This window comes from Castellaniella sp., assembly GCF_004321985.1.
GTDB lineage: Bacteria > Pseudomonadota > Gammaproteobacteria > Burkholderiales > Burkholderiaceae_B > Castellaniella.
This window is the reverse complement of the sequence record NZ_SCQN01000020.1, coordinates 1-111172: the sequence shown is the minus strand read 5'-3', so window position 1 is coordinate 111172 and position 111172 is coordinate 1. Positions and strand designations below refer to the sequence as shown.

General features: G+C 63.4%; 101 protein-coding genes, 1 tRNA gene and 1 pseudogene. 63 read left to right on the top strand and 40 right to left on the bottom strand.

What is annotated here, in order from left to right; all coding sequences use genetic code 11:
- A partial coding sequence (gene rho, locus EPN31_RS05550; RefSeq protein WP_291770592.1) for a transcription termination factor Rho occupies positions 1 to 694 on the top strand: 694 nt, incomplete at its 5' end.
- 13 nt (positions 695 to 707) lie between these two features.
- Positions 708 to 2048, top strand: a complete 1341-nt coding sequence (gene gdhA / locus EPN31_RS05545; RefSeq protein WP_291770591.1) for an NADP-specific glutamate dehydrogenase — start codon at positions 708 to 710, stop codon at positions 2046 to 2048.
- 122 nt (positions 2049 to 2170) lie between these two features.
- On the opposite strand, the gene rmuC is transcribed toward gdhA, so the two are convergent.
- Both rmuC and EPN31_RS05535 read right to left on the bottom strand, forming a co-directional pair.
- Positions 2171 to 3973, bottom strand: a complete 1803-nt coding sequence (rmuC, locus tag EPN31_RS05540) for a DNA recombination protein RmuC (protein ID WP_291770603.1) — start codon at positions 3971 to 3973, stop codon at positions 2171 to 2173.
- A gap of 107 nt (positions 3974 to 4080) precedes the next feature.
- Positions 4081 to 7722 (bottom strand): YhdP family protein, encoded by a 3642-nt coding sequence (locus EPN31_RS05535; protein ID WP_291770590.1) that lies wholly within the window; start codon positions 7720 to 7722, stop codon positions 4081 to 4083.
- A gap of 79 nt (positions 7723 to 7801) precedes the next feature.
- Here EPN31_RS05535 and glnE point away from each other — a divergent pair, with 79 nt between their 5' ends.
- Complete coding sequence (glnE, locus tag EPN31_RS05530) at positions 7802 to 10558, top strand: bifunctional [glutamate--ammonia ligase]-adenylyl-L-tyrosine phosphorylase/[glutamate--ammonia-ligase] adenylyltransferase (RefSeq protein ID WP_291770588.1); 2757 nt, start codon at positions 7802 to 7804, stop codon at positions 10556 to 10558.
- 76 nt (positions 10559 to 10634) lie between these two features.
- Entirely contained in the window at positions 10635 to 11339 is a 705-nt protein-coding gene (locus EPN31_RS05525) for an epoxyqueuosine reductase QueH (RefSeq protein WP_291770587.1), read from the top strand.
- A 95-nt stretch (positions 11340 to 11434) separates the two neighbouring features.
- Here EPN31_RS05525 and clpB read toward each other — a convergent pair whose 3' ends face one another.
- Positions 11435 to 14026, bottom strand: a complete 2592-nt coding sequence (gene clpB, locus EPN31_RS05520) for an ATP-dependent chaperone ClpB (RefSeq protein ID WP_291770586.1) — start codon at positions 14024 to 14026, stop codon at positions 11435 to 11437.
- Between the two features lie 216 nt (positions 14027 to 14242).
- On the opposite strand from clpB, the gene EPN31_RS05515 reads away from it, so the two are divergent.
- From EPN31_RS05515 to EPN31_RS05455, 13 genes are all read left to right on the top strand, one after another.
- Positions 14243 to 15073: a class II glutamine amidotransferase gene (locus EPN31_RS05515; protein ID WP_291770585.1), complete on the top strand. Its 831-nt coding sequence runs from the start codon at positions 14243 to 14245 to the stop codon at positions 15071 to 15073.
- An 18-nt stretch (positions 15074 to 15091) separates the two neighbouring features.
- Positions 15092 to 15283, top strand: a complete 192-nt coding sequence (locus EPN31_RS05510) for an oxidoreductase-like domain-containing protein (RefSeq protein WP_291770584.1) — start codon at positions 15092 to 15094, stop codon at positions 15281 to 15283.
- A gap of 126 nt (positions 15284 to 15409) precedes the next feature.
- Positions 15410 to 15649, top strand: coding sequence for a DUF2249 domain-containing protein (locus tag EPN31_RS05505; protein ID WP_291770602.1), 240 nt, complete (start codon positions 15410 to 15412; stop codon positions 15647 to 15649).
- A gap of 60 nt (positions 15650 to 15709) precedes the next feature.
- Positions 15710 to 16135 (top strand): VOC family protein, encoded by a 426-nt coding sequence (locus EPN31_RS05500; RefSeq protein ID WP_291770583.1) that lies wholly within the window; start codon positions 15710 to 15712, stop codon positions 16133 to 16135.
- Positions 16132 to 16374, top strand: a complete 243-nt coding sequence (locus EPN31_RS05495) for a DUF2249 domain-containing protein (protein ID WP_291770582.1) — start codon at positions 16132 to 16134, stop codon at positions 16372 to 16374. Before EPN31_RS05500 ends, EPN31_RS05495 begins: the two co-directional genes overlap by 4 nt.
- 6 nt (positions 16375 to 16380) lie before the next feature.
- Positions 16381 to 17745: a hypothetical protein gene (locus tag EPN31_RS05490; RefSeq protein WP_291770580.1), complete on the top strand. Its 1365-nt coding sequence runs from the start codon at positions 16381 to 16383 to the stop codon at positions 17743 to 17745.
- 154 nt (positions 17746 to 17899) lie between these two features.
- Positions 17900 to 20809, top strand: a complete 2910-nt coding sequence (locus EPN31_RS05485; RefSeq protein ID WP_291770579.1) for a monovalent cation/H+ antiporter subunit A — start codon at positions 17900 to 17902, stop codon at positions 20807 to 20809.
- Between the two features lie 2 nt (positions 20810 to 20811).
- Positions 20812 to 21153: a Na+/H+ antiporter subunit C gene (locus tag EPN31_RS05480; protein WP_291770578.1), complete on the top strand. Its 342-nt coding sequence runs from the start codon at positions 20812 to 20814 to the stop codon at positions 21151 to 21153.
- A complete protein-coding gene (locus tag EPN31_RS05475) occupies positions 21150 to 22811 on the top strand; it encodes a monovalent cation/H+ antiporter subunit D (RefSeq protein ID WP_291770577.1) in 1662 nt (553 codons plus the stop codon). The genes EPN31_RS05480 and EPN31_RS05475 overlap by 4 nt, the downstream gene beginning before the upstream one ends.
- On the top strand, positions 22808 to 23296 hold the full coding sequence (locus tag EPN31_RS05470; protein ID WP_291770576.1) for a Na+/H+ antiporter subunit E: 489 nt from the start codon (positions 22808 to 22810) through the stop codon (positions 23294 to 23296). The genes EPN31_RS05475 and EPN31_RS05470 overlap by 4 nt, the downstream gene beginning before the upstream one ends.
- Positions 23293 to 23577: a K+/H+ antiporter subunit F gene (locus tag EPN31_RS05465; RefSeq protein WP_291770575.1), complete on the top strand. Its 285-nt coding sequence runs from the start codon at positions 23293 to 23295 to the stop codon at positions 23575 to 23577. The genes EPN31_RS05470 and EPN31_RS05465 overlap by 4 nt, the downstream gene beginning before the upstream one ends.
- On the top strand, positions 23574 to 23873 hold the full coding sequence (gene mnhG, locus EPN31_RS05460; RefSeq protein WP_291770574.1) for a monovalent cation/H(+) antiporter subunit G: 300 nt from the start codon (positions 23574 to 23576) through the stop codon (positions 23871 to 23873). The genes EPN31_RS05465 and mnhG overlap by 4 nt, the downstream gene beginning before the upstream one ends.
- A 106-nt stretch (positions 23874 to 23979) precedes the next feature.
- The gene (locus tag EPN31_RS05455) at positions 23980 to 24387 is read left to right on the top strand and encodes a hypothetical protein (protein ID WP_291770572.1); all 408 of its coding nucleotides are present in this window, start codon (positions 23980 to 23982) and stop codon (positions 24385 to 24387) included.
- Positions 24388 to 24404: 17 nt separating this feature from the next.
- On the opposite strand, the gene EPN31_RS05450 is transcribed toward EPN31_RS05455, so the two are convergent.
- The 6 genes from EPN31_RS05450 to EPN31_RS05425 form a co-directional block, all read right to left on the bottom strand.
- Positions 24405 to 26291 (bottom strand): potassium transporter Kup, encoded by a 1887-nt coding sequence (locus tag EPN31_RS05450; RefSeq protein WP_291770571.1) that lies wholly within the window; start codon positions 26289 to 26291, stop codon positions 24405 to 24407.
- 3 nt (positions 26292 to 26294) lie between these two features.
- On the bottom strand, positions 26295 to 27356 hold the full coding sequence (locus tag EPN31_RS05445; RefSeq protein WP_291770570.1) for an ATP-binding protein: 1062 nt from the start codon (positions 27354 to 27356) through the stop codon (positions 26295 to 26297).
- A 61-nt stretch (positions 27357 to 27417) separates the two neighbouring features.
- A complete protein-coding gene (locus tag EPN31_RS05440; RefSeq protein ID WP_291770569.1) occupies positions 27418 to 28092 on the bottom strand; it encodes a response regulator transcription factor in 675 nt (224 codons plus the stop codon).
- 53 nt (positions 28093 to 28145) lie between these two features.
- The gene (locus EPN31_RS05435; RefSeq protein WP_291770568.1) at positions 28146 to 28592 is read right to left on the bottom strand and encodes a biopolymer transporter ExbD; all 447 of its coding nucleotides are present in this window, start codon (positions 28590 to 28592) and stop codon (positions 28146 to 28148) included.
- Between the two features lies 1 nt (position 28593).
- Entirely contained in the window at positions 28594 to 29466 is an 873-nt protein-coding gene (locus EPN31_RS05430) for a MotA/TolQ/ExbB proton channel family protein (protein WP_291770601.1), read from the bottom strand.
- Positions 29467 to 29493: 27 nt separating this feature from the next.
- Positions 29494 to 30222, bottom strand: coding sequence for an energy transducer TonB (locus EPN31_RS05425; protein ID WP_291770567.1), 729 nt, complete (start codon positions 30220 to 30222; stop codon positions 29494 to 29496).
- Between the two features lie 189 nt (positions 30223 to 30411).
- Here EPN31_RS05425 and EPN31_RS05420 point away from each other — a divergent pair, with 189 nt between their 5' ends.
- Genes EPN31_RS05420 through EPN31_RS05410 form a run of 3 tightly spaced genes read left to right on the top strand, consistent with a single transcriptional unit; the run spans position 30412 to position 33475 of the window.
- Entirely contained in the window at positions 30412 to 31575 is a 1164-nt protein-coding gene (locus EPN31_RS05420) for an NEW3 domain-containing protein (protein WP_291770565.1), read from the top strand.
- Positions 31572 to 32510, top strand: coding sequence for an ABC transporter ATP-binding protein (locus tag EPN31_RS05415; RefSeq protein ID WP_291770564.1), 939 nt, complete (start codon positions 31572 to 31574; stop codon positions 32508 to 32510). The genes EPN31_RS05420 and EPN31_RS05415 overlap by 4 nt, the downstream gene beginning before the upstream one ends.
- Positions 32507 to 33475 (top strand): ABC transporter permease, encoded by a 969-nt coding sequence (locus EPN31_RS05410; RefSeq protein WP_291770563.1) that lies wholly within the window; start codon positions 32507 to 32509, stop codon positions 33473 to 33475. Before EPN31_RS05415 ends, EPN31_RS05410 begins: the two co-directional genes overlap by 4 nt.
- A 73-nt stretch (positions 33476 to 33548) precedes the next feature.
- Here the strand turns inward: EPN31_RS05410 and EPN31_RS05405 are convergent, their stop codons facing one another.
- From EPN31_RS05405 to EPN31_RS05385, 5 genes are all read right to left on the bottom strand, one after another.
- Positions 33549 to 34259 (bottom strand): ABC transporter ATP-binding protein, encoded by a 711-nt coding sequence (locus EPN31_RS05405; protein WP_291770562.1) that lies wholly within the window; start codon positions 34257 to 34259, stop codon positions 33549 to 33551.
- The gene (locus EPN31_RS05400; RefSeq protein WP_291770561.1) at positions 34256 to 35020 is read right to left on the bottom strand and encodes an ABC transporter ATP-binding protein; all 765 of its coding nucleotides are present in this window, start codon (positions 35018 to 35020) and stop codon (positions 34256 to 34258) included. The genes EPN31_RS05405 and EPN31_RS05400 overlap by 4 nt, the downstream gene beginning before the upstream one ends.
- Complete coding sequence (locus EPN31_RS05395; RefSeq protein ID WP_291770559.1) at positions 35013 to 35879, bottom strand: branched-chain amino acid ABC transporter permease; 867 nt, start codon at positions 35877 to 35879, stop codon at positions 35013 to 35015. The genes EPN31_RS05400 and EPN31_RS05395 overlap by 8 nt, the downstream gene beginning before the upstream one ends.
- 7 nt (positions 35880 to 35886) lie before the next feature.
- Positions 35887 to 36768: a branched-chain amino acid ABC transporter permease gene (locus tag EPN31_RS05390; protein ID WP_291770558.1), complete on the bottom strand. Its 882-nt coding sequence runs from the start codon at positions 36766 to 36768 to the stop codon at positions 35887 to 35889.
- A 103-nt stretch (positions 36769 to 36871) separates the two neighbouring features.
- Positions 36872 to 38026 carry an ABC transporter substrate-binding protein gene (locus EPN31_RS05385; protein WP_291770557.1) on the bottom strand — a complete coding sequence of 385 codons (1155 nt, stop codon included), beginning with the start codon at positions 38024 to 38026 and terminating at the stop codon, positions 36872 to 36874.
- A 177-nt stretch (positions 38027 to 38203) separates the two neighbouring features.
- On the opposite strand from EPN31_RS05385, the gene EPN31_RS05380 reads away from it, so the two are divergent.
- From EPN31_RS05380 to EPN31_RS05365, 4 genes are read left to right on the top strand one after another with little or no spacing between them, the layout of a single operon-like run.
- Positions 38204 to 39613 carry an FAD-dependent oxidoreductase gene (locus EPN31_RS05380; RefSeq protein ID WP_291770556.1) on the top strand — a complete coding sequence of 470 codons (1410 nt, stop codon included), beginning with the start codon at positions 38204 to 38206 and terminating at the stop codon, positions 39611 to 39613.
- 46 nt (positions 39614 to 39659) lie between these two features.
- Entirely contained in the window at positions 39660 to 40637 is a 978-nt protein-coding gene (locus EPN31_RS05375; protein ID WP_291770555.1) for a tripartite tricarboxylate transporter substrate binding protein, read from the top strand.
- Positions 40634 to 41098, top strand: coding sequence for a tripartite tricarboxylate transporter TctB family protein (locus EPN31_RS05370; protein WP_291770554.1), 465 nt, complete (start codon positions 40634 to 40636; stop codon positions 41096 to 41098). Before EPN31_RS05375 ends, EPN31_RS05370 begins: the two co-directional genes overlap by 4 nt.
- Positions 41095 to 42633, top strand: a complete 1539-nt coding sequence (locus tag EPN31_RS05365; RefSeq protein ID WP_291770553.1) for a tripartite tricarboxylate transporter permease — start codon at positions 41095 to 41097, stop codon at positions 42631 to 42633. Before EPN31_RS05370 ends, EPN31_RS05365 begins: the two co-directional genes overlap by 4 nt.
- Before the next feature lie 53 nt (positions 42634 to 42686).
- On the opposite strand, the gene ftsH is transcribed toward EPN31_RS05365, so the two are convergent.
- From ftsH to EPN31_RS05345, 4 genes are all read right to left on the bottom strand, one after another.
- Positions 42687 to 44534 (bottom strand): ATP-dependent zinc metalloprotease FtsH, encoded by a 1848-nt coding sequence (gene ftsH, locus EPN31_RS05360; protein ID WP_291770600.1) that lies wholly within the window; start codon positions 44532 to 44534, stop codon positions 42687 to 42689.
- A gap of 187 nt (positions 44535 to 44721) precedes the next feature.
- Positions 44722 to 45288, bottom strand: a complete 567-nt coding sequence (locus EPN31_RS05355; RefSeq protein WP_291770552.1) for a DUF882 domain-containing protein — start codon at positions 45286 to 45288, stop codon at positions 44722 to 44724.
- A 39-nt stretch (positions 45289 to 45327) separates the two neighbouring features.
- On the bottom strand, positions 45328 to 46836 hold the full coding sequence (locus EPN31_RS05350) for a L,D-transpeptidase family protein (protein ID WP_291770599.1): 1509 nt from the start codon (positions 46834 to 46836) through the stop codon (positions 45328 to 45330).
- A gap of 443 nt (positions 46837 to 47279) precedes the next feature.
- The gene (locus EPN31_RS05345) at positions 47280 to 47990 is read right to left on the bottom strand and encodes a FadR/GntR family transcriptional regulator (protein ID WP_291770551.1); all 711 of its coding nucleotides are present in this window, start codon (positions 47988 to 47990) and stop codon (positions 47280 to 47282) included.
- A 238-nt stretch (positions 47991 to 48228) separates the two neighbouring features.
- Between EPN31_RS05345 and EPN31_RS05340 the strand changes: the two genes are divergently transcribed.
- The 6 genes from EPN31_RS05340 to EPN31_RS05315 all read left to right on the top strand — a co-directional run bounded on the left by EPN31_RS05340 (position 48229) and on the right by EPN31_RS05315 (position 53917).
- Entirely contained in the window at positions 48229 to 49446 is a 1218-nt protein-coding gene (locus tag EPN31_RS05340; RefSeq protein ID WP_291770550.1) for an ABC transporter substrate-binding protein, read from the top strand.
- 117 nt (positions 49447 to 49563) lie between these two features.
- Positions 49564 to 50454 (top strand): branched-chain amino acid ABC transporter permease, encoded by an 891-nt coding sequence (locus tag EPN31_RS05335; protein ID WP_291770549.1) that lies wholly within the window; start codon positions 49564 to 49566, stop codon positions 50452 to 50454.
- A gap of 3 nt (positions 50455 to 50457) precedes the next feature.
- Positions 50458 to 51435, top strand: coding sequence for a branched-chain amino acid ABC transporter permease (locus tag EPN31_RS05330; protein WP_291770548.1), 978 nt, complete (start codon positions 50458 to 50460; stop codon positions 51433 to 51435).
- Positions 51432 to 52169 carry an ABC transporter ATP-binding protein gene (locus tag EPN31_RS05325; protein WP_291770547.1) on the top strand — a complete coding sequence of 246 codons (738 nt, stop codon included), beginning with the start codon at positions 51432 to 51434 and terminating at the stop codon, positions 52167 to 52169. The genes EPN31_RS05330 and EPN31_RS05325 overlap by 4 nt, the downstream gene beginning before the upstream one ends.
- Entirely contained in the window at positions 52162 to 52938 is a 777-nt protein-coding gene (locus tag EPN31_RS05320; RefSeq protein ID WP_291770546.1) for an ABC transporter ATP-binding protein, read from the top strand. Before EPN31_RS05325 ends, EPN31_RS05320 begins: the two co-directional genes overlap by 8 nt.
- Positions 52939 to 52987: 49 nt before the next feature.
- Positions 52988 to 53917 carry a class I SAM-dependent methyltransferase gene (locus EPN31_RS05315; protein WP_291770545.1) on the top strand — a complete coding sequence of 310 codons (930 nt, stop codon included), beginning with the start codon at positions 52988 to 52990 and terminating at the stop codon, positions 53915 to 53917.
- A gap of 128 nt (positions 53918 to 54045) precedes the next feature.
- On the opposite strand, the gene EPN31_RS05310 is transcribed toward EPN31_RS05315, so the two are convergent.
- Entirely contained in the window at positions 54046 to 54453 is a 408-nt protein-coding gene (locus EPN31_RS05310; protein WP_291770543.1) for a DUF2231 domain-containing protein, read from the bottom strand.
- A gap of 124 nt (positions 54454 to 54577) precedes the next feature.
- Between EPN31_RS05310 and EPN31_RS05305 the strand changes: the two genes are divergently transcribed.
- From EPN31_RS05305 to EPN31_RS05290, 4 genes are all read left to right on the top strand, one after another.
- Entirely contained in the window at positions 54578 to 54703 is a 126-nt protein-coding gene (locus EPN31_RS05305) for a hypothetical protein (RefSeq protein ID WP_291770542.1), read from the top strand.
- Positions 54704 to 54771: 68 nt separating this feature from the next.
- Positions 54772 to 55974 (top strand): MFS transporter, encoded by a 1203-nt coding sequence (locus EPN31_RS05300; protein WP_291770598.1) that lies wholly within the window; start codon positions 54772 to 54774, stop codon positions 55972 to 55974.
- A gap of 177 nt (positions 55975 to 56151) precedes the next feature.
- Entirely contained in the window at positions 56152 to 57282 is a 1131-nt protein-coding gene (locus tag EPN31_RS05295) for a diguanylate cyclase (RefSeq protein WP_291770541.1), read from the top strand.
- A 138-nt stretch (positions 57283 to 57420) separates the two neighbouring features.
- Positions 57421 to 57786: a pyrimidine dimer DNA glycosylase/endonuclease V gene (locus tag EPN31_RS05290; RefSeq protein ID WP_291770540.1), complete on the top strand. Its 366-nt coding sequence runs from the start codon at positions 57421 to 57423 to the stop codon at positions 57784 to 57786.
- 412 nt (positions 57787 to 58198) lie between these two features.
- Here EPN31_RS05290 and EPN31_RS05285 read toward each other — a convergent pair whose 3' ends face one another.
- From EPN31_RS05285 to EPN31_RS05270, 4 genes are read right to left on the bottom strand one after another with little or no spacing between them, the layout of a single operon-like run.
- Positions 58199 to 58486 (bottom strand): hypothetical protein, encoded by a 288-nt coding sequence (locus tag EPN31_RS05285; protein WP_291770538.1) that lies wholly within the window; start codon positions 58484 to 58486, stop codon positions 58199 to 58201.
- Positions 58458 to 59936 carry a class I SAM-dependent DNA methyltransferase gene (locus tag EPN31_RS05280; RefSeq protein WP_291770537.1) on the bottom strand — a complete coding sequence of 493 codons (1479 nt, stop codon included), beginning with the start codon at positions 59934 to 59936 and terminating at the stop codon, positions 58458 to 58460. Before EPN31_RS05280 ends, EPN31_RS05285 begins: the two co-directional genes overlap by 29 nt.
- Positions 59933 to 61483, bottom strand: a complete 1551-nt coding sequence (locus EPN31_RS05275; protein ID WP_291770536.1) for a restriction endonuclease subunit S — start codon at positions 61481 to 61483, stop codon at positions 59933 to 59935. The genes EPN31_RS05280 and EPN31_RS05275 overlap by 4 nt, the downstream gene beginning before the upstream one ends.
- The gene (locus tag EPN31_RS05270; RefSeq protein ID WP_291770535.1) at positions 61480 to 64239 is read right to left on the bottom strand and encodes a DEAD/DEAH box helicase family protein; all 2760 of its coding nucleotides are present in this window, start codon (positions 64237 to 64239) and stop codon (positions 61480 to 61482) included. Before EPN31_RS05270 ends, EPN31_RS05275 begins: the two co-directional genes overlap by 4 nt.
- A gap of 195 nt (positions 64240 to 64434) precedes the next feature.
- Between EPN31_RS05270 and EPN31_RS05265 the strand changes: the two genes are divergently transcribed.
- Both EPN31_RS05265 and EPN31_RS05260 read left to right on the top strand, forming a co-directional pair.
- Entirely contained in the window at positions 64435 to 64716 is a 282-nt protein-coding gene (locus tag EPN31_RS05265) for a type II toxin-antitoxin system RelE/ParE family toxin (protein ID WP_291770533.1), read from the top strand.
- A gap of 6 nt (positions 64717 to 64722) precedes the next feature.
- A complete protein-coding gene (locus EPN31_RS05260) occupies positions 64723 to 65040 on the top strand; it encodes a HigA family addiction module antitoxin (RefSeq protein WP_291770597.1) in 318 nt (105 codons plus the stop codon).
- 75 nt (positions 65041 to 65115) lie between these two features.
- Here EPN31_RS05260 and EPN31_RS05255 read toward each other — a convergent pair.
- Positions 65116 to 65206, bottom strand: a tRNA-Ser gene (locus tag EPN31_RS05255).
- Between the two features lie 68 nt (positions 65207 to 65274).
- Between EPN31_RS05255 and hutC the strand changes: the two genes are divergently transcribed.
- The 8 genes from hutC (at position 65275) to hutH (ending at position 74236) form a co-directional block, all read left to right on the top strand.
- Positions 65275 to 66006, top strand: a complete 732-nt coding sequence (gene hutC / locus EPN31_RS05250; RefSeq protein ID WP_291770531.1) for a histidine utilization repressor — start codon at positions 65275 to 65277, stop codon at positions 66004 to 66006.
- Between the two features lie 291 nt (positions 66007 to 66297).
- Complete coding sequence (locus EPN31_RS05245) at positions 66298 to 67128, top strand: transporter substrate-binding domain-containing protein (RefSeq protein WP_291770529.1); 831 nt, start codon at positions 66298 to 66300, stop codon at positions 67126 to 67128.
- Between the two features lie 113 nt (positions 67129 to 67241).
- Positions 67242 to 67892: an amino acid ABC transporter permease gene (locus tag EPN31_RS05240; protein ID WP_291770527.1), complete on the top strand. Its 651-nt coding sequence runs from the start codon at positions 67242 to 67244 to the stop codon at positions 67890 to 67892.
- Complete coding sequence (locus EPN31_RS05235; RefSeq protein ID WP_291770525.1) at positions 67893 to 68555, top strand: amino acid ABC transporter permease; 663 nt, start codon at positions 67893 to 67895, stop codon at positions 68553 to 68555.
- 12 nt (positions 68556 to 68567) lie between these two features.
- Entirely contained in the window at positions 68568 to 69386 is an 819-nt protein-coding gene (locus EPN31_RS05230; protein ID WP_291770523.1) for an amino acid ABC transporter ATP-binding protein, read from the top strand.
- Positions 69387 to 69397: 11 nt separating this feature from the next.
- Entirely contained in the window at positions 69398 to 70768 is a 1371-nt protein-coding gene (locus EPN31_RS05225) for an FAD-binding oxidoreductase (RefSeq protein ID WP_291770521.1), read from the top strand.
- A gap of 200 nt (positions 70769 to 70968) precedes the next feature.
- On the top strand, positions 70969 to 72693 hold the full coding sequence (hutU, locus tag EPN31_RS05220) for a urocanate hydratase (RefSeq protein ID WP_291770519.1): 1725 nt from the start codon (positions 70969 to 70971) through the stop codon (positions 72691 to 72693).
- Position 72694: 1 nt separating this feature from the next.
- On the top strand, positions 72695 to 74236 hold the full coding sequence (gene hutH, locus EPN31_RS05215) for a histidine ammonia-lyase (RefSeq protein WP_291770517.1): 1542 nt from the start codon (positions 72695 to 72697) through the stop codon (positions 74234 to 74236).
- A gap of 10 nt (positions 74237 to 74246) precedes the next feature.
- On the opposite strand, the gene hutI is transcribed toward hutH, so the two are convergent.
- A complete protein-coding gene (gene hutI / locus EPN31_RS05210; protein ID WP_291770596.1) occupies positions 74247 to 75434 on the bottom strand; it encodes an imidazolonepropionase in 1188 nt (395 codons plus the stop codon).
- A 53-nt stretch (positions 75435 to 75487) separates the two neighbouring features.
- A complete protein-coding gene (serS, locus tag EPN31_RS05205) occupies positions 75488 to 76828 on the bottom strand; it encodes a serine--tRNA ligase (RefSeq protein WP_291770515.1) in 1341 nt (446 codons plus the stop codon).
- Between the two features lie 116 nt (positions 76829 to 76944).
- Here serS and EPN31_RS05200 point away from each other — a divergent pair, with 116 nt between their 5' ends.
- On the top strand, positions 76945 to 77565 hold the full coding sequence (locus EPN31_RS05200; RefSeq protein ID WP_291770513.1) for a HutD family protein: 621 nt from the start codon (positions 76945 to 76947) through the stop codon (positions 77563 to 77565).
- Here EPN31_RS05200 and EPN31_RS05195 read toward each other — a convergent pair.
- On the bottom strand, positions 77544 to 78497 hold the full coding sequence (locus EPN31_RS05195; protein WP_291770595.1) for a LysR substrate-binding domain-containing protein: 954 nt from the start codon (positions 78495 to 78497) through the stop codon (positions 77544 to 77546). The two genes, EPN31_RS05200 and EPN31_RS05195, sit on opposite strands and share 22 nt — an antisense overlap.
- A gap of 332 nt (positions 78498 to 78829) precedes the next feature.
- Here EPN31_RS05195 and EPN31_RS05190 point away from each other — a divergent pair, with 332 nt between their 5' ends.
- Both EPN31_RS05190 and EPN31_RS05185 read left to right on the top strand, forming a co-directional pair.
- On the top strand, positions 78830 to 79087 hold the full coding sequence (locus EPN31_RS05190; RefSeq protein ID WP_291770511.1) for a hypothetical protein: 258 nt from the start codon (positions 78830 to 78832) through the stop codon (positions 79085 to 79087).
- A gap of 19 nt (positions 79088 to 79106) precedes the next feature.
- Positions 79107 to 80099, top strand: a complete 993-nt coding sequence (locus EPN31_RS05185; RefSeq protein ID WP_291770509.1) for an ABC transporter substrate-binding protein — start codon at positions 79107 to 79109, stop codon at positions 80097 to 80099.
- Positions 80100 to 80138: 39 nt separating this feature from the next.
- On the opposite strand, the gene EPN31_RS05180 is transcribed toward EPN31_RS05185, so the two are convergent.
- The 3 genes from EPN31_RS05180 to EPN31_RS05170 all read right to left on the bottom strand — a co-directional run bounded on the left by EPN31_RS05180 (position 80139) and on the right by EPN31_RS05170 (position 84653).
- Positions 80139 to 81536 carry a replication-associated recombination protein A gene (locus EPN31_RS05180; RefSeq protein ID WP_291770507.1) on the bottom strand — a complete coding sequence of 466 codons (1398 nt, stop codon included), beginning with the start codon at positions 81534 to 81536 and terminating at the stop codon, positions 80139 to 80141.
- Positions 81533 to 82225: an outer membrane lipoprotein chaperone LolA gene (gene lolA, locus EPN31_RS05175; protein WP_291770594.1), complete on the bottom strand. Its 693-nt coding sequence runs from the start codon at positions 82223 to 82225 to the stop codon at positions 81533 to 81535. Before lolA ends, EPN31_RS05180 begins: the two co-directional genes overlap by 4 nt.
- A gap of 70 nt (positions 82226 to 82295) precedes the next feature.
- On the bottom strand, positions 82296 to 84653 hold the full coding sequence (locus EPN31_RS05170) for a DNA translocase FtsK (protein WP_291770505.1): 2358 nt from the start codon (positions 84651 to 84653) through the stop codon (positions 82296 to 82298).
- 45 nt (positions 84654 to 84698) lie between these two features.
- On the opposite strand from EPN31_RS05170, the gene trxB reads away from it, so the two are divergent.
- Together trxB and EPN31_RS05160 are read left to right on the top strand one after the other, a co-directional pair.
- Complete coding sequence (trxB, locus tag EPN31_RS05165) at positions 84699 to 85658, top strand: thioredoxin-disulfide reductase (RefSeq protein WP_291770503.1); 960 nt, start codon at positions 84699 to 84701, stop codon at positions 85656 to 85658.
- On the top strand, positions 85645 to 86346 hold the full coding sequence (locus tag EPN31_RS05160) for a Smr/MutS family protein (RefSeq protein WP_291770501.1): 702 nt from the start codon (positions 85645 to 85647) through the stop codon (positions 86344 to 86346). The genes trxB and EPN31_RS05160 overlap by 14 nt, the downstream gene beginning before the upstream one ends.
- A 292-nt stretch (positions 86347 to 86638) precedes the next feature.
- Here the strand turns inward: EPN31_RS05160 and EPN31_RS05155 are convergent, their stop codons facing one another.
- Entirely contained in the window at positions 86639 to 86914 is a 276-nt protein-coding gene (locus tag EPN31_RS05155; RefSeq protein ID WP_291770499.1) for a CDGSH iron-sulfur domain-containing protein, read from the bottom strand.
- Between the two features lie 231 nt (positions 86915 to 87145).
- Here EPN31_RS05155 and EPN31_RS05150 point away from each other — a divergent pair, with 231 nt between their 5' ends.
- Both EPN31_RS05150 and EPN31_RS05145 read left to right on the top strand, forming a co-directional pair.
- The gene (locus tag EPN31_RS05150; protein WP_291770473.1) at positions 87146 to 87820 is read left to right on the top strand and encodes a helix-turn-helix domain-containing protein; all 675 of its coding nucleotides are present in this window, start codon (positions 87146 to 87148) and stop codon (positions 87818 to 87820) included.
- Between the two features lie 419 nt (positions 87821 to 88239).
- Positions 88240 to 88851, top strand: coding sequence for a DMT family transporter (locus EPN31_RS05145; RefSeq protein ID WP_367188295.1), 612 nt, complete (start codon positions 88240 to 88242; stop codon positions 88849 to 88851).
- A 16-nt stretch (positions 88852 to 88867) separates the two neighbouring features.
- Here the strand turns inward: EPN31_RS05145 and EPN31_RS05140 are convergent, their stop codons facing one another.
- Both EPN31_RS05140 and icd read right to left on the bottom strand, forming a co-directional pair.
- Positions 88868 to 89296 (bottom strand): universal stress protein, encoded by a 429-nt coding sequence (locus tag EPN31_RS05140; protein WP_291770472.1) that lies wholly within the window; start codon positions 89294 to 89296, stop codon positions 88868 to 88870.
- 178 nt (positions 89297 to 89474) lie between these two features.
- Positions 89475 to 90731, bottom strand: a complete 1257-nt coding sequence (gene icd / locus EPN31_RS05135; protein ID WP_291770470.1) for an NADP-dependent isocitrate dehydrogenase — start codon at positions 90729 to 90731, stop codon at positions 89475 to 89477.
- Positions 90732 to 90974: 243 nt separating this feature from the next.
- Between icd and EPN31_RS05130 the strand changes: the two genes are divergently transcribed.
- Positions 90975 to 91406 carry a DUF1841 family protein gene (locus tag EPN31_RS05130; RefSeq protein ID WP_291770593.1) on the top strand — a complete coding sequence of 144 codons (432 nt, stop codon included), beginning with the start codon at positions 90975 to 90977 and terminating at the stop codon, positions 91404 to 91406.
- 111 nt (positions 91407 to 91517) lie between these two features.
- On the opposite strand, the gene EPN31_RS05125 is transcribed toward EPN31_RS05130, so the two are convergent.
- The 6 genes from EPN31_RS05125 to EPN31_RS05100 all read right to left on the bottom strand — a co-directional run bounded on the left by EPN31_RS05125 (position 91518) and on the right by EPN31_RS05100 (position 97998).
- Entirely contained in the window at positions 91518 to 91889 is a 372-nt protein-coding gene (locus EPN31_RS05125; RefSeq protein ID WP_291770468.1) for a cytochrome c, read from the bottom strand.
- Between the two features lie 12 nt (positions 91890 to 91901).
- A complete protein-coding gene (locus EPN31_RS05120; RefSeq protein ID WP_291770466.1) occupies positions 91902 to 92258 on the bottom strand; it encodes a c-type cytochrome in 357 nt (118 codons plus the stop codon).
- A 178-nt stretch (positions 92259 to 92436) separates the two neighbouring features.
- The gene (locus tag EPN31_RS05115) at positions 92437 to 93159 is read right to left on the bottom strand and encodes an SDR family oxidoreductase (RefSeq protein ID WP_291770463.1); all 723 of its coding nucleotides are present in this window, start codon (positions 93157 to 93159) and stop codon (positions 92437 to 92439) included.
- A 78-nt stretch (positions 93160 to 93237) separates the two neighbouring features.
- The gene (locus EPN31_RS05110; protein WP_291770460.1) at positions 93238 to 95760 is read right to left on the bottom strand and encodes a branched-chain amino acid ABC transporter ATP-binding protein/permease; all 2523 of its coding nucleotides are present in this window, start codon (positions 95758 to 95760) and stop codon (positions 93238 to 93240) included.
- Positions 95761 to 95771: 11 nt separating this feature from the next.
- Entirely contained in the window at positions 95772 to 96647 is an 876-nt protein-coding gene (locus EPN31_RS05105) for a branched-chain amino acid ABC transporter permease (protein WP_291770458.1), read from the bottom strand.
- An 85-nt stretch (positions 96648 to 96732) separates the two neighbouring features.
- The gene (locus EPN31_RS05100) at positions 96733 to 97998 is read right to left on the bottom strand and encodes an ABC transporter substrate-binding protein (protein WP_291770457.1); all 1266 of its coding nucleotides are present in this window, start codon (positions 97996 to 97998) and stop codon (positions 96733 to 96735) included.
- Positions 97999 to 98204: 206 nt separating this feature from the next.
- On the opposite strand from EPN31_RS05100, the gene EPN31_RS05095 reads away from it, so the two are divergent.
- The 11 genes from EPN31_RS05095 (at position 98205) to EPN31_RS05045 (ending at position 111001) form a co-directional block, all read left to right on the top strand.
- Positions 98205 to 99143, top strand: coding sequence for a LysR substrate-binding domain-containing protein (locus EPN31_RS05095; protein WP_291770453.1), 939 nt, complete (start codon positions 98205 to 98207; stop codon positions 99141 to 99143).
- A gap of 105 nt (positions 99144 to 99248) precedes the next feature.
- Positions 99249 to 100721, top strand: a complete 1473-nt coding sequence (locus EPN31_RS05090) for an aldehyde dehydrogenase family protein (RefSeq protein ID WP_291770451.1) — start codon at positions 99249 to 99251, stop codon at positions 100719 to 100721.
- Positions 100718 to 102505 (top strand): thiamine pyrophosphate-binding protein, encoded by a 1788-nt coding sequence (locus EPN31_RS05085; RefSeq protein ID WP_291770448.1) that lies wholly within the window; start codon positions 100718 to 100720, stop codon positions 102503 to 102505. Before EPN31_RS05090 ends, EPN31_RS05085 begins: the two co-directional genes overlap by 4 nt.
- Position 102506: 1 nt before the next feature.
- Positions 102507 to 104012: an FAD-dependent oxidoreductase gene (locus tag EPN31_RS05080; RefSeq protein WP_291770445.1), complete on the top strand. Its 1506-nt coding sequence runs from the start codon at positions 102507 to 102509 to the stop codon at positions 104010 to 104012.
- Entirely contained in the window at positions 104009 to 104851 is an 843-nt protein-coding gene (locus tag EPN31_RS05075) for a sugar phosphate isomerase/epimerase (RefSeq protein ID WP_291770443.1), read from the top strand. The genes EPN31_RS05080 and EPN31_RS05075 overlap by 4 nt, the downstream gene beginning before the upstream one ends.
- 77 nt (positions 104852 to 104928) lie before the next feature.
- Positions 104929 to 105321, top strand: coding sequence for a cupin domain-containing protein (locus EPN31_RS05070; RefSeq protein ID WP_291770440.1), 393 nt, complete (start codon positions 104929 to 104931; stop codon positions 105319 to 105321).
- A 14-nt stretch (positions 105322 to 105335) separates the two neighbouring features.
- On the top strand, positions 105336 to 106316 hold the full coding sequence (locus EPN31_RS05065; RefSeq protein ID WP_291770438.1) for an NAD(P)-dependent oxidoreductase: 981 nt from the start codon (positions 105336 to 105338) through the stop codon (positions 106314 to 106316).
- 81 nt (positions 106317 to 106397) lie between these two features.
- Positions 106398 to 107585, top strand: coding sequence for an amino acid ABC transporter substrate-binding protein (locus tag EPN31_RS05060; RefSeq protein ID WP_291770436.1), 1188 nt, complete (start codon positions 106398 to 106400; stop codon positions 107583 to 107585).
- Between the two features lie 76 nt (positions 107586 to 107661).
- Entirely contained in the window at positions 107662 to 108537 is an 876-nt protein-coding gene (locus EPN31_RS05055) for a branched-chain amino acid ABC transporter permease (RefSeq protein ID WP_291770433.1), read from the top strand.
- Positions 108534 to 110255, top strand: a complete 1722-nt coding sequence (locus EPN31_RS05050) for a branched-chain amino acid ABC transporter ATP-binding protein/permease (RefSeq protein ID WP_291770430.1) — start codon at positions 108534 to 108536, stop codon at positions 110253 to 110255. Before EPN31_RS05055 ends, EPN31_RS05050 begins: the two co-directional genes overlap by 4 nt.
- A 5-nt stretch (positions 110256 to 110260) precedes the next feature.
- Positions 110261 to 111001: an ABC transporter ATP-binding protein gene (locus EPN31_RS05045; RefSeq protein WP_291770426.1), complete on the top strand. Its 741-nt coding sequence runs from the start codon at positions 110261 to 110263 to the stop codon at positions 110999 to 111001.
- Positions 111002 to 111041: 40 nt separating this feature from the next.
- Here EPN31_RS05045 and tcuB read toward each other — a convergent pair.
- Positions 111042 to 111172 (bottom strand): annotated as a pseudogene (gene tcuB, locus EPN31_RS05040) (tricarballylate utilization protein TcuB); the annotation flags it as partial.

The window sequence follows — 111172 nt, the reverse complement described above, 5'->3', positions numbered from 1 at the left end:
GCAGCACATCGCCCATGCCATCACCGACAACTACCCGGACGCCGTGATGATCGTGCTGCTGGTGGACGAGCGGCCGGAAGAAGTGACGGAAATGCAACGAACGGTCCGCGGAGAGGTCGTCGCTTCGACCTTCGACGAGCCGGCCACGCGCCATGTGCAAGTCGCAGAAATGGTTATCGAGAAGGCCAAGCGTCTGGTTGAGTTAAAAAAGGACGTTGTCATTTTGCTGGATTCGATCACCCGACTGGCGCGCGCCTACAACACGGTCGTGCCGGCCTCCGGGAAAGTCCTGACCGGTGGTGTGGACGCCAACGCGCTGCAGCGCCCGAAGCGGTTTTTCGGCGCGGCACGCAACCTCGAAGAGGGTGGCTCGCTGACCATCATCGGCACGGCCCTGATCGAAACCGGCAGCCGTATGGACGAAGTCATTTATGAGGAATTCAAGGGTACTGGCAATTCGGAAGTGCACTTGGAACGGCGACTGGCCGAGAAGCGCATTTACCCGGCCATCAACCTGAATAAGTCCGGCACGCGTCGCGAGGAACTCCTGATCAAGCCCGAGCTTTTACAAAAGATCTGGGTGCTGCGTAAATTCATCCACGACATGGATGAGGTCGAGGCCATGGAATTCATCCTGGACAAAATCCGGGCCACCAAAAACAACGCCGAGTTTTTTGACATGATGAGAAAATAAGCGAGCACTTCTGATGAGTCTATCTTCTGTCGATCAATTCCTGTCCCAAGTCAAGGCACGGGACCCGCATCAGCCCGAGTTCATGCAGGCCGTCAACGAAGTCATGCACAGCCTGTGGCCGTTCATCCAGAAAAATCCGCGCTACGCGAGCCAGGCGTTGCTCGAACGCCTGGTAGAGCCAGAACGCGCCATCCAGTTCCGCATCGCATGGCTCGATGACGCTGGCCAGATCCGCGTCAACCGCGGCTTTCGCGTGCAGTACAACTCGGCGATCGGTCCGTACAAAGGCGGCATGCGCTTTCACCCCTCGGTGAACCTGTCGATCCTGAAGTTCCTGGGTTTCGAACAGACCTTCAAGAACGCCTTGACGACCCTGCCTATCGGCGGCGCCAAGGGCGGGTCGGACTTCGACCCCAAGGGCAAGTCGGACGCCGAGATCATGCGTTTCTGCCAGGCGCTGATCCTGGAACTGCATCGTCACCTGGGTCCGGATACCGACGTCCCCGCGGGCGACATCGGCGTGGGTGGGCGCGAAGTCGGGTTCATGGCCGGCATGTTGAAAAAGCTCTCGAACCAGAGCGGCTGCGTGTTCACCGGCAAAGGCATCTCCTTCGGCGGCAGCCTGATCCGCCCCGAAGCCACCGGATACGGGCTGGTATATTTCGCGGAAGAAATGCTCAAGCAGGCCAATCAGTCACTGGACGGCTACACCGTGTCCGTGTCGGGCTCCGGCAACGTGGCGCAATACACCATCGAGAAATGCATCCAGCTGGGCGCCAAGGTCATCACGGTGTCCGATTCGCATGGCTGCGTCGTGGACCCTGAAGGTTTCACGGCCGAAAAGCTTGCCGTCCTGATGTTCATCAAGAACCAGCAACGCGGCACGGTCCAAGACTACGCCAAGCAACTGAACCTGACCTACGAGGACGGCAAGCGCCCCTGGCACGTTCCGGTGGATGTCGCCCTGCCCTGCGCCACGCAAAACGAACTGGAAATCGGCGACGCAAAGGCACTGATCGCCAATGGCGTGCGTTGTGTGGCCGAAGGCGCCAACATGCCCTCCACCATCGAGGCGGCAAGCGCCTTCATCGACGCCGGCGTGCTGTACGCGCCAGGCAAGGCCAGCAACGCCGGCGGCGTGGCGGTCTCGGGGCTGGAAATGGCCCAGGACTCGCAGCGCATCATGTGGACGCGCGACCAAGTGGACGACAAGCTGCATGGCATCATGCGCAGTATCCACGAAAACTGCGTGAGCCACGGCTCGCAAGGTCGCAAGATCAACTATCTGAATGGCGCCAACATCGCGGGCTTCGTGAAGGTCGCCGACGCCATGCTGGCACAGGGTGTGTACTGATCGGATCCTCGACCCTGGTCGGCTGTCCGGACATCAAAAAAGCTCCTGCGTGAACCGCACCCCAAAAGTTGGACACCAATCCAACCTTTGGGGTGTTTTTCATGTCAGAGCATGACGGAGCGCTACCCCCCCGGATTGTGAAAGAGGGCAGGCCCCGCTGGATCCTCTTCATCCTCATCGCCAGCCGAGGTGAGACTGACATCAAGCATCTCCCGCGCAGGCGCAACCGGCAGTTCCTCAACCCCCCTGAGCTTTCTTTGGATGGCACGGGTACGTACGTCCACCTGCTCAAACTGCTTGGATGCTGCTTCGAGCTTCCGCCTTGCTGCTTCAATGACGTCGCCGAATTTGCCGAACTCTGTCTTGACCGCACCCAACACCTTCCAGACTTCCGACGATCGCTTGGTGATGGCCAACGTCCGGAAACCCATCTGCAGGCTGTTCAGGATCGCAGTCAGCGTGGTCGGGCCAGCGACCGTCACCCGGTAATCGTGCTGCAGCATCTCGACGAGGCCCGGACGGCGCAGCACCTCGGCGTAGAGGCCCTCGATCGGCAGATAAAGGAGGGCAAAGTCTGTCGTATTCGGCGGATCGATATATTTTTCGCTGATCGTCCTGGCTTCGCCCTTGATGCGGGTTTCCAGCGCCCTGGCAGCCTCGTCGATGGCCGGAAGGTCAGCCCGATCCTGGGCATCCAGGAGTCGTTGATAGTCCTCGATCGGGAACTTGGCGTCAATTGGCAGAAAGACTTCAACGTCTTCTTCTCTGCCCGGCAGACGAATGGCGAATTCCACGCGGTCGTTGGAACCTTTCTTGGTGGTGACGTTGGCCACATACTGCTCTGCAGTCAGCATCTGTTCCAGCAGCCGGGAAAGCTGCATTTCACCCCAGGTCCCGCGAGTCTTCACATTGGTCAGCACGCGCTTCAGGTCGCCGACACCGCTGGCCAGGGTCTGCATCTCGCCGAGGCCGCGATGAACTTGTTCGAGACGCTCGGAAACCAGTTTGAAGGATTCGCCCAAGCGGGTCTCCAACGTCGCCTGGAGCTTCTCATCGACAGTCTTGCGCATCTCTTCGAGCTTTGCGGCATTGTCCATCTGGAGGGCCACAAGCTTCGTCTCCACACCGACCTTCAGCTTCTCGATATTGGCATTGTTGTCCACCGTCAGCTTGGTGACCTTGCCTTCCAGACCCTCAACCGCACCCTTGGTGATAGCCGTCATCTCTGTGCGATGCGTGGCGGCTTCATCGCGCATTTCCTTCAACTGTCTGCCGACGGAATCCCGGATGCTGTTGATGGCTTCCGTGTTGGAAGTCGAAAGGGTCGTAAACCGGCCTTCGATACTTTTGATGAGCTGCTGCACGGACTCTACGTTGGCCTGGAGCTTGGTCTCGACTTCCTGTCGGTACGAGGCCAGTTTGGTGTCGAGTTCGTGGCTTCGCTGAGCAAAGTCGGTGGCGGATTTAGCGGTGAATTCGCGCTGGCCCGCTTGCAGGCTATCCCGGAGCTCGTTGAAACGCTTTTCGGCGGCCGTGCGTTCCTCAACGATGGTCTGGTGCATGGCTTGCGACGACTCCCTCAGGACTGGCAGCACCCGGGAGGTCATGAGTTCCTGAAGGGCGGTACTGACCTTTTGCAGATCACCGGCAATCACCGCAGGCAGAGTGGACTTCAGTTCGGTAACGGTATCGCCAGCGACCCGCTGACCATTTGCGAAATCGGTCAATTGCCCCTGAATCGCGCTAAAGCCCGCAACCAGCTGCTTGGAAGCGCCGTAGGTCTCAGTCATCTGAAGCCCTATCCTGGCTGCGGCCTCCTTGTCAGATTCCAGCTTGCCCAAGCGGTCGATGACTTCCTTGAAGTGCGCCTGCTCAGTCTTTCGCATCGCGAGCGCCACAAGCACGATCAGAACCGTCAGCACCACCAGGCCCAAGACTACGTCCAGTTCCACATCGTCTCCCTATCTGCCGCGGGCAGAAAACCCTTGTAACAATAGTACGACAGTACGCACCCGTCAGGGGCACTCAGCCCTCAGTGGACGTCCGGCGCGATCGTTGCGGTGGCCGCCACCGGAACATCCTGGACCTTAGGGTCATCCCAGGTTCCGGTAATCTGGTAGTGGGACGTCATTACCTTGGCCAGCGGCGTCTTCAGCAGCCACTGCGTGATGAAAGCGCCCAGCCCGATGATGGGGTTGATGGCAATGCCGGCTGCGATGGCTGCGCCACTGACATCCAGATTGGGGACCACCACGGCCTGCATGTTGAAGGTCTGGTCCATGATGTTGGTCGTGCCCTCGAGCAGGATGGTGCCGACAGAACCGATCAACTTGTAGTCGTGCACCTGGGCCACGCCCTGGTTCAGGCTCACCGACCCCCGCAACTGATCAAAGGGCACACCCTCGTGCAGCAGCCCGGCCAGGCCGGAATCCAGCTTGGTCAGGCGGGCAATGGACTGCAGCGACAGAAACTCCAGCAGCTTGGCCGTGTGCGAACCCAGCTTCGGAAAGCGTCCCTTGTCCAGCGACACCTTGAGGTCACCCCGCAGGTTGACCTTGTCGTGGGTCCACGGCAGATCACGCCACTCGAAGCGGCCCTTCAGATCTCCCTTTCCCCCGACCATCACGTCCTTCCAGCCCGCCCGATCCATCCAGGCCCCCAGGTCCTCCGTCTTGACCGATGCATTCAGGGTCAGGCCGCGATCGTCTCCCCGAAGACGCCAGGTCCCGCTGCCGGCCAGACGCGTCTGGCCATCGCCAATCCGCAGATTGCGCAGGTGCCACACATGCTGCACCCCGTCGCGTTCGCCTTCCAGCGAAAGCGCACCCACCGGGCGGCCATACAACCGGAAGTCGTCGGCCTGCAGCAAGATTCCGGAAATTTCCAGATCGTCGTCAAAGGCGGCATCCTCATCGATCTGGGCATCCGGCAGAAGCGCATTGTTGTCTCTGGGGTCGTCACCCAGGCTGAGCCGCGAAAAACGTGCCGACATCTTCCCCTGGACACGCCCGTCCCGCTCCTGCCACTTCAGCGTTCCCGTGGTCTGCAGGGAGCGCACATTCATGGACCAACGTTCATCAGCCGACTTCACGACCCGCAGCACGGAATGGTCCAGGCGCGTACCCAACAGCCGCAACTGATCCGCTTGCACCGAGAGCAATGCCAGATCGGGCCACAGGGGGCGCTTCGCAGTATGGCCGCCTCGCGCCTGAACCTGACCGCGACGCACAATGGAAAACTCGTCCACGATCCGATTCCAGACGTCCAGATCGAACAGCGGATAATCCACCGCCACCTGTAGCCCCGGAGCCAGTGTCGCTGCCTGACCCAGGCCGATCGCCGCCTGCTGAAAGTAGGGGCCCTTGGCCGAGCCGCTACGGGCATGGCGCAGGTCCACGCGCAGACCGCTGCCATAGCGGATCTCCAGCGTATCGTCGCTGGGGTCGGCGTCCGACCACTGGAGATTCAGCGTACGCGCTTCGCCCTGGGGCTTGGACAACGGCGCCGGGAAATCCAGTGCCAACGCAGACGTGTCCGAATCCAGGTTCAGCAGGTACCCCCGCTTTTGACGCGACAGGCGGGCCTGGTAAGCCAAGGTTCCCGTGATTCGCTTCATCCCTGGGACACCAGCAAAATGCCCGATCGCCGCAGCGCTCATCTGCCCGTGGAACGACAGTCCCGGACCCGCATGATCGCCCAGATCACCGAGGACCTGGACAGGCCCCCCGAGCAGGCGGCCCTTCAGGGGCTGGACGATGCGCACCCCGGTCTCGCTGAAATGGACCTGCCCCTCCAGATCCTGGAAGGCTGGCGCCTGAGGCAGAAACTGCAGGCTGGTCCGTTGCACGTCCACTCGCCCCTGGACCTGGGCATCATGGCTGTGCAATAGCGGAACAGTGATCGCCAGAGGAACCTGCCAGTCGCCGGTGACCCTCGCCTCGTCGAAGACGCCGCTGAGCATTCCGCCCAGCGGCGACCGCTGGATCAGCGCCAGATAGGCTGCCGCCGGCGCCGAGGTCTGGCCTGACACCGACAGGACAGGCTCATGCTCCATATCCGGGATACGGGCCTGCAGCGCCTTCATGGCGATGACCTGCTTATCCGAAGGTGCCATGGTGGCCTGATCCGCCCGCAGGTTCAGATCCATGCGATGCAGATCGACATGGCCCGCCGGTATCTGCAGCAAGGGCCAGGACTGCTTGAGCGCGATATCCGGCACCAGGTCGATACGCGCGCCACGAAAATCTCCCGTGATTCTGAAGTCCCCCGCCTGTGGCCGGTCACCAAACGGGAACTCTGCGAGATCGCCCCTCAGCAGCCAATTGGCGTCGACCAGTTCGCCCGCCTGCAAGCCCGTGGCCAGCCACTCGCGGGCATCCGCATTCACCACGAGCGGCAGGTAACGGTGGATGGCGCCCATGCGCGCCCGCGTAATGGTGCCGCTCAGATCGGCAATACCGGCACCAGCGTTGCTCCGCCAGGTTCCCTGGGCGTCCAGGTCCGCATCCGCGTTATGCCAGCTGGCGCGATCAATCTGAAGCCTCCAGTCGGCTGCTCGCTGCAGGCGGCCTCTGGCCGACAGCGCCCCCAGATCGAGCACCGAGGCGAACCACTGGGGTTGAAACAGCTGGACACCCTGTGCACGCGCCTCGAAGGCGATCCCGGGTACCGATCCGGTCCCTGCACCGCCCGCTGATTCCTGAGCCGAAGGCGCCTGTGTCAGCGCGTGCCACTGCGCCCAGGACCCCTGCGCCCAGGCAACAGCCGTCGGGACGCGCAGGTTGGCATTTTGCGCGCCAGCCCAGTCCAGCGACTCGATCCGTCCCTGTACAGTCAACCGGGGGGTCCCATTGGATATCTCAGCCCAGGCCTGCAGGTCCAGCATTCCCTGCCGCCACTCGGTCGGCATTCCCGACACCCAGTGCTGCCAAGCCAGCGGCGTGATCTGCGAGGCATGTAGCCAGGCCCGCGCATGAGCAGGCCACTCGCCCTGTATCAGCGGCGTCAAGTCGTCCAGTACGGCACGCAACTGCACGCGAGCATCGCCGGCGGCCCGGGCCCGCGCGGAAGCCTGCAGGCTCGCGCCACGCGTCGTGTCATGCACCCAGACAGCACTGACCTCATCGAACGACAAGGGGGGCGCATTCTGGTCGCGCCAGCGCACGGTCACATCATGAAAGGCAATCAGCGGCTGGGACAGTACCCATTGCAGCCACGGAGGCAGGGCGACAGGCGCCGCTTCGCCGGGGTCGAACGAAAGGCCCAGCAGGCTCACGCGCCCATCGGGCAGCCGGGAGACATCCAGATCCATCCCGGTTACCCGAAGCCTGAGCAAGCCGCGATGTCCCGGCAGCAAGGCCCGCCAGTTCAGGCGGGCCTGCACGGACGGCGCGCTCAAAAGCTCGTACCCGCTCGCATCGCTCAGGCTCAAACCCTGCACATCCAGGATCGGATCCCAGCCGTGCCAGTCAGCATGCAGAGCGCCAAGCCTGACCTGCACGCCCAGCCTGTCCGCCAGCCGATGCTCGATCTGCGGGCGCCAGTGGTCGATCTGCGGCAGAACCACATACCGCAGGCCCAGCAGCCCAAGCCCTAGCCCGAAATACAGGCAGGCCACAAGGACCAGAAGCCAGCGCACCCAGGTGGCGGAACGGCTTGAAATCAATTGGCGCATGCCGTTGTTTGAAGTATGTTAGAACCCCTTGCGAGGTCGGTCAGCGCCGGCCCGCCCAATTGAATCACGGGCAGCTCCCATGTCTGATGCCATTATATTAAAGCCCGCACTGGAGTGGTCCGGGGTTCTACGCCGGTCATTGTTGGCGCACCCCGAGCACGAGGCCCGGCTGGTGGCCGACGCCGGGCAGGCTGTCACGCGCAAGACCCTGCTGGACTGGTTCCAGGAACTGACCGGGACCGACACGAACCAGCCAATCCCACAGGACGCGCTGAAGTCCGCCCTGCGCCGGCTACGAGGACGGGTGTTTGGCACGCTCATGGTTCGTGATGTCGCGGGGCTGGCCTCGCTTCACGAAGTCGTGGCCGCCATGACGCAACTGGCAGATCTGGCCATCGGCCAGGCCTACGCCTGCGCGATGCACACCCTGTCCGAAATCCACGGAACACCGCGCTACGCCGACACGGGTGCCCCGCAGGATCTGCTGATTCTGGGGATGGGGAAGCTGGGAGGGAAGGAACTGAACGTTTCCTCGGACATCGACCTCATCATGCTCTATGGCGAGGAAGGCGAAACCGATGGGCGCCGGCGCATCAGCCACCACGAGTTCTACGGCAAGGCCTGCCGCCTGCTGTCTGCCCTGCTGTCTGAACAGGACGCCGACGGCTACGTCTTCCGGACCGACCTGCGGCTGCGTCCGGACGGCGACAGCGGGCCCCTGGCATGGAGCCTGGCGGCGCTGGAGAACTACCTGGTGGCCCAGGGCCGCGAATGGGAGCGCTACGCCTGGCTGAAGGCCCGCCTGATCCCTTGCCCACTGTTCGACACGGTCCGCTTCGATACTCTGGCGCACGAGATCGAGTCCCTGCGCCTCCCATTCGTCTATCGCAAATACTTCGACTTCGACGCACTATCGGCACTGCGAGGCCTGCGCGAGCGCATCCGCACCGACTGGCAACGCCGCGCACACGCCCGCAACGGCGTGGACACGCACCACAACATCAAGCTGGGAGAAGGCGGCATCCGCGAGATCGAGTTCGTCGTCCAGCTCAACCAGCTCATCCGGGGCGGTCGGCAGCCATCGCTGCAGCAGCGCAACCTGCTCTCTGCGCTGCACAGGCAGCGCCGCGCCGGCATCCTGGGTGATACCGAAGCCAGCGGGTTGGAGGAGGCCTACGTCTTTCTGCGCCGTATCGAACACCGCCTGCAGTATCGCGAGGACGAGCAGACCCACCTGCTGCCGCGCACCCCGGACGGCACAGCCAGCCTGGCCCACGCCATGGGCTACGCCGATCCAGCGGCATTCTCGGGGGAGCTCGCCCACCACCGCGACTTCGTGGCCCAGTGCTTCCGTGATGCCTTCCGGATTGCTGGTATGGGCGGCGATGACAAATCCCCGCGCGCCGCCGCGCCGCAGCCACCGGATGCCTCCCCCCTGCCGGATGCCCAGAACGGCGAACTGCAGGCCCGCATCGACACGCTGCTCGACAGCCACCGAATCCAGAGCCTGCCGCTGACCAGCCAGAAGCGCGTCAACGCCCTGATGCCTGGCCTGCTCCAGGCGGCGCTGCGAACGGACACCCCGGCCGACACCCTGCAGCGGCTGCTCGATCTGGTGGAGCACGTCGCACAACGCAGTGCCTATCTGGCGCTGCTGGCCGAATATCCGGAAACCCTGGCGCGGATCGCGCGCATCGTGAGCGCCAGCCCCTGGGCCTCGCGCTACCTGACGCGCTACCCACTGCTGCTGGACAGCCTGATCGAATGGCGCAGCCTGATGCAGGCACCAGACTTCGCGGCGCTGGCCGAGCAGCTTCGCTCCGACCTGGACGCCTGCGTGCTGCCCGACGGTCAGCCCGACGTGGAACAACAGATGAACCTGATGCGCGACGTGCAGCACCAGGTCACCTTCCAGCTTCTGGCTCAGGACCTGGAAAACGTGATCAGCGTGGAGGGTCTGGCCGATCACCTGTCTGCACTGGCAGACCTGCTGCTCGCCGAGACCATTTGCCGGGTCTGGCCGCAGGTCCTGCCGCGAGACCAGCGCGACCACCCCGCCCCGCCGCGCTTTGCCATCATCGCCTACGGCAAACTGGGCGGGAAGGAACTCGGCTACGCCTCGGACCTGGACCTGGTGTTCCTGTATGACGACCCTGACCAGGAAGCCGGCGAGCGCTACGCCAAGCTGGGCCGGCGCATGGCATCGTGGCTGTCCACGCTGACCTCGTCGGGGCGACTGTACGAAATCGATCTGCGGCTGCGCCCGGACGGCGACGCCGGCCTGCTGGCTGTGCCAGTTTCAGCGTTTGAGCGCTACCAGACCACGCATGCCTGGGCCTGGGAACACCAGGCCCTCACCCGCGCACGATTCGTGGCCGGTGACGCGGACATCGGCGCTCGCTTCGAGGACATCCGCCGGCGCATCCTGCTATTGCCACGCGACCCGGAAGCACTACGCCGCGACGTCTGCTCCATGCGCGACAAGATTTCTCAAGGCCACCCCAACCGCAGCCCGGACTTTGACCTGAAGCACGACCGAGGCGGCATGGTGGACATCGAGTTCATCACCCAGTTCCTGGTGCTGAGCCAATCTTGCGCACACCCCGAACTGCTGGGTAATCTGGGCAACATCGCACTGCTGGGGCTGGCAGCGCGCGCCGGGCTGATTCCCGGGCCCCTGGCGGCTGAGGTGGCCGACGCCTACCGGATCTTCCGCCGCCGCCAGCACGCCCTGCGTCTGCAGGGTGCCGAGAAGGCCCGCGTCCCCGCTGCCGAGCTCACGCGCGAGCGCGCCGCCGTGCGCAGCCTCTGGCGGCAAGTGTTGGGCCAAGACTAGAATGAGGTTTGCGCCATCCACTGCGAATGCGCTTTCCCCCGTCCCTGATTGCGCCGCCTGTGCGCGGCCTGCTGCCATGTCCGAATTCCAACGTCCCATCCTGACCCTGCCGGAAGACCACTCGAAGCTGCTGCTGCACTCCTGTTGCGCGCCCTGCTCCGGAGAAGTCATGGAGGCCATCCACGCCTCCGGGATCGAATATTCCATCTTCTTCTACAACCCCAACATTCACCCCAAGCACGAATACGAGTTGCGCAAGGAAGAAAACATCCGCTTTGCCGACAAGCATGGCATTGAGTTCATCGATGCCGACTACAACGTCGAGGACTGGTTCGCACGGGTAAAAGGCTTTGAGAACGAGCCGGAGCGCGGTAAGCGCTGCACCCTGTGTTTCGACATGCGGTTCGAACGCACCGCCCTCTATGCCCATGAACACGGGTTCGACGCCATCACCAGTTCGCTGGGGATCTCGCGCTGGAAGAACATGGAGCAAATCAACGGCAGCGGCGAACGTGCAGCCGCCCGCTACCCGGGCATGATCTACTGGACCTACAACTGGCGCAAGGGCGGCGGCTCTCAACGCATGATCGAGATCAGCAAGGCCGAACACTTCTACCAGCAAGAATACTGCGGCTGCGTGTTCTCGCTGCGCGACACCAACCGCTGGCGCCGCACAAACGGCCGAGACGCCGTGCGCACCGGGGTGAAATACTACGGCGACGAAGACCACCAGGAACCCGAACACCCGCCGGTCAAACCCACGGTGCGCCCCGCAGGCTGACCGCCGCCCGCGCCATCCATGGAAAAGGCCTTCGCGGACGGCGTCCGCGAAGGCCTTTTCACATCCAGCATCCGGCCAAAGCCGGGCACAAGCCGTTACTGCAAGGTACGCTCGAACACGAACTTCTCGCCATCCCAGTCCACGGGTACCACGTCCCTGGGTCCGAACTTGCCTTCCAGGATGAGCCGCGCCACCGGGTTTTCCACATACTGCTGGATCGCCCGCTTCAGCGGTCGTGCCCCGAACACCGGATCGTAACCAACGCGCGCCAGTTCCTGGACAGCCGCGTCCGTGACTTCCAGACGCATGTCCTGCTGGGCCAGCCGCTCGGCCAGGCGCTTCAACTGGATGCGCGCAATCGGTTCGATATGCGAAGCGTCCAGACCGTGAAACACCACGATTTCGTCGATGCGGTTCAGGAACTCGGGCCGGAAAGCCGTCTTCAGTTCATCGCGGATGACTTCCTTGACCACTTCATAGGGCTGATCCGCCAGATCCTGGATATGCTGTGAACCAATATTCGAGGTCATGATGACCACCGTATTGCGAAAATCCACGGTCCGGCCCTGGCCATCGGTCAGGCGACCGTCGTCCAGCACCTGCAGCAGCACATTGAACACGTCGGGATGGGCCTTCTCCACTTCATCGAGCAGGATCACGCTATAGGGCTTGCGGCGCACGGCTTCGGTCAGGTAGCCGCCTTCCTCGTAGCCCACGTACCCCGGAGGCGCCCCGATCAGGCGCGCCACGGAGTGCTTTTCCATGAACTCGCTCATGTCGATGCGCACCAGGTGATTGTCCGAATCGAACAGGAACTGCGCGAGCGCCTTGGTCAGCTCAGTCTTGCCCACGCCGGTGGGCCCCAGGAACAGGAAGGAACCATAGGGCCGATTGGGATCGGACAGACCGGCGCGTGAACGGCGGATGGCCTCGGACACCAGACGCACAGCCTCGTCCTGGCCGACGACGCGGTCATGCAGCACGGCTTCCATGCCCAGCAGCTTGGCGCGCTCGCCCTGCATCATGCGCGAGACCGGGATGCCGGTGGCCCGCGACACGACCTCGGCGATCTCTTCGGCTCCGACCTGGGTGCGCAGCAGGCGCGGCTTTTCCGAGCCCGAGTCGTGGCTGGCCGACTCGGCCACCTTCAGTCGCGCTTCCAGCTCGGGCAACCGCCCGTACTGCAGCTCGGCCAGCTTGTCGTACTGACCCTTGCGCTGCAGGTCCGCCATCTCGGCGCGCACCCGGTCGATCTCTTCCTTCACGGCCTGCGAGCCCTGGACGGCCGCCTTTTCCGACTTCCAGATTTCCTCATAATCGTTGTATTCGCGCTGCAGCGAGGCCAGTTCGTCCTCGATCGCCTTCAGACGCCGCCCCGACGCTTCGTCCGTGTCCTTGCGTACGGCTTCGCGCTCGATCTTCAACTGGATGATGCGGCGATCCAGCCGGTCCATGACCTCCGGCTTGGAGTCGATCTCCATGCGGATGCGAGCTGCCGCCTCGTCGATCAGGTCGATTGCCTTGTCGGGCAGGAAACGGTCCGTGATGTAGCGATGGGACAGTTCGGCCGCCGCGACAATGGCTGGATCGGTGATCTGCACGCCATGGTGCAGCTCATAGCGCTCCTGCAACCCCCGCAGGATGGCGATGGTGGATTCCACGTTGGGCTCATCGACCATGACCTTCTGGAAGCGGCGTTCCAGCGCGGCATCCTTCTCGATGTACTTGCGGTATTCGTCCAGCGTCGTGGCGCCCACGCAATGCAGTTCGCCGCGCGACAGCGCCGGCTTGAGCATATTGCCGGCATCCATGGCGCCCTCAGCCTTGCCTGCGCCCACCATGGTGTGCAGCTCGTCGATGAAGACGATGGTCTGGCCGGAATCCTGCGCCAGCTCCTTCAGGACAGACTTGAGGCGCTCTTCAAATTCGCCGCGATATTTCGCGCCGGCCAGCAGGCCCGCCAGGTCCAGCGCAAGAATGCGCTTGCCCTTGAGTGTCTCGGGCACTTCACCGTTGACAATACGCTGCGCCAGACCTTCCACGATCGCGGTCTTGCCCACGCCCGGCTCACCGATGAGCACCGGATTGTTCTTGGTGCGGCGCTGCAGGATCTGGATGGTGCGGCGGATCTCGTCATCACGCCCGATCACCGGGTCGAGTTTGCCCTCGCGCGCACGCGCCGTCAGGTCCAGCGTGTACTTCTTCAGCGCCTGGCGGTTGTCCTCGTCCTCGGCGCCGGTGACCGTAGCGCCGCCCCGCACCGAGGCGATAGCCGCCTCCAGCGCCTTGCGTTGCAGGCCGGCCTCTCGCAGCGCACGGCCCACCTCGCTCTTGTCGTCTGCCAGCGCGAGCAGGTAAAGCTCGCTGGCGATGAAATCATCGCCGCGCTGGCCTGCTTCCTTGTCGGTGCGCGCCAGAGCAGCCTGCAGCTCGCGCCCGACCTGGATGTTGCCCTCGGCGCCTTGCACGGTCGGCAGTGCCTTTAGTTGGCGCTCCAGCTCGGTCTGCAGGCGCTGCACCGCGACGCCGGACTGGGCCAGCAGACTGGCGGCACCACTGTCATGATCGGCCAGCAAGGCGGAAAGCAGGTGCACGTTCTCGACATAAGGATGATCGTGGCGCACGGCCAAGCTCTGGGCATCGGCAAGCGCCTGCTGAAACTTCGTTGTCAGTTTGTCTAATCGCATGGTGGGTGTTCCCGAATGTGGGTGGAGGCGGTACGCCCCGATGGAACGTAAATTGGGTCACCGGGCACGATTTTCAACAGGGTTCCGCACCAAGTGTTGCCGCCATGACGCATCCATAAGCTTATATCTGTTCATGCCCCTAGCGGCAGGTCTACAATTCCCGCAGTTATCATTCGGGTGGTTTTCACCCGCCTCCCACGATCAGACCAGCCCGCCATGTGTCAGCTACTGGGCATGAATTGCGCCACGCCCACGGACATCACGTTCTCCTTCACAGGCTTCGCCGCCCGCGGGGGCGACACTGACCACCACGCCGACGGTTTCGGTATCGCGTTCTATGAAAATCGCGGCTCGCGCTGCTTCCTGGACAACGCGCCCTGCTGCCAGTCGCCCGTCGCAGACCTCATCAAGCGCTACCCAATCAAGTCGCGCAACGTCATCGCCCACATCCGCAAGGCCACCCAGGGCGCGCTGGAACTCGAAAACTGTCACCCTTTCGTGCGCGAGCACTGGGGCCGGCACTGGCTTTTCGCCCACAACGGCGACCTGAAGGGGTTCGTACCCAGCCTGCGTGGCGACTACCTGCCCATCGGCCAGACGGACAGCGAACGAGCGTTCTGCTTCATCATGGAAGGTTTGCGGGCACGGTTCGGTGCCTCCGAGCCGCGCGACGAATCCCTTTTCGAGGCCATCGGCGAGATGACCGCCGATCTGAACCAGTACGGTGTATTCAATTTCCTGATGTCCAACGGCCGCTGCCTGCTCGCCCACTGCTCGACCAACCTGTACTACATCACACGGGCATGGCCCTTCCACGCCGCTCACCTGATCGACGCGGACATGACCATGGATTTCGCCCGCACCAACGTGCGCGGGGACTGCGTATCGGTCATCACCACGCGGCCGCTCACGGACAACGAAACCTGGACGCCGCTGAAACCCGGCGAACTGGTGTTGTTCGCGGACGGTGAACCCAGAATGCACCGCCACATTCCTATCACGGAAGATGTGCAGCTCAGCAACTGGCAGAATCTGGCCTGCGCCTGAACCAGACTCCCGATCGCCATGCCTGATTCCCGTTTCCCGGAAAACGACACACGCCCCGCCGAACCGGTGGAGCCCGACCTGAACGAATGCTGCGGCAACGGCTGCACGCCTTGCGTCTTCGACACCTACGCCGAGGACAAGCGCCGCTGGCAGGAAGCGGTCCGGGCCTGGGACCTGCGCCATCCGGACGCTGGCCCGAAGCCGGACTGAGTGCCCGGCAGGGGACATCCCCATCGCGCGTAGGGTTCCCCCCATCTGGCGCGGCCGCGATCCCTATAATCGTGGCCACTTCTCACTACTCCAGGATGATGCACCGTGGCCTCTGACGCTATCCCCATGTTCGCTGAAAACACCTACCCGCTCGACGCCCGCGGGATTGCCAAACGTTTCCGTCACGCCGCAATTTTCGGTGCTCTGTCGGCGCTGCAACCGGGCGAAACCATGCGGTTCTGCAATGACCACGACCCGCTGCCGCTGCTGCAGCAACTGAAGGAACACTTCGGCGAAAACATCGAGTTCGAATACCTGGCTCGCAATCCTGGCGAGATCGTGATCGACTTCCACATCGTCCCGTAACGTGAGCGACGCATTTTCAACTACCATAGGGGTTCCAACCCATTTGCCTCGGAGCCCCTCATGAGCTTGTCGCCATTTCACCTGGCCATCCCCGTCTATGATCTTCCCGCCGCCCGTCATTTCTACGGTGACGTCTTTGGCCTGTCTGAGGGCCGCTCGGACACGCATTGGGTGGATTTCGACTTCTTTGGCCACCAGCTCGTGATCCATGAACACCCGCGCACACCTTCGCAAGAACACGCGCATACCAACGCAGTGGATGGCCACGACGTGCCGGTACCGCACTTCGGCGTGGTGCTGCACTGGGGTGAATGGGAAGCGCTGGCCGAACGGCTGAAGGCGCGCGGCACGAAATTCGTGATCGAGCCCTATGTCCGTTTCAAGGGCCAGGTCGGCGAACAGGCCACCATGTTCCTGTATGATCCCTGCGGCAATGCGCTGGAATTCAAGGCCTTCAAGGACATGAGCCAGCTTTTCGCGAAATGACCGGCTGCAGCGGCCCCACGGCACCGGCGGACCGCACGCTGGACGTGCGGGGCCTGCCTGCCCCCGAGCCGCTGGAGCAATGCCTGCAGGCGCTGGACGAGCTGCACGCGGCGCAGCGCCTGCAACTCCTGGTGGATCGCGAACCACACCCCCTCTACCCACTGCTCGCGCGCGCCGGCTTCCAGCATGACTGCGTGTTCGAACCACCCCATTACCGCGTGACCATCTGGCGCGACTGACCCGCCATGCAACGCGCACTGGATTTCGACAAGACGCCCGCACTGGCCGTACCACTGCCGCTGCTCCTGAACGTGCCGATCTTCGCACTGCTGGCCGGAGCGCTGGCCACCTGGGCTGGCCCGCAGGCCTTCGCGAGCCGCTGGAGCCCGGTGACGCTGGCGCTGACTCATCTTTGGACCCTGGGCATCCTGACCAGCGCCATGTTGGGAGCCCTGATGCAGATCCTGGCTGTCGCGTGCAACGTTCCCACATTGCGCGCCCGTGGCGTCTCCAGCTTCGTGCATGCGACGCTGACCACGGGGACGCTGTTCCTGGTAGCGGGCTTTCTGTGGTGGTGGCCCGCCGCCTGGCGCACGGCCACTCTGCTGCTGACTCTGGCGTTCGCCACCTACCTCCTGGCCATGGCGGCATCACTCTGGCACTACCGGACCCAGGTCTATGCAGGGGCCCGCGAAATTCTGGTGGCCGTCCGCGGGTCGCTCGCCGCGCTCGCCGCCACCGCCATCATCGGCCTCGCGCTGGCCGGTTCGCTGAGCGCCGGCCGCCCACCAGCCGACTGGGTGGACAGCCACGCGCTATGGGGCCTGCTGGGCTGGGCCGGCCTGCTGCTCATGGGCATGTCGTTCCAGCTGCTGCCGATTTTCCAGGCCACGGAGCTCTATCCCCGACACCTGGTCCGCTGGCTCCCGCTGGCCATTCCGCTGCTGCTGATCGCGTGGACGGCGTTCAGCGTCATGAGCGGCCACGCATCCGTGCCGCCCAGACTTGCCGAACTGCTGCTCGCCGGCGGCTATGCCGTCTGGGCTGGTGTGACGCTGCATCGCCTGTGGACCCGCAAGCGTCCAGCACCCGAGGCAACAACGCTGTACTGGTATGCCGCCATGGCCAGCCTGCTGGCCTGTACGGCTCTCTGGCTGCGGTTCAGCCCAGGACGGGCGACCCAGCCGGAACTGGCGCTGGGGACCCTGATGATCGTGGGCGTCTTCGGGTCGGCGATCCAGGGAATGCTCTACAAGATCGTCCCGTTCCTGCTGTGGAAGCACGCCCAGGAAGCTCTTGAGATTCCGGGATCCGATCCCGCCCGGATCCGGGCCTGCCTGAAGCGCCTGCCCAAGATGGTTCAATACATCCCCGCTGGCCGTGCGCGGGCCCAGTGGGTGGCCCACGTTGTCGTGATCCTGAGCTGGACGATCGCAGCGCTGGGCGGAACGGCTGCCGGATATGCGGCAGGCCCCTTGCTGTTGCTGTCGGCGGCCGGCCTGTCCTGGAACCTCGCTGCGGCCCTGTGGCGCTACCGCAGCGCGACCCGGACGCTGGCGGCGCTGGTCACGGCACACGCGGCCGACCGTTTGGACGCAACCATCGAATAGAGCCCTTTGGTCGTCCCGGCCGCTGCGTCGGCACCGCACACATTCATCGTATGCCGGCAACACAGGCTGGAAACGCAGGCTGGAAACGCACGAAGGCACCCGGTTTCATCGCGTATCATAGGACGCGAAACCGCCGGTCCCTGGCCTCCTCCGAATGCTCCTCACCCTGGTCCTCGCCATCCCTTTCGCCGGCAGCCTGTTTGCAGCGCTGCTGCCGACGCACGCCCGGCGAGCGGGAGCCTGGACGGCAGGGCTCAGCGCACTGATCAGCCTGACGCTCACGGCGACCCTGACACCAGCCGTCGTGCGCGACGGCGTGGTGAAGCTGACGCTGCCATGGATTCCCTCTCAAGGCGTGGAACTCACGCTACGCATGGACGGCTACGCCTGGCTGTTTGCGGTCATCATCACGGCCATGGGGGCGCTCATCGCGCTGTACGCTCATTACTATCTCTCGGAGCAGGACCCCGCCCCCCGGTTTTTTGCGTTCCTGCAGGCTTTCATGGGCGCCATGCTGGGCGTAGTGCTCGCGGGTAACCTGATTCAGCTCGTGGTGTTCTGGGAACTCACCAGCCTTTCGTCCTTCATGCTGATCGGCTACTGGCATCATCGTATGGACGCACGGCGCGGCGCCCGCATGGCGCTGCTGGTCACTGGCGCGGGTGGATTCTGCCTGCTGGCCAGCATGCTGATCATCGGCCATATCGTGGGCAGCTATGACCTGGATGCGGTGCTGGCGGCTGCCCCCGCCATTCGCAACCACCGCTGGTATCCGATCCTGGTAGTGCTGCTCGCCATCGGAGCGCTCACCAAAAGCGCCCAGTTCCCCTTCCATTTCTGGCTGCCCAACGCCATGGCGGCGCCCACACCCGTCTCGGCCTACCTGCATTCGGCGACCATGGTCAAGGCAGGCGTTTTCCTGCTGGCACGATTCTGGCCCATCTTCTCGGGTACCGACTGGTGGACCTGGATCATCGGCGGAGCGGGGCTGTGCTCGCTACTGCTGGGGGCGTACGCAGCGACCTTCCAGCGCGACATCAAAAGCGTCCTCGCCTATTCCACCATCAGCCACCTGGGGCTGATTACGCTGCTGCTGGGCATGAACAGCCGCTTGGCGCTGGTGGCTGCCGTCTTCCACATCATCAACCACGCCACCTTCAAGGCATCGCTGTTCATGGCGGCGGGCATCGTCGATCACGAGACCGGGACACGGGACCTGGTGCGCTTGTCGGGGTTGCGCGCGAGCATGCCCCTGACGGCGGTGCTGGCGGCCGTCTCGGCAGCGGCCATGGCCGGCGTCCCACTGCTGAATGGCTTCATTTCCAAGGAAATGTTCTTCGCCGAAACCGTCTTCGTCACCGGGCACTGGGCCAGCCGCTGGGGACTGCCGACTCTGGCTGTCATCGCCAGCGCCTTCAGCGTGGCCTACTCCCTGCGCCTCATTCTGCAAGTGTTCTTTGGCCCGGTCGCCACCGACTTGCCCCGCGTCCCGCACGACCCCCCACGCATGATGCTGATTCCCTGCGCGATCCTCGTCCTGATCTGTCTGGCCGTGGGCATGCTGCCGTCGCTCACGCTGGGCCCGGTTCTCGCCATGGTCATGCACGGACTGCTCGGAAACCGCGTCCCCGCCTACGATCTGCAACCCTGGCATGGCCTGAATCTGCCGCTGCTCATGAGCTTCATCGCGATGCTGGCCGGGATCGTGCTGTACCGGCTGCTGCGCAGCCGCGACCAGCGGGCGCCTGGCCAGGTACCGATCATCTACCGGCTCGACGGCCGCAAAAGCTTCGAAGCGAGTCTGGAAGCCGTGGACGCCGGCAGCGCCTGGCTGCTTGCCAGGCTGCAGACGCATCGGCTGCAGCCCCAGGTCCTGCTGCTGGTCCTGTGCACGGCGACCGTCGCCGCGCTGCCGCTGCTGGCGGGAGGCTGGTGGACGCAAGGCCAACAGCAGTCCAATGCCGTGGAATCGTTCGGCCTCATGTGGCTGGCCGGCGGTGCCTGCGCAATCGCCTCCGCGCGTCTGGCCAAATATCACCGGCTGGCCTCACTCATGCTGGCGGGGGCCGCAGGCCTCATCACGTGCGTGACCTTTGCGTGGCTCTCGGCCCCCGATCTGGCCCTGACTCAGCTCTCGGTCGAGGTCGTCACCACCATCCTGCTGCTCCTAGGGCTGCGCTGGCTGCCTGCGCGCATCGACGAGTTCCCCCAGCCCGCCTCGGGCCGCATCCGCTGGCGCCGCATGCGCGACCTGACAGTCGCCATCGCCACGGGTGCCGGGCTGGCGGCACTGGCTTATGCTATGATGGTTCGGCCCACCGGCCTCCCCAGCATATCCGCCTTCTTCGTGGAACAGGCCTGGCCACTGGGCGGCGGTGCCAACGTGGTGAACGTCATTCTGGTCGATTTTCGCGCCTTTGACACATTCGGCGAAATCACCGTGCTCGCCATCGTGGCGCTCAGCGTCTACGCCCTGCTGCGGCGCTTCAGGCCACCGGCCGGAACCATCACGGTTCCGCTGCAACGCCGCAGCCGGCCAACGGAGTCCCCCGTCTTCGTGGAGCCCGATCCACAGGCGCCGCTGCCCGACGGCCTGATGCGCATCCCGGCAGTGCTGGTGCGGCTGCTGCTGCCGATCTCCACGCTGATCTCGCTGTACTTCCTGCTGCGCGGTCACAACCAGCCGGGCGGCGGCTTCGTCGGCGGCCTGGTCATGGCCACCGGCATCATCCTGCAATACCTGGTGGGCGGCATCCTGTGGGTCGAAGCCCGTCCACTCATCCGTCCCCAGGCCTGGATGGCCTCGGGCCTGCTGGTCGCCGGCACGACGGCGCTGTCGGCCTGGTGGTTCGGGCGGCCACTGCTCTCGGCCTACAGCCTGGACGTCACGCTGCCGCTTCTGGGTACCCTCCACTTGTCCAGCGTGCTGTTCTTCGACATCGGTGTCTACATGCTGGTGGTGGGTGCCACCATGCTGATGCTCGTCGCGCTCGCCCACCAGTCGCTGCGGTTCTATCGCAAGCTCACTGAACCCGTTGCCCCGGCGACGTTGCGGGAGACCTGACCATGGAATGGATACTCGCACTGGCCATCGGCATCCTGGCGGGCTCGGGCGTATGGCTGCTGCTGCGCCCGCGCACCTTCCAGTTCATCATGGGGCTGACGCTGCTGACTTACGCCGTCAACCTCTTCATCTTCGCCATGGGCCGGCTGCGTCTGGACGCGCCGCCCGTGATCGACCCGCACTGGGCCGACCCGGCACGCTACGCTGATCCGCTGCCCCAGGCGCTGGTGCTCACGGCCATCGTCATCGGCTTTGCCACGACTGCGCTGTTCCTGGTCGTGCTGCTGGCAGCGCGCGGCATGAGCGACACTGACCACGTCGACGGCGAGGAGCGGCGCCCATGAGCCTGTGGCTGCAGCCACTGCCCGTTCTGCCCGTGCTGGTGCCCATGATGGCGGCAGCCGCCATGCTGCTCACCCGCGACGTGCAGCGCCCGATTCGGGTCTGGCTGGCGGCTATTTCATTTGCCCTGCAGGGCGCCGTCGCACTCCTGCTGCTGGCTGCCACGCTGGAATGGCTGCCCACGGGATGGCCTGACGGGATCGGCGTCTACCTCTTGGGAAACTGGCCCGCGCCTTTCGGCATCGTGCTGGTGGTGGACCGGCTGAGCGCCCTGATGCTGGGGCTCACGGCGCTGCTCGGGATCTGCACCTGGATCTACGCCACGGCCCGCTGGGACAACGCAGGCAGCCACTTTCATCCACTGTTCCAGTTCATCCTCATGGGCCTGAACGGAGCCTTTCTGGCGGGTGATCTGTTCAACCTGTTCGTGTTCTTCGAAATCCTGCTCACCGCGTCTTATGGGCTCATGCTGCACGGGTCGGGCAAGCAGCGCGTCACCGCCGCCCTGCACTACATTGGCGTGAACCTGATCGCGTCCTTCCTGCTGTTGATCGCCATCGCCCTGATCTACGGGCTGACCGGCACCCTGAATTTCGCGGATCTGGCACTGCGAGCGCAGGTACTCCATGGCGCTGATCGCCGGCTCTTCGACAGCGCAGCCGCGATCCTGGGGATCGCCTTCCTGATCAAGGCCGCCGCCTGGCCCCTGAATTTCTGGCTGCCATCGGCCTACTCCCAGGCGTGCGCACCGGTCGGTGCGCTCTTCGCCATCATGACCAAGGTCGGGATCTACGCGCTGCTGCGCATCGGGTCGCTGCTGCTGCCAGCGGGCGCGCCAGCGGCCTTCGGGGGAGCCTGGATGTTCCCGGCCGGCATCGCCACACTGGCGTTCGGTACGCTGGGGATGCTGGCCAGCACGGAGGCCAGGCGCATCGCAGCCTATGCCGTCATCACCTCGTCGGGCACCCTGTTCGCGGCGCTGGGCATGCCGGGCGTCACGCTGACTGGCCCAGCCCTCTACTACCTGCTCAGTTCGGTCGCCGCATTGGCTTCGCTCTTCCTGCTGCTGGAACTTACCGAGCGCAGCCAGCCATTCGGCGCAGATATGCTGGCCATTACCCAGGAAGCCTTTGAAACCGAGGAAACAGACGCCAAGAGCCTGTCGGAGCAAACGGTCGGTGAGCCGCTGCCGGCTACCATGGCGTTCCTGGGCCTGAGCTTTTTTGCCTGTGCGCTACTCATCATCGGCTTGCCGCCCCTGTCCGGATTCGTGGCCAAATTCTCCCTGCTGTCGGCGGCCCTGCGCACAGCGGAATACGGTGCGCCAACCCTGAACGTCTGGTTGCTGGTGACCGCGATGCTGGTGTCCGGCCTGGCATGCCTGATGGCCCTGGGGCGATGCGGTGTGCGGCTGTTCTGGATTCCGGAAACCCTGCAGATTCCCAGGCTCAAAATCCGGGAGATCGTGCCCATCCTGATCCTGCTGTCGGCCTGCGGGCTGTTGACCGTACAGGCCGGGCCCGCGCTGGACTACCTGGACGACACGGCATACTACCTGAACGAGCCTGGCCGTTACGTACAGGCCGTGCTGGGCCAGGACAGCCGACACCCGGATGCCGCACAAGCAGCCGAAACAGCTGCCACAGGGACGATGCCATGAGATACCTGCTGCGATCACTGCCGCTCGCCGGCCTGCTGTTGGCCATGTGGCTGGTTCTGAATGACAGCCTCTCCATCGGACAGTGGAGCCTGGGTTTGGTGATCGCTCTGGTGCTGGGCCTGCTGGCGCCGATCCTGCGGCCCGTTCGGGCCCGCCTGCGTCACCCTGTTGTCGCCTTGCGGTTGATCAGCCGGGTCGCTCTGGACATCGCGCATTCGAACTACCTGGTGGGCCTGCGGATCCTGCGCGGCGATGCGGCCGGCGCCCATCCCGGATTCCTGGACATTCCGCTGCGCGTCCGCGACCCGCACGCCCTGGCAGCGCTTTCCTGCATCGTGACCTTCACGCCCGGCACCGTCTGGGCAGGGCACGATCCCGACCACAATGTGCTCACGCTGCATGTGCTGGACCTGAAGGACGCCACTGACCTGACCCACACCATTCAGGACCGCTACGAGCGGCCGCTCCTGGAGATTTTCGAATGAGCCTGATGATTCTGAACGGCGCCATCGCCTTCGCACTGCTGTGCTTCACCCTGGGCCTGGGATGCGCCGCTATCCGGATGGTGCGCGGCCCCACCGCCCAGGACCGCATCCTGGCCCTGGACACGGTCTACATTGACGGCATGCTGATCCTGCTCGTCCTGGGCTTGCGTTTCGAGGCGGGGCTGTACTTCGACGTAGCACTGCTCATTGCCCTGTTCGGCTTCGTGGGCTCCACCGCACTGGCCAAATTCCTGCTGCGTGGCGAGGTGATCGAACCATGAACGAGCTGCCGCTGTGGGCTGCCGTCATCGTGGCCCTGCTGCTGGCTGTGGCCGGCATCGCCACGCTGATCGGTTCCCTGGGCCTGCTGCGCCTTCACAGCTTCTATGAGCGCATGCACGCCCCGACCATGGGAACCACGCTGGGCGCATTTTGCGTGGTGCTGGCCTCCACTCTGGTGGCCGGCCTGCTGCAGCACCGCCCCATCGTCCACGAATGGCTGATCTGTCTGTTTCTGGTGCTGACAGCCCCCGTGACCGCGATCCTGCTCATGCAAAGCGCCATCCGCCGACACTGAGGAAATTTGTCACATTCTGCTAGGTGAAAACCCGTAAACTGATGCTAGCTGTAACATCACTGGTACAGGCATCGGCCTGTATCGTCATTCAGATAGGAGTGCCATCATGCGTCAAGTGACTCGAGTCTCTCTGCGCGCAACCCTGTTGGCCGCTGGCCTGGGTTGTGCCTTCCTGCTTTCTCCGGTGGCCGAAGCCGCCAGTCCCGCGCAATCGCAATATCAACGCGATGTGCAGCATTGCAATACCACCCCGGGAATCGACAAGAAGGCCTGCCTGAAGGAAGCTGGCGCTGCCGCGCAGGCTTCCCGGGACAATGGGCTGGCTGCTCCCGGCATGCAGTCCGAGACCCAGAACCGCACCCAGCGCTGCAATGCACTCACAGGCACTCAGCGCCAGGATTGCATGATCCTGATGGACAACAAGAACCAGGTCCGTGAACAGGGCTCGGTGCAATCCGGCGGCATCCTGCGCGAAACCACCATCACGATCCCGGCATCCGGCTCCGGCTCATAGGACGTGGCGACGGCGCCTCAAAGCTCCATCTGCATGCCCATTTCAACCACCCGGTTCGGCGGAATGCGGTAGAACCGGGTGCTGCGGCTGGCGTTGCGCGCCATGAGCGCGAACAGGTGCCGTCGCCAGCTCTTGTACCAGGGCAGCCGCCGTACCACGATGATGGTCTGTCGCGACAGAAAATAGGATGTCTGCATGGGCTCCAGATTCAGCTCGGGAACTTCCTGGGCGATCTGGCCCACGACCTGCGGCACATTCGGTTCCTGCTTGAACCCCCAGCGGGCGATCGCCTGCCAGCTGCTGCGGCTCACCCGATCCACCTTCAGACGCTCACCAAACGGCACATAGGGCTCGTCGGCCACCTCGATGGTCAGGAAGAGCGCCTGTTCATGCAGCACCTTATTATGTTTCAAATTGTGCAGCAACGCGGGCGGCACCGTGCCCACAATCATGCTCATGAACACGGATGTGCCCGGCACCCGAACGGGCGGATATGCCTCCAGAGATTCCATGAAGCTCCCCAGCGACTGGTGGTCGCCCGCCAGCGTGTCATGCACCTGCTGGCGGCCCCTCTTCCAGGTGGTCATGAGCACCAACAGCACGATGCCCACCACCAGCGGCAGCCAGCCGCCTTCGTGCAGCTTCAGCGTATTCGATGAAAACAGCAGGACATCGATCACGAGGAACACAGTAATGAGCGCAAGCCAGGCCAGACGCCGGCCGCCACGTGCGCCCCGGGGAAGCACCGCAAAGGCCAGGACCGAAGTCATCAGCATGGTGCCCGTCACCGCGAAGCCGTAGGCATGTGCCAGGCGGTCTGATGAACCAAAGGCCAGAATCAGGATCAGCACGGCTCCCATGAGCAGCCAGTTCACGCGCGGCAGATAGATCTGGCCTTCCTCACGCGCCGAGGTATGAAGAATGGTCATGCGCGGCCAGTAACCCAGCTGAACCGCCTGGCGCGTCATGGAGAATGCGCCCGAAATCACCGACTGAGAGGCGATCACCGTCGCCACCGTGGCGAGCGCCACCAGCGGCACCAGCCCCCAGTCCGGGGCCATCAGAAAGAACGGATTGCGAATGGACGACGGGTCGCTGAGCAGCAGCGCCCCCTGGCCGAAATAGCACAGGACGAGCGCAGGGAACACGGCCGAAAACCAGGACCGCCGGATCGTCGAGCGGCCAAAGTGCCCCATGTCGGCGTACAGAGCTTCGGCCCCGGTGAGGGCCAGCACTAGCGCGCCCAGCGCCAGGAATGTTTCCAGCGGCGCATCGGCGATGAAGCGCACCGCCCACAGTGGATTCACCGCCTTGAGCACCTGGGGTTCTTCGATGATCCGCCAGGCGCCCAGGGTGCCCAGCACCAGGAACCACAGGAGCATCACCGGGCCAAACAACCTGCCCACGGTACCGGTGCCGCGCGACTGAAACATGAATAGAGCCACCAGCACTGCCGCGGAGATGGGAACGATCCAGGGATCCAGGCCGTGTGACACGATACCGATGCCCTCCACCGCCGACAGCACCGAAATGGCAGGCGTGATCATGCTGTCGCCATAAAACAGGCTGGCCCCGATCAACCCCAGCAGAATCAGCCGCCAGCGAACCTTTTCAGTACGGCCGCGCATCGCCAGTTCCATCAGCGCGAGCGTCCCGCCTTCACCCCGGTTATCGGCGCTCAGGATACAGACCACATATTTCAGCGAGGCCACCACCACCAGCATCCAGAACAGGATGGAAAGCATGCCCAACACGTGTTCCACATCGGGCGGGCCCCCGACCCCGGCCAGGGCAACCTTGATCGTATACAGCGGGCTGGTCCCGATGTCGCCGTAGACGATTCCCAGTGCCCCGATCAGCAGCGCCGCTTTGGGGCTTGCGGCCTCTTCATTCTGTGTCGCCATGTTCTACTCGCTCCGGGTCAGGCCGATGCCGCGCCTGGGCCCAGGGAAAATGATGGTGATTTGCGTGCCTGAAAATTCCGGCCGGCTGCGGACTTTCCACCAAGCGCCGTGGGCCCGCGCAATCTCGCGCACGATGGCCAGTCCCAGCCCGGAGCCCCCCGAGCCTGCGTCAGTCGCCCGATAAAAGGCCTCGAACACGCGTTCCACGTCCCCCTCGTGGATACCGCAGCCGTCGTCGGCCACCGAGAAGGACGGCGGATTGGCCATGACCCGCAACTGGATGTTCCGCGCCCCCCGCCCATAACGCAAGGCATTATCGATCAGATTGCCCAGCAACTCCCCCAGCAGCACCGGGTCGCCGTCCACCCAGACAGCATCGTCCGGTGCCGTGAGCTGCAATTCCAACTCGCGCGCCTGTGTGCGCCCCAGCCACTCCGATCCGGTACAGCGCATCCACTCGCACAAGTCCAGGCGCACGAAGCTGTCCTGCGGGCGGGCTGTATGATCGGCGCGCGCCAGCACCAGCAGTTGCTGCCCCATGCGGATCATGTGGTCCGTGACGGACTTGATGCGTTCGGTGCGCATCCGGATGTCCGCCGGCAGATGGTCCTGGCTGAGCATGAGCTCGGACTCCACCTTCAGGCCGGCCAGCGGCGTACGCAATTGGTGGGCCGCGTGGCCGATGAAGCGGCGCTGTGCCAGCATGGCATCACCGACGCGTACCAGCAGATCGTTGAAATGCAGCACCAGGGGTGCGACTTCGCTGGGCAGTCCCACCAGATCCAGCGGCTGCAGATCGTCGATGGAACGCTGGCGGATCTGGTCGGCCAACCGGTTGATGGACGTGAGTTCGGTCCGGATGCCCGACACCAGCACCCAGACGAACAGCAGCACCAGAAAGGCCTGGGCCAGCAGCATCGCCCAGAACAAGTCACGCAGCAGCCAGGGCTGCGGACGAATCATGCCGGTCATGAACCAAGTCGCCAGCAGATCGATGGCGATCAGGATGAACAGCGCCGGCAACAGGCGCCGGACCAGGCGGCGCGCCAGCGAATCCTGCGGCACGAGACGCTCGAACCACCCGAGTGCGTGTCTGTCGTCCTGGAGTGGATCCCGAGCAGCTGGCTTAATCGGCACTTTCGACGTCAAGCAGGTATCCAAATCCGCGGACAGTCTGGATGCTGGCCCCGGTCCCATCAAGCCGCTTGCGCAGCCGATAGATGTAGACTTCAACCGCATTCTCGCTGAAATCCGCATCCCAGGCCGAGAGGGAATTGACGATCTGCTGCTTGGTCACGACACGACCCGACCGCGCCATGAGCATCTCCAGCACCGAAAGCTCGCGCACGGAGAGCGACAAGCGCTTGCCGGCCACGCGAATCTGTCGCCCCACCGTGTCAAAGGCCAGAGGACCGCATTCCAGCACGGTCTGGGCCTTCCCGTGGTTGCGTCGGGCCAGCGCCCGCACCCGCGCAGCCAGCTCGGCCAGATCGAACGGCTTGGTGACATAGTCGTCAGCCCCCGCATCAAGACCCGCCACCCGGTCATCCAGCCCATCGCGCGCCGTGAGGATCAGCACCTGGCCCTGGTAGCCGCCCGTGCGCAAATGCTGCAGGACCTCCAGCCCCCCCATCCCGGGAAGATTCAGATCCAGCAGAAGCAGGTCATATGCCTGACCGGCAACGGCGCCTTCGACACGGTCTCCTTCCTTGAGCCAATCCACGGCATAGCCCTGACTGGTCAGGAATTCCTGCAGCGCGTGGCCCAGTGTGGTGTCGTCTTCGATGACTAGAACTCGCATGGGGTGATTCTAGCCTGAACCCGTCATTCGACGTCACCAATGAGCAGGGCTGGTTACATTGTTGACGCCGGGGGGACCGGTGTGGTCGCCCCCGGCTGCGTGACGAACCCCAGGCGCTTCATCCCGGCCACACGCGCGGCCCCCATGATCCGGGCCAACAGCCCATAGCGGGTATCCCGGTCGGCACGGATGCGGATCTCGGGCTGCGGATCGCGTACAGCCTGCTGCTCGAACAGCGACGGCAAATCCGTCTCGGCCACTGGCTGATCGTTCCAGAACAGGGCCCCGTGAGCGTCCACAGCCAAGTCGATCGGCTGCGGTGTTTCCTCGGTCGGCTGGGCACTGACCTGGGGAACGTTGATGCGAATGGTATGGCTGAGCAAAGGTGCCGTGATCATGAAGATCACCAGCAGCACCAGCATCACGTCGATGAGCGGGATCATGTTGATCTCGGACATGGCCGAGCCGGTGTTCTTGGAATCGAAGCTCCCGAAAGCCATTTCAAGCTCCCCGCTTGGACGCCAGGCTGATCATGGGGCCGCGGCGTTCATGATCACCGTCATCGACCTGCTGACCCGTGGTCAGGAACGTGAACAAGTCATGGGCAAACGCATCCAGCCGGGCCAGGTAGACACGATTGATGCGCACGAAGGCGTTATAACCCAACACCGCCGGAATCGCCACGGCCAGCCCCAGCCCCGTCATCACCAGGGCCTCGCCCACCGGCCCCGCAATGCGGTTGATGGTCACCCCGTCAGCCATGCCGATGGAAAGCAGCGCATGATAGACCCCCCACACGGTGCCAAAGAGCCCCACGAATGGCGCCGTGGATCCCACCGATGCCAGGACCGTCAGGCCGTTCTCCAGCCGGGCGGTTTCCTCGTCGATGACCTTGCGGATGGTGCGTGTCACGAACGCGGCCGTGGAACCGCTCTCTTCGAGCTTCAGCGCCCCGTACCGGGCATGGTGCTTCTGCGCGTGGATGGCGTGACTGGCGAGATGGGCGAACGGTTCGGTGGCTCCATGGGTGGCGATTTCGTTCTCGACCTGCTCCAGCGAGCTGGCAGCCCAGAACTCGGCCAGAAACTTCCTCGATCGATGACGAATGCGCAAGTGCGTGAAGGCCTTGGCGAGAATCAGATACCAGCTCGCCAGGGACATCAGCACGAGAAAGACGAACAGCGACTTGCCGATCAGGTCACTCTGCCCGACGAAGTGGGCGATTCCCAGACTGCCCGCAGCCGCGGCCGCTGCCGGCGCTGCCGCCAGCACATGGGCACCCGCCGCGACGGCTCTCGAAGCCGCCGTCGTGCCGGCGTCAGCGCCGCTGACCTGGGCCAGCGCCAGCGCAATGGAATGGATGACATCGAGCATCATGAGCGCAACCTTTTACGATGAAAGCTATAGGACGAAATCAAAGGGAATGTCCACCCTTGCCGGATAGGCGACCCCATTTTCCGTATAGGGCCGGAAGTGTGCCCGCCGCATGGCCTGAACCGCCGCCTCGTCCAGCCTCGCATAGCCCGAGGAATGCTGGACCTTCACATCGGCCACCCCACCCTGAGGCGTGATCAGTACCCGCAGCACCACCCGCCCCTGCTCGCCGCGCCGCTCGGACAGACGGGGATAGACCGGCGTGGGGCGCTTGCCCAGATAGTCCACCTGACCCACGGTCCTGGGACGATCCGGATCCACGGCCTGCAGCTGGCCGGGGGCGGTGGGAGCAGTGTCGGACCGGCTGGTCGAAGCGGCACTGGCCGCAGCCAGCGACGGCGGCACGGCGTCATGAGCCGGCCGTGCCTCGCGGACGGGCGCGGCTTTGGTTCTGGCCGGCGGGACCGGTCTGGTCTTGTGGACCGGCTTTGGCTTCGATTTAGGCTCTGGGGCCGGCTCCGGCGCCGGTTCAGACTCCGCAACCGGCACAGCATGATCAGGCTTGGACTCAGGCGCAGGCGCCTGATTCGCCGGCGCCAGTTCCACGAACTGCACGTCCAGCGCCTCCGGCTGTCCCGCCGCCACCTGCACCACTGGCGAGGACAGCACCATGGCCAATACCGCCGCATGCAGCCCCAGCGCCGTGGACGCAGCCGCAAGCTTCAGCCACGGAAAGCGGGCAACGCCAAGGCGCATGGAGACCATTGATTCTGACGATAAGAAGACGGGCATTTTATCAATGATGAAAACGATTCCCAATACAACCAAAAACACGTACAGAAATAAAGGATTACTTATTTCATGAAACTTCACACGGCTGGATACAGTCTGTCAGTCAGGAGACACTCCCTATTTTTTCCACCGATCGAGAGGCCTAACAACACCATGCCGAGAATCTCTGCCCTGTGGGTCACCGCCTTGTGTGCCCTATGCCTACAGACCGCCGCACTGGCCGCCGACACGCCTCCCGCCAGCATCTATCTATCCACGGATTATCCATCCCTTACGCTGCAAGCTGGGCAGACTTCCACCGTGTCGCTGCAGTTGCGCAACCAGTCCACGCCCCCCGAGCGGTTGACGCTTTCCATGGCGGGGGTCCCCAAGGACTGGAAGGCCACGCTGCTGGGGGGCGGGCGCCCCGTGGAATCCGCCATGCCCGCCAGCAATGACTCGTTGAGCCTGCAATTACGCCTGGACATCCCCAAGAACGACGCCAAAAGCCAGCATACGATCACGGTCCACGCCGACAGCAGCTTGCGCCACCTGAGCCTGCCCATTGACGTGACGCTGGCTACCCAGTTACCAGCCCAGTTGTCGGTCAAGCCGGAACTGCCTCAGCTCACCGGGTCCGCCAGTACCTCATTCGATTATCAGCTCACGGTGAAGAACGAAAGCGGGCAGGACGTGCTGGCCAGCCTGGCAGCCCAAGCACCACAGTACTTCGACGCCACGTTCACCGAAGGATACGGCACGCAGCAGATCAGCGCCGTCCCGATCAAGGCCGGTGAATCCAAGACCGTGAAACTGCACGTTCGACCGCCCATCTCGGCAGCCTCGGGCGAACACGACATCCAGGTACAGGTGGCAGCCGACGGGGTCAAGGCGGCAACCACGCTCAAGCTCGACATCACCGGGCAGCCAGCGCTCACGCTCGCTGGCCGCGACGGCCTGATGAGCACCCAGGCGCAGATCGACCACGCCAGCACCATGCCGCTGGAGCTGCGGAACACCGGAACCGCCGTGGCCCAGGACATCGCGCTGGACAGCACCGCGCCCTCCGGCTGGAAAGTCAACTTCGAACCCGCTCAGGTAGCGCATCTGGAGCCTGGCAAGACTGCCGAGGTCCAGCTTCACATCACACCTTCGACCCAGTCGCTGGCGGGGGACTACATGGTCAAGCTACACGCTCGCTCCGGTGGCCAATCGGCGGACGGCGACCTGCGGGTCTCGGTCACCACGTCCTCGCTGTGGGGCATCACCGGCGCGGTTCTGATTGCCATCGCGCTCCTGGTGCTGATCGGTGCCATTGCCCGGTATGGCCGGCGATGAGCAGCGCAGCCATCACCGCCCAGGGGCTGGGCAAGGACTATGGCCGGCGGACCGTGGTCCAGTCGCTGGACTTCGACGTCCGGGCCGGTGAAGTCTTCGGCCTGCTGGGGCCCAACGGCGCTGGCAAAACCACCACCATCCTGATGCTGCTGGGGCTGACCGAAGCCAGTCGCGGCCAGGTCCGCATCCTGGGCGAAGACCCCTGGCGCAACCCGCTCGCGGTGAAGCGCCAGATCGGCTACATGCCGGACTCGGTCGGGTTCTACGACTACCTGAGCGCACGCGACAACCTCCGCTTCACCGCCCGGCTGCTCAGCATCCCCGCGAGCGAGCGGGACGCCCGCATCGAGCAGGCGCTGGCGCGCGTCTCGCTGCAAGAGCGCATCGACCAGCGCGTGGGCACGTTCTCGCACGGTATGCGTCGCCGCCTGGGCCTGGCTGAGATCCTGCTCAAGCGCGCGCCCATCGCGATCCTGGACGAACCCACATCTGGCCTGGATCCGCAATCCACGGAATCCTTTCTGCGCATGATCGCCGACCTGCGTGAGGACGGCACCACCGTCCTGCTGTCCTCGCACCTGCTGGACCAGATGCAGCGCATCTGCGACCGCGTGGCGCTCTTCAATGCCGGGCGCATCGCGCTCATGGGCCCGGTGGCTGATCTGGCTCGGCAGGTGCTGGGTGGCTGCAGCCACGAGATCCGCGTAGAAGCCGACGGCGCCGACCTGAACCAAGCCCTTTCAGCAGTGCCCGGCGTGAAATCGGTCCATGCCGACGCGAATGGCAGCTATATCCTGCAGGCCGAGGCGGACGTGCGCGCCCAGGCCGCGCAGGCCGCCGTGCTGGCCGGCGCCAGGCTGCGTGGCCTGGCAGTCAGTACTCCCAGCCTGGACCGCATCTACCACCACACCTTCTCGGAGAACGCCGCATCATGAAGACCCACCGCATCGGTTCGCCCTGGAGCGGGATGGGAGCCGTTCTGTCCAAAGAGCTGGCCGATCACATGGGCAGCGCACGCATGCGCATGCTCGAGTGGCTGGTGGTGCTGACGGCTGCCGCCGCGCTCTATGGCGCCATCCAGGGCATCCGGCAGACCACGGCCTCCGATCCTTTCGTGTTCCTGCGCCTGTTCACCGACACGCGCGCACCGCTGCCATCTTTCGCTGCATTGCTGGGGTTCCTGATCCCGCTGGTCGCCATTGGGCTGGGGTTCGACGCCATCAACGGCGAATACAGCCGGCGCACGATGAGCAGGCTGCTGTCGCAGCCGCTGTACCGCGACGCACTGCTGCTGGGGAAATTCCTGGCCGGACTCGCCGCGCTGGGCATCTGTCTGGTCTGCCTGTGGCTGCTCGTCATGGGCGCCGGCCTGATCCTGCTGGGCGTCCCGCCCAGTGGCGAGGAAGTGTTGCGTTCGCTCATGTTCCTGCTGGCGGCACTGGCCTACGCAGGCGTGTGGCTGGCCGTGGCCATTCTCTGCTCGGTGGCCTTCCGGTCTGCTTCGACCTCGGCGCTGGTCGCCCTGGGTCTGTGGCTGTTCTGCGCCCTGCTCTGGCCCATGCTGGCGCCCGCCATCGCCCAAGCGATCGCACCGCCCGATCTGGCCACCCAACTGGCAGGCGGGATGGACCTGCATACCGTCGCCTGGCAGCAGGGACTGCTGCATGTGTCTCCAACCACGCTGTTCAACGACACGGCCATCACCCTGCTGAGTCCCTCCACACGGACGCTGGGGCCGGTCTTCCTGTCGCAGATCCAGGGCGCGCTGCTGGGCAGCCCGCTACCCCTGTCGCAGAGCTTGGCCATCATCTGGCCCCAGTTCACGGGGCTCATCGCCGCCGTCGTGCTGCTGTTCACGGCGGGCTATGTGGTGTTTCAACGCCAGGAGATCCGCGCCTGATACGGCGGGCGCCCGCGCGTGGCCAAAGATTCACGGGGGAACCGGAGAACCACGCCCGCCCTCGCCCGTCGGGTCAGACCCCCAGATACGCCTGCAGGACGCGTGGATGATCAAGCAGTTCGGCGCCCGTGCCGGACAGCGCCAGGCTGCCGTTTTCGAGTACATACCCGTGCTGCGCCGATTTCAGCGCCTGGCGCACGTTCTGTTCCACCAGAAACAGCGTGAGGCCATCTGCATTGATGGCGCGCAGGGCGCGAAAGATTTCCTGAACCAGCAGCGGGGCAAGCCCCATCGAAGGCTCGTCGAGCAGCAGCAGGCGCGGCTTGGCCATGAGCGCGCGGCCGATCGCCAGCATCTGCTGCTCGCCGCCGGACAGATTGCCAGCGAGGCCATCCAGGCGCTCCTTCAGCCGCGGGAACAGCGAAAACACATAGTCGAAATCAGCCGGCAAGCCATTGTTCCCGTGGCGATAGGCGCCCAGAATCAGATTTTCACGCACCGTCATTTGCGTCAGGATGGCACGGCCTTCGGGGACCTGGATGATGCCGCGATCCACGACCCGGTGCGGCGGCAGGCGCGTGATGTCCTCGCCGTCAAAACGGATGGTGCCACCAGCCTTGGGGACCAGCCCCGATAACGCCAGCAGCGTCGAGGATTTACCCGCGCCGTTGGCGCCCACCAGCGCAGTGATGCCGCCCAGCTCCAGATCGAAATCGATGCCGCGCACGGCCTCTACATGGCCATAGCGTACCGTCAGGCCGCGTACCTCGAGCACCGCACTCATGCCGCCTCCTCGTCACGCCCCAGATAGGCTTCGATGACATCGGGATTGCTGCGGATGGCCCGCGGCTCCCCGCAGGCAATGATGCGGCCGAAATTCAGCACCGCCACCTGGTCGCACAGGCCCATGACGAAATGCATGTCGTGCTCGATCATCAGGATGGTATAGCCGCGCGCCCGGATGGCCTGGATGTCTTTCATGAGTTCAGCCCGTTCGCCGGTATTCATGCCGGCCACGGGTTCGTCCAGCAGCAGCAGCCGGGGTTCCGATGCCAGCGCGCGGGCCAGCTCCAGCCGGCGCTGCTCGCCATAGGACAGGTTGTTGGCCAGGTCGTGGGCCTTGTGATCCAGCTTCATCCAGGTCAGCAGTTCCAACGCTCTTTCGCGGGCGGCGGATTCCTGCTGGCGGTAACCCTGCAGGCCCAGCAGCAGCGAGGACACGCCGTAATTCATGTGGCGGTAGGCCCCCACCACCACATTCTGCAGCAGCGTCATTTCCTTGAACAGGCGGATGTTCTGGAACGTACGCGCCAGGCCCAGGCGCATGATGCGATGCGGCTTCATCCCCACCAGCGAGCAGTCCTCGAACCGGATGCTCCCCGCCGCAGGCGTGAGCAGCCCTGTCACCAGATTGAAAATCGTGGTCTTGCCGGCTCCATTTGGGCCGATCAGCCCGAAGATCGAGCCGGACGGCACCTGAAGGTTGACGTCCTGCAACACCTGCAGTCCGCCGAAATGCACCGAGACGTTGGAAAGTTCAAGCACGGCGGTGCCTCCGTTTGCCCAGCCACGCCCCATAGCGCGCGGGATCCCAGATCCCCTGGGGCAGGAACAGCACGATGAGCACCAGAATCAGGCCATTGGCCACCAGGCGGAAATGGTCCAGACCACGCAGGACCTCTGGCAGCAACGTCAGGATGGTGCCACCCAGAATCGGGCCCAGGAGGCCGTTGATGCCGCCCAGAATCGTCATGGTCAGGATCTCTACCGCCCGCTCGAAGCCATACTCGTTGGGACCGATATAGAACGTCAGATGCGCATCCAACGCGCCCGCGAGCCCGGCCACGGCCGCCCCCAACACGAAGGCGAGCATTTTGTTGGCCACCACGTTCACACCCATCAAGCTGGCCGCTGTCTCGTCGCCGCGGATGGCGTCAAAGGCCCGGCCGATCCGGGAAACCTTCAACCGCCACAGCACGAACAGCACCGCGACTACAGCCAGCAGGACGTGCCACCACTGTGTCAATTGGGGAATGCCGTTCAGACCCAGCGCCCCCCCCGTGAGCGACGTTGTGTTCAGTACGAAGACGCGCACCACCTCGCCAAAGGCCAAGGTGGCCATGGCCAGATAGACCCCCGACAGCCGCAGCGTCGGCAATCCGATGATCGCCGCTGCCAGCGCCGGCACCGCCATACCCGCCGCCAGCGACACGATGAAGGGCGGCGCGAAATTCACCGTGAGCAGCGCCGCCGAATAAGCGCCAATGCCCATGAAAGCCGCGTTCGCGATGGACAACATGCCGCAGTCCAGCGTCAGCCAGATCGACAGCGCGAGCAGCGCATTGGTGCCCAGTGAGAGCACGACATTACTGTAGATGGCCCAGAAGGTCTCGAAAGCAGTCATGTCGGCCTCACGCCTTGCGTTGAACGGCCTTGCCGAACAACCCTTGCGGGCGCAGCAACAGCACTAGAAACAGCAATCCGAAAGCCACGGCATCGCGCATCGTGGACCCCACATACGCGACCGACAGAACCTCCGAAAACCCCAGGAAAAGGCCCCCCAGCATGGCGCCCGGAATACTGCCCAGGCCGCCCAGGATCACCACCGCGATGCCCTTTTGCAGCATGGGCTCACCCATGAGGGGATACAAAGCGTCCGAATACAGGCCAATCAGCACACCAGCGATCCCGCCCAGGCCGCCCGCAGCAAAAGACGTGGTGAGAAACAGCCGTTCCACATCAATGCCCAGCAGCCAGGCCGCCTTGGGGGATTCGGCCACCGCCCGCATCGCGCGTCCGAAGCGTGTACGCCGCATCAACAGCATGAGCAGCACCATCAGCGCCAGCGACAGGAAGATGATGCCCAGCTCCACGACCGTCATGCGGATGCCGGCGACCTGCAGCGTATCGGTGGGGACGATGCCATGCGGAAAGCGCTGATTGTTCGGGCCAAAAATGCCCTGAGCGCCATTGGTCAGAATGATGCTGATGCCGATCGTCGCGATCATGGCGATGAGTTGCGGAGCGCCGCGGCGACGCAGCGGCCGAAGCACCAGCCGGTCGATCACGGCAGCGCCGAGACCCGCCACCGCAAAGGCGATCAGCAGCCCGGCCCACAACGGCATCCCCAGGCTCGCAATGGTGTAGAGCGCCGCGTAGGCCCCCACCATGAAAATCGCGCCGTGCGACAGATTGATGACGTCCAGCACGCCGAAGATCAGCGTGAAGCCCAGTGCAAACAGGGCGTAGACGCACCCCAGCGATAGAGCATTGATGAGTTGTTGTGCCAGCATGGGACTAATGATGTGCCATTTGGTTGATTCGCACGCCTATTTTAGGGGCCTGAACGGAAGAACCAGACAGGACACTGCCCATGCGGGCACAGGACTGAACCGATTATTTTTCGATCACGTATTTGCCGTTGCGGGTCACGCTGATGATGGCCGTTTGCTTGGCATCATAACCAGCCGGCTTCCCCGCCTTGGTCTTGGACTGGACGAACTCGAACGCACCGGTGGCTCCCGTCCACTTGACGGCCGGCAGCGCGTCGCGCAGCGCCGTACGATCCGCCGCCAGATTGCCGCTGAGCTTCACCTTCTTCAGCGCCTGCACGGCGATATGGGTCGCATCGTAGGATTGCGCAGCGAACTGATCGGGTGCGGCACCGAACTTGGCTTTATAGGCCGCCACGAACTTGGTGTTCTCCGGCGTGTCGTTGTCGATCGACCACGGGCTGCCCACCCACAGATCATTGGACGCAGCACCCGGAGCCAGGGTGAAGACCTTCACCGAGTTCATGCCGTTACCGCCGATGAACGGCAGCTTGATCCCAAGCTGGCGGGCCTGAACCATGATGGGACCGCCTTCGGCCATCAGCGCCGACAGCACGATCGCATCCGGATGGGTGCTCTGGATCTTCGTCAGCTGTGCCTTGAAGTCCACGTCGCCCTTGGCGAAGGTTTCCGTCGTGGTGACCGGGATCTTCAGGTCGGACAGGGCCTTCTTGAAGTTGTCGTACCCACTGACCGTGAATACGTCGTCATTGCCGTACAGCACAGCGACCTTCTTGATGCCCAGTTTCCGCTGCGCAACCGACAGCGTCACCGGCAGCACGTCGGCCTCGGTCACCGAATTGCGGAAGATGTAATTACCAATGGAAGTGATCCCATCAGCCGTGTTCGAGGTCCCGAAGGCGACCGTCTTGGCCCCCTGAGCGATCGGATCGGCAGCTTGCGCAGAATTCGACAGCGTCGGTCCGAAGACCATCAGGACCTTGTCCTGGAAGATCAGTTTCTTGAAAACGTTGATGGCGTCGTCCTTCTTGCCTTGCTCGTCTTCAACCACGAACTTGATCTTGTTGCCGTTGATCCCGCCCGCCGCGTTGATCTCGGACGCGGCCAACTGGAAACCGTTCTCGATCGAATGACCATACTGAGCAGCTGGGCCGGACAGCGCTTCCGCGACGCCGATCTTGATGTCGGCCGCCTGGGCTGCCGTCAGGCTGCCGGCCGCGACGAGCGACACGAGCAGCAAATTGCGTATACCTTGCATGTTGAGACCTCTTCTGGTTTTAGCTGAGATACGCTGGAATGAGCCAATCCTCGAAATTGTCCCTCGACACCTTGCCACTCAAACGCAGCTTGAGCGAGATTCTAGTGCAAAGCCAGATCAGTGAAAACGGACAAATCGTTGTAATCTGCTGACAACTCCAGTCACCGTCAGTCGTTCATGGACGATACACAGGTACTCAGCATCACCGAACCAGCACGCCGCACCCCCGTTCTGGACGAGGTCGACATCCTCGTCCTGGGAGGCGGTCCGGCCGGCCTGGCTGCGGCGGCATCAGGCGCCCGGCGTGGTGCGCGCACCCTGCTGGTGGAACGCTACGGCTTTCTCGGAGGCATGGGAACAGCCGCAGGCGTGACGAATTTCTGCGGCCTGCACGGTAACGTCCATGGCACGCTGCGCCAAGTAGTCCAGGGTACGGGCGCCGAGCTGCTGGACCGCATCGCCGCACTGGGCGGGCTGAATGTCCCACATCTGCTGTTCGGCGGCCGCATTGCCGCTCAGGCCTATGACACCGCCGCCTACAAAGTCGCCGCCGACGAACTGCTGGCGTCTACGGGCGCGGAAGTCCTGCTGCACGCCTGGATCGCGGGTGTGCAGATGCGCGACGCCGCGCACATCGACGTAGTGCTGGTGGAAACCAAGTCGGGGCGGGCGGCCATCCGCGCCCGTCTGTTCGTGGACTGCACCGGAGATGCCGACGTGGCCGCTCACGCCGGCGCACCCTTCGAAAAGGGCAGTGACGGGCACTCCATGCTGTATCCCAGCACCATGATGCGGATCGGCGGAGTCGACGCAGGGCGCGCGGGCGATGCCTGGCGCCACGTCGCCGAACACATGCAGGCCGCTCAGGCGCGGGGGGAGCACTTCGCCCGTCAAAGCCCGATTCTCAGACCACAGAAAAACCCCACCGAGTGGCGCGCCAACGTCACGCAGCTCGCGCGTGCCGACGGTGGTCCCGTGGACGGCACCGACGCGCGGCAGCTTTCCGCTGCCGAGAGCCAGGGCCGGCACCAGGCAGCCGAATTCATGCGCTTCCTGCGCCGGGACATGCCGGGTTTCGATCAAGCCTATCTGCTCGACCTGCCGCCCCAGCTCGGCGTGCGCGAAACGCGCCGCATCGTGGGCGACTACGTGCTGACGGAGGACGACGTACTGTCCTGCGCAAGCTTCGACGACACGGTGGGAGTCAACGCCTGGCCCGTCGAGGAACACCTGCCGGGGCGGGTGGAATTCAGATGGCCGCATGGCACGGATACCGCACAGGGCCGCGCCGCCTGTCGTGGCTTCAATCACCTGCCCTGGCGCATGCTGCTGCCCCGGGGCATCGACAACCTGCTGGTGGCGGGGCGCTGCGCGAGCATGACCCACGGGGGCCAGTCCGCCGCCCGCGTCTCGGGTGGCTGCTTCGTCATGGGGCAGGCCGCCGGCACAGGGGGTGCACTGGCCCTGCAGGCCGGCTGCCCGCCGCGCAACCTGGCGATCGCCCCGCTGCAAGACGCACTGCGGCGCGACGGCGCCTGGCTCGGGCAACCCGGCGATCCCCTGCCACCCGCCATCGCCGAGCACTAGACTTCCTCTCGTACAACCAACACCTGATACCAGGAGCCTATCCACCATGCAACGCAGAACCTTCATCCTGAAAGCCACAGCGACCGCTGCGGCTGCCATTGCGGCCCCCATGACGGTGTTCGCCAAGGACTGGCCATCGCGACCTATCAAGCTGGTCGTCGGCTTCCCGGGCGGCTCCACGCCCGACATGGTGGCCCGCACCCTGTCCGAACCTATGTCCAAGGCACTGGGCGTCCCCATCATCGTGGAAAACAAGTCCGGCGCCAGCGGCAACATCGCCGCCGAATACGTTGCCCGTGCCACAGATGGACATACTCTGGGGATCGTCATCAATGGCAACCTGACCTCGTCGCCGCTGCTCTATCCCAACCTTCCCTACGATCCCATGAAGGATTTCAGCTTCATCAGCCTGCTGACCACCGCACCGCTGGTGCTGGTGGCACCGGCGAATGAACCATCGGGGTCCGCCTTCTTCGACAAGGCACGTCAGGAAGGCGACAAGTGGAACTACGGGTCAGTCGGGATCGGCTCGGTCTCGCACCTGGGCATGGAACTGCTCAAAAGCGACGTGCCCGGCCTGGCCCCCGTGCAGATCCCGTACAACGGCGGCAACCCGGCGGTCGTGACGGCGCTCATCGGCGGCCAGGTCCAGATGGCGCTGATGCCGCCCGGCACAGCCTTGCCTCAGGTCAAAGCGGGCAAACTCAAGGCCATCGGCGTCACCAGTGCCCAGGAGAGCGACCTGGCCCCCGGCATCCCATCCCTGGCCCAGGCCGGCGTGAAGGACTTCACCTTGGAGGTCTGGACCGCGATGGTAGGGCCCGCCAGCCTGCCGGCGGCGGCCCAGCAGAAGGTTTCCGACGTGGTGATCAGCGCGCTGAAGGACCCAGCCATCCGCAAGAAGCTGGTGGTACAGGGCTGGCAGGCGGTCGGGACTACTCCGCAGGACATGCGGATCCGGGTGGAAAAGGAAGCCCAGCTGCTGGGCGGCATCATTCGCAAGCAGCACATCCGTTTGCAATGATGGCGATCAAACGAATCAACAAAGACTATTACGGCGGGGCCCTGATGGTGCTCTTCGGGCTGGGTGCCATCGCCGAAGGGACGGGCTACCACCTGGGCACGCTGCGGCGCATGGGACCGGGCTTCTTTCCCGCAGCCGTGGGCGCGCTGATGGTGCTGTGCGGAATCATCATCGCCCTCGAGGGCCTGGCCGGCCAAAACGTCAGCAACGGCAAGGGCAGGCCAGAATGGAGGGGCTGGCTGTGCATCACAGGCGGGATCGTGGCGTTCATCCTGCTGGGGAAATACACCGGCCTGCTGCCTGCCACCTTCAGCATCGTCTTCATCTCCGCACTGGGTGACCGCCAGAACACCCTGAAGGGCGCACTGATCCTGTCGGTCGCGGTCTGCGCGGTCGCTGTCGCGATCTTCTGGTGGGCACTGGGAATCCAGTTTCCCCTGATCATGTGGGGAGCACCATGATCGAAAAGGCGCTGCTGGACCTGATGTACGGCTTTGGCATTGCCTTCGAGCCACATAACCTGATGTGGTCCATCTTCGGCGTCATTGCCGGCAACCTCATCGGCGTGCTGCCGGGACTGGGCGCACTCACCGCCATGTCCATCCTGCTGCCGCTAACCTATGTGATGCACCCGGTGGCGGCCATTCTCATGCTGGCCGGAATCTTTTACGGCTCGATGTACGGCGGCGCAATCGGCGCCATCCTGCTCAACCTGCCCGTACACCCGCCCCACGCCGTCGCCTGCCTGGACGGCTATCCGTTGACGCTGCAGGGCCGCGGCGGCGCCGCGCTGGCCGTGGCCATGATCGCCTCATTCGTGGCCGCCTCCATCGGCATCCTGATCATGGTGTTCTTCTCACCGCTACTGGTGGAAATCGCCTTCAAGTTCGGCCCTGCGGAACTCTTTTCCATCATGCTGCTGGGCCTGCTGGCGGGCTCGACCATGTCGCGCGGCTCAGCCGTCAAAGGTGTGGCCATGACGCTGCTCGGGCTGCTGCTGGGCGTGGTCGGCACCGACGTCAACACCGGCACCATGCGGTTCACCTTCGGCCTCATGCACCTGCAGGATGGCGTGGACCTGGTGGCGCTGGCCATGGGTCTTTTCGGCGTGGGCGAATTCCTGCTCAGCGTCAACAAGATGAGCACCGTGGGAAGCGGCGCCAGGATGCGCTTTCGCGACATGCGCCCGACCCGAAGCGAACTGAAGAAATCGTTCTTCCCCATGCTGCGCGGCACGGCCGTGGGCACCCTGTTCGGCGTGCTTCCAGGCACCGGCCCCACCATCACCACCTTCGTCGCCTACGCGCTGGAGCGCAAAGTCTCCAAGACACCGGAGCGATTCGGCCACGGCGCCATCGAAGGCGTGGCGTCTCCGGAGGCCGCGTCGCACTCGAAGACACAGGTGGACTTCATCCCCACCATGAGCCTAGGCATCCCGGGCGACGCCATGATGGCGCTGATCCTGGGCGCCCTGCTCATCCAGGGGATCCAGCCCGGCCCGCAACTGGTGACCGAGCACCCCGACATTTTCTGGGGCCTGGTCGCGAGCTTCTGGGTCGGCAACCTGCTGCTCATCGTCCTGAACATTCCGTTCATCGGCCTGTGGGTCAAGCTGCTTCAGGTCCCCTACAAGTACCTCTACCCCGCTGCGCTGTTCTTCATCGCCATCGGTTGCTTCAGCACCCAGAACAGCCTGTTCGAGGTTGGTGAAGTACTGTTGTTCGGCATTCTGGGCGCTGTGCTGCGCTACCTGGATTTCTCCGTCGCCACCATCCTGCTGGGCTACGTGCTGGGGCCCATCGTCGAAGAAAACTTCCGCCGTGCCCTGCTGCTGTCGCGCGGCGACCTGCTGGTGTTTCTGGAGCGGCCGATCAGCGCGGGATTCATCGCCGCATCGGCGTTGCTGATCGGCGTGCAGATCGCGGCGTTCGTGTGGAAAGTACTGAAGCGGCGGAACCAGCCGGGGCTGAAGCAGGAAAAGGAAGCGGCAACCTGAAGAACGGTCGGATCGCCGCGGCCACGGAGCACCGGCGATACCGACCGGAATCCCTACGCTTCGGGCTGTCCCACTCCCGCCCCGGGCCGCTGCGTGACCGCCTCGCGAAACGGCAGCAGATCCGCTTCGTCGAGCGTCTCTTTTTGCAGCAACAATTGTGCGGAGCGATCAAGCGCATCCCGGTGCGCCCCTAGCAGCGCGAGCGTGCGATCGAAGGCCTGGTCCACGATGCGCTTGACTTCGGCATCGATTGCCGAGGCGGTCTCATCCGAGTAATTGCGTTCCTGAGGACTGAGGAAGACCTGATCCCGCGCGAGGAACGACCGCTGCTCCCTTTCCAGCGTGACGTGTCCCAGGCGCGCGCTCATGCCATAGCGGGTGACCATGGCGCGAGCGATATCGGTGACCCTTGCGAGGTCGTCGGCCGCACCGGTCGACAGATGCCCGAAGACGAGCTTTTCCGCGGCACGGCCGCCAAGCAGGACGGCCATCTTGTTTTCGAGTTCCTCGCCCGTCATGAGGAAACGTTCCTCGGTAGGGCGCTGAATGGTGTATCCCAGCGCGCCGATGCCGCGCGGGATGATCGAGACCTTGTGGACCGTGTCACTGCCGGGTAGCGCCATTGCCGCTAGCGCATGTCCCATTTCGTGATATGCGGTGATCTCGCGCTCCTTCGGAATGAGCAGGCGATTGCGCTTCTCGAGACCCGCCACGATGCGCTCGATGGCATTGGTGAAGTCCCTCATCGTCACCGCATCCGCTCTACGCCGGGTAGCGAGCAGCGTGGCTTCATTGACGAGGTTCGCCAAGTCGGCCCCGGTGAACCCTGGAGTGAGCGCGGCGATTTCCTCAGGCGAGATGTCAGCCGCCAGTTTCGACTTCTTCAGGTGCACGCCAAGGATCTGAACGCGCCCCTGCTTGTCAGGGCGATCGACAAGAACCTGGCGATCGAAGCGCCCGGCACGCAGGAGCGCGGGATCGAGGATTTCCGGGCGATTGGTGGCCGCCAGCAATACCAGGCCGCTCGACGGATCGAAGCCATCCAGCTCCGCAAGCAGCTGATTGAGTGTCTGCTCTTTCTCGTCATGCCCGCCGAACGTCGACCCAATGGCGCGCGCACGACCGAGTGCGTCGAGTTCGTCAATGAAAATGATGGCGGGCGCCTTGGCCCGTGCCTGTTCGAAGAGGTCGCGTACACGGGCGGCGCCAACCCCCACGAACATTTCGACGAATTCCGAGCCAGAGATCGAAAAGAACGGCACGCCGGCCTCGCCCGCGACGGCACGCGCGAGCAGGGTCTTGCCCGTGCCCGGCGGACCGACCAGCAGAATCCCCTTGGGCAAGCGACCACCAAGCCGCCCGTAGCCTTCCGGGTCCTTCAGGAAGTCGATGATTTCCTTGAGTTCGTCCTTCGCCTCGTCGACACCCGCCACATCATCGAAAGTGACGCCCGTGTCCTTCTGCATGTAAACCCGGGCCTTGGACTTGCCGATTTGCATCAGACCACCGCCAAGACCCGATCCCACGCGTCGCAACAGGTAAATCCAGACCCCGACGAAGAGCAGCGTCGGCACAATCCACGACAACAGATCCCGCAGGAACGTGCTCTCGATCTGCCCCGTGACCACGACATGATGCGCCTGCAGCTCACGGGCCAGATCCGGTTCGACGCGGGTCGTGGCAAATTTCGTATGCCCCTCGATTGCCTGGGTAAAGGTGCCACGGATGTACTGATCAGAGACCGCAACCTCGGCGATCTTGCCCTCGTTCAGATAAGTCAGGAACTGGCTGTACGGTATCTGTGCGACCTGCGTCGTGGCCGCGAAGAAATACTGGAACAGCAGGAGCACAGCCATTGCGCCGACCCAATACCAGACATTGAATCGCGTTTTCTTGTCCAATTCCATCGCCGCCGACCTCCGATCTAGAGATTCCGTGCACCTGCAACCGAATAGAACGTTGGATAGAATGGATATCCACCATCATCCAAAACCCGCCCTGGAAGTCTTCGTGGCATTCCCAGGCCTCGGGCGCGCTGGGACAGGAGGCCGGCGGGGCTGGCTCAAATGTCCTTTTATAACGGCCTGCTCAAGCGCCCCAGTGGCGCACCCTGCCGGTGTCGATATGCACGAATTGCTCACGAGAGTAGTACCCAACCCCTCCTGCTTTCAGCGATAGCGCGACGTCCCGCAGTTCCGTCAGTGGAACGCCTGGCAGGCGGATGTCGATTGCCTTCCCATCCATGTGCAGACTATGTTTAGCAACGCCTCCAGTGTTGGCGGCGCGCAATCTGTTGTTGGTGGCTGGGCAGCGGTAGCCGGAAATGACCTGGAATGGCTGCAAGGCCGTGCCCAGCACCAATACGATGCGATGCAAAACATCAAACAATTCCGGATCCATGGCTCCCACGTCTCCGGTATAGTGATCACGCAAAAAGTGGTTCAAGCGGTTTAACGCCTGCGGCACATAATGGCCACCCTCGGAATAAATCAGCGAAATATTTTCCTTGGTATGCGTATGGTTAAAAGACAGGCTGGATGCCTGTGTATCGCTTGCCAGCACTCGCGGAGCATAGGTTGCTCCAATTCCAAATGTAACAACGCCCGCGGAATAACAAAGAAACTGGCGTCGAGAGGAGGTAAATGATTTAGTCATGATAAATGGCGCCGTAGCGGAAAGCTTGTATTCGACTGGCTATTGCACAGGAACGGAGAGAGGGTCAGCACGAACGCGGTGTCTCAATACGTTCTCGAGCAAGTCGTCCTGTGCGTACACATCGGGGAAAAAGTAGACCTTATCATTATTGACGATCACTGTGCTGTAAGTGATCAATACCCGCAGGGGTTGCTTCAAACGGATTGTTTTTGACGTGCCGCTCGACATGGCATCGCGAATGCGCTTTTCGGTCCATTCGGGATCGTCTTGAAGAACGAATCTCGCCAGGCTGACCGGGTCTTCGACGCGGATGCAACCGTGGCTGAAATCCCGCCTGTCGCGGTCGAACAGCTGAGGCACAGGCGTGTGGTGCAGATAGATGTTTTGATCATTCGGAAAAACGAATTTTATATCCCCCAAGGCATTGTGGGGGCCAGGCCTCTGACGGATACGTAACTGACCCTGCTGCACGGCCAACAGGTTCGCATCAGACAACGTACTTATCGGCTGCCCTCCTTTCGTAACGAATTCGAAACCTTGTTGCTGGAAGTATCCAGGATCGCGGCGCAGGCGCGGTATGACTTCGGAACGGGCGATCGAAAGAGGTACATTCCAGTAGGGGCTGAACTCAATGAAACGCATGTCCTCGTCGAACACAGGCGTACGCTTGTCCAGCGCGCTGCCGACGATAATCTTCATTTTCACTCGGACAGTGGCTTTACCGTCCCTCACTTCATAAGCACGCAGAACGAACTCAGGGATATTAACCACTACCATGCGCGGTGCTTGAAGCAGCGGTGTCCAGCGAAGGCGTTCAAGGGTCAACTCAATTTGGCGCACTCGGCGAGCCGGCATTACCTGTAATTGCTTGAATGTCGCGTTGCCAAGAATGCCATCGTCCAGCAGCCCATGGCGTTGCTGAAATGCGCGAACGCCATCGACCAGTGCACCTTCGTAACGCGCGGGTACCGGTGTATTTGCGCGTAGGTCACCCAACGCGACAAGCCGCTGCGTCAGGACCGCCATCCCCTCATAAGCCTGCCCCGGCTCCAGCTTTTTCCCAGGTATGACGGCCAAGTCGATTTTCCAGGCTGGGTGGCCAAGCAACTGACGGTATTCGGCCAGGGCCTGCCGCAATTTGGCGTACAAAGGTATGCGCGGCGTAGCCAGATGCACCGCCTCGGGCAATTGATTTGATGCAACGGCATTGGACAAATAGGTCGCGGCATCAAAATAGGTGGTTGCCGGAGGCGCTTTGAAATACTGATGAATAACTCGCGGATCAAGCCTGCCCTGATGCAGATCAAGCAGATAGCGTTGCATGGCAGCAGTCAACGCGGCATCCAGCTCGGCAATGGCGGACGCAGGCTGCATCGGCCCGTGTGCCGCCTGATCCAGTGCCTTTCGCAAAGGTTGTGCGTGGTAGTCCGCAGGCGCCAAACCATCCAAATCCGCGGTGGTTAAAAATTCCGCCGCCTGGATAGCTTGTGATGTCGGTCGCCCGTGGTCAAACCATAACAAAGTGTCTTGCGCCGCCGAACACGCCAAGTGAAGGCATAGCGCAAATGCCAAGAATAACAGGCGGACCGTATTCCTGAATCTGGTATTGCCCAAGACCACCCCCCATTTTGGCGATCCGCTCGACTCAGCAATTCCCCTTCTTGGCCTGCCCCGGAGGGCAGAATCCACCGTGCCCATAACCCGGATCGGGGTCAACGACCACCGATCCGCCTGGGGTATACACTGCACAAGCGGAAAGCAGGGACAACAACGCGCAGACCAACAATATTCTTTTCATGGCAACCCCTTTTGTGGCGTAGCAATTCTGCCCCAGGTTGCCGATGAAAGCACTACAGGTCGTAACTGAACTGGTCGGTGCGGGAGGCGGGGGATGTACCTGGTTTGCACACCACTACCCCGATGAGGACGTGGCGCCGTAAGGCCCCGGTGACTGCGGCATAAATTGGCAAATACTGCAGCCGGTTCCAAGCTTAGGGTGCATCCAGGTCGAGCCGCACACCCGAGCGATCCGCCACATTGACGAGGTGGGCGCGCATGGCCGCGCGGGCCTTATCTGCAGAGCCGCTGGCCAGCGCCTCGATCACGCACGCATGCTCGGCAATAGGCTCCACCACACGATCCGGGTTGGCGAAAGCCACGCGGCGGCTGCCCTCGACCAGATCCTGTATGCTGGTAAGGGTATCCAGCAGCAGCGGGCTGCCTGCCAGCTGGAAGATGTACGCATGAAAGTCGTGGTCACCCTCGGACATGGCGACCAGATCGCCCACGCGCGCAGCTGCTTCCATCTGCCGCACCGTGGCACGCAGCCGATCCAGCCCCGACGGCGTCACTACCCGGGCCGCCAGCATGACGGCCATGTCTTCGAGTTGGGCGCGCACCTGGTAGACGTCACGCAGCGCGTAGCGTCCCTGGAACTGCCATCGCCCATAAGCGCTGCCCTGCCCCCGCTCGCGGCCACTGGCGATAAAGACCCCGCGACTGGGCTCGCTACGCAGGATGCCCAGGCCTTCGAGGACGGTGATCGCCTCGCGCAGAGAGGCGCGGCTGACCCCCAGTGCTTCAGCCAGTTGCCGCTGCCCCGGCAGGCGGTTGCCGCGCACCCATTCTCGACGCTGGATACGGTCCTGGATCTCTTGGGCAATGCTCTGGACGATGGAAAGCTTTTTTTTCTGCATATGCATGGCACCCACGAAACGAACTGGTCAGACCGGATGAGCCTGCCTGTACCTTTGTCCGTTCATGCTGAAAACGTACAAAAACCTCGGCCTAAAACTTTATGAACAAGCAATTATTGACACTCAACGAGTGCCAAATTAGCATGACCAGTCAGACCGGTCACAAAAAAATAAGTCTTTGGTCCGCAGCGGCCGTCAGCAGCCACACGCGGACCGGCCCGACACGAACCCAAAGGAGGATTCCATGAGACAACTACGTTTTGCAGTGGCCGCGGTGGCAGCCACCATCTTCGGCCTGGCCAGCACCGCGCAAGCGGCCGACCCCATCCCGGTCGGGGTCAGCCTCACGCAGTCGCCACCGGGTTCGGTGGTTCAGGGCACCGAGGTCAAGCACGGCATCGATATCATGACCAAGATGCTCAACGACAAGGGTGGCGTGCTCGGGCGCCCAATCAAGATCCTCTACGAAGACGACCAGGGCATCCCTGAAAAGGGCCGCGCCGCGGTCGAGAAGCTCATCACCACCAATCACGTCGTCGCCATCACGGGCAGTCACCAGAGCTCGGTCTGCCTGGCCGAACTCGAAGTCGTGCACCGCTACAAGGTGCCCTACATCGACACCAATTGCTGGTCCGACGACATCCGCACAAAGGGCTACCCCGAAGTCTTCAACCCCGCCAATTACAACACGCGGGTAGCAACCGCCATGGCTGAAACCATCGCAGCCATGAAGATCAAGAGCATCGTCGCCATCGCCGAGAACACCGACTACGGAATCGGCCAGGCAAAGGTGCTGGGCAAGTTGCTGGCTGAACACTCGCCCAACATCAAGTACAAGTACATCACCATAGACCGTGCCGGCAAAGACTTCACGCCCACGGTACTAGCGCTGCGCGCCAACCAGCCCGACATGATCGCCAACATGGCGCTGCCGCCGGCGGCCTACATCATGATGAACCAGCTCTATCAGCAAGGCGTCGCGCCCAGCAAGAAGACCTGGTTCTATGACGGCGGCGGCATCTCCGACTACCCCGACTTCTGGCAGAACGTCAAGGATGCCGGCAAGTACATGATCTCCTTCGGGCTCTACCACCCTGGGATGCCCATGCCTGAACTGGGCAAACAGGTAGCAGCCACCTACGAGAAAGAGTTCAAGCACGAACCCAACCGCCTGACCTTCCAGGCAGCCGACTCAGTACTGCTCATTGCGCAAGCCATCGAGATGGCCAAATCCACAGATCATGCGGCCATCATTCACGCCTTGCAGACCGGCACCTTCAAGGGGGTGCGCGGCGAGTTCAAGTTCTCCGAAAAGCCGGGTATCACCTACCAGCAATGGGCTGACATCCCCTACGTGACCTACCAGATCACGGCCGTCAACCAGCCGCTGGCAAAGACCACGCTGGTACAGGCACCCGGCCAGCCTATCGACGTCAGCAAGCTCGAACGTCCCACCCACTAGGCCAGACGCGGTCCGCCCACACGGCGGACCGCACATGTCCACACCGCATCCCCACACAAGTGTTCCGTTTGACCGGTCTGGGCACTTGAAAAACACCAGGCACCCGGAGGTACGCGCGTGCTACCGCTAGAACTCCTCTTCACCGGGCTCATCACAGGGCTCTACTACGCACTCATGGCCGTCGGCCTGACCATGATCTTCGGCATCCTGAAGATCGTGAACTTCGCCCACGGCGAGTTCTACATGATCGGTGCATACACCTACACCATGATCGCCATCGGGTTGGGGGTCTCGCCCTGGCTGGCGCTGCCCATGGCGGCCGTAGCGGGGGCCATGATCGGCTGGGCCACCGAGCGCCTGCTGATGCGGCCCCTCTATCAGGGCTACGGTTCCTGGCGCTTCATGAAGGATGAATACGCTGTGGTTGTCACCTTCGGGCTGTCGCTGCTGCTCATCAATCTGGTCAACAAGGTCGTGGGGCCCTATCCCATTCTCGGCCCGGCGCTCTGGGACGCGCAGCGCGTCGCCGTCGGGCCCTTCCTGCTCAGCGGGCAGAAACTGATCACGGCGGGCCTGTCGATCGCACTGCTCGTGGGGCTCGCCCTCTTCATCAAATACTCCTTGTGGGGACGGCAGATCCAGGCAGTGGCACAGAACCGCTTTGGCGCCTCCATCGCCGGCATCAACTCGGCGCGCGCGAGCAACCTGGTCTTCGTCGCCTCAGGCGTGCTGGCCGCCACTGCGGGCGCCCTGCTCGCGCCGGTCATCAACCTGGACCCCAGTGTCGGCATCTTCCCGGCCGTCAAATCCTACGTCATCGTGGTCATCGGCGGCATGGGGTCCATCCCGGGCAGCATCGTAGCGGCACTCCTGCTGGGCGTGATCGAGAGCTTCGGCGCCGTCTACATCTCATACGACTACCGCGATGCCTATGGCCTCGTCCTGCTCATCCTGATTCTGGTGCTGATGCCCCAGGGTCTGTTTGGCGAACGCTCCCGCGAGGTCTGACCCATGATGCGCATCCGCCAGAATCCCAATCTGCATACCAGCAAGCTGCGCGGCGAAATTCGGCTCAGCCTCATCCTGCTGGCGCTACTCGCGCTCATCCCCCTGGGTGTGCACTCGCCCTACTGGCTGGGGGTACTCATCGTCAGCATGTACTTCGCCATCGTCACGGCCGGCTGGAACCTCCTCGCCGGCTGGGGCGGCCAATTCTCGCTGGCGCCGGCCCCCTTCGCCATGGTGGGCGGCTACGCCACGGGGCTGCTCGCCTACCATCTGCACGCCCCTCTGTGGGTCGGCATCCCCATGTCTATCGTCATCCCGGGCATCGTGGGGCTGGCGCTCGGACGTATCGTGCTGCGGCTCTCGGGCGTCTACCTGGCGCTCACGACGCTCTCCTTCGGCGAAATCCTGCGGGTCATTGTCTACAACTCCATCGATTTCACCCGCGGCGACCAGGGGCTCAACGTGCCCACGCTGGTGCAGAGCCGGGTGGGCTATTACTACATCTTCCTGCTGGCGCTGCTGGCGGTCACAGTGCTGCTCTACTGGCTTATGCGCATCCCCTTCGGGCGCTTCCTGCAGACCATCCGCGACGATGAAATCGGTGCCGCCAGCCGCGGCGTGAACGTAGTGCGTTACAAGACTGCCGCCTTTGCGATCAGCTGCGGCATCTGCGGCTTCGCCGGCGGCCTCTACGGCACCTTCGCACAGCTCGTGAGCCCCGAGCTCGGCCTCATCCAGGAAACCGGCATGGTCATCGCCATGGCCATGATAGGCGGCATGGGGACGCTCGTGGGGCCGCTCATCGGCGCGCTGCTGGTCTATACGGCTTCCGAGATGCTGCGTTCCGTGGGTGGCATCCAAATGATCGTCTTCGCGACGCTCGTCATCATCTTCGCGCGCTTCTTCCAGGAAGGCCTCTGGGGCCTGCTGCGCCGCCTGCTCACGCGCCAGACGCCCGCCGACAAGGGGGCCACGCCATGACGCTCCTCACCGTGGATCAGCTCAAGAAGCACTTCGGCGGCCTGCGCGCCGTGGACGGCGTCAGCCTCGAAGTCCGCGAGGGTGAACTGCTCGGCCTCATCGGCCCCAACGGCTCGGGCAAGACGACACTGCTCAACATGATGTCAGGTCACCTGCACGCCGATTCCGGCGCGCTGCGGCTCGACGACAAGAACATCCTGGGCCTGGGCCCCATGCGCTTCACCCGTTTGGGCATCCTCCGCACGTTCCAGATGACGCGGGTCTTCAACCGCATGTGCGCCTTCGACAACCTGATGGTCTGCGGCATAGCCCTGGGCATGAAAGAAGCAGCTGCCGAGAAGCGTGCCGAGGCACTGCTCGAAGAACTCGAACTCACGCGCGTCATGTATCTCGACGCAGGCCAACTATCTGGCGGTCAGCGCAAGCTGCTCGAGTTCGGTGCCTGCTTCATGGTGACGCCTCGCATCGCTCTGCTCGACGAACCCTTCGCCGCCGTGCACCCCGTCATGCGGCAGACCATGGCCCAATTCATCCGCAAGCGCAACGCAGCCGGTCAGACCTTCGTGCTCGTGAGTCACGACATGCCAACCATCGTCGATCTCTGCCCGCGTTCGGTGTGCATGAACGCCGGCAAGGTACTGGCCGAGGGCCCCACCCACGAAGTCCTGCAATCCAACGCCGTCATGGAAGCCTACCTGGGGGGCGACGAAGCCGAGGAGACCCCGCATGCCTGACCTGAACGCCCCAGTCTCACCCGCCAACCCGGCCACGCCAGCCACCGTCCTGCAAATGGATCACGTCACGTCGGGCTACATGAGCGACATCGACGTGCTGCGCGACGTGTCCATTGATGTGCACAAGGGGCGTATCAGCGGCCTCATCGGCCTGAATGGCGCGGGGAAATCCACGCTCTTCAAGACCATCTTCGGCTTCCTCAAGCCCAAGTCTGGCACCATACGCCTCGAAGGCGCCGACATCTCGGGCCACGAGCCGCACACGCTGATCGACCAGGGCCTGTGGTACATCCCGCAGGAATCCAGCCTTTTTCCGTTCCTGACGGTCGAAGAGAACCTGCGCCTGCCGCTCGACGGCCGCCGCAAGCATTTCGGCAACGCCGTGCAACAGCGGCTGGACGACACACTGCAGAAATTTCCCATGTTGCGCGACAAGCTGCACGCCCAAGCGGGCGACCTCTCGGGCGGACAGCAGAAATCGCTGGAGTTTGCCAAGGCCTATATGGTGCATCCACGCGTGTGCCTGATCGACGAGCCCAGCATCGGGCTCGCCCCCAAGGTGGCCGCCGAGACCTTCGAATGGGTGCGGCAGTTCGCCGCAGCCGGCATGGGCATCCTGCTGGTGGATCACAACGTGCGCCGGGTGGTCGCCATGGCCGATCACATCTACGTTCTCAGCCTTGGGGAGATCGCAGCCTCAGGCACACCCGCAGACTTCCAGGGCGACCTCTACGCCCAGGTCAAGGAATGGCTGGGCATCACCTTTTAACGGGCCGCCCGTGGCCGTGACCTGACGGAGCGTCAGGACAAAATTGGTGGTGGCGTTACGGCAAAAGGAAATTGCTTGCTCAGCAAAGGCTGTCGTGCTAGAAAAGCGAGATTCCGGCGGCACAATGAAGGGGGAGATGATGGCAACTCCGACGCAAGTCAACGAATCCGTCCAGGCGCACTACACCCGGTCCGGTCTAGGGGACCTTATCCTTGCCGCGCTTGAAGGAGCTGGTAAAAATTTGAATCGGCTCACACCGGAAGACTTGGCGCCCATCGATGAATTCCACATTCGCGGTCGGGCAGCAACGCTCGAACTTGCTCGGGCAGCGAAGGTCGACGCTACAAAACGCGTGCTCGATGTGGGCAGCGGCGTCGGCGGGACGTCTCGTTGCCTTGCCCGGGAATTCGGCTGCCGCGTTACAGGCATCGACCTGACTGGCGAGTACTGCAGTGTGGCTGCAATGCTTTCCGAGCGGACCGGCCTGGACGAACTCGTCGACTATCGCCAGGGCGATGCAACAAGTTTGCCCTTTCCAGATGCTTCGTTCGACATCGTGTGGACGGAGCATGCAGCGATGAATATTCCGGACAAGCCAAGGCTATACAAGGAGATGTCTCGCGTCCTCAAGCCGGGGGGCACGCTCGCGATCTATGACGTTCTCGCCGGGCCATCCGGCCCTGTGCTCTTCCCGGTTCCTTGGGCGCGTAACCCTGAAGCGAGCTTTCTCGCCACGTCGGACGAACTGCGCAGTCTCCTTGAGGCCGCCGGGTTTGAGATCAAGGCTTGGTTGGATACAACCGATGCCGCGCGTACATGGTTCGTAGCGCTGGCAGAAAAGATCCGCAAAGAGGGCGTCACACCGCTCAGCTTCCATGTGCTCCTAGGATCAGATTTTTCGGCCATGGCCCAGAACCAGCGGCGCAATCTCGAGGAGGAGCGGATTGTTCTGGCGCAAGTCGTTGCCAGGCGGCAATAGCTGACCCCGGACGTTGAGCTTCGGCCCCGAGGCGACGAATCGGTGGCGGTGTCTTGCAATCAGGTCGATGGAACCCGCCAGGGCGGTATCAACCCACCGCCTGGTCGCTGGTCTCTCCGAAGGCTGGCTTATCGGCCGATGCCGTAACCGAAGACGAGCCGCCCACCCAACCAGCCACCGACAAGGAGCACGATGAACGCTGCTGCGTCGATCGAAAGCGAAAGCGCGTCAGGGGGCAGAGGCTGCGCATGATCCATCCGCAGCACCAAGCGGAAGGCGTACAGCATGAGCGCTACCACCATAAGACTCAAATGCAGAAAGGTGTCCCGCAGGGCTGGGCCGTTCGGAACGCGTGAAAATTCGAGCAAGCCTGCCAACATGGCAGCCAGGGCGATCAAGCAGCCAACGGACAGCAAACCGGCGGACCAGTGCCATAAGGACTGGCCTGGCCGCAGGCTCGCGAAGTCCGCAAAGGTCGCCAGGGACCAGCAGGCGATGGGGAAATGAACCAAAACCGGGTGAAGTGGATGGCGCATGATGAATGTTTCGGACGAATGTGGCGGTACACTCTGACCCACCGGGGATGACAAAGTATAGGGCCGTCTCACAAGGCCCTGCCAGGCGCGGCTTGATCCAACACGCGCGCACATGACGAGCACGATGACCCACACTCTCCTGCTGATTGGCGGTGACCTCTGCGAGCGCGTGGCGGCTTGGCTGGACACAAACGGATGCCGCTGCGTCGATTGGCCCGATGCGCTGGCGGGGTACGAGGTCTGCCTGTGAACGCGCCCACGACCGTCTCCGCGCCTCAGCCCGGAGGAATCGAATCGCGTTATGCCTGGATCCGGCTGATGGTGGCCCTCGCATTGGTGACCATTGGCAATATCGGCATGTACGCAGCCTCTATCGTGCTGCCCTCCATCCAGGCGGATTTCGGCGTCAGCCGCGCGGGCGCCTCGCTGCCATATGCGGCGACGATGCTGGGTTTTGGAATCGGCGGCATCTTCATGGGCCGGCTGGCAGACCGCTTCGGGGTGTTCGTGCCAGTGATCGTGGGTGCGCTGGGGCTGTGTGCCGGCTTCGTGCTCGCGAGCAGTGCCGAGACCATCATGACCTTCAACCTGGTGCACGGCCTGGTCATCGGCCTGCTGGGGTCATCCGCCCTGTTCTCACCGCTGGTGGCCGACACCTCCCTCTGGTTCACCCGACGGCGCGGCCTGGCCGTGGGCATCTGCATGTGCGGCAACTACCTGGCAGGCGCCGTCTGGCCGCCCATCACGCAGCATTTCGTGGAGCAGATCGGCTGGCGCCAGACATACACGGGCATTGGCGTGTTTTGCCTGGTGACGCTACTGCCGCTGGCGCTGTGCATCCGCCGCAAACCGCCCTCCATCAACCTGGCCATCCCCAATACCCCTTCGGTCCCGCGCTCGCGCCCGGACGGCGACCGACCCCTAGGGCTGTCGACGGGCATGGCCATGACACTGCTGTGCATCGCAGGAGTGGCCTGCTGCGTGGCCATGGCCATGCCGCAGGTGCAGATCGTGGCGTACTGCGGCGACCTGGGGTATGGCGCGGCCACCGGCGCGAACATGCTGTCGCTGATGCTGACCATGGGCATCATCAGCCGGCTCGCCTCGGGCTGGATTTCGGACCGGATCGGCGGACTGCGTACGCTGCTGCTGGGCTCGGTGCTGCAGGGCCTGGCCCTGTGGCTGTACCTGTTCAACAAGGGGCTGCTGCCGCTCTATGTGATCTCGGCCCTGTTTGGCCTGTTCCAGGGCGGTATCGTGCCAGCCTATGCCGTCATCGTGCGCGAGCATTTTCCGGCCGAAGGCACCGGCGTGCGAGTGGGAATCGTGCTCATGGCAACCCTGGTAGGTATGGCCCTGGGCGGCTGGATGTCGGGGGCGATCTACGACCTGACCTTGTCGTACTGGGCAGCCTTCGCCAACGGCATCGCCTGGAACCTGCTCAACGCATTCATCGCGATCTTCCTGCTCTACAAGAGCGGAGGAGGCCGGCTGCGCCGGCTGCGGCACCAGATGGCCTGACCCCCCTGATTCACCCTACAGGCCTACCTGTTCCTCGTGACCCTCGTCTCGCTCTGGGCGAAGCGCGCGCGCAACGCCCGTTCAACCAGGCGATGACGGTGTTGCCATCGACATCGTTTCACTGACCCCGTCGGGCCGAATGCTACACTGGCCTCCCCGCTTCGCAGGCGCCTGACGATGCCCACGCAAGAGTCCGAAGACCGTTACGTACGCGTTGCCGTCCTGATCATGCTGTGGCTGACATTGTTCGCGAGTGTCAGTGCCACTTTGATCCATTGGCTTGGTCCGGTCCATCACATGATGGACCTGATCGTGCCCCCCTCTGGTGCCGTGATCTTTGCCGGCCTGATCATTGCCCTGATGCTGCGCCCCTGGTGGTTGCAGGCTATCGTGCACGTGTCGCTGGCCCTCGGAGCGCTGATGCTGATCGCGCCGGCCTGGTTCTACACCTTGCAGGCGGCATCGACCGGGGTACGGCTGATCGACGTGCTGCCACCAGTGGCGTCGCTGTTCGTGATACTGCTGACGATGGTGATGATCTTCGTTCCCGGTCGCCGGGCTTTCCTGGTAGCGCTGCTCTGCTGGCTGGTGATCGCGCTGCCGATACTGACTTACCTGGCGTTTCATCCTGGTGAGATGTGGACGCCTCGCGGCATGGACCTGCTGATGGCGTATGGGCCGGTCAGCATCATGGTGGTGGTACTGTTGCCGGTGCAACGCGGGCTGACTGATACGATCAAACGGATGGCATCCGAGCGTGCACGAATGGAGACCATGCTTCACCGTGACCCGGTTACCGGTATCTACAACCGCCGTCTGGGCGAGCGTGTGCTCAGGGACTTGCTCAATGGCACTCGCCCGGCCGGCTTGATCATGCTGGATCTGGATCACTTCAAGGCCGTCAACGATACGCATGGCCACCCAGTCGGCGACCTGGTGCTGCAGGCGGTTGCTGGGCGCTGCAAGTCGTTGCTGCGCCCGGACGAATGCATCTCACGCTGGGGTGGCGAGGAATTCCTGGTGCTCGTGCCGGGCATCGATACGGCTACCCTGCATATGGTGGCTGAGCGCCTGCAACTGGCGATCGCACAGCTATCCGTAGCACCGGTGCCCCAGGTCACCGCCTCGTTCGGCGCCACAATGCTGGACAGCGCCGACAACTTCGATACGGCGCTGCAACGGGTCGATCGCGCTCTGTATGCGGCCAAGAAACAGGGCGGCAATCGCGTTGTGCTGGCGGGGGCCACCCCAGCCGTGTTCGCACGCCAGTTCGCTGGCGTGCACGATATGCTGGATTCTGTACAGTAGGCCTGTCCATACCATGGGAGGAGGTCAAACATCCCGATTTCTCCAGCTTAGGCCTGTCCATGTCTTGGGAGGAGGTCAAGGGGTAGAGCCGAAGAAGGCGACAGCTGGTATAAAACGGTTTTCACTCAAGCCCAGCACATGACCCGCATCAACTGCGTACCCGTCGAAGAACTTAGCGGCCCCCATCTCGTTGCCGAGTACCGGGAACTGCCTAGGGTGTTCGCGCTAGCAGAGAAAGCGGCTACTCGCAGTACTCTTGCTCAGCCCGAAAAGTACACGCTGGGCAAGGGCCACCTGCTCTTCTTCTATACCCGCTTGGGCTACCTGGCCCGGCGCCACGCCGAACTGATCGGCGAAATGAAGGCGCGCGGGTACAAGCCAACATTCTCGGGTGTACGCCGGGAAAATTTCCCGGGTGTGCCAGATGCTTACTGGAATGACTGGAAACCAACCGTTGAAGCGATGGCAATCAATCGGGCCAGGATCAAAGAACGAAGCAAATAACCCGGGCGGATATACCGTACGTTGTGTAGAACAACCTGATGCAATCTTAGGCAACATTCGGAGCTCTGGCAAGCCGCTTGCCTCACTCGCTTAACATAGACTGCGGCATGTGAGGATCTGCCCCCAAGCGCCCAAGAGAACAAGTCTCGCCACGAGCGAAGTTCCCTATTTCAGGCTACCGCCATTCCCCGTTCTACCGCTTTCGCCAAGCACGGGGAGCATGATACTCACCCGCACTGAGGTACAGACTCACGGAAACGTCCAAGGGAGCTGTCAGCAAGGGGGCTCAGGCTTTACCGCAAAGATCCGAAGCCCCGATCGTCGTCATGAGCAGACTCAACCTTCGCAATCCAACAGACACTACGGCAAGCGCAAGGCTGTTGGCCATACCAAATAGGTCTGCCGCCGCGTGTCAGTCGCCCCTGGTCATCTCGCCATCGAAGCCGCAGGAGGCGCCATGATAGGTCTTGCAGGGCCCGGCGACCTCCGCGCTCAGCATACCCTCGGCGAGTGACAGTTCCACGCGGCAGACCGGCGCGGCGGAATCGTTCGGATCATGGCGTTTGCCCAGCACCGTAGTGCCCTTCGGCTTGCCGTAGAGCGTCACGGCGCCCGAACAGCCTTCGGTGCCCACGATGAGATCGATCACGCCCTTGACCAGCTCGACTGGCTCACGAGTCGGCGTTTGATGCAGGGGCACCCAGCTCGTCGACCACCGATTGGAACGCTTCCAGCGCCGCCTGCAGGTTGTCGACGATGTCCGCTGCGATTTCATCGGGCGGCGGCAAGTGGTCCACGTCTTCGAGGCTGTCGTCCCTCAGCCAGAAGATGTCGAGGTTGAGCTTGTCGCGTTTGAGCAGCTCATCCACGCCGAAGCGCCTGAAGCGTTCGGTTTCGGTGCGTCGGGCCCGATTGGCCGCGGCATAGCAGCGCACGAAATCATCCAGGTCGGCACGCGCCAGCGGATTCTTCTTCAGCGTGAAATGGTGATTGGTACGCAGGTCATAGATCCACACGGCGCTGCTGTTCGGTGATCCATCCGCCCGCGGCGACTTCTTGTCGAAGAACAGCACGTTCGCCTTGACGCCCGGCTTGTAAAAGATGCCGGTCGGCAGACGCAGCAGGGTGTGGAAGTCGAACTGCATCAACAGGCGCTTGCGGATACCCTCGCCCGCGTTGCCGGCCTCGAACAGCACGTTGTCCGGCAGCACCACGCCGGTGCGGCCATTTTCGGCCAGGATGGTCATGATGTGCTGCAGGAAGTTGAGCTGCTTGTTGCTGGTGGTGAACTTGAAGTCGTCGCGCTCGTAGTTTTCGCGCTCGGTGTCGAGCGAGCCGTCCTCGCCCACCACGGTGAAGCTGGATTTCTTGCCGAACGGCGGATTGGTCAGCACCACGTCGAAGTGCTCGCCGACGTTGCTTGCCAGCGCGTCGCGCTGCGCGATCGGGCTTTCGCCATTGCCGATGCCGTGCAGGTACATGTTCATCGCGCACAGGCGCACCACCTCGGGCACAATGTCGTCGCCACTGATCGATTCCTCGCGCAGCTTGCGCTGACGGGCCCGGTCCTGGCTTTGGCCCTTCATGTGGGCATAGGCGGACAGCAGAAAACCGCCGGTGCCGCAGGCCGGGTCGTGCACGGTTTCGCCGATCTGCGGGGCCACCACTTCGGTCATCGCATCGATCAGCGCGCGCGGCGTGAAGTACTGGCCGGCGCCGGACTTCACTTCCTCGGCATTGCGCTCCAGCAACCCCTCGTAGATCGCGCCCTTCACGTCCACGCCGATGCCGATCCAGGTTTCGCCGTCGATCAGCGACACCACGCGTTTCAGCTTGGCAGGGTCGGTCAGCTTGTTCTGCGCGCCACTGAAGATCGTGCCGATCAGGCCATGCTCACGCCCGAGCGCTTCCAGCGTATGGCGGTACTGGTCTTGCAGCTCGTCACCCGCCAGCGGTGCGAGTTTGTCCCAGCGCCACTGCGTCGGGATCGTGGAAGCCTCGTTCAGCAGATCGTTGCGCTCCTGGTCCATCTTCAGGAACAGCAGGAAGGTGATCTGCTCGACGTAGTCGCCGTAACCTATGCCCTGGTCGCGCAGCACGTGCGCGTAGTTCCAGACCTTGCCGACGAGGGCGGAATCGATGGTACTCATGTGGTCTTCCTGGTTCGTTTGCGCTGTGGCGGTGCGGTATTCGCGCGCTCGGCGGCGATGCGTTCCAGCAGCTTCGATGCCGGCTCGTCGTTCGGGTCTTGCGGCACGAGTTGACCGCAGAACGCGGCTTTGAGGATAGATTGGCGGAGGGCGGTCGCGCGGCGAACTCCATCATGCATGTCACGCACGAGTGACTCAGCATCTTCTTCTGACGACACAATTTTGCGCATCGCCTCCTGTTGCTCGCGTATGGGTGGCAACGCGAACGCGATTGCGCGCAAGATTGCTTGGTTCAAGAAACTGCGTGTGCTGCCCTTACACATCGCGTTGATTCGGTCAAGAACTGTTGGAGAGCCATAAATCTGGCACGCGAAAAAGTCGGGGAGTAAGCCATCCTGGGCCAAGGTCATTTTCATCAAATTGGTGGAGATCCTTGCATCGCCAATTTCTTCTGGCACGACGCAGACATCTCCGACGGTACCTGATCGAGAGATCAGTACGTCCCCTGGCACCACGCGATACCCAACGAGCTCCGCTGCCTTGACAAGCGTAATGTGGATATTGCTTCCAGATATGAACCTGCGAGCTTTCACATTCTCGATGCCGAGCACCGGTATGCCATCGGAAACGTGTTCGTGCTTCTTAAGTAAGCTGCCAAATGGGCCGGTCTTCATGGCATCGCCGGTGGGTTGAAGTACTTGATCGATGCCCGCCCATACCCACCCTTCCGGCAACTCAGGCAGGTCGGTAGTGTTGGGCGGCGCGGGTTCCTGGTACTTCTGCTTCCAGCGGTCGTCGGTGGGCGTCTTACCCTTGGCTTTGAGCTTGGCGATTTCGGCCCTCTCCCATGCGGCGCGGCGGGCTTTGAGGATGCGGGCGAGCAAGGCCGCGCCGGATTCCATGGGTTCACCGGCACGCTTACGCGCCTCGCGCCAGTCGCGGGTGAGTTCGCCGGTGACGGCGGCCTTCAGCACCGACTGGCGGTAACGCTCCACCAGCTTCGCCACGCGTTCGAGCGCCTGCTCGCCTCCGTCAATGCGGCTAAACAGCTCGTCGATCTTGGAGACAATGCGGTGTTGCTCGTTGGTTGGCGCGACCGGAAGTATCTGCTCCCTTACATCGCTGTCCTGAACCGACGGAGGGCTGTTACCGCGTTGAAGCGCGTTGACGGCCAGCACGAACTTACGCGAGCTGACGTAGTGGTACAGGTAGCGGGCATTGATGCCACCGGTCGGCCGCAGGACGCAAAACGCGGTCGATCCAATTTCGCCTTCAAGGTCCGGCGAAACCTGTGCGATGTTTTCGAGGTACACCCGCACGTTGGAAAACAGTACATCGCCAGACTTCAAGACCTGTTTCGCTCGTGAAGGCGCCGCGCTCATTTCAACGGTGGTGGCCCCCGCGATCTTGCCGGTCGCGCGATCTATCGAACTGAGATCGACGTACTTAAATGTCAGCTTCGACTTGTCAGGGCCGGTCTTCGCAACCGGATCGCATATGTCGCCCACTGTAGCGCTCGCCCAAATAGCCGGTACGGAGCCGCTCATGCCGCCAACGCCTCGGTCATCTCATCCAGCATCCCGTTCAGCCCGTCCCCAAACAGCCGGCGCGCCGCAATCACGCCGCCCCACGCACTGAACGGCGTGTCGTGCTGCAGATCGGCAGGTGCAATCTCGACGTTGGCAGCGAGATAGTCGCGGATGGCTTTGAGCCAGTTCATCTGTTCCTCGGAGTAGTGTTTGCCGGCCTTGATCTGGCGGCCGATCCACAGGTTGAATTTCTGCTCCACGCGCGCGGAGTACGGCTCCAGCACGTCGATTTGGCCAGTGGCAAAGCGCACCAGCGAAATGATGTCGGTGAGCACCTTGTCGCTGGGCGCGCCGCGCACCAGTGCGGCTTCGATGCGCTTGTAGGCCTGCCACACGTCGGCGGTGTTGAGGTGCCACGGCGAATCGGTGAGGCGCTGCGCCAGCTCGCGGATCGAGGCATAAGTGAGCCGGCGTTTGACGTAGGGCTGGCCATAGAGGATTTGCAGCGCCAGCAGCTCGTCCTTGTGCTGTTCGATGAACCCCTTGAATGACTGCACGCGCGCTTCGGCGTGCTTGACGTCGTAACCGGCGCTGGCGACGGCATCCGGTGTGCGCTCGGCGATCAGGATGACGGATTTCTGCTCGATGTCCTTGACAAGGTTGCGCAGCTTCGGATCGTCCAGCGGTGCACAGGCGGCGTCCTTCAATTCATCCGCGACGGCCCTGGCCTGCGCCTTGGTTGCCGCTGCAGCACTGCCGTGGCGCTCGATGAGTTTCGCTTCGACGATGTCGGGGCTGATGGCTTCGAGCAGGCGGGCTGCGAGCCATTTCAGCGTGGCGCCGTGGCCCGCAGCCGAGATGCGGCTGCGGTCTTCGTCCTCGATGCGGTGGTCCAGTGCGGCAAGACGACCGGCAAGGCTGGAGATGGCATCGTCATCGCGTCGGCCCTGCGCGATCTGGTCGATCAGCTTGTCAAAGGGGATGCTGCGCTTGCGTTCCAGCGGCTGGCTGACGGTCTTCTGGCTTTCGGTGACGCCGACCGCATCCACCAGCACAAAGCGCGTCTTGGTCTGCGCATCGGGCGTTACCTGGTGCAGGTCGGAATCGGCGATGCTGCGCACGCCGCGGCCGCGCATCTGCTCGAAGTAGCCGGCGGATTTCACGTCGCGCATGAAGATCAGGCATTCCACCGGCTTGATGTCGGTGCCGGTGGCGATCATGTCCACAGTGACGGCGATGCGCGGGAACGGATCAACCCGAAATGCCTTGATCAACGCCTTGGGATCGTCGCCGGTGCGGTAGGTGATCTTCTTGGCGAAGTCGTTGCCGGCATCGAACACTTCGCGCACCGCGGTGACGATTTCCTCGGCGTGGTTGTCGTCCTTGGCGAAGATGAGCGTTTTCGGCACCCACTCGCCGGTGCGGCCGGGGAACAGCTCGGTATACAGGTTGTCGCGGTAGCACTGAAGCACCGCGCGAATCTGCGCCGGCACGGTCACCGAGCGGTCGAGTTCTTCCTTGGCAAAGGCAAGGTCTTCGTCCAGCTCTTTGTAGCGCAGCGCGCGGGTGCGGCGATCACGGATGGGCGTGGCGTAACCGGCCTCGACCTTACCGCCTTTTTCACCCACTTCCGTCTTGATGCGGAACACCTCGAAGCCGACGTTGACGCCATCGGCGATGGACTGCTCGTAGCCGTATTCGGACACCAGGTTGGAATTGAAGAACGCCAGCGTATGTTTGCTCGGCGTGGCGGTCAGTCCGACCAGGAACGCATCGAAGTATTCCAGCACCTGCCGCCAGCGCCCGTAAATCGAGCGGTGACATTCGTCGGTGATGATGAAATCGAAGGTTTCGATAGGAATGGCGGGGTTGTAGGTGATGGGCGGAATCTCGCCTTCGCCATTGGTCTCGGTCTCGAACGCGGAGCGCTCCTCATCCTCTTCGGACAGCTCCTTGCCACGCAACATGGCATATAGCCGCTGAATGGTCGTGATGACCACCTTGGCGTCGGGGTCGATGTGGTTGCCATGCAGGTGCTGCACGATGTAGGTGTCGGTGAACTTGCGGCCGGCGCCGGGTGCGTCGTAATTCTGGAATTCCTTCAGCGTCTGATCGCCGAGGTTGTTGCGATCGACCAAGAACAGGATGCGCCGCGCCCTGGCGAACTTCAGCAGCCGCCACGAGAAGGTGCAGGCGGTAAAAGTCTTGCCGGCGCCGGTCGCCATCTGGATCAGCGCACGCGGGCGGTCGTGGGCGAAGGACTGCTCCAGCCCGTGGATCGCGCCGATCTGACAATCACGCAAACCATGGGTGTCCAGCGCCGGCAGGTGCGTGAGGCGGGTGCGCAGCGTGTCCTGCTCCTTCAGCCATTCGTGCAGCATGTGCGGCTGATGGAAGGCGAAAACGCGGCGTGAACGTGGCTGCGGGTCGCGGCTGTCGCAGAAATAGGTTTCGTCGCCGGTGGCTTCGTAGTCGAAATACAGAAAGTCGTTCCAGCGCGCGAGATGCGCCGGCAACGCGAGCTTGTAGCGCACGGCCTGCTCGGCCACCCCGGACAGCGTGACGCCGGCCCTCTTCGCCTCGATCACGCCCGCCGCCTTGCCGCCGACGAACAGCAGGTAATCGCAGGGGCCGCTGTCCAAGCGAAACTCGCGTACCGCGACGCCCTCGGCTGCATTGCGGTTGAAGTCGGCCATGCCCTGCAGCAGCCAGCCCGCCGCGGTGAGCAGCGCGTCGATCCTCATGCGGGCTTGTTGTTCTGGTGTTTCGGGCATCGCCCGGCTCCTCCATCCTCTCCGCAACGCAGAGATCAATTGGAACATAATCGGAGCGATGAGCTAAATTCCAATCGCATATCCCCTTGTCGCGCCTTGACCTCTCCCCAGGAATTCGGCCGAGGACGTCAACCCTGAATGCAGCGACAGGTACGTTCGTGTTGCGATACGTATACCAATGCGATACACTTGCACATGATCAAGACGTTCAAACATCGTGGTCTGCAGCGACTCTTCGAGACGGGCTCCAAGGCAGGCATTCAGCCAGCACACGCTCCGAAGCTGTCTCGGCAGCTGCGTCAGCTGAATGATGCGTCCGGGCCTGAGGACATGGACCTGCCCGGCTGGAATTTGCACCCTCTGAAGGGCCAAAACCTGAATGGGCACTGGTCTGTATGGGTCAATGGAAACTGGCGACTGACGTTCACATTCGATGGTCAGGACGCCACTCTGGTGGACTATCAGGACTACCACTAGGAGAACATTATGCGTATGTACAACCCGCCACACCCCGGCGAGACGTTGCGTGAAGACGTTCTACCGGCTTTGGGGCTATCGGTGGCTGAAGCGGCACGCCAGCTCGGCGTGAGTCGCGTGGCCTTGTCTCGCGTGCTGCATGGGCGTGCGGGAATCTCGGTTGATCTGGCGCGTCGCCTGGAAGCATGGTTGCGTAAACCGGACGGGCGCGGGCCGAGCGCAGAGACGTGGCTGCGTGGCCAGGTCGCCTATGACCTGTGGCACGCCGAGCATTCCGGCCGTGATCTTCGGGTAGACCCAGTGCATGCGGCAGCGCAAGCCTGAAGCTTGATACTGGAGCCTTCGTATTGGCCTACTCGTCGACAGGGCCGCCAAACAGAATGGTTTGCTGATGGCAACTGGCGGAGAGGGTGGGATTCGAACCCACGGTACGGGGAAACCGTACGCCTGATTTCGAGTCAGGTACATTCGACCACTCTGCCACCTCTCCGGCACGACTGCGGTCAAGGCGCGCATCTTAGCATAGAATAAGCCCCACCCACCAACAGGACGCTTGCCATGCGCCGCAAGGCACAGGTTTCTCCGCCTGCGGACCGGGCGATCCCGGCCTACCAGCGCATCAAGGACTATGTGCTTGGACAGGTCCAACAGGGCGTCTGGACCGAGGGCGATCTGATTCCGACGGAGCTGGCGCTATGCCGGCACTTCAGCGTGTCGCGGATGACCGTGCACCGAGCATTGCGCGAACTCACGGCCGACCAGATCCTGGTACGGCACCAGGGCTCGGGGACATACGTCGCGCCGGCCAAGATCCCGTCCACACTGATCGAAATCCGCAGCATCGCGCAGGACGTCAGAGATCGCGGGCACCGACATTCCTGCCATGTGCTGCACCTGGAACGCACACAGGTCACCGCCAGTCAGGCGCAGCGATTTCATGTGCAGGTGGGGGCGCCGCTCTTTCATTCGGTCATTGTGCACTACGAAAACGCCGTGCCCATCCAGCTCGAGGACCGCGTGGTGGATGCGCAGCGCATGCCGGATTATCTGGACCAGGACTGGTCGGACACCACGCCCAACGAATACCTGATGCGGGCGGCCCCTGCCCCCAGCGGCTCGTACACGATCGAGGTCAAGCTGCCGCCCGGCGAAGTCGCCGCCCCGCTGGACATCCCAACGACGCAGCCCTGCCTGGTGCTGGACAGGATGACATTCTCCGGCGGCGCCTTCGCCTCGCAGGCCACGATGTGGTATCCGGGGAACCGCTACAAGCTGGCTGGTCTGCTCTAGAGTCCCATACGATCCGGTACAGACACCGGGTGTCCCCAGCTCAGCGAAATCGTCTCGTCTGGCCCGGACACTCTTTTGTTCCATAGTATTCTTACACGCCGGCCGAACAGCGAGGACTTACCCGAGTTTGACTGGACGGGCCCCCGCCGCAGCGCTGGCGTTCATTGACAGCACATTGCCGATGTATATACTTTTTCAGGGCCTTGAAAAGCGCCCATTTCGCCGCTGACACACACAATGATTGGTTCGGGCACGGCTGCTGCTGCGCCGGCACCAGGAGGAGCACACATCATGCGCATGACCCAGACGTTCAAATGGTTGCTGGCCAGTACCTGCCTAGCGGCCGCTTCGTTCAGCCTGCCGGCTCAGGCCGACCAACTGGCCGACGTCCACAAGGCCGGGGAACTGGTTATCGGCACCGAAATGCAATTCGCGCCGTTCGACTTTCTGAAGGACGGCAAGCAGGAAGGCTTCAACAAGGAATTCTTCGCCGAGGTCGGCAAGGCGCTGGGCGTGAAGATCCGCTTCATCGACCTGCCGTGGGCCAGCGTGCTCCCTGGCCTGGATGCCAACAAATTCGACTTCGTGGCCGGGCCGCTGAACGTCACCAAAGCACGCAAGGAACGCTATCACTTTACGCTGCCGATTGCCGACGGCACCGTGGCGCTGCTCAAGAGCGCCAAGAACAAGGCCTTCACCAAGCCCGAGGACATCGCCGGCAAGGTGATCGGCAGCCAGCGCGGCTCGGCCCAGCTCGAGCAGACCAAGACCTACGCCAGCACGTTGAAACCGGCACCGGAAGTCCGTGAATATGTGGACTTCAACCAAGCCTACGCGGATCTGGCCAACGGCCGCATTTTTGCCGTGGGCAACTCCATCACCAACATCGCAGTGGTCGCCAAGGAACGCCCCGACACATTCACGGTGGTCCAGCCCAGCATCGGCAAGAAGGTCTACTTTGCCTTCATGGGCCACAAGGGTGCGAACAGCGACTCGCTCATCAAGGCCATCGACAACGTGATCCTGGCAATGCACAAGGACGGCCGGCTGGCAACCCTGCAGAAGAAGTGGTTCGGCATGGAGATGGCCGTTCCGACGGCCGACTTCGTCCCCAACGTCTGACCGCCTGATCCCGCGAGCCGGCCACGTTCCGGCCGGCCGCGATATTCGAGGCGGGACGCGCACAGCCCTGACGTCGTGCGCGCAATCCCTCACGTTGCGCTTCAGTTCGCCTGATGTTTGACGCCCAGTCCTTCCTGCATGCCCTGCCCCTGCTGCTGCAAGCCGCGCAGATGACGGTGTTCGTCTCGGCGGTGGGCTTGCTGATCGGATTCCTGATCGCCATCGCCGTGGTCAGCGCCTGCCTGTCGCCCCGGCCGCCGCTACGTCGGCTAGGCAACTTCTACACATTCGTTTTCCGCGGTGTGCCGCTGCTGGTGCAGCTCATGCTGGCCTATTATTTCCTGCCCAGTCTGGGGATCAACGTATCCCCGACCGTCGCCGCCATCGCAGCTGTTTCACTGTGCGAAGGCGCCTATCTGGGCGAAATCCTGCGGGGCGGCTTCCTGGGGATCCCACGCGGGCAGATCGAGGCTACGCAGATGCTGGGCATCTCTCGGTTCGCCAGCCTGGTCCACATCGAGATCCCCCAGGCGATCAAGTTCACGGCGCCTTCGCTGGTCAACGAAATGATCCTGCTGGTCAAGGCATCATCGCTGATCTCGGTGGTCGGCGTGGCCGAAATCACCCGAACGGCACAGAACATTGCGGCCAGCACCTTCCGTCCGCTGGAAGCCTACGTCGCGGCGGGCCTGATGTACATGGTCGTCAACGGAATCCTGTCTGTCCTGGGCCACTACGCCGAGCGGCACTTCGAGAGGGCCTAGATGACGTCCAGCCTCTCTCTGATCCAGCAATACGGGCCACAGGTCCTGTCCGGATTCGGCATCACCATCGTGAGCTGGCTGGGTGCAGTCGTGCTGGGCATGGCGCTGGGGTTCCTGATCGCGGTCCTGCAGCTTTTTGCAGGACGCTGGGTGCGCGCGATCCTGCGTGTCTACATCGAAGTCCTGCGCACCACGCCCTTCCTGGTCCAGTTGTTCATACTCTACTATGGAGGGCCGAATTTCGGCCTGTCGCTGCAGGCGCTGGATGCCGGAATCATCGCGCTGGCCATCTATGGCAGCGCCTATTTCGCCGAAGTCTTCCGCTCGGGCTTCACATCGGTCCCGCGCGGCCATATCGAGGCCGCGCAATGCCTGGGCATGTCGCGCCTGACGACCATCTGGCGTGTGCAGCTTCCGCAGATGCTGGTCATCATCACCCCATCGCTGGTGAACCTGATCATCATTCTGAGCAAGGAAACCTCGGTCCTGTCCATCGTCACGGTGCCCGAGCTGACCGCCATCCTGACCCAGATCGGCTCCGAGCAGTTCGTCTATGTGCAGACCATGCTGATCCTGAGCGTCTGCTATCTGCTGCTCGTCGGCGTCACACAGAAACTGGGAAGCTGGGCCGAAGCCAGGGCCAGCCGATTCCTCCAGCATTGAAAGGACCGCACCATGACGTCCACGGCAACCCCACCTATCAGCCCCGATGCGCCGCTGATCGACATCCGAAACCTCAGCAAGCACTTCGGATCCAACCGGGTGCTGGACGGCATTTCCCTGGGGGTGCACCGCACGGAGGTCATCTGCATCATCGGCCCGTCGGGCTCTGGCAAGAGCACACTGCTGCGCGCCATTGCGTTCCTCGAAAAATACGACGCAGGCGAGATCTTCATCGAAGGCCAGCTTCTGGGGTATGTGAACCAGGACCAGGGGCGGCGCGACGCCACGACCGCCGAGATCAACCGTGTGCGCCAGCACGTGGGGATGGTGTTCCAGCACTTCAACCTGTGGCCCCACATGACGGCGCTGGGAAACGTGGCCGAAGCGCTGCTCCGCGTCAAGCGGTTGTCGCGCGACGAGGCCCGCCGCAAGGCGATGGCCATGCTGGACCGAGTCGGTCTGGCCGCCAAGGCGGATGCCTACCCGATCCGGCTGTCGGGCGGCCAGCAGCAGCGCGTCGCGATCGCGCGGGCCCTCGCCATGGAGCCGCACATCATGCTGTTCGACGAACCCACGTCCGCGCTGGACCCGGAACTCGTAGGCGAAGTGCTGCAGGTCATGAAAAACCTGGCGCACGATGGCATGACCATGATGGTCGTGACGCACGAAATGGGTTTTGCGGCGCAAGTGGCCGACCGGGTGATCTTCCTGGACCAGGGCAAGATCGCGGCCAGCGGCCCGCCCGCCGTCCTCTTCCGTGACGTGCAGCAGGAACGGTTGAAGCAGTTTCTGCAGAACTACCTGGACCGCAACGCGTTCTGGGAACGATGAAGGAGAACGGGATGTCCACATTGCAAACGCTAGCCAAGACGATCTCCAGTCTGGGGCCCGAGGACGACTTGTCACGCTATCTGCGAGACGAAAGCGGGCTGGAGGCCGAGGGCCTGCCCGCGCAGGTGCTGCGTCCGCGCACCACGGCCGAGGTCGCCGCCATCGTCCGGGCCTGCGGGTTGGAGAATCGGCGGATGACGATCCAGGGCGGCCGCACCGGCTTGGCGGGTGGTGCCGTCCCCGACCCCGGTGACGTGGTGCTGTCGCTCGAACTCATGGACCAGATCGAATCGCTGGACGCCTTCAGCGGCACCGTGACGGTGCAGGGCGGCGTGGTGCTGGAATCCCTGTGCCGGCAGGTGGAGGCCCAGGGCTGGTATTTCCCCATGGATTGCGGAGCGCGTGCCTCGTGCCAGATTGGCGGCAACATCGCCACCAACGCCGGCGGCAACCGGGTGCTGCGCTACGGCACCATGCGCGAACTGGTGCTCGGGCTTGAAGTCGTGCTGGCCGACGGCACGGTGCTCACCATGATGAACCAGGGCTTGAAGAACAACACGGGGCTGGACCTGAAGCACTTGTTCATCGGCACCGAAGGCACGCTGGGGATCGTGACCCGTGCAGTGCTGCGGCTGTTTCCCAAGCCGGCCGAGCGTCACAGCGCTCTGGTGGCGCTGGCGGACTTTCACCAATTGACGGATCTGCTGAAAGCCGCACGCGGCACGCTACCCACGCTGTCCTCGTTCGAGGTGATGTGGCGCGGTTACCTGCAGGCAGCTGCACGGGCCCTGAACTGCCAGGAACCTTTCGACGGCGCTTATCCGCTGTGTGTGCTGCTGGAGGTGGAGAGCGGCCGACCAGACGCCGGCGACGGCCAGGCGCTGCATCGTTTCCTGGAAGAACGCATCGCTGGCGGAGAAGCGCTGGATGCCATCCTGCCCCAGAGCCGGCAACAGGCCGCGCAGCTCTGGCGCCTGCGCGACGCGATTGGCGAGATCTTGTACGACATGCAGCCCTGCGTCGCCTTCGACGTGGGAATCCCGCTGCAGGCGCTGCCAGGTTTCATGGAGCGCGCCTGCGCGCGACTGGATGCGCGCTGGCCCGACGCCCGCCGACTGCTGTTCGGGCATCTGGGCGACGGCAACCTGCACCTGTCGACTGGACCGCACCCGCCAGCGGATCTGAGCGCAGTCGAATCGCTGGTATACGAAGAAGTCGAGCGCGTGGGCGGCAGCATTTCGGCCGAGCACGGCATCGGCCGCATCAAGAAGCCCTTCCTGCACCACAGCCGCTCGGCGCCGGAACTGGCGCTGATGCGGCAGATCCGGCATCTGCTGGATTCGCGCCAGCAACTGAATTGTGGTCGCGTCCTCGACCTCTGAGCCACCGGGGGCGGCCCAGCCCAGGCTTCTGGACACCAGCCCCCGCCCTAGCCCCCCGATCGCTGATCCGGGGGAACTTAGATGTATAGACATTTGATAAAGTCCACTATACATTTGTCCTATCCACCTTCCCGCTGATCAACCGCGCCCACACCGGCCACACGCCAGCGCCGACCAGCTCCCCTTCCAAGGAGCAGACCATGAGCCCCGCAGCTCCCTCCGATGACCCCCGCTACGACGCCACCCGCGAAATCCATGCACCCACCGGCGCGCAGCTCCACTGCCGCAACTGGACGATCGAAGCCGCCTACCGCATGATCCAGAACAACCTGGACCCGGCAGTCGCCGAAAATCCGAAGCACCTGGTGGTCTACGGCGGGATTGGCCGGGCCGCCCGCAACTGGGCCTGCTTCGACGCGATCCTCGAGAGCCTGCGCACGCTGGGCGAGGACGAGTCGCTGCTCATCCAGTCGGGCAAACCCGTCGGGATCTTCAAGACCCACCTGGACGCCCCGCGTGTGCTGATCGCCAATTCCAACCTGGTCCCCAAATGGGCGACCTGGGAAAAGTTCAATGAGCTGGACCGCGCCGGCCTGTTCATGTTCGGCCAGATGACCGCCGGGAGCTGGATCTACATCGGCACCCAGGGCATCGTGCAGGGCACCTACGAAACTTTCGCCGAAGCCGCCCGCCAGCATTTCGGCGGATCCATGCAGGGCCGCTGGATCCTGACAGCCGGGCTGGGCGGCATGGGTGGTGCCCAACCCCTGGCGGCCAGCTTCGCGGGCGCCTGCTCGCTGACTGTCGAATGCCAGCAGGATCACATCGATTTCCGCCTGCGCACCGGTTATCTGGACAAGCAGGCGGGCAGCCTGGACGAAGCGCTGGGCCTAATCCGGCAGCACACCCAGCAGCATGAAGCCGTCTCCATCGGACTGTTGGGCAATGCCGCCGACGTCATCCCCGAAATCGCCCGGCGCGCCCGGGCCGGCGGCCTGCGTCCCGACCTGGTCACCGATCAGACCTCGGCGCACGATCTCATCCACGGCTACTTGCCCGCTGGCTGGACGGTGGAACAATGGCAGGCCGCGCAAGACGATCCGGCACAGCACGAACGGCTGCGCACGGCGGCCGGCCAGTCCTGCGCCCGCCACGTACAGGCCATGCTGGACCTGCACGCGCTGGGTATCCCGGCCGTGGACTACGGCAACAACATCCGCCAGGCAGCACTCGATGCGGGCGTACGGAACGCCTTCGACTTTCCCGGCTTCGTCCCGGCCTACATCCGTCCGCTGTTCTGCCAGGGCAAGGGGCCGTTCCGCTGGGTGGCCCTGTCGGGCGACCCGCAAGACATCTACAAGACAGACCAGAAGCTGAAAGAGCTGTTTCCGCAGAACACTCACATGATCCGTTGGCTGGACATGGCGCGCGAGCGCATCGCATTCCAGGGACTGCCTGCCCGCATCTGCTGGTTGGGTCTGGGTGAACGCGACGTGGCGGGTCTGGCCTTCAACGAGATGGTGCGATCCGGCGAACTGAGAGCACCCATCGTTATTGGCCGCGATCACCTGGACACTGGCTCGGTCGCCAGCCCCAACCGCGAGACCGAGGCCATGCGCGACGGCACGGATGCGGTATCCGACTGGCCGCTGCTCAACGCGCTGCTGAACACGGCGGGCGGCGCAAGCTGGGTATCCTTCCACCACGGCGGCGGCGTAGGCATGGGCTACAGCCAGCACGCGGGCATGGTCATCGTGGCCGACGGCACGGATGCGGCCGCCCGCCGCCTCGCCCGGGTGCTGGTCAATGATTGTGGCAGCGGCGTGATGCGCCACGCGGACGCCGGCTACCCCGAGGCCATCGCCAAGGCCAAGGCCTATGGCCTGAATCTGCCAATGATTTCCCCGGCCTCGCGAGGGACCTGAGATGACGGACACGCTGATGCTGGAACCGGGGGCGGTCGACCTGCACCAGTTGCGCCGCATCTGGCGCGGCGAGGTCGCGCTGGCGCTGCCCGTGCAGGCGGAAGCCGCCATGGACGCCTCGGCAGCCATCGTGCAGGCTATCATCGCCCAGGGGGCGCCGGCCTATGGGATCAATACCGGCTTCGGCAAGCTCGCCAAGACCCGGATCGCCGACGAACAGCTCGAACAGCTGCAGCGCAACCTCATCCTGTCGCATTCGGTCGGCGTGGGCGAACCGCTGGAGCCGCGTATCGTGCGCCTGGTGATGGCACTGAAGATCGGCAGCCTGGCCCGCGGCTATTCCGGTATCCGGACACGGGTCGTCAAGGCGCTGCTGGGCCTCTTCAATGCCGGGCTCATCCCCCATATCCCCGAACAGGGCTCGGTCGGCGCTTCGGGTGATCTGGCGCCGCTATCGCACATGACACTGGCACTGATCGGAGAAGGCCGGATCCTGGCCCATGGCCAATGGCTGCCAGCAGCCCAGGCCCTGGCGCAGACGGGGCTCGCCCCCATCCACCTCGCTGCCAAGGAAGGGCTCGCTCTCATCAACGGCACCCAGGTATCCACAGCACTTGCGCTGCACGGGCTTTTCCTGGCCGAACACCTGTTCCACAGCGCTGTGCTTGCCGGTGCCATGAGCGTGGATGCTGCCAAGGGCAGCGATGCGCCCTTCGATCCGCGTGTGCACGAGATCCGTGGACAGCCCGGTCAAACCCGCGCGGCCCACATGTACCGCACCCTGCTGGCGGGCAGCACGATCCGCAAGTCCCACATCGTGGCGGACGACAAGGTACAGGATCCGTACAGCCTGCGCTGCCAGCCACAGGTGATGGGCGCCGCGCTGGATCTCATGGAGCAAGTCGCGCGTACCCTGCTCATCGAAGCCAACGCGGTGACCGACAACCCGCTGGTGTTTCCAGGCCAGGACGGCCTGCCGGACCAGGTGATCTCGGCCGGCAACTTCCACGCCGAGCCGGTGGCCTTTGCGGCCGATATCCTGGCCCTGGCCATCGCAGAAATCGGCGGTCTGTCCGAACGGCGCGTTGCGTTGCTGATCGACGCCAGCATCTCGGGCCTGCCTCCCTTCCTGGTCCCGGCTGCAGGGCTGAATTCCGGCTTCATGATCGCCCACGTCACAGCCGCAGCCCTGGCCTCGGAGAACAAGTCGCTGGCGCATCCGGCCAGCGTGGACAGTCTGCCCACATCCGCCAACCAGGAGGACCATGTGAGCATGGCGACCTTCGCCGCGCGCAGACTCGTGCCCATGGTCCGCAACACGGCTCACATCATCGGCATCGAGCTGATGTGCGCGGCCCAGGGGATCGACTTCCACGCGCCGCTGAAGACGTCGGCGCCGCTACAGGCCTTGCACCAGCAGATCCGCAAAGAAGTACCGTTCTATCGGCACGACCGGCTGCTCGCCCCGGACATCGAGACGCTGTACCACCACGTAATGGACGGCTCTTACACCGTGGACCAGCCTGAACTGCTCACACCCTGATCGGGCCGACTCAGGCGACCGCGCCGTGCACGATCTGGCCGTGCCGCACGACCAGACGGCAGCGCGGCAGCCCGGTCCAGTAGGCAAGCTCGGCCGGGCTGTCGACTTGCCAGGCCACAAAATCGGCCGGATGTCCCACTGCCAGGCGGGCGCTGACGCCTGCGGCGCCCAGAGCATCGGCTGCATGCCGGGTTACCCCGTCCAGGACCTCGCCCACCGTCATGCGGAACAGCGTGCAGGCCATGTTCATCATGAGCAGCAGCGATGTGCTGGGTGAGGTCCCGGGGTTGCAGTCGGTCGCCAGCGCCATCGGTACGCCATGGCGGCGCAGCAGATCGATCGGCGGCAGGCGCGTTTCACGCAGGAAGTAAAAGGCGCCGGGCAACAGCACGGCCACCATCCCCGCATCGCGCATGGCCTCCACGCCCGACTCATCCAGATATTCCAGATGATCAGCCGACAGGGCCCCATAGCGTGCGGCCAGCGCCGTGCCGCCCATCAGCGACAACTGCTCGGCATGCATCTTGACGGGTAGTCCACGCCGCGTGGCGGCCTGCAGCACGCGTTCGGACTGCGCCAGCGAGAACCCGATGCTCTCGCAGAACACATCCACCGCGTCGATCAGGCCTTCGTCATCCAGCACCGGCAGCAGGGTGTCGCACACCAGATCAATGTAATCGTCGGCACGGCCTGCATATTCCGGCGGCAGCGCATGCGCCCCCAGGAAGGTCGTGCGCACCGTCACGGGCCGGGCTTCTCCGAGGCGCCGGGCCACCCGTAGCATCTTGCGCTCCGTCGCCAGATCCAGTCCGTAGCCCGACTTGATCTCGATGGCTGTGACGCCTTCGGCGCGCAGGGCGTCGAGCCGACGCAAGGCCTGGGCAAACAAAACATCTTCGGACGCCTCCCGCGTGGCACGCACGCTGGAAACGATGCCGCCGCCACTTCGCGCAATCGCTTCATAGCTGGCGCCGGCCAGCCGCATGGCGAACTCGTCGGCGCGCTGGCCGCCGTGGACCAGGTGGGTATGACAATCGACCAACCCAGGCGTGACCAGCGCGCCCCGCAGGTCGTGTTCTTCCACCTCGGAAGCCAACCCAGCGGGCGCCTGTCCCGGCTCGCCCAGCCACACGATGCGGGCGCCATCGGTCAGCAGGTCGCTGGCAGCAATCTCACCCGACGTCCAGCCTGCCGGCACCAGGCGAAGGTTCTTCCACAGGATTGGACCAGCCGCCACGACGAGATCTCCGATCAGTCGGCCCGGATGGCTTCGAGGCCACCCATGTAAGGCCGCAGCACGTCCGGCACGACGATGCTGCCATCCGCCTGCTGGTAGTTTTCCAGGACTGCGACCATCGCACGTCCGACGGCAAGTCCGGACCCATTCAATGTGTGCACGAACTCCGGCTTGGCCTTGGGCCCCGCCGGGCGGAAGCGCGCCTGAAGCCGCCGCGCCTGGAAGTCCAGACAATTCGACACGGACGAGATTTCCCGCCAGGTGTTCTGCGCCGGCAGCCAGACTTCCAGATCAAAGGTCTTGGCCGAGCCAAAGCCCATGTCGCCGGTGCACAGCAGCACCACCCGGTAGGGCAGGCGCAGCGCCTGGAGCACATGTTCCGCATGTCCCACCATCTCGTCCAGCGCCTTCCAGGACTGGTCCGGATGCACGATCTGCACCATCTCGACCTTGTCGAACTGGTGCTGGCGGATCAGGCCGCGCAAGTCACGCCCGCCGCTGCCGGCCTCGGAGCGAAAACACGGCGTATGTGCCGTGAGCCGGATCGGCAGGTCCGCCACATCCACGATACGGTCGCGCACGGTTCCGGTCAGCGGGATCTCGGCCGTGGAAATCAGATAAAGCTCTTCGGTCTGCCCGTCGTCATCGGGCGTGCTGCCCTTGCCACCCCGGGTGACCCAGAACATGTCGTCCTTGAACTTGGGAAGCTGCCCGGTACCAAACAGCGTCTCGCTGTTCACGATGTACGGCGTATAGCATTCCTGGTAGCCATGCTCGCCAGTCTGCAGATCCAGCATGAACTGCGCCAGCGCCCGGTGCAGCCGGGCAATGGGGCCGCGCAGCATCATGAAGCGCGCACCGACCAGAACGCGCGCGGACTCGAAGTCCAGCCCGAACGGCTCGGCCAGGTCCACATGGTCCCGGGGCTGGAACGCCAAGGGCGCCGGATTGCCATTCGCGTCTGCCGCACCAGGCAGCCAGCGCCGGACTTCGATGTTGTCCGCTTCTGACAGGCCATCGGGCACACTGTCGTCGGGCAGATTGGGAATGGTCATGAGCCAGTCCCGCAGTTCCTGCTGCACGTTCGTCAGATCCCCTTCCAGCGCCTTGAGCTGCTCGGGGATGGCCTGGGACTCGGCCAGCAGGCTGGACGCGTCTTCTCCGCGCGACTTCAGTTGGCCGATCTGCTTGGCCAGCGCATTGCGGCGAGCCTGGAGTTCCTCGGTGCGTACCTGGACCGACTTGCGGCGGGTTTCCAGCGCGTGATAGCGATCCGCGTCGAAAACAAAGCCGCGACGGGCGAGCGTGCGAACCACCTGGTCCAGGTCCTTGCGCAGCAGATTCGTGTCTAGCATGGTGTCAAACGGAATAGGGAAATCAGGGAATCAAGGTCCGTATTGTATTAAATTCAGGGACCGACCCCCCATCTGGCGGCGCCGCGCAAGACCTGCGCCGTCATCCACAGCCTTCCATGCACGATCAGATCCACATCACCACCGCAAGCGAAATCCAGCCGCAACCCTGGAAGAACGGCGGCGGCATCACGCGCCAGCTCGCCATCCATCCGGAAGGCGCCAGCCTGAACGACTGCATCTGGCGGGTGAGCGCCGCCGAGATCAACGCACCGGGCCCGTTCTCGGTCTGGGACGGCTACGACCGCATCCTGATGGTGACCGATGGCGACGCCGTGCGCCTGATCCGGTCCGACACGGGAGCCGTCACACTGCTGGAACCCGGGTCAAGGCTGTACTTTGCGGGCGAAACCCCCTATGCCGCCGAGCTGCCGGGCGGCCCCGCACGGGACTTCAATCTGATGCTGCGGCGCAAGCAGGCTCACGGCTGCCTTGATCTGCGGCGCAGCGCCCAGGCAATCCCCCTGCGCCCCGGCGACACCATCCTGTATTGCACCCAGGGCCGGTTCCGCCTGGATTTCCCGCCCCGCATGGGCGGCCCACGCACGCTGGCGGCGGGCGACACACTGCACCTGACGCTGGACTACATCCCCGCCTTTCGGCTGGACATCCACCCCGAGACGGCCGACGCCTGCCTGGTCGATGCCCGCATCAACCTCTACCCCGGCGTCACCCAATGACGGTCATGAACCAGATCGCCCTGCTCCCGCGCGAACTGATCCACCATGGCATTGATGAACCCCAGCATGGCAGATTCCGCCCGCAGCGGCTGCCGCTGGGCACGCTCGATCAGATCGAGTCGGCGGCAAAGTGTAGGCTGCACGATTCTGCGCATCCGCAGGGTGCCTGAGCGCAATTCCGCCATCACGGTGCCGCGCGGCAGGATGCCAGCCGCCTCACCGTGCAGAATGATATTCTTCATCGTCGAGATGGAAGACGCCTCGTATGCCACGCTGAACACGCAAGCCAGCCGCCCTGCCTCGGCCTCGACCAGACGGCGGACGGGATCGCGGCCGTCGGCGAGTACCAGCGGATGCGACACGGCCTGCGCCAGCGTGATCTCCGCCGCGTTTTTGTCCTCGTCCTGTTGCCAGAAGGGGGACGAAGGCGCGGCGACGAACACCAATTCTTCCTGGAGCAGCGCCGTGCTGCGCAGCCCCGACTTGTTGCCGACCTCGTAGGCGAGCGCCAGATCCACATCCGCCCGCACCACCGCATCGGCCAGAACGTAGCTCATTTCCTCGACCAGGCTGATGTGCACCGTGGGAACCGCATCGCGTGCCTGCACCAGCAGGCCGCTGCCCAAGACATTCGCGATGCCGGGTGTCACGCCCAGGATCAGGCTTTCCTGACGACCGCCACCCAGCGCCATGATCTCGTGGCGCAGAGATTCCATATCCTGCAGGATAGGCAGCGCCCGACGGTAGAGAAGATCCCCCGTCGGCGTCGTGCGGACTCCCCGCGAATGGCGCTGCAACAGATCGACGCCAAGCTCTGCTTCCAGCAGACGCACCTGGGAGCCCAGGGCGGGCTGCGCCACGTACAGTTCGTTGGCGGCCCGCGTGATGCTGCCGGCCTCGACGATGCGGACGAAATATCGAAGCTGTCGCAGATTGATGCCGGCCCCCTGAATGAAGCGAATCGGAACATGCAGCCACGTGCCGCCTCATGGAGACGTGAGGTCACTATAGCATGAGCCATACAAAATACTTTGAGCAGAGGAAGAAAAGCCGTTCTGGACGCACACCCCACCCGTTCTTAAGATGAATCTCATTCTGCGATGCCTCAGGACGATTTCATGCCAGTCACAACGACACCCGACTCTGCACCTTCCCTACCGCCAGTCCTGCCCAAACATCGGCAACTGTTCTACGGCGGAGAGTGGCACGAGGCCGAGCGCGGCGCCACCTGGGAACTCACCAGTAGGACCAGCTCAAGCGCTTCATGGCGGCATATCGTGAGACCGTCGACTGGATGTACACCGGGGATGCGCCGCTGAAGGCCTTCGCCAAATTCAACAAAACGGATCTCGCCACCGCCCGCAAGGTGCGCGACGAGTTCTTCCCCAAGAGCCTCATCGACCCCGACAAGATGATCGGTCTGGATCTGCTGAACAAGGACGGGATCGCCTTCAAGGCGCTCAGCCAGCCACTGACGCAACAGCAATTCGACACACTGATCCAGATCCCTCCCCGTCAATAAACCCCAGGAGCCCCAAGCCATGCCCAATCTGAAACTGTCCTTTGCCATCGGGGACTATGACCGCAACCGCGCCATCATTGATGGTCGTGCCCTGGTCGACGGCGTCGACCCGGTCGTCATGAAGCTTTCGCCCGAAGAGATCTTCTTCCGGGCCATGCGCCACGAAGCTTTCGACGTCTGCGAGCTGTCCCTGAGCAGTTTCACCTTGCGCGTGGCGCGGGGCGACAACCCCTATGTCGGCATCCCGGTGTTCCTGTCCCGGGCCTTCCGCCACGGCTCCATCATCGTCCGCAAGGACAGCGGGATCCAGGCGCCCGCCGATCTGGCCGGCAAACGGGTCGGCACCCCTGAATGGCAGCTCACGGCCAACGTGTGGACCCGCGCCTTCCTGCAGGACGACTTCAACGTGCAATCCCGAGACATCCACTGGCTGCGAGGCGGCGTGGAGGAACCTGGTCGCGTGGAAAAGCTGAAGACCAGCCTGCCAGACGGCGTCGTGATGGAAGACATCCCGGCCGGCCGGACGCTGGGCGACATGCTGGACCGGGGCGACATCGACGCTTACATCGGTCCCCGAGCACCGCTCTGCTTCACCACGGACAACCCCCGGCTGCGCTGGCTGTTCGATGATCCCACGAAGGCCGCGCTGGACTATTACCAGCGCACGAAGATATTCCCCATCATGCACCTGCTGGGCGTGCGCCGCAGCCTGGCCGAGGCCCACCCATGGCTGCCGGTCGCGCTGCAAAAAGCCTTCAACCAGTCGAAGGCGCTGGCGCTGGAGGCGCTGGCCGATACCTCGGCAACCAAGGTCACGCTGCCCTTCGTGGACGAGCAGCTGCGGCTGGCCCAGACACACATGGGCCTCGACTTCTGGACCTACGGCGCCCACGAGAATCAGCATGTTCTGGAATACTTCCTGGCGCACCACCACGCCCAGGGCATCTCCAACCGCCTGGTGGGTATTTCCGAGCTTTTCCACCCCGCCACGCTGGAAACCTACCGGATCTGACGGCCGCCGTCGGGCGAGCGGCACATCCCGGACGACCGCTCAGTCGTCCGCCGCGTCTTCGTCCAGCTTGCGCAGCTGTGCGAGCTTCTCGGCGATCTTTGCCTCCAGACCCCGCGGCGTGGGGCGATACCAGCCCGGCTCTTCCATTCCGTCGGGCAGGTACGTTTCCCCGGCTGCATAGCCGCCTGGCTCGTCATGGGCGTACCGGTAATCATGCCCGTAACCCAGCTCCTTCATGAGCTTGGTGGGCGCATTGCGCAGGTGAATGGGCACCTCGCGGCTCTTGTCCTGCCGGATGAACGCCCGAGCCCGGTTGTACGCCAGGTAGCCCGCGTTGCTCTTGGCGGCGACCGCCAGATAAATCACCGCCTGACTCAACGCCAGTTCACCCTCGGGGGACCCTAGCCGCTCGTAGGTTTCCGCTGCCTCATTGGCAATCTGGATCGCCCGGGGATCGGCCAAGCCGATGTCTTCCCAGGACATACGCACGATGCGCCGCGCCAGATAGCGCGGATCGGCACCGCCGTCGAGCATGCGGCACAGCCAGTACAGCGCCGCATCGGGGTGCGAGCCCCGCACCGATTTGTGCAGAGCCGAGATCTGGTCGTAGAAGTTGTCACCGCCCTTGTCAAAACGGCGGCTGTTGAGCGTCAGCGCATTCTGGACGAAGGCCGCATCCACCCGGGTAACGCCGGCCGCACCAGCCGCCGTGCAGCACTGCTCCAACAGGTTCAAGAACCGCCGTGCGTCACCGTCGGCATAACCGATGAGCGTATCCACCGCCAGATCGTCAAATTCCAGATCGCCCAGCGCCTGCGCACGCGCCCGTACCAGAAGCTGGCGCAAGTCCTCGTCGGTCAGCGGCTCCAGCACATAGACCTGAGCCCGCGAAAGCAGCGCCGAGTTGACCTCGAACGACGGGTTTTCCGTCGTGGCGCCCACCAGCGTGACCAGGCCGCTTTCTGCGTACGGCAGCAGCGCATCCTGCTGAGATTTGTTGAAGCGGTGGATCTCGTCCACGAACAGGATGGTCTGGCGGCCTTCGGTCTGATGCTGCTGGGCCTGCTCCATCGCCGCCCGAATGTCCTTGACCCCCGAGAACACAGCCGACAAGGCGATGAACTCGCAGTCGAAGGCATCAGCCATCAGCCGCGCGAGCGTGGTCTTGCCGACGCCCGGCGGCCCCCAGAAGATCATGGAATGCGGCTTGCCGGCCTCGAATGCCAGACGCAGCGGCTTGCCCTCGCCCAGAAGCTGCGGCTGCCCCACGACGTCCGCAAGCGTCCTGGGCCGCAAAAGCTCCGCGAGCGGCGCGCTCAGCACGGGCCCCGGCGCGCCGCCGGGTCGACCCGATGCAGGGCTTCGACGATGGTGAGCCGGCTGCGGACCCGTTGACGGCGGAGGCTCCATGCCCGGCAGGTTATCCTGGGAGCTCATTTACCCATCTTGACCAGCGCCGCTCCCTTGGGCACGGTGAACTGGAACTGATCCGCCGCAATGGTTGGATCGGTCTTCATCTGGCTGAGCACGATGCGCGTGGTCTGGCCAAAGGCATCCAGCAGCTCAAGCCGCACCGGCAGGCCGGCCGAAAAACCAATGTCCACATGGGAAAAGCCCGCACCGGCATCCTTGGGCGTGGCACGCAACCACTGCAACCCGTCCCGATCGGGCTGGTCCTGCAACGTGAAGGCATCGCTCAGCGATCCGGAGCCAAACAGCAGCGCGGCCGGGGAGGCGCCCACGGCCTGGCTGGCGTTGCGCTCGGTCACCTGATCCAGATCGGGGTCATACTGGTACACATGCCGGCCATCGGACACGATGAGCTGGACGTAAGGCTTGGTCACCTGCCAGCGGAACTTGCCAGGCCGCTGGAAGGCGAAAGTGCCACTTTGAGAACGCTGTGCACCGCCGCCATCACCCGCGCGATCCTGCTGGAATTGCCCAGTGGCCGACCGGACCTTGTCCACGAAGGACTGGAGCTGCGCACTGGCTGTGGCCGCAACCGACGGCAGCGGCGTCATCAGCAGTGCCGCCGCAGCCAGCGCCAGCGCACCCAGCACGCGGCGTCCCCGTACAGCACCACCACAGAGTGACCGTTCGTTTACGCGTATCCGCAAGGTTTCCATCAAGGGTCGTTCCTGAAAAATCTGTCTGAAAGAGAACACCGGCCACAGCCACAGCCACCGCCAGGCCGCATCATTCATCCTCTGCCACACCGCTGGCCGGTGCCAGAATCTCGCGATTGCCATTGGGCTGCATGGCCGACACCAGGCCAGAACGTTCCATCTGCTCCAGCAAACGCGCTGCGCGGTTGTAGCCAACCCGCAAATGCCGCTGCACCGAGGATATCGACGCCCGGCGGTTGCGCAGGACGATCTCGACCGCCTGATCGTACAGCGGGTCGGATTCGTGGTCGGTGAAACCAGTGACCGAACCCACGCCGTCCCCGGTTTCTCCCGAGCCCGTGCCTTCCAGCACACCATCGATGTAATCGGGTTCGCCCTCTGCCCTCAGGGCATCGACCACCCGGTGGACCTCTTCGTCGTGCACGAAAGCCCCGTGCACCCGGGTCGGCACATTGGCGCCCGGCGGCTGGAACAGCATGTCGCCCTGTCCCAGCAGCGCCTCAGCGCCCATCTGATCCAGGATCGTGCGTGAATCGACCTTCGAGGACACCTGGAACGCGATGCGCGTCGGGATGTTCGCCTTGATGAGGCCCGTGATCACATCCACGCTGGGGCGCTGGGTCGCCAGAATCAGATGAATCCCGGCCGCACGCGCCTTTTGAGCGAGTCGCGCGATGAGTTCCTCGACCTTCTTGCCCACCACCATCATCAAGTCGGCCAGCTCGTCGATGATCACCACGATCATGGGCATCGTGCCCAGCGGCTCCGGCGCATCCGGTGTGAGCGAGAATGGATTGGGAACGGGTTCCTCGCGCTTCTGCGCCTCGCGGATCTTGGCGTTGTAGCCTGCCAGGTTGCGCACCCCCAGCTTGCTCATGAGCTTGTAGCGCTTTTCCATTTCCGCCACGCACCAGTTCAGAGCGTTGGCCGCGTGGCGCATGTCCGTCACGACCGGCGCGAGCAAATGCGGGATTCCCTCGTAGACAGACATCTCCAGCATCTTGGGATCGATCAGGATCAGACGCACCTGGCTGGCGTCCGCCTTATAGAGCAGGGACAGGATCATGGCATTGATCCCGACGGACTTGCCCGAACCGGTCGTTCCGGCCACCAGCAGATGCGGCATCTTGCCCAGATCCGCGACCACGGGATTGCCGGCGATGTCCTTGCCCAGGGCCATGGTCAACATGGAATTGCTGGCGTGGTAGACCTGGGAGCCCAGAATCTCCGACAGGCGCACCATCTGGCGGCGGGGATTAGGAAGCTCCAGCCCCATCAGGTTCTTCCCGGGGATGGTCTCCACCACCCGGATCCGGACCAAGCTCAGCGCCCGCGCCAGATCCTTGGCCAGATTGACGATCTGGCTGCCCTTCACCCCGGTCGCCGGCTCGATCTCATAGCGCGTGATCACTGGCCCGGCCTGCGCTGCCACGACGGTGACGATGACACCGAAGTCCGACAGCTTCTTTTCAATCAGGCGCGAGGTGAATTCGATCGTCTCGGGAGAGACGGTTTCCTGGGTCTGCTCCACCGGATCCAGCAGCGATAGCGGCGGCAGGCGCCCCGCCATGTCGGGATCCTCGCGGGTGGTAAACAGCGTCTGCTGCTTTTCCTGTTGCACACGAGGCGATTTGGGGACCGTGGTGACGGAAGGCTCGATACGCACTGGCTGCTCGTGCACAAACTGCGGCTGGCGGGTCTCGACCAGCTCCTGGCGTTCGGCCTGGGCCGTAACCCCCACCCGCCGATCCAGCCAGGCATTTTTCAGGTCCATGACCCGGCGGATTCCACGCTCCAGCCCAAGCCCGACCCGTTCCGAAACGTTCAGCCAGGAAAACCCGAAAAACAGGCTGGATCCCATGACGATGAAGGCCAGCAGCAGCAACGTGCTGCCGGCTGAACCCATCAGTTCCGCCAGGCTGCTGGCCAGCAGCCGACCCAACTGCCCGCCCGCACCCGCCGGCAGCGCCGCGCCCCAGACCTTCAGGCGCAAGGCCTCGATGCCCATGCAACCCAGGAACATCAGCGCGAAGCCGATGCCGACCTCCCAGGGGACCCTGGGAAGAATCTCGGGAACCTTGGCCGGGAGTACCACGCGCGTCAGCCGGTAGAATCCTGCGGCCACACGACGACCCAGCCAGAGCACCCAGAGCCAGGCCGATGCGCCAAACAGGTACAGCAGCAGATCCGCCACATAGGCGCCAAAGGTGCCACCCCAGTTCAGGGTGATCCCGCTGTAGATGGAGTGCGACCACCCGGGATCGGATTTATGCCAGGTAGCGAGTACCAGAACCAGCCAGGCGGCGACTGCCGCCATCAGGATCCAGCGGGCTTCACGCAACAGGCCTGAGAGCCGCGCCTGCAGGGGCGACGGGCCGTTGCGCACATTGCGCGAGGAGCGGGACGAGGGAGCCGGAATTCTTGCCATCGCATCATTATAATTGCGGGGTCATTGATGAATGGATTTTCTGTGATGTCTACCGCAAAACACGCGAAAGTGATGATACTGGGCTCCGGACCGGCCGGATACACGGCGGCCGTCTATGCCGCGCGGGCCAACCTGTCCCCTGTCCTGATCACCGGGCTGGAACAGGGCGGCCAGCTCATGACCACCACCGAAGTCGACAACTGGCCGGCCGACGTGGCGGGCGTCCAGGGGCCGGATCTGATGCAGCGGTTCCTGGAACACGCGCAACGCTTCAATACGGACATCGTGTTCGATACCATCGCCAAGGTCGACCTGTCGGTGCGGCCATTCGTGCTGACCGGGGACACGGGCGAGACCTATACCTGCGATTCGCTCATCATCGCGACCGGCGCCTCCGCGCAATACCTGGGGCTGCCTTCGGAACAGGACTTCATGGGTCGTGGGGTCTCTGGCTGCGCCACCTGTGACGGCTTTTTCTACAAGAACCAGGATGTCGTCGTAGTGGGCGGCGGCAACACGGCCGTCGAAGAAGCCCTGTATCTGTCGAACATCTGCAAGACCGTGACCCTGATCCACCGTCGGGACAAGTTCCGCGCCGAACCCATCCTGGTCGACAAACTGATGGAAAAGGTGGAGCACGGCAACATGCGCCTGAAGCTGTTCTCCGAACTGCAGGAAGTCCTGGGCGACGGCTCTGGGGTAACCGGCGTGCGGCTGCGGAACAACCAGACCAATGCGACGGAAGACCTGGCTGTGACGGGCGCCTTCATCGCGATCGGCCACAAGCCCAACACGGCCATCTTCCAGGGCCAGATCGACATGAAGGACGGTTATATCATCACCCACGGAGGTCTGCAGGGAATGGCCACCATGACCTCGGTACCCGGCGTATTTGCAGCGGGCGACGTACAGGATCACGTCTACCGCCAGGCCATCACCAGCGCCGGGACCGGCTGCATGGCCGCCCTGGACGCACAGCGCTGGCTGGAGAATGAAGGCCACTAAATCCACGCTCTCGGACCTGCGGCGGCTGCGCGCGCAATCGGTGGACGGCACCCCGCCGGTTGCGCCCGTAGCCCCCAGGAAGCCGGATCCCGAAACTCCCGCCACCCCCCCTGCAGCCACCGCGCTCGCACCGGATGACCTGGCACTGTTCCGGCAGGCCATGCGGTTCGTACAACCGCTGGCCCATCACGGACGCCGCGCGCGCCGGAACACCAGACGAGACCCCGATGGCTTGCTGCGCGAGCGGCGAGTCCACGCACAGGGCGAAGAGGCACAACGCGAACCCACGCCTGTACGCAGCCGGCGCAGGCCACCGGCCGCACCGGATCCGGAAGCCCACGAGTTCCTGCAAGCGGGCTGCGGGACCGATCTGCTGCGCGGGCTGAGACGCGGTAAATGGCTGCCGGAGGCCGTCCTGGACCTACACGGCAGCACGGAAGACCAGGCACACGAACGGCTGGATCGCTTCGTGGCCACCTGCGTGGAGCACGATATCCGCTGCGTGTGCATCATCCACGGAAAGGGCATCGGGTCACGGCACGGCACGCCTGTCCTGAAAACCGCCGTGCGGCTGCATCTGTGCCGTTTACAAGCCGTACAGGCCTGGGTGCAATGCGCCGAGCCGGACGGCGGAGCCGGCGCCGTGGCTGTTTTGCTTCGCCTTCCACCAGGGCCCGGCACCCCATGAGTTGGCTGTACCTGAGCATTGCCATCGTCACAGAGGGCATCGCCATCGGCGCACATTGAAAATCGGAAAATGGAAGGGGCCGATGACTTTTGCCATCGGCCCCACCAGATTCTCTTTTTTATGGGTACTGCCACAAATGATAGCGCCGTCTTTGTGCGCCAATGCCCAAGCAGGGCTGTCTCCTCACCTGCATGAGACGATTATGCCTGCCAGGCATTTGAATATCACTTAGGGAAGTCCCTAGAACAACTTCCGCCTGCCATTGGCCGACGACGCGTCTGCCGCCAGGCAGTCATTCATCGAATGAAAACTCCTTTCCAATCATCTCATCAGGGATCTTTGCATGGTGCCCATCGCAATAAGGGGCGTTTTCGGTCTGCTTGCACCGGCACAACCAGGCCTCGCCGTCCTTTTCCGCCCGGAAAGCCAGCGGCGTAAAGCTCGTGACCCGGTGCGAGCCATCACAGAACGGCTGATTCTTCGAGCGACCACAGCGACACCAGTGATATTCTTCACCGGCTTTCAATTGAACGCCGATGGGTTTATTGAAGGCGACGACAGGTTTCATCAAAAACTCCTTGGAATAGGACTGGCCCGAATATGGCCCAGGCCATAAAAACCATTGTAGGAACCTGGATAAAATCCGCAATGCTGGATGACACCAAGGACTTCCCGGGCCTTCAGCCGCAGCCCACCCGGTTGCCCGGCCCCCCGGACGGGGGGCGGCACGCCCGATCGCAAGCGGTCACCACCAGACGCTGTAAGATCAGCGCATTGCCTCAAGTATCGTACGACCGCCATGCCTCTCACCGAACCGGTCAGTTCGCTGCGCCACTACGACGGACAGGCGCATGTTCATACCCACGACCATGCGCAGATCATGATGCCACTGGCCGGACGCATGGAACTGGAAATCAACGGACACTCCCTGTTTACGGACCCATCCTGCGGCATGGTCATCCCGGCGGGCGCCCGGCATGCTTACGAGGCGCGGCCAGGCACCTGTATCCTGGTAATTGATGCGCCAGAATCAGCGGGTCTGGAGCGGCTGCGCCGCTTCGCCATCACCTCGGCCTGCCGCTCAATGGATACGCAAAGCGACGCCCGCCAGCAACTGTCCCTGCTGCTGAATCTGCCCACCGTGCAGGCTTCGCGACGCGGGCTGGACCTGGCCCGCCTGGATGCGGCGCTGATCCAGTCACTGCACGAATCCTGGACCACCCCCCGAATGGCTGAGCTTTTTCATCTCAGCCCACAACGCTTCCACATCCGTCTACATGAATTGACCGGCTGTACACCGGGCGACTATCTGCGCGCCCTGCGCCTGAAGCACGCCGCTACCTTCCTGGCGCGTGGCATTTCGCTGGAAATCGCTGCCGCGCGTGTCGGCTACCGATCGGGGAGCGCCCTGGCCTATGCCCTGCGGCGCGACCAGGGCACCAGTGCCCGAGCCTTGCGACAGTCATCCCACTGAGACACCCTCTGCAAAGACAGCAGGGGCCGCCAGCAGTCGCACCCTGCGCCAAGCGCGCGCGTTTCTCGATAGTTGCCCGGCCGGCAGGCTGCCATCATGGCTGCATGAGCACTCTGCCAAAGCCGTCTTCTCTCTCCTCGACGATTCCAGGCACACCCCTACGGGGTGTGCTGCTGGTGCTGGGCGCCGGCGTCCTCTGGGGGACTACTGGTACGACCTAAAGCTTCTCTCCCGCCACACTGTCGCCCTATTGGGTAGGCGCACTGCGCCTGCTGATAGCCTCCGTATTCTTTCTCGCTTATGCGTACCTGCACCTGGGAGCCACCAGGGTTCTCCGCGAACTCGCGGACCTGAGCTGGAAACAGACCATCTGGGCCGGGGCCTGCATAGCCGGCTACAACCTGACGTTCTTCGCTGGCGTGAAAGCGACGGGAGTCGCCGTCGGCACCGCACTGGCGCTGGGCAGCGGACCGATCTGGGCCGGGTTGCTGCAGATGGCAGTCGGTACGCGCCCGGCAGCTGGCTGGTGGCTGGGGACGCTGCTTGCTGTCGCAGGTGGCGTGCTGCTGGTCTTCGGGCGAGGGGGAGACGTACAGACGGACCCGCTCGGCATCGCGCTGTGTCTTGCGGCAGGTCTGTCCTACGCACTGTACGCACTGATCAACAAGCAGCTCATCCACCGATCCGCGCCCGCCATCACGACTCTAGGCGTCTTCTTCGTGGGTGCGGTGCTTGCCTTGCCGGCGGCAGCGTTACAAGCCGGGCCCCTACAAACCACAGCTTCCGGCTGGTTGGTGGCGGGCTTTCTGGGCATCGCAGCCACCGGCATCCCCTACCTGCTGTTCAGCACAGGCCTGCGCAGCATCAGCGCCGCCAGCGGCGTGTCACTGGCCCTGATGGAACCCGTGACGGCCTTTCTGCTGGCCATCCTGATTGTGGGAGAACGGCCGGGCGCCCTGGCCTATGCCGGACTCGCCGCGCTGCTGGCGGGACTGGCCATCGTCATCCGGTCGGAGACCCACGCGGCGTAGCCGGACTGCATCCACGCTACGCAGGTGATTTCACCAGCAACACCGGGCATGCAGACAGCGACAACACACGCCCCGCCACCGATCCGATCACGGCGTCCATCAGCATCCCACGACCTTGCGCACCCATGACGATCATGCGTGCGTTGATCTTCTTGGCATACTCGACGATCTGCTGGGGGGCAAACCCCACCAGAGCGTGCGATTCGAAGGGGACACCTGCGTCCCTGAGAACCTGAGTGGTGGGATCAAGAACCCTGGCGGCCTCCTCGGCATACCACCCGTCGATCGATGCCTTGTCGACGAATCGCGTCACGTGCGCCGGAAGCACCGGAGAGACATGCAGGACGTGTACTTTTGCACCCTCGGTCAACAAACCCTGGGTGATGAACTTCGCAGCCGCGAGGCTATAGCTCGAACCATCTGTTGCCAAAACGATGTCAGACATAATCCACCTGGATGTTTGAAGGGATTGTCGGCATGCGTGACCATATCGAATGAAATCGATCAGCAGCCTCATTCTAACCAGAGAGATACACCTACGAGACAGCTGACGCAAAAAGGCCCCGTTCACTCTTCCGTGAAGACGGGGCCTTTTTGGACCTTGGTGGATCAGATCAAAACAATTACATGTTGTTGATCATCACCTGGCCGAAGCCCGAGCACGACACCTGGGTGGCACCTTCCATCAGACGCGCGAAGTCGTACGTGACCTTCTTTGACAGAATGGACTTTTCCATGCTGCTGATGATGAGGTCGGCGGCTTCGGTCCACCCCATGTGGCGCAGCATCATCTCGGCCGACAGAATTTCCGAGCCCGGATTCACATAGTCCTTGCCGGCGTACTTCGGGGCGGTGCCGTGGGTCGCTTCGAACATCGCCACGGAGTCGGACAGATTGGCGCCCGGGGCAATGCCGATCCCACCCACCTGGGCAGCCAGAGCATCAGAGATATAGTCGCCGTTCAGGTTCAGCGTGGCGATCACATCGTATTCAGCCGGGCGCAGCAGGATCTGCTGCAGGAAGGCGTCGGCAATGACGTCCTTCACCGTGATGTCGCGGCCGGTCTTTGGATTCTTGAATTTGCACCACGGGCCGCCATCGATGAGCTGGGCACCGAATTCACGCTGAGCCAGGGCATAGCCCCAGTCGCGGAAGCTGCCTTCGGTGTACTTCATGATGTTGCCCTTGTGCACCAGGGTCATGGTCGGTCGGTCGTTATCGATCGCGTACTGGATCGCCTTACGCACCAGACGCTCGGTCCCCTCGCGCGAAACAGGCTTGACCCCGATGCCGGAGGTCGCCGGGAAACGGATCTTCTTCACGCCGAGCTTGTCCTGCAAGAACGCGATGAGCTGGCGGGCCTTCTCGGATTCGGCTTCGAACTCGATCCCGGCGTAGATATCCTCGGAGTTTTCGCGGAAGATGACCATGTTGGTCTTCTCGGGCTCACGCACCGGTGAAGGCACGCCCTTGAAGTAGCGCACCGGCCGCAGACAAACGTACAGGTCCAGTTCCTGGCGCAGCGCCACATTCAGCGAACGGATGCCGCCGCCCACCGGGGTGGTCAGAGGACCCTTGATGGCGATGACATACTCTCGAACGGCATCCAGGGTTTCCTGGGGCAGCCAGACGTCCGGTCCGTAGATCTTCGTGGACTTTTCGCCCGCGTAGACTTCCATCCAGTGAATCTTGCGCTTGCCGTTATAGGCCTTCGCGACCGCCGCATCCACGACCTTCAGCATCACCGGGGTGATGTCCTGGCCGGTGCCGTCGCCCACGATGTATGGAAGGATGGGCTCGTCGGGAATGTTGAGGGTGAAATCGGCGTTGACCGTGATCTTTTGCCCGCCGGCCGGGACCTTGATGTGCTGATAAGACATGGATGCTCCAGTGACTCCGGAATGATTAGTATGAAAAGCGAAAGGGGTCGAGTCTTATATAAGAGTTTAACGTAAACTGGGCCGGTCGCCGCAAGCAACGACCCCAAAAAGGGAACCAATACCACAAAAAGCCGCAGATCAGCCGATAAAATGAAAGCTTACAGCGGCATGGCAAGGTCCGCAGCCGCGCAAGACTGAAACCAATGTATCACCGCCCGACCGGGGCACCCGCATTTCATGGCCATCTTCAACCCTTCCAAGGACCAGGTCCGCAGTTTCTTCACCGACGCGTGGCGCAAGCGCCGCGCCGGGGGCGTGCTGACGCCGCTCGAAACCATGGCGGCCGACCTGATCGCCCAACATCCCGAATACCACACCGATCTGGAAGACCCGGACGCCTCCCAGCGCGAATACACGGTAGAGGGCGGGCGCACCAATCCGTTCCTGCACCTGTCCATGCACCTGGCGATCCAGGAGCAGTTGTCCATCGATCATCCGCCCGGCATCCGGGCAGTCTGGGAACAACTGCTGCGCAGCCGCGATGAACACGAGGCGGCCCACGTGATCATGGAAGCGCTGGGCGAGGTCGTCTGGGAGGCCCAGCGGTTGGGCAAGCCGCTGGATAGTGACCACTACCTGGATCTGATCCGCCGACAAGCCACGCACGACCACTGAAGGGTTGCCGGCCTCCGGCCCTGGAATGATATGGGCGGCAACCGCCGCCCATATCCGATCCAACCCCCGCACCGATGCGGGCCAGAACCACAACCGCAGGTGGAGATACCGCTACTTGAACTCTTGTGGGTGCACCGAAAGCGGTGTGTTCTGGCTGGACAGCCAGGCGGTGATGTTCTCGATATCGTTCGCCGAGAGCTGCATCGCCATGCCGCCCATGATGGCGTTCTTGCGCACGTTGGCCGATGCCGGCTCGCCCTTTTGGCCACGCTGGTAAGCCACCAGGGCGTGAGCCAGATAGTCCTGATGCTGACCTGCCAGAATCGGGTACGTCGGCAGGATGGGCGATTTGGCATCCGCCCCGTGGCACGACGCACAATTGAATTTTTCAAAGCTGGCCTTGCCGGCCGCGAGATCGGCGGCCTGGGCCGTACCAACCACCATCAGGCCACATCCAAGGGCCGCGATCCAGAATTTACGCATGATGTCTCCCGATCACTTGAGGCTGGAATAATAGGCTGCGACGTCCGCCATGTCCTGCGGGGACAGGGCTCGTGCAATGGCGCCCATGGTCGGGAAGGTCCGGGAACCATCCGCGTATTCCTTCAGAGCAGCGACAATGTAGGGGGCATTCTGCCCGGCGATCATGGGCACGTGGTACAGCTCCGGATACGCCGTCTTGTAGCCCTGGATCTGATGACACCCAATACACATGGACACCTTCTGGGCTCCCGCCTGGGCGTCTCCCTTGATGGCCGGGGCGTCTGCTGCAAACGCAGATCCAGCAAACAGACAGGATGCCGCAACCAGCACGGAACCCACCCCACGATCAAGCAATTGTCGCGACTTCATATGGCCTCTTGTCTCCAGGTTCATCTTTGCGTCAGGCACCGACCGCTCTCCTGCCCGGCCGATAAGGCTTGTCGATTGTACGATAATTATCCTTACCAACAGTAAGCCGATTCACAGCTTGTGCGGGCAACTACAGGAAAGCCCTGATGTCCGATCGGCCACACCGCTGGCTACACCGTCAGATCAGTCCCCCATTGGGCTGGACAATCTGTCCGTGGACCCACGATGCGCGATCCGATGCCAGAAAGCTCACCACATTGGCAATTTCATCGGGCTCACCCACCCGATTGAAGGGGCTCATCGCGGCGGACCGCTGCAGGGCCTCGGGGCCCTTGCCCGACCGGAACAGGTCGGTGTCCACGGGGCCTGGGGCGACCGCGTTGACCCGGACCTTGCGGGCCGCCAGCTCGCGGGCCAGAGAACGCACCAGGCACTCCACGGCCGCTTTGGTCGCGCTATAGGGGCCAACCCCGGGCACGGCGCACCGCACCAGCGAAGTCGTCAGCGCGATGATGGTGCCCCCGTCCTTCACGTTGCGCGCAGCCTCGCGCAGCACATTGAAAGCGCCGACGATATTGACCTCCACCAGACGCCGGAAACTGTCGGTGTCGAACTGCGCAAGCGGGCTACCAGGAACGTTGATCCCGGCATTGGCCACCACGCAGTCCGGCGCGCCTCCAAAGTCCTTCGCCACGAAGGAGAAGACGCCCGCCACCTGATCCGGATCGCGAATGTCGACGGCATAGCCGAGGCAGCGCCGCTGGTCCAGATACTCGGGGAAATTGCCGGCCCCGGTAACATAGGTGTAGGCAACGTCGAAACCGTCGCGGGCCAGCGCCCGGACACAGGCGGCACCTATGCCGCGGGAGCCGCCGAATATCAGAGCTGTCTTGTTGCTCATGGAACCCTCACTGAAATGGGTTGAAGAAAAATCACATCTGGCAAGCCCGGACCGCTGGCCCGGGGCAACCACTGGTCGCTACAGCCACAGGATCTGCTTGCGGTAATCGAGGTCCGTGAGCAGCGGCTGGGCCGGGCCTTCATGGAAGACCGCCCCGCGCTCCAGCGCATAAACGCGGTCCGCCAGGGCCAGGACCAGATCCAGATTATGCTCGACGATCACGATGGAAAGGTGCTGGCGCAGGCGATCGAACACTGTGAACAGCTCCTGCACGACGGCGGGGGCCAGGCCCTCGAACGGCTCATCCAGCAACAGGAGCCGTACATTGCCCGACAGCGCCCGGGCGACCGCAACCATCTGCTGCTCGCCACCCGACAGATAATCGGCCTCCACATCCATGCGCTCGCGAATGCGCGGGAAATACTCGAAGATCTTCGCCTCGTCCCAGACCACGCCCGAGCAGCCGTCCGTCGGCCGCGCCTGACGCCCGAGGGCCAGGTTCTCGGCCACGGTCATGCCCGCAAACAGACCACGCCCCTGCGGCACATACCCGATCCCCATGCGCGCGATGTCCGGAGCGGCCATCTGCGCAATGTCCTGCCCGGAGAACTCGATGGCCCCGGACGCGGCACGCACCAGGCCCACCATGGTCTTGAGCAGGGTGGATTTGCCGGCCCCGTTGCGCCCAAGCAGGGCCACGATCTCGCCTTCGCGGACGTCGAGCGAGGCCTGCTGCAGAATGTGGCTCTTGCCGTAATAGGCGTCAACCTGACCAAAATGCAGTAGCGTTGGCCGATCGGCGCCGGAGCTCTCGGAGCGCCCCGTCACCGGCGGCGTGCCGGTACCCGTATAGATTTCCTGCACCTGGCGGTCCTGGCGGATGGTTTCGGGGTCCCCGGTGAGCAGAACCTCGCCCTGATTCATGACCGTCACCTGATGCGACATCGCCAGCACCCGGTCGATGTCATGCTCGACGATGAGCACAGGGATATTGCTGGCGATCGTCTGAACCAGCCGGGACACCCGCTCGCGCTCGGCAGCCGCCAGCCCGGCCAGCGGCTCATCCAGCAGCAACAGCCTCGGCTTGGACCCCAGCGCGATGCCTAAATCCACCAGCCGCTGCCCGCCGTAGGAAAGCTGATCCCCGTGCACCTGTTCCATGCCTTCCAGCCCCAGAAACCGCATGAGTTCGGTCGTTTCCGCATGGACCTTGGCATAGTCATCGCTATCCCGCCACAGATTGAAGCGCCCCGGGCTGCAGGACTGCAGTGACAGACGCAGGTTCTCGTAGATGGTGAGTCCTTTGAACAGGTTGGTGATCTGGAAGGAACGCGTCAGCCCCATCCGGCAGATGGCCTGCGCATATTCACGCTGAATCTCCTGCCCGTGCAGCAGCACACGCCCGGATGTCGGCATGAACATGCCCGAGATCAGATTGAACGTCGACGTCTTGCCGGCGCCATTGGGCCCGATCAGCGCATGGATCTCACCCGAACGAACCGTCAGGTTGACGTCCTGCACCGCATGAATGCCGCCAAAACGCACGTTCAAGTCACGCACCTGCAGCACGTCGCCGCTGCGCGCGGCCGGGTGCAGGAAGTCGGGCAACGGAAGGCCCTCATAAATCTTGCGCTTGCTCATCGCGGCGCTATCGGTGGGCAACGGCCGCAGCGCACCTCGTACCTTTGCCCAGACCCCCGTCAGGCCAGTCGGCGAGAACAGCACGAAGCCCATGAAGACCAGACCAAACCACAGCAGCCAGTTGCTGGTGTAAATCGAGAACAGCTCACGAAAGAGCTGGTAGAACAGCGCCCCCAGCGCGGGCCCCAGCAGGCTATGCATGCCGCCGATCACCACCATCGCCAGCAGTTCGCCAGAAAACTCGACCGTGGTGGATTCCGCAGCCGCAATGTGGTGCAGGAAGACCAGCAGCGAACCGGCTAACGCCGTGATGCAGGCCGACAGCACGAAGGCGACCAGCTTGTAATATTCGGTGGTATAGCCCTGGAAGGTCGCACGCTGCTGGTTCTCGCGGATCGCAACGAGCACGTGACCAAACGGCGAACGCACGACGCGCAGCAACAGATACAGCACCAAGGTGGCCACGATCGCCGTGAACACATAATAGGTCAGATAGCCTTCGAGTTCGAACGGCCCGATCACACCGCGACGCAGCCCACCCAGCCCGCCCTCACCGCCGGTCAGGCTGGTCCAGCGGAAGGCCACGGAGAACGTCAGTGCGCAAAGGGCCAGCGTGAGCAGCGCGAAGTAGACGCCACGCCGCCGAAGGATCAGATACCCCACCACCACCGACGCGAATGCGGTGAAGAGCAGCGAGAACAGGATCGGCAGCAACACCTGATCGGGAAACCAGTAGATCTGCGCCAAGGCGGCCGCGTAGCCGCCGATGCCGAACCACGCGCTGTGGCCAAAGGACACCAGCCCGGTATAGCCCACGAGCAGATTCAGTCCCATGGCCGCCATGGCCAGGATCACCACCAGAGTGGCGCTATCCAGCGTCAACCCCAGCGCCTGAAAGACGACGGGCAATACGATCAGGCCCAGGATGCCGGCCCAGAGGGGCCAATACTTGCGAACCATTCCCAGGCCCCTCATTCGAAACGCTCGATACGCTTGCCCAGCAGCCCGCGCGGCCGGAACATCAGCACCAGGAACATCAGCACATACATGGACGCCTCTCCCGCCGCTGAATCAAAATAGATCGTGACGCCACGCACGACGCCCACCAGGATCGCCGCCAGCACCACCCCCCAGAAGCTCCCCAATCCGCCGATGATCACCACCACAAAGGCCACCGTCATGATGTCGGTCCCCATGGCAGGTTCGACCACCGCAATGGGGGCGAACAGCACCCCAGCCAACGCCGCCGTGGCAACCCCCAGCATGACGATGGCCGTCAGGTAGGGCTGCAGGCGGATCCCCAGGACCGCCACCATGTCGGGTTTCTGAACCCCCGCGCGGATCACGCGGCCAAAGGGAGTCTTGTTCAGCAGCAGCCAGATTCCGGTCATGAGGACCACCACGACCAGCAGGATGAACAGGCGATATTTGGAAAGCAGGAAATTGCCCAGTGCCAGTGATCCCTTGAAGGATGCAGGCATGGACAGAAACAGCGGCGCCGCCCCCCAGATCATGCGGATGGCCTGCTCCACCACCATGGCGAGCGAAAATGTGACCAGGAGCCCCAGGATGGGGTCCGCCGTATAGAAGCGCCGCAACAGGAAGCGCTCGAACAGGATGCCCAGCAACCCAACCAGCACCGGCGTGATGATGATGCTGCCGCCGAAGCCCACGTACTTCATGAGCTCGAACGAGACGTAGGCGCCAATCGCATAGAAGGCACCGTGCGCCAGATTGACGACGCCGCCGACGCTGAAGATCAGCGACAGCCCCAGGGCGATCAGGACGTAATAGCCGCCCAAGACCAGGCCGTTGACGACCTGCTCGAGTAGAAAGAGGAGTTGCATGGTTGACCGAAAATGAAGGGCTACAGCCACGAACCGCACCTGCCGCCGCCATCAGGCGGCCATGGCAGGTGCACGCGCGGAGGTGTCACATGTGGCACATGTTCTCTGACTTGGGCGGCGCAAGAACCTCGAGCGACTGGTCAGCGGCGGGGACAGCATCCCCCAGTTTCAGGAAATCATGCGGCCCCTTCACCTGGTCGGGCGGCAAAACCGTATAGGTATAGGCCTCCTGCATGAGCTGGTGGTCCCATGGACGGAAATACGCCTCCCGCGCCTTCAGGATGTCGAACTTGGCCCCGGATTCCAGATAGGCGATCAGCTTGTCGGTATTGGTGGACTTCGTCGCCGTGATGGCCTGCGCCAGGATCTTGAGGGAGATATATTCCACCCAGGCATGGTTCTCGGGCTGGGTGTGGTATTTCGCCTCGAAGGCCTTCACAAAGGCGGCGGAGCCCGGCGTCTTCAGCTTGTACTGCCAGACCGTCGGCCAGATCCCGCTCAGATTGCCCGGCCCGGCGGCCCATGCGTCGGCCACATTCAGGTTGAAACCGGCCAGCGGAATCTTCAGACCATATTCCGCGTACTGCTTGATGAAATTGGTCACCTGGTTGCCGGCCAGATTGCAGGCGATCACGTCGGGATCGGCCTGGCGAATCTTGAGCAGATAGGGGCTGAAGTCCGTCACGTCGGTGGCCACCAGCGCGTTGCCGATCATCTCCCCGCCATGCGAGCCGACGAACTTGCCGACAGCCCTGGCGAGGTCATGGCCAAACAGGTAATCAGCCGTCAGCCCGTAGAGCTTCTTGCCCTTGATCAGCCCGGCACGGTCCAGCGACAGACCCGCCGCATTGGCCAGGACGGTGACCGGGATGTCCACGTGAAAGGTATAGCGGTTGCAATCCTTGCCGCGCAGAGAGTCCGAACGCGCGCCGGTATTCATATACAGGATCTTGTTGCGCGCGGCCACCTGGGAAATGGCCAGCGCCGAGGCTGAGCTGATTTCACCCAGCAAAGCAACGACATGATCGCGCTCGACCAGACGTTGCGCCTTGGTCGAAGCCACCTGAGGATTCACCGAGTCCTCCGAGACCAGCTCGATCTTGCGCCCCAGCAGGCCGCCAGCGGCGTTGATCTGCTCGGCCTGCAACTGGATGCCCTTGACCGCGTAACCCCCCAGCGCCCCCAGGAACCCGGTCAAGGGAGTCAGGTGACCAATTTTGATGGGACCCGAATCCGCGCCCCAGGCCCAGGGGCTGAACCCCAGAGCGGTACTGCCTATCAATGCTGCGCCAGACTTCAGCATCGTTCGACGCGACAGGGTCGCGTCCGTGATCTGCTTGCCGTTTTTCATGGCCTTGTCTCCGATGGATGGGATGTGCAGGGTGCTGCCGTTTTGCAGGGAGCCGCTTCTTGTAGGAAATGAGGTTTCGATGATAGGGGTTTCTTTGTTTTTTGATGAAATACTGTTTTTCAAGGTAAGGCATACGCAAATCTTATGGGCCAACCCTGGCACCCCTGAATGACCCATAATGACCACACCAGCCACGAGAGGCCGCCATGAACCTGAAGCAGCTCCAGTACTTCGTCCAGACCGTTGAAAGCGGAAGCATGACCAAGGCCTCCCTGCAGCTCTTCATCGCTCAGCCGGCACTGAGTCAGCAACTGACGAAACTCGAAGACGAGGTCGGCAAGCCGCTGCTGGTGCGCTCTGCCCGCGGTGTCACACCCACGGACAACGGGCTGGCGCTCTATCACCACGCCAAGTTCATGCTGCGCCAGCTCGACCAGGCGCTCTCGATTGCGCGCCAGGAGACCATGGAAACCTACGGCATGGTGACCGTGGGACTGGCCGCCACTACCGTCTCGGCACTGGGTTTGCCGCTGGTCAAGCGCATCCGCGAACGCTACCCCCGCATCCTCCTCAACGTCGTCGAAGGCATGAGTGGACACCTCGGTCAGATGATGCGCATGGGCCAGCTGGACATCGCCATCCTGTTCAAGGCCAACGTCGCACCTGACCTGACGGCCGTTCCCATCCTGGAGGAAGAGCTGTTCGTGCTGCTGCCCAAAGCCAGCCCGCTGGTACCTGCAGACCAAAGCGAGATCACGCTGGCGGAAGCCGCCAATCTGCCGCTCATCCTTCCCACCAGCAAGCATGGCCTGCGCCAACGCATCGAAAGCGAACTCGAGGCCCGCAGCCTGAACTCCCACATCGTGGCCGAGATCGATTCGCTGTCGCTGCTCATGAGCTGCGTCTATGGCGGCATGGGGGCAACCATCAAACCGATTTCGGCGCTCGTCCTGGAAGGCGAACGCGGTAAGGAATGGCGTGCGCTGGCAATCTCCGACGCGCGCATCACCCGGCGCAACTATCTCTACACGATCTCGCACGAGATGCTGTCGCCGGCAACCGCCCTGATCGCCTCCGAAATCAAGAACACCATCCGCTGGCTGTCCAAGACCCGGCAATGGCCCACCATCAAGCTCCTGTACTAGGGATCCTCTGTTTCGCTTATACCCTTCCTTAAAAAACAGTATTTTTCTTTCGACGACCGGCTCCTTATCCTGTCCTTATCCACTCATCGAACAAGGCGGACTTCAATGGAAGCACAGGTCGCTCACCACCTTGAGACAGGCCGCAGCCTGTTCATCGCAGGCAAATGGACGCAAGGGTCCGCAGCCCCCTTCACGGTGCTGAACAAATTTGACCAGCAGGTGCTTGCCGAAATCGGGACACCAACAACCGCACAGATCCACGCGGCGGTACAGGCGGCGCTACAAGCATTCCATGACAACCGGACACTCAGCCCGTACGACCGCAGCCAGTTCCTCGAGGCCACCGCGTCGGTACTGGAAGCGCGCACCGAGCGCCTGCAACAGATCATCTGCGCCGAAACGGGGTTCACGCTCAGCGACGCCGCTGGCGAGATCCGGCGCACGATCCAGACCATGCGGCTCTCGGCCGAGGAAGCACGCCGCTTCTCGGGCACGCTGATACCGGTCGAAGGCGCACCCGGCCAGGCCGGACGGATGTGCTGGACACAGCGCGTACCCCTGGGTGTCGTGGCAGCCATCACGCCCTTCAACGCCCCGCTGAACACCGTCGTGCACAAGGTCGCCCCCGCGCTGGCTGCGGGAAATGCCATCATCCTCAAGCCCTCCCCCCACACTCCGCTGATTGCGTGCGAACTGGCGGACGCCCTGATCGAAGCTGGCACCCCGCCCGGACTGATCACGGTGCTGAACGGCGGCGTGGATGTCGTCAACGGGTTGCTCGACGAACAGGACATCCGCTTCTACGCGTTCACCGGCAGCACCGAGGCGGGACGCGCAATTCAGCAGCGCGCGGGCCTGCGTCGCACCCAGATGGAGCTGGGTTCGATCGCCTTTGCGGTCCTGTGCGACGACGCCAATCTGGATTTCGCCATTCCGAAGATCATCAATGCCGCCTACCGGAAAGCCGGCCAGGTCTGCACCTCGATTCAGATGTTGCTGGTCCATGAAAAGATTTTCCCGGTGGTGGAAGAAAGGCTCACGCAAATCGTTAAAAAGCTGAAGGCTGGCGACCCCACCGATCCTGCCACGCAGGTCGGCCCCCTCATCAGCGCCAATGCAGCACAACGCGTCACCGACTGGATCGCCCAGGCCACGCGCAGCGGTGCGGCATGCCTGGCCGGCGGCACCCGCACGGGCAACGTGGTGGCACCGACTCTGCTGAAGAACGTCTCGGCTGACACCCCGCTGGGCTGCCAGGAAGTCTTCGGCCCGGTGATGTCGCTCATGCCGTTCTCCAGCATCGATGAGGCCATTGCGCGGGTCAACGACACACCGTTCGGACTCGCGACCGGAATCTTCACGAACCGGCTGGGTGATGCCTTCCGATTCATCCGGGAACTTGAGGTGGGCGGCATCCACATCAACGAGACACCGAGCTCACGGGTCGACATGATGCCGTACGGTGGCTCCAAGGCCAGCGGCTTCGGCCGCGAAGGCCCGTACTACGCCATGCGCGAGATGAGCGAAGAGCGCGTGGCCACATTCATTCCCAATACGAGTCCAGGAAGACGGCCATGACCAAGCGAAAAGGCGGAGAAGTCATCGTTGACTATCTCATCAAGCAGAAGGTGCCCTATGTGTTCGGTATCTGCGGGCACGGAAACGTAGGCATCCTCGACGCACTGCACGCGCGCAAGGATGAGATCAAGCTCGTGGCGCCACGCCATGAGCAATGCGCCGGCCACATGGCCGACGGCTACTTCCGCGTGAAGCACGCCCCAGCCGCGACGCTGACGTCCACCGGGCCCGGGTCCGCCAATCTGGTGATGTCACTGGTCACGGCGCTGTCAGACTCCTCAGCCTTCCTGGCCATCACCGCCAACGTCCCGACATCGCAGGCCAACCGCGCGCCCTTCCAGGAACTCTATAGCCACAATCAGGCCGATTTCGCCCAGGTCCTGCGCCCAGTGGTGAAGCGCAGCTTTCAGCCGTCGCGCGTAGACATGCTGCCGCTCGCGCTGCGGCAGTCTTTCAACACTATGCTTACGGGCCGCCCCGGCCCCGTCAACCTGGACATTCCCTACAATGTCTTCCAGGAAGAAGACGAGGTCGAAACACCCGCGGACGCCCACACGTTCGGCTCACACCGGCCAGCCGCCAGCGAGTCGGACCTGGCGCAAGCAGTCGCACTGCTGGCCGCCTCCCGCCGGCCGGCTTTCTTCATCGGCCAGGGCACCACGCTCTCGGGCGCCGGCACCGTACTGTCCGAACTGCAGGCCAAACTAGGCATCCCGGTCATCACATCCCCCAACGGCATGGGCTGCGTCCCCGCTGACGATCCGCTGACGTTGGGCTTCATCGGCCGCAACGGCGCCTACCCGGCCAACCAGGCGGGCCGGCACGCCGATCTGGTGATCTGCGTGGGTACCCGCTTCGACGACCGTTCCTCGTCCACCTGGAAACCCGGCTACTCCTGGAACTTCCCCAGCACGAAGCTGATCCAGGTCGATCTGGATCCGGCCGAAATCGGCCGCAACTACCCACCCACACTGGGCCTGGTGGCCGATGCCAGAACCTTCTGCGAGCAACTCCAGGGTGCCATCGAAGGCCACGGCTCGATTCACCGCGAACAGTTTTCCGCCTGGCGCGATCAGATTGCGGAATGGCAAAAAGAATGGAACCAGTTCGTCGCCCCCAACTTCAGCGCCATCACGACCCCCATCCGCCCGGAATACATTGTTGGCACCTTGCAGAAGGTGCTCCCGGATGACGTGATCCTGACGCTGGACTCGGGCGTGCACCACAACTGGTTCATGCAGTTCTGGCATCCGCGCCGACCCGCCAGCATGCTCAACAGCTGGGGCTACTCCTCCATGGGGTTTGGGGTCTGCAGCGTGCTGGGCGCGCAGTTGGCCGCCCCCGACCGGACCTGTGTGGCGGTCGTGGGCGATGGCGGATTCATGATGGCGCCCTATGTGGTGGCGACCGCAGTGGAATACCAGCTCCCCTGCATATGGATCGTCTGGAACAACTTCGCGTGGGGCGCCATTCGCGACCTGCAATACGGTCTGTTTGACGGGCGCGAACTGGGCACCGCCTTCTACAAAGGGACGCAAGGCCCTGGGGGACAGCGCTACAACCCGGACTTTGCCGCCTGGGCGCACGCCTGTGGCGCTGACGGGGTCACCATCACCCGCAGTGAGGATCTGGCACCAGCCGTCGAACAGGCGGTCCGCAACCGGCGCCCCTGCGTCATCGACGTGCATGTGGATGGGGAAGTCCGCCCGCCTTCGACCGGTACCTGGCAGCTCCCGCCCATCCCCTACCCCGAACCGCTTTTTGGCAAACCTTGGGTGGCCTGACATGGCCCGGAATTCAACCGAGGCAGTCTTCGACGTCGTCGTGGTCGGTGGCGGCGGCTCCGGCCTGGCGGCCGCCATCGAAGCGCGCGAGGCGGGAGCCCGCGTGGTGTTGCTGGAGAAAAACCCAAAATTGGGCGGCTCGACCGCCTGGTCCATCGGCTCGATCTCGGCGACCCAGACACCCCACCAGCGCGCCAAGGGCATAGACGACAACCCACAACAGCACTGGGAGGACATGCCCAAGTTCGCAACGGGGATGAACCGGGCGGACAACGACGCATTGCGCAAGATCCTGTGCGACGAAGTCCCGGCAGCCTTCCAGTGGCTGCTGGACTCAGGGGTCCGCTTCATGGGCCCCATGCCCGAGCCGCCGCACCGGCTGCCCCGGATGCACAACGTACTGCCCAATTCCCGATCCTATATCTATCACCTGGAACGGCGCGCCCGGCGCGACGGTGTGGACATCCGCTGCAACGCGAGAGTGCACGAGCTGGTGCTCGACAAGGGGCGCGTGGTCGGGGCCAAAGTCCAGCTCGATGGGCGCGATGTCTTCTTCCGAGGCATCAACGGCACTATCCTGGCGGCCGGCGACTTCACCAACAGCCCGGAACTGAAGGCGCGCTTCATGGGGCCCCGCGAGGCCAAGGTCGAGGCCATCAACATGACGGCCACCGGCGACGGCCAGAAATTGGCCGAAGCCCTGGGCGCGTCCGTTCTGAACGGGGATCTGGCCCTAGGTCCCGAATTGCGCTTCATTCCGCCGCAAAAGGAAACACTGATCCGGCGCCTACCCCCATGGCGCGCGCTGGCGGTCTTTATGCAGTGGTCCATGTCGCATGTGCCTCAGGCCATCCTGCGCCCGTTTCTCATGCAGTTCCTGACGACGGCGCTGGCGCCTTCATTGTCATTGTTCGAGGCGGGCGCCGTACTGGTCAATCAGGAAGGCAAGGCGGTCCGGGACACGCCGCAGAAGCTCGCCTACGCGCTGGCCGACGAGCCGGGCAACCGCGGCTGGATCATATTCGGGAACGACATCGCTCAGCGCTTCTCGGCCTGGCCTGACTTCATCTCTACCGCACCAGGCGTCGCCTACGCGTATCTAGCCGATTACGCCAGGAACCGAAAAGACATCTACACGCAGGCGGACTCCCTGCCGGCGCTTGCGGCCCAGCTCCACATGCAAGACTCGCGGCTGCAGGAAGCGTTGGGTGAGCACCCCATGCCTGGCCCGTATGTCGCCCTGGGACCAGTGCGCTCCGTCTTCGTCCATAACGAGGGCGGACTGAAGGTCGACACATCCCATCGGGTGCTGGACACCGATGATCAGCCGATCGACGGGCTGTACGCCGTCGGTTCCACCGGCCAGGGCGGGCTGCTGCTGAAGGGACACGGTCATCACATTGCCTGGGCCTTCGTCTCCGGGCGCCGCGCGGGGAAGCTGGTGGCTTCGTTGCCGCGAGAACGCCGGCAGCCCTCCACGCCCGTCAACCCGGGGGACGCTCCGTGACTGCCCTCCAACCCGCCAGCGTCAACACCTACGGCTACATCTGGAGCCATACGCTGCGAGCGTGTCTGGAGCAGCTCGCCCCCTACGGATACCGCCAGTTCGAAGGCGTCATCAACCCACCTCATCTGGACGTGGAGGCCTCCGCCCGCGAGCGCCGCGAACTGAAAGCCTATATGCAGGGCGAAGGGCTGTCCTTCACCTCCCTCAACCTGCCAAGCCTGGACACCAATCTCGCCAGCCCATTCGCCTACACCCGCGACTACACGATCGCACTGTTCCAGAAGGCGCTGATCCTGGCGGCCGACCTGGGGGCTCCTCGGCTCGTGACCGTGCCTGGACGAGTCAATCCGCTGTTGCCCTGTCCGTCTGACCGGTCCCGCGCGATCCTGCGCGAGACGATCGGAGCCCTGATTCCTCTGGCCCGCAACCTGGGCATAAAACTGGCCATCGAGAACGTGCCCTTTGCCGCGCTGCCGCATTGCCGTGACATCCGCGAATTCCTGGACGAAATGAGCGACACGACGCTATGCGCCTGCTACGACGTGGCCAACGCTCACTTCGCGGGAGAATCACCGGCCGCCGGTGTGGCAAGCCTGAACGGGCGAATCGAACTGGTGCATTGCTCGGACACGACCCGCAACGGCTGGCGCCACGACCCGGTGGGCGCGGGCAATGTCCCCTTCGAACTGTTGCAGGACGCTCTGCAGGCCCATGGCTACGAAGGCCCCATCCTGCTGGAGATCATCGCGCCCGACATCCTGCCCGCCATTCTCTCGAGCCACGATGCGCTGGCGCGAATGAACATCACGAGCGCGAGGCAACACCAACATGCCGGCTGATCTCGGATTCGAGCCTCAATACAGTCTTCGCGGATTGATTGAACACACCCCAGGACACAACTGAACAGGAGACCCACATGGCCAAGTCACACACCCGTAAGTCCGGCACCCCGAAGGCCGCCGTCACCCGCAATCTTGCCGAGCTGTTCTGGACCGAATACCCGGGACACCACCACCAGGCGCTTTCCAAGGCCATCGTCACACCCGAAATGAGCGGCAGCCGGTTCTTTGACCACCGCATTTCCTGTTACGAGCCCGGCGCCTTCGTGGAAAGCCACGTCCACAAGGTCCAGGAACAGATCTACCACTTCCTGAGCGGTGAAGGCGTGCTGATCACCGACGGGGAGAGCCGGGTCGTCCGGGGCAATGACGTGGCATTCATTCCGCCCGGAGTCGTGCACGAACTGCATTGCACGGGGACGGAGACGCTGGTGTTCCTGGTGATCACCACGCCGCCGACCGACGACTGAAGGCGAGGCGCACCATGGCACAAGGCATCCTCGTCACAGGCGCCTCGGGGTGGCTGGGCTCAGCCATCGTCGAGGCATTGCTCGCCCGGGGAGACCCGGTGATCGGTCTGGATCTGCGTTCCTCGACCTCATCGCTTGCACTCGCGCAACGATACCCGTCGCTGTCCCTGGTGGAGGCCGACCTGGGCGAATGGGGACAGGTCGTGGACGTATTCCAGTCGTGGCAACCACGCGCGGTCATCCACACGGCGGCCATCGTCGGTGTGGCGCCGGCGGCCGACATCCCGATCAAGGCCCTGCGCGTCAACACCGAGGGCTCCATCAACCTGCTCGAGGCCATGCGGTTGAACGGCACCCGCCGGCTGATCTACGTCAGCACTGAAGAAACCTACGGCGACTTCACCGCACCTGTCATCACCGAGGATCATCCGCAAAGGCCCAACAGCGTCTACGGACTGACCAAGCTCGCCACCGAACACTACGGCCGCATCTACGCCGCCCGATACGGCCTTGAATGCATCAACATCCGGACCTGCTGGGTGTACGGACCAGATCTGCCCAGAGCCAGGGTACCCAAGATCTTCATCGACGCTGCGCTCGACGGCACCCCCTGCCACCTGAGCGAGGGCGGCGACCTCGCGGTGGATCAGGTCTACATCACGGATACGGTGGCTGGCGTGCTGCTGGCGCTGGACAAGGATCACCACGCATTCGATGCCTACCATATCGCCACGGGCCAGGCGCCCACCATTGCCGACGCGGCCCGCATCGTCAGCGAACTGATTCCGGGGGCCGACCTGTCGGCGGCCCCCGGCCTGTACCGGCATGGCGGCCGGTTCCCGACCGCCATGAAAGGGGCTCTGGACATTTCCCGGGCCCACCGCGAACTGGGATATACCCCGCAATACGACCTGCAGTCAGGTCTGGCCCAAACCATACTGGCCGCCAGACGACAGAGGACCGCCCACAAAGGGGAAAACACGCAGAAGCCATAGGGAATGCCTATTCCCAGTCTCAGAAAGCCCGAGAAACATCTCAGGGTCCATGCAGCAACCACGCTCAAGCAAGGAGACACCATGTCCACTCACCCGCTCACCCGATTTCCAGTCAGGCTGATCGCCGGCGCCCTGCTACTGGCGGCCACCAGCCTGGGGCCCAGCTACGCGGCCCAACCCGACATCAAGGTCGGCCTTTCAATCACCCAGACGGGCCCTTATTCACCGCCCGCCATCTTCGAACTGCGCGGCTACCAGCTCGCCATCGATGAAATCAACCAAGCCGGCGGCCTGCTGGGCCGCAAGCTGGACCTGATCAAATACGACGACCAGGGAAACCCATCGACTGCCGTGCAGCTCTACCAGAAGCTGCTGACGGATGACAAGGTCGACTTGCTCGTGAGCCCCTACCAGACGGACCTGACGGCTGCCGTGGCCCCTATCGTCAACCGTGCCAAGAAGGTCATGCCCTCGTTGGCTGCCAACGTCGAGAACTATTCCGGCAAATACCCGTACCTGATCCAGGCCATCACCCAGACACCGCAGTACATGACTCCGGCACTGGATCTGGCGGCCTCCAAAGGCTACAAGACGGTTGCGCTGCTGATCCAGAACACGCAGTTTCCGATTCAACTGGCTGGCGGGATCGAGGACGAGGTCAAGAAGCTCGGCATGAAGATCGTCTTCAAGGAGTCCTACGATCCGAGCACGACGGACTTCAGCGCGCTGGTTCTGAAAGCCGGCAAGCTGCATCCGGATGTGATCGTCGGAGCGACCTACCTGGCCGACGCGGAAGGCATCGTACGGGCAGCCAAGTCGCAAAATATTGCGGCCAAGATGTTCGCCTTCAGCATCGGACCGGTTGAGCCCGAGTTCCAGAAATCCCTGGGGACAGCCGCCAACGGGATCTTCGGGACCACGCTCTACTTCCCCTCCCTGAAAACCAAGGGCAACGAGGAATTCGTCAAGGCCTTCCAGGCGAAGTTCGGCGTGGCGCCGGACTACCACGCAGCCGTCGCGTACGCCAGCATGAAACTGTTCGGCAAGGCTGTCACTCAAGTAGGCAGCCTGGATCAGACCAAGATCCGCGACGCGTTTCTGAAGACGTCAGAAGAAACGGTCGTCGGGCACTTCAAGCTAAGCCCCACCGGGCTGCAGACGGGCTACCGCAGCTACGTCCTGCAATGGCAGGACGGCAAACAGGTACTGGTCTGGCCCAAGCAAGACGCGCAGGCCAAGCCGATGCTCCCGCACGGCGGCTGGAAGTAGGCTGCTGACAGGGTCATGACCGGGACGCAGGCGCACCGGCCATGATCACCACGAACCATCGGGAATTGAGCTAGACATGTGGATCACGATCATCAACCTGCTGCTCCTTGGCCTGCTCTGGGGCGGCGTCTATCTGCTCATGGCGACCGGACTGAACCTGATCTACGGAGTCATGAAGGTCGTCAACCTGGCCCACGGCGACATGATCATCATGGGCGGGCTGCTGGCCTTCACGCTGTTCTCCGCACACGGCATTTCGCCCATCATCGCCTTTCCACTCGCGGCCGGGCTGCTGTTCGTGATCGGCGTCGTCGTGCAATACCTGATCCTGGAACATATCCCGGTCAAGGGGTCGCTGGGAGAACTGCGGACGCTGCTCGCAACATTTGGACTGTCCTACGTCATCGCCAACACCAGTTTCCTGATATGGGGCTCGCAATTCCAATCCCTGCCTTTTTTGCAGGGATCCATCGAGCTGGACGGAATCGCGCTGCCGCAGGCTCTGGTGGCCGCTTCGGCCCTGGCGTTCTGCACCGCGCTGGCGCTGCACCTTTGGTTGACCTACACCATGATGGGAAAGTCGGTGCGCGCCACGGCGCAATCGGGGCTTGGGGCTGCCTGCTGCGGCCTGAACGGCCGCTTGATCCGCATCATCAGCTTCGGCGTGGGCGCCGCTCTGGCGGGGGCGGCCGGTTCGCTGGTCATCACCTTGATCCCGTTCCAGACGACCGCCAGCGGCGAACTGACCATCCAGGCCTTCACCATCATCGCTCTTGGCGGGCTGGGGAACTACATGGGGGCGCTGGTCGCCGCTGAAATCCTGGGCATCGTTGAAGTCTTCACGCAATACTACCTGGGGTCCAACCCGGCCAGCGCCGCCATCTACGTCATCTTCATTGCCGTCCTGATCTTCCGGCCGCAGGGCCTGTTCGGAAAAGTGGGGCGGGTATGAAGAGCAATGTCATTCAGGGAACCTGCCTCATCCTGCTCACTCTGGCCGGTGTCGGCGTCGCGCTGGCCGGATCGGGGTACTACGCACAGACACTGTTCACGATCGCGCTCTTCATCCTTCTGGCTCTGGGGTGGAACATCATCAGCGGCATCGCCGGATACGTGTCATTCGGACAAGTCAGCTTCTTCGGCTTCGGCGCCTACGCTGCGGCGCTGGCGATGATCCACCTGGAAGTCGAATGGTACGTCGCCGCGCCGCTGGCTGCTGTGGCAGCCGCCATCCTGGCGCTGGTCCTGGGCGGAGTGATGCTCAGGCTGCACGGCATCTTCTTTGCGCTGGGCATGTTCGGCCTTGCACGTATCCTGCAGATCATCGCCAGCAGCCTGTCCATTACCGGTGGACCCATGGGCACCACCGTGCTGCCGGCTGAATCTCCCAACGAAAGCGCGCTGGTCATGGTTCTGGTGGCCGCTGGTGCGGTCCTCATCGTCCATGCCCTGAGCCGTTCCAGGCTGGGTCTGCGCCTGATGGCAACCCGCGATGATGATCTGGCCGCGCAATCCTCGGGGGTCAACACCTTCACGGCAAAACTGCGCGCACTTTGCCTGAGCGCGGCCTTCGGCGGCGTGGGCGGCGCCCTCTACGTCTGGAATATCGGCTACCTGGATCCCAACAGCGCCTTCAATGGCAACATTGAGCTGCAGACCGTGCTCATGGTGCTGGCCGGCGGCATTGGGACGGTCTGGGGCCCCGTGATCGGCGGAATCCTGATCTCGCTCATCGGGACCTTCCTGTGGGCGCGCTTTCCCACCGAACAACAGGTCATCCTGGGAGCCCTCACAATTTTCATTGCTGTCGTCATGCCGGGCGGCATCACGGCCTTCTTCGACAAGCTCGGCTGGTGGCGGCGCAAACCGATCTGGAGCCCCCCACCTGCTACACGACCCACCCCACCGCCAGACCCTGGCAGCGCCAATGAAAACACGCCCGACGGGCACTCCACCGCACTCTCCTGCCACGGGCTGGGCGTCCGCTTCGGCGGCGTCACAGCGGTCGACAACGTGGATCTGGAGGCCCGGTCGGGCGAGATGCTCGCGATCATCGGCCCCAACGGGGCCGGCAAGAGCACCCTGTTCAGCCTCATGTCCAACTACCTGACGGGCAGCGGCACGACACACTTTGGCAAGCGCGACATCCACGGTCTGAAACCCCACGCGCTGGCGCAGATGGGGCTGGCGAGGACGTTCCAGTCCAGCCGCCTGTTTCCGTCACTGACCGTGTGGGAAACCATCCTGGTCGCCGCATCCTCAGGGCACGTACCGCGCGAGACAGCCATCCACAGAACCACGGAACTTCTGAGAGACACGGGTCTCCTGGACCACTGGTCCGAGCAGCCCGACACGCTGCCACCGGGGCTGCAACGGCTGCTGGAGATCGCTCGCGCGCTGGCATTGAGACCCAAGGTCTTGCTGTTGGACGAAGCGATGGCAGGCATGACAGTGCATGAAATCGAACAAGTTCATGCGGCGCTGCGACGGGCCATGGCCGGCGGCTGCGCCATCGTTGCCATCGAACACGTGCTGCCAGCCATCGTGGACCTTGCCAGCCGCGCGCAGGTACTGGATTTCGGCCGGATCATCGCAAGCGGGACACCTCACGAAGTCCTGTGCAATCCCGAGGTGATCAACGCCTACATGGGCGCGGACTACGAAGGCTGACGACAATGACCACCACCGAATGCCTCAAACTTGAATCCGTGACGGCCGGCTATGGCAAGGTCCCCGTGATTTCCGGCATTGATCTGCACCTGGATACCCGCGACACCATCGCGGTCGTCGGCGCCAACGGGGCAGGAAAAACAACACTGCTACGCACCATCATGGGGGAAATCCCCAGCTCTCAAGGAACCGTGACATTCGATGGCCAACCGTTGACGGATCTGCCAACCTACCGACGTTGCAAAATGGGGATAGGCTACGTTCCCGAAGGGCGGCAACTTTTCCCCGAAATGTCGGTGCGCGAAAACCTGGAGCTGGGCGCGGCCCGCGAGGCGGGCGCTGAACGGACCCGTCGAATTGACGAGACCTTGCAGATATTTCCCAAGCTCAAGCCGCTCATCAAAGGGCGCTGTGGCTTGCTGTCGGGGGGCGAACAGCAGATGGTCGCCATCGCTCGGGCCCTGATGGGAAAGCCTCGGCTACTTCTGCTGGACGAGCCCTCCACCGGCCTCGCACCGAAAATCATCTCCGAGCTCTATGCGACGCTTGCAGGCCTGCTCGAATCCGGCCTCACCATCATGGTCGTGGAGCAGAACGCCCGCGCCGCACTGCGCTTCGCCAACCGCGCGCTGGTGTTCGAACAGGGGCGGATCGCCGCCGCAGGGACTTCCAAGGAGCTGCTCGCCGACCCACGCATGGTCGAGGCTTATATGGGCATGGCGGGCGCACACTTGGGCGCCGCCTGACTGGGGTACTCGGCGCCCCGGATCCAGCAGGCCGCGGACCTCAGTGCGCCGAGGCCGCAGCGGTCGCCGCCGCATCCATCCGCCTGTCCACTGCATTCTTCAGCAGCGCGGCCGAGCGGAAGATCCCATGCGCAAATTTCCCGTAGGGCATGGTCAGGAAGAACGCCATCA

What these genes read in the sequence shown, in the direction of transcription:
- gdhA (WP_291770591.1), top strand. Translation starts at nt 708, where the DNA reads ATGAGTCTATCTTCTGTCGATCAATTCCTGTCCCAAGTCAAGGCACGG.
- EPN31_RS05535 (WP_291770590.1), bottom strand. Translation starts at nt 7,722, where the DNA reads ATGCGCCAATTGATTTCAAGCCGTTCCGCCACCTGGGTGCGCTGGCTT.
- glnE (WP_291770588.1), top strand. Translation starts at nt 7,802, where the DNA reads ATGTCTGATGCCATTATATTAAAGCCCGCACTGGAGTGGTCCGGGGTT.
- EPN31_RS05525 (WP_291770587.1), top strand. Translation starts at nt 10,635, where the DNA reads ATGTCCGAATTCCAACGTCCCATCCTGACCCTGCCGGAAGACCACTCG.
- clpB (WP_291770586.1), bottom strand. Translation starts at nt 14,026, where the DNA reads ATGCGATTAGACAAACTGACAACGAAGTTTCAGCAGGCGCTTGCCGAT.
- EPN31_RS05515 (WP_291770585.1), top strand. Translation starts at nt 14,243, where the DNA reads ATGTGTCAGCTACTGGGCATGAATTGCGCCACGCCCACGGACATCACG.
- EPN31_RS05510 (WP_291770584.1), top strand. Translation starts at nt 15,092, where the DNA reads ATGCCTGATTCCCGTTTCCCGGAAAACGACACACGCCCCGCCGAACCG.
- EPN31_RS05505 (WP_291770602.1), top strand. Translation starts at nt 15,410, where the DNA reads ATGTTCGCTGAAAACACCTACCCGCTCGACGCCCGCGGGATTGCCAAA.
- EPN31_RS05500 (WP_291770583.1), top strand. Translation starts at nt 15,710, where the DNA reads ATGAGCTTGTCGCCATTTCACCTGGCCATCCCCGTCTATGATCTTCCC.
- EPN31_RS05495 (WP_291770582.1), top strand. Translation starts at nt 16,132, where the DNA reads ATGACCGGCTGCAGCGGCCCCACGGCACCGGCGGACCGCACGCTGGAC.
- EPN31_RS05490 (WP_291770580.1), top strand. Translation starts at nt 16,381, where the DNA reads ATGCAACGCGCACTGGATTTCGACAAGACGCCCGCACTGGCCGTACCA.
- EPN31_RS05485 (WP_291770579.1), top strand. Translation starts at nt 17,900, where the DNA reads ATGCTCCTCACCCTGGTCCTCGCCATCCCTTTCGCCGGCAGCCTGTTT.
- EPN31_RS05480 (WP_291770578.1), top strand. Translation starts at nt 20,812, where the DNA reads ATGGAATGGATACTCGCACTGGCCATCGGCATCCTGGCGGGCTCGGGC.
- EPN31_RS05475 (WP_291770577.1), top strand. Translation starts at nt 21,150, where the DNA reads ATGAGCCTGTGGCTGCAGCCACTGCCCGTTCTGCCCGTGCTGGTGCCC.
- EPN31_RS05470 (WP_291770576.1), top strand. Translation starts at nt 22,808, where the DNA reads ATGAGATACCTGCTGCGATCACTGCCGCTCGCCGGCCTGCTGTTGGCC.
- EPN31_RS05465 (WP_291770575.1), top strand. Translation starts at nt 23,293, where the DNA reads ATGAGCCTGATGATTCTGAACGGCGCCATCGCCTTCGCACTGCTGTGC.
- mnhG (WP_291770574.1), top strand. Translation starts at nt 23,574, where the DNA reads ATGAACGAGCTGCCGCTGTGGGCTGCCGTCATCGTGGCCCTGCTGCTG.
- EPN31_RS05455 (WP_291770572.1), top strand. Translation starts at nt 23,980, where the DNA reads ATGCGTCAAGTGACTCGAGTCTCTCTGCGCGCAACCCTGTTGGCCGCT.
- EPN31_RS05450 (WP_291770571.1), bottom strand. Translation starts at nt 26,291, where the DNA reads ATGGCGACACAGAATGAAGAGGCCGCAAGCCCCAAAGCGGCGCTGCTG.
- EPN31_RS05440 (WP_291770569.1), bottom strand. Translation starts at nt 28,092, where the DNA reads ATGCGAGTTCTAGTCATCGAAGACGACACCACACTGGGCCACGCGCTG.
- EPN31_RS05435 (WP_291770568.1), bottom strand. Translation starts at nt 28,592, where the DNA reads ATGGCTTTCGGGAGCTTCGATTCCAAGAACACCGGCTCGGCCATGTCC.
- EPN31_RS05430 (WP_291770601.1), bottom strand. Translation starts at nt 29,466, where the DNA reads ATGCTCGATGTCATCCATTCCATTGCGCTGGCGCTGGCCCAGGTCAGC.
- EPN31_RS05425 (WP_291770567.1), bottom strand. Translation starts at nt 30,222, where the DNA reads ATGCGCCTTGGCGTTGCCCGCTTTCCGTGGCTGAAGCTTGCGGCTGCG.
- EPN31_RS05420 (WP_291770565.1), top strand. Translation starts at nt 30,412, where the DNA reads ATGCCGAGAATCTCTGCCCTGTGGGTCACCGCCTTGTGTGCCCTATGC.
- EPN31_RS05415 (WP_291770564.1), top strand. Translation starts at nt 31,572, where the DNA reads ATGAGCAGCGCAGCCATCACCGCCCAGGGGCTGGGCAAGGACTATGGC.
- EPN31_RS05410 (WP_291770563.1), top strand. Translation starts at nt 32,507, where the DNA reads ATGAAGACCCACCGCATCGGTTCGCCCTGGAGCGGGATGGGAGCCGTT.
- EPN31_RS05405 (WP_291770562.1), bottom strand. Translation starts at nt 34,259, where the DNA reads ATGAGTGCGGTGCTCGAGGTACGCGGCCTGACGGTACGCTATGGCCAT.
- EPN31_RS05395 (WP_291770559.1), bottom strand. Translation starts at nt 35,879, where the DNA reads ATGACTGCTTTCGAGACCTTCTGGGCCATCTACAGTAATGTCGTGCTC.
- EPN31_RS05390 (WP_291770558.1), bottom strand. Translation starts at nt 36,768, where the DNA reads ATGCTGGCACAACAACTCATCAATGCTCTATCGCTGGGGTGCGTCTAC.
- EPN31_RS05385 (WP_291770557.1), bottom strand. Translation starts at nt 38,026, where the DNA reads ATGCAAGGTATACGCAATTTGCTGCTCGTGTCGCTCGTCGCGGCCGGC.
- EPN31_RS05380 (WP_291770556.1), top strand. Translation starts at nt 38,204, where the DNA reads ATGGACGATACACAGGTACTCAGCATCACCGAACCAGCACGCCGCACC.
- EPN31_RS05375 (WP_291770555.1), top strand. Translation starts at nt 39,660, where the DNA reads ATGCAACGCAGAACCTTCATCCTGAAAGCCACAGCGACCGCTGCGGCT.
- EPN31_RS05370 (WP_291770554.1), top strand. Translation starts at nt 40,634, where the DNA reads ATGATGGCGATCAAACGAATCAACAAAGACTATTACGGCGGGGCCCTG.
- EPN31_RS05365 (WP_291770553.1), top strand. Translation starts at nt 41,095, where the DNA reads ATGATCGAAAAGGCGCTGCTGGACCTGATGTACGGCTTTGGCATTGCC.
- EPN31_RS05355 (WP_291770552.1), bottom strand. Translation starts at nt 45,288, where the DNA reads ATGACTAAATCATTTACCTCCTCTCGACGCCAGTTTCTTTGTTATTCC.
- EPN31_RS05345 (WP_291770551.1), bottom strand. Translation starts at nt 47,990, where the DNA reads ATGCATATGCAGAAAAAAAAGCTTTCCATCGTCCAGAGCATTGCCCAA.
- EPN31_RS05340 (WP_291770550.1), top strand. Translation starts at nt 48,229, where the DNA reads ATGAGACAACTACGTTTTGCAGTGGCCGCGGTGGCAGCCACCATCTTC.
- EPN31_RS05330 (WP_291770548.1), top strand. Translation starts at nt 50,458, where the DNA reads ATGATGCGCATCCGCCAGAATCCCAATCTGCATACCAGCAAGCTGCGC.
- EPN31_RS05325 (WP_291770547.1), top strand. Translation starts at nt 51,432, where the DNA reads ATGACGCTCCTCACCGTGGATCAGCTCAAGAAGCACTTCGGCGGCCTG.
- EPN31_RS05320 (WP_291770546.1), top strand. Translation starts at nt 52,162, where the DNA reads ATGCCTGACCTGAACGCCCCAGTCTCACCCGCCAACCCGGCCACGCCA.
- EPN31_RS05310 (WP_291770543.1), bottom strand. Translation starts at nt 54,453, where the DNA reads ATGCGCCATCCACTTCACCCGGTTTTGGTTCATTTCCCCATCGCCTGC.
- EPN31_RS05305 (WP_291770542.1), top strand. Translation starts at nt 54,578, where the DNA reads ATGACCCACACTCTCCTGCTGATTGGCGGTGACCTCTGCGAGCGCGTG.
- EPN31_RS05300 (WP_291770598.1), top strand. Translation starts at nt 54,772, where the DNA reads ATGGTGGCCCTCGCATTGGTGACCATTGGCAATATCGGCATGTACGCA.
- EPN31_RS05295 (WP_291770541.1), top strand. Translation starts at nt 56,152, where the DNA reads ATGCCCACGCAAGAGTCCGAAGACCGTTACGTACGCGTTGCCGTCCTG.
- EPN31_RS05290 (WP_291770540.1), top strand. Translation starts at nt 57,421, where the DNA reads ATGACCCGCATCAACTGCGTACCCGTCGAAGAACTTAGCGGCCCCCAT.
- EPN31_RS05280 (WP_291770537.1), bottom strand. Translation starts at nt 59,936, where the DNA reads ATGAGTACCATCGATTCCGCCCTCGTCGGCAAGGTCTGGAACTACGCG.
- EPN31_RS05275 (WP_291770536.1), bottom strand. Translation starts at nt 61,483, where the DNA reads ATGAGCGGCTCCGTACCGGCTATTTGGGCGAGCGCTACAGTGGGCGAC.
- EPN31_RS05270 (WP_291770535.1), bottom strand. Translation starts at nt 64,239, where the DNA reads ATGCCCGAAACACCAGAACAACAAGCCCGCATGAGGATCGACGCGCTG.
- EPN31_RS05265 (WP_291770533.1), top strand. Translation starts at nt 64,435, where the DNA reads ATGATCAAGACGTTCAAACATCGTGGTCTGCAGCGACTCTTCGAGACG.
- hutC (WP_291770531.1), top strand. Translation starts at nt 65,275, where the DNA reads ATGCGCCGCAAGGCACAGGTTTCTCCGCCTGCGGACCGGGCGATCCCG.
- EPN31_RS05245 (WP_291770529.1), top strand. Translation starts at nt 66,298, where the DNA reads ATGCGCATGACCCAGACGTTCAAATGGTTGCTGGCCAGTACCTGCCTA.
- EPN31_RS05240 (WP_291770527.1), top strand. Translation starts at nt 67,242, where the DNA reads ATGTTTGACGCCCAGTCCTTCCTGCATGCCCTGCCCCTGCTGCTGCAA.
- EPN31_RS05235 (WP_291770525.1), top strand. Translation starts at nt 67,893, where the DNA reads ATGACGTCCAGCCTCTCTCTGATCCAGCAATACGGGCCACAGGTCCTG.
- EPN31_RS05230 (WP_291770523.1), top strand. Translation starts at nt 68,568, where the DNA reads ATGACGTCCACGGCAACCCCACCTATCAGCCCCGATGCGCCGCTGATC.
- EPN31_RS05225 (WP_291770521.1), top strand. Translation starts at nt 69,398, where the DNA reads ATGTCCACATTGCAAACGCTAGCCAAGACGATCTCCAGTCTGGGGCCC.
- hutU (WP_291770519.1), top strand. Translation starts at nt 70,969, where the DNA reads ATGAGCCCCGCAGCTCCCTCCGATGACCCCCGCTACGACGCCACCCGC.
- hutH (WP_291770517.1), top strand. Translation starts at nt 72,695, where the DNA reads ATGACGGACACGCTGATGCTGGAACCGGGGGCGGTCGACCTGCACCAG.
- serS (WP_291770515.1), bottom strand. Translation starts at nt 76,828, where the DNA reads ATGCTAGACACGAATCTGCTGCGCAAGGACCTGGACCAGGTGGTTCGC.
- EPN31_RS05200 (WP_291770513.1), top strand. Translation starts at nt 76,945, where the DNA reads ATGCACGATCAGATCCACATCACCACCGCAAGCGAAATCCAGCCGCAA.
- EPN31_RS05190 (WP_291770511.1), top strand. Translation starts at nt 78,830, where the DNA reads ATGGCGGCATATCGTGAGACCGTCGACTGGATGTACACCGGGGATGCG.
- EPN31_RS05185 (WP_291770509.1), top strand. Translation starts at nt 79,107, where the DNA reads ATGCCCAATCTGAAACTGTCCTTTGCCATCGGGGACTATGACCGCAAC.
- EPN31_RS05180 (WP_291770507.1), bottom strand. Translation starts at nt 81,536, where the DNA reads ATGAGCTCCCAGGATAACCTGCCGGGCATGGAGCCTCCGCCGTCAACG.
- lolA (WP_291770594.1), bottom strand. Translation starts at nt 82,225, where the DNA reads ATGGAAACCTTGCGGATACGCGTAAACGAACGGTCACTCTGTGGTGGT.
- EPN31_RS05170 (WP_291770505.1), bottom strand. Translation starts at nt 84,653, where the DNA reads ATGGCAAGAATTCCGGCTCCCTCGTCCCGCTCCTCGCGCAATGTGCGC.
- trxB (WP_291770503.1), top strand. Translation starts at nt 84,699, where the DNA reads ATGTCTACCGCAAAACACGCGAAAGTGATGATACTGGGCTCCGGACCG.
- EPN31_RS05160 (WP_291770501.1), top strand. Translation starts at nt 85,645, where the DNA reads ATGAAGGCCACTAAATCCACGCTCTCGGACCTGCGGCGGCTGCGCGCG.
- EPN31_RS05155 (WP_291770499.1), bottom strand. Translation starts at nt 86,914, where the DNA reads ATGAAACCTGTCGTCGCCTTCAATAAACCCATCGGCGTTCAATTGAAA.
- EPN31_RS05150 (WP_291770473.1), top strand. Translation starts at nt 87,146, where the DNA reads ATGCCTCTCACCGAACCGGTCAGTTCGCTGCGCCACTACGACGGACAG.
- EPN31_RS05140 (WP_291770472.1), bottom strand. Translation starts at nt 89,296, where the DNA reads ATGTCTGACATCGTTTTGGCAACAGATGGTTCGAGCTATAGCCTCGCG.
- icd (WP_291770470.1), bottom strand. Translation starts at nt 90,731, where the DNA reads ATGTCTTATCAGCACATCAAGGTCCCGGCCGGCGGGCAAAAGATCACG.
- EPN31_RS05125 (WP_291770468.1), bottom strand. Translation starts at nt 91,889, where the DNA reads ATGCGTAAATTCTGGATCGCGGCCCTTGGATGTGGCCTGATGGTGGTT.
- EPN31_RS05120 (WP_291770466.1), bottom strand. Translation starts at nt 92,258, where the DNA reads ATGAAGTCGCGACAATTGCTTGATCGTGGGGTGGGTTCCGTGCTGGTT.
- EPN31_RS05115 (WP_291770463.1), bottom strand. Translation starts at nt 93,159, where the DNA reads ATGAGCAACAAGACAGCTCTGATATTCGGCGGCTCCCGCGGCATAGGT.
- EPN31_RS05110 (WP_291770460.1), bottom strand. Translation starts at nt 95,760, where the DNA reads ATGGTTCGCAAGTATTGGCCCCTCTGGGCCGGCATCCTGGGCCTGATC.
- EPN31_RS05105 (WP_291770458.1), bottom strand. Translation starts at nt 96,647, where the DNA reads ATGCAACTCCTCTTTCTACTCGAGCAGGTCGTCAACGGCCTGGTCTTG.
- EPN31_RS05100 (WP_291770457.1), bottom strand. Translation starts at nt 97,998, where the DNA reads ATGAAAAACGGCAAGCAGATCACGGACGCGACCCTGTCGCGTCGAACG.
- EPN31_RS05095 (WP_291770453.1), top strand. Translation starts at nt 98,205, where the DNA reads ATGAACCTGAAGCAGCTCCAGTACTTCGTCCAGACCGTTGAAAGCGGA.
- EPN31_RS05090 (WP_291770451.1), top strand. Translation starts at nt 99,249, where the DNA reads ATGGAAGCACAGGTCGCTCACCACCTTGAGACAGGCCGCAGCCTGTTC.
- EPN31_RS05085 (WP_291770448.1), top strand. Translation starts at nt 100,718, where the DNA reads ATGACCAAGCGAAAAGGCGGAGAAGTCATCGTTGACTATCTCATCAAG.
- EPN31_RS05080 (WP_291770445.1), top strand. Translation starts at nt 102,507, where the DNA reads ATGGCCCGGAATTCAACCGAGGCAGTCTTCGACGTCGTCGTGGTCGGT.
- EPN31_RS05070 (WP_291770440.1), top strand. Translation starts at nt 104,929, where the DNA reads ATGGCCAAGTCACACACCCGTAAGTCCGGCACCCCGAAGGCCGCCGTC.
- EPN31_RS05065 (WP_291770438.1), top strand. Translation starts at nt 105,336, where the DNA reads ATGGCACAAGGCATCCTCGTCACAGGCGCCTCGGGGTGGCTGGGCTCA.
- EPN31_RS05060 (WP_291770436.1), top strand. Translation starts at nt 106,398, where the DNA reads ATGTCCACTCACCCGCTCACCCGATTTCCAGTCAGGCTGATCGCCGGC.
- EPN31_RS05055 (WP_291770433.1), top strand. Translation starts at nt 107,662, where the DNA reads ATGTGGATCACGATCATCAACCTGCTGCTCCTTGGCCTGCTCTGGGGC.
- EPN31_RS05050 (WP_291770430.1), top strand. Translation starts at nt 108,534, where the DNA reads ATGAAGAGCAATGTCATTCAGGGAACCTGCCTCATCCTGCTCACTCTG.
- EPN31_RS05045 (WP_291770426.1), top strand. Translation starts at nt 110,261, where the DNA reads ATGACCACCACCGAATGCCTCAAACTTGAATCCGTGACGGCCGGCTAT.